We start from the raw sequence: 111,617 nt of genomic DNA, 5'->3' as shown, positions 1-111,617 counted from the left end.
AGCGGCACGATTGCCCGCAGGGGGAGCGGCACGATTGCCCGCAGGTTTAACGGGGGGCATTTCTGCGCCGCCTTGCCTGCCAGGCGCCTGCCGCGGCCAGGGCGGCGATCACCGCGATGCCCGCGTAGAGGCCGACCGATGGGCCGTCGTCGTCCTCCGCGGTCTTCGGGGCGGCCGTGGCCGGCGAGTTCTGCTTCTGCGACACCTGTTCGCCGCAGCCCGACTTCGGGTAGCCCGCGATCGCGCACAGCAGGGCGTTGGTGTTGTAGCGGAGGGGGTCGGCGACGGCGGCCAGGGCGTCGGCCGTCGTCGCGTCGGGGGAGACCTGGGCGCAGGCCGTGCGCGGGGCCGGCGGGGTCTCGCCGGACGGGGCGTCGGGGCCCGTACCGAAGTCGAGGACCAGCGCCACCCGCTTGCTGCCGTCCTTCGCCGGGGTCTTCGCGCAGATCGACGCGAAGTCCGCCGTGCCGCGCGGCTGGGCCGCGTCGCCCGAGTTCTCGCTCACCGCGAAGCGGAAGCCCTGCACGTCGCCGTCGGAGGGGCGGACCAGGGACGGGCCCTGGGTGGCGTAGACCCACTTCCCGCCGTCGCGGTCCCAGAAGGACCAGTAGCGGTACCCGGCGGCCTGCGCCTGGCCCGCGGTCCCGATCAGCAGGAACGCGGCCAGGAGGAAGAGGACGACGCGGCGGGTCACGGCTGCTGCTTCTTGTTGCGGTTGCTGAGCAGGAAGCCGATGCCGATGCCGAAGACCAGGCAGACGCCGACGAACCACCAGACGCCGAACGGGGAGTCGTCGTCCTCCTTCTCGTCCGACTTCTCGTCCGCGTTCGCGGACGCGGTGTCCTTCGCCGCCGCTCCCTGCGGAGCCGGCCCCGTCGCGTTCAGCTTCTCCACCAGGTCGGTGCCCCCGAAGGCGCGCGGGTCGGTGCCCGTGGCGTGGGCGGCGAAGATCAGCTGGGCGTAGGCGGCGGGGCCGCTCTCCCCGGCCCACTTCGCGGCGTTCTTCTTCAGCCAGGCCAGCGGCTCGGCCGCCTTGTCCGCGCCGCCCTGCGCCGCGAGGGCGACGACGGCGTCGGCGGTGTTGCCGTAGTCGGGCTGGTCGGCGGAGCCGCCGAGGGCGGAGACGAGGTGGCCGTCCTTGGCGAGCGTGTCGGTGAGGTACGCGGCGGCGTTGGCGGCGGCGCGCTCGCGGGTGGGCTTGCCCGCGTCGGTGCACGAGGCGGCCTCGGACTTCGCACCGGCCTCGGTGACCAGGCCCTTGCCGAGCGCGCCGAGGACACTGGCGGCGGTCGCGTCCGCGTTGGCGAGCAGCTTGCCGTCCTTGTCGGGCTGGAAGGCGAAGGCGCCCGCGCCCTTGTCCTTCGCGCAGGGCAGGGCGAACGTCAGCAGGGCGTCGTACGGGGACTTGCCGCCCTTCTCGACGTCCTCGGGGTTCGTCTCGGTGGCGGTCAGGGCGCCGATGACGACGGAGGTGGAGTTGGCGTCGCTGGGAGTGCCGGGGCTGTAGCCCCAGCCGCCGTCCTTGTTCTGCACGGACTTCAGCCAGCCGAGCGCCTTCTCGACCACGTCGCCGTGCCCGCCGACGGCCCACAGCGCCTGAACGGCGGCGGCCGTGTTGTTGGTGTCGATCGGGGTCTTGGCGTCGCAGGCCGCCGCCGCATCGGCGCGGAAGGGGGCGAAGGCGCCGTTCGCGCACTGCTGGTCCGTGAGCCACTTCACGGCCGTCGAGGACGGGATCACGCCCGCCGTGTCCTGCGCGAGCAGCGCGAGGGACTGGCGCCAGACACCGTCGTACTGGGGGTCGGTGGTCCCGTACAGCCCGGACGGTGCGGACGTGGACGGGGAGGCGGACGGCGACGGATCGGCGGCGGCCGCGGGCGCGGTGGCGGCGCCGATCACGGCTATGGCGGCCAGAGCCGCGGCGCTGCTGCGACGGCGGACGTTCATGATCGGCGGGTGCCTTTCCCTGTGCGGGCCCGGCAGCACGGGGCACCCCCGGCGGCTCGGCCCGTATGCCTCGACGGTGCCCGTGCACCGGCGGGCGCCGGGCACGTGAGCCGGTCACATCCGTGCGGGGCAGTCCGGCTCACCGTCCGGGAGCCCAAGGGGCTCGGCGGCCGGCTCACGGTTGCGGGTCAGCGCCGGAATTGCACCGGCTTCCCCCCGTACGGGTGATGACGACGCCGCCACTTTACCCGCCCCCTCGGGTCCGGACCGAGGGGCGGTCTCAGCGGTGCGCGGCGGCTTCCGCTTCCCTCCCGGCCTCCGTCAGGTCGATCAGCCGGCACACCGTTTCGATGTCCACCCGCACCTGGGCGAGGGAGGTGCGGCCGGCGAGCCAGGTGATCAGGGTCGAGAGCCAGGTGTGCTCGACGACCCGGACCGCCGACAGCTGCTCCGGGGTGGGGTTCTCCAGGCCGCCCATCGCGTCCAGGATGATCGCCGTGGTCTGCCGCGAGACCTGGTCGACCTCCGGGGAGACGCCGCGGTCGGCGAAGGTCAGGGCGCGGGCCATCGCCTCGGCCAGCCGGGGCTCGCGCTGCAGGGCGCCGAAGGCCCGCATCAGGGTCTGCGCCACCCGGTCCCCGGCCGTCTCACCGGTGGGCGGGCTCTTGAGCAGGGTGCCGTGCAGCCGCTCCAGCTGGTCGTGCATGGTCGCGACCAGCAGATGCACCTTGGACGGGAAGTACCGGTAGAGCGTGCCGAGGGCGACCTGCGACGACTCCGCGACCTCGCGCATCTGCACCGCCTCGAAGCCGCCCCGGCAGGCCAGTCGGGCGGTCGCGTGCAGGATGCGGCGGCGGCGCTCCCGCTGCCGCTCGGTCAGGGGCGGGGCGGAGGAGCGGTGCGCCGGACCGGACGCCTCCGCTGTCGCGTGGTCCACCGTGCTCACCTTCTCCCCCGTGGCGTGAATCACCTGATCCACTCGTCACAGCCTGGCTACCTGCCGGTAGATTCGAAGCCGCTGACGATCAAGTCTGAAACTTGTTCTAGATTAACCTCCCGACGTAGTGTCGCGGGAGCGCAGTGAGAAGGGGGCCCAGAGTGACCGCCGAGGCCAGTCAGAGGGGTCCCCGTCCGGAGCCCGCCGCCGACGGCTCGCCACCGCTGCGCATCGCACTCCTCACCTACAAGGGGAACCCGTTCTGCGGCGGCCAGGGCGTCTACGTCCGCCACCTCTCCCGCGAACTGGCCCGCCTCGGCCACCGCGTCGAGGTGATCGGCTCCCAGCCCTACCCCGTGCTCGACGAGGGCCTCGCGGACCGGCTGTCCCTCACCGAGCTGCCCAGCCTCGACCTCTACCGCCAGCCCGACCCCTTCCGCACCCCCAAGCGCGGCGAGTACCGCGACTGGATCGACGCGCTGGAGGTCGGCACGATGTGGACCGGCGGCTTCCCCGAGCCCCTGACGTTCTCGCTGCGCGCCCGCCGCCATCTGCGCGCCCGCCGCGGCGACTTCGACGTCGTGCACGACAACCAGACGCTCGGCTACGGCCTGCTCGGTGACGTCGGCGCGCCCCTCGTCACCACCATCCACCACCCCATCACCGTCGACCGGCAGCTGGAACTCGACGCCGCCGAAGGGCGCAAGCGCCGCTACTCCGTGCGCCGCTGGTACGCCTTCACCCGGATGCAGAAGCGCGTCGCGCGCCGCCTGCCCTCCGTGCTCACCGTCTCCGGCACCTCCCGCCAGGAGATCGTCGACCACCTCGGCGTACGGGACGACCGCATCCACGTCGTCCACATCGGCGCCGACACCGACCTGTTCTCGCCCGACCCGTCGGTGCCCCGGGTGCCGGGCCGGATCGTGACGACGTCCAGCGCGGACGTGCCGCTCAAGGGCCTGGTCTTCCTCGTCGAGGCGCTCGCGAAGGCGCGCACCGAGCATCCCCGGGCCCACCTCGTCGTCGTCGGCAAGCGGCCCGCCGAGGGGCCCGTCGCACAGGCGATCGCGCGCTACGGCCTCGAAGGCGCCGTCGAGTTCGTCAAGGGCATCTCCGACGCCGAACTGGTCGACCTCGTGCGGTCGGCGGAGGTCGCGTGCGTGCCGTCGCTGTACGAGGGGTTCTCACTGCCCGCCGCCGAGGCCATGGCGACCGGCACGGCGCTGCTCGCCACCACCGGCGGAGCGGTCCCCGAGGTCGCCGGACCCGACGGGGAGACCTGCCTCGCGGTGCCGCCCGGCGACGCCGACGCGCTGGCCGCCGGACTGAACCGGCTGCTGGGCGACCGCGAACTGCGGGCCAGGCTCGGCGCCGCCGGACGCGAACGCGTGCTGCGCCACTTCACCTGGGCGCGCGCCGCCGAGGGCACCGTCGCCCGCTACCGCGAGGCCATCGGCCCCGCCGCCCCCACGACCACGCCGAGGATCGTGCCCGCGACCCCGACCACCAGTGACACCGGCGTCTACCCCGAAAGCAGGGCCACGTGCTGACCGTCGACTTCTCCCGGTTCCCGCTCGCCCCGGGCGACCGCGTCCTGGACCTCGGCTGCGGCGCCGGACGGCACGCCTTCGAGTGCTACCGGCGCGGGGCACGGGTCGTCGCGCTGGACCGGAACGCCGAGGAGATCCGCGAGGTCGCCAAGTGGTTCGCGGCGATGGAGGAGGCCGGCGAGGCCCCGGCCGGAGCCACCGCCACCGCCATGGAGGGCGACGCGCTGGCCCTGCCCTTCCCGGACGAGTCCTTCGACGTCGTCATCATCTCCGAGGTGATGGAGCACATCCCCGACGACAAGGGCGTCCTCGCCGAGATGGTCCGCGTCCTCAGGCCCGGCGGGCGCATCGCCGTCACCGTGCCGCGCTACGGCCCCGAGAAGGTCTGCTGGACCCTCTCCGACGCCTACCACGAGGTCGAGGGCGGCCACATCCGCATCTACCGGGCCGACCAGCTCCTCGACCGCATCCGCGAGGCCGGGCTCAAGCCGTACGGCACCCACCACGCGCACGCGCTGCACTCGCCGTACTGGTGGCTCAAGTGCGCGTTCGGCGTCGACAACGACAAGGCGCTGCCGGTGCGGGCGTACCACAAGCTGCTGGTGTGGGACATCATGAAGAAGCCGCTGGCGACGAGGGTCGCCGAGCAGGCGCTGAACCCGCTGATCGGCAAGAGCTTCGTGGCCTACGCCACCAAGCCGCACCTGCCGCCGGTGGACGCCGCGTGACGACCTCGCGCTCGCCCCGCACCCCCCGTACCGAACACCTCGTCCTGCCCGGCGTCCTCACCGAGGCCGAGGCCGCCGCGACCGTCCGCGGCATCCTCGCCGTCCAGCGCGAGGACGGCGCCATCCCGTGGTTCCGCGGACACCACCTCGACCCGTGGGACCACGTCGAGGCGGCCATGGCCCTGGACACGGCCGACGAGCACGAGGCCGCCGAGCGGGCCTACACGTGGCTGGCCCGGCACCAGAACCCGGACGGCTCCTGGTACGCCGCCTACGCCGACGGGGACTTCGCCGACGTCACCGACCGCGGCCGGGAGACCAACTTCGTCGCCTACGTCGCCGTCGGCGTCTGGCACCACTACCTCGCCACCGGAGACGACACGTTCCTGGAGCGGATGTGGCCCGTCGTCCACGCGGCGGTCGAGTTCGTCCTGCGCCTCCAGCAGCCCGGCGGACAGATCGGCTGGCGCCGCGACGACGACGGCACCGGCACCACGGACGCGCTGCTGACCGGCAGCTCCTCCGTCCACCACGCGCTGCGCTGCGCGCTCGCCATCGCCGAGCAGCGCGAAGAGCCGCAGCCCGGCTGGGAGTTGGCGGCCGGTGCGCTGCGGCACGCCATCCGCCGCCACCCCGAGCGGTTCCTGGACAAGGACCGCTACTCGATGGACTGGTACTACCCGGTCCTCGGCGGCGCGCTGACCGGCACCGAGGCCAGGTCCCGCCTCAAGGAGAGCTGGGACCGCTTCGTGGTCCCGGGCTTCGGCGTGCGCTGCGTCGTCCCCAACCCGTGGGTGACGGGCGGCGAGTCGGCCGAACTCGCCCTCGCCCTGTGGGCGGTGGGGGAGTCGGACCACGCCCTGGAGATCCTCCAGTCCATCCAGCACCTGCGGGACGCGGACAGCGGCCTGTACTGGACGGGCTACGTCTTCGAGGACGACGCCATATGGCCGCGCGAGCTGACCACCTGGACGGCCGGATCGCTGCTGCTCGCCGTCGCCGCGCTCGGCGGCCACGAGGCCACCTGCCAGGTCTTCGCGGGCGACCGGCTGCCCAGGGGACTGGACCCGGACTGCTGCGTCTGACCGGCCGGGCCCGGCCGGTCGGGGACGGTCAGTGACGGCCGAGGCGATTGGCCACGGCGTGGCCGACGAAGAGGTAGACGACCGCGGCCAGTCCGTAGCCGGCGACGACCCGGGCCCAGGCCTCGTCGAACGTGAAGAGGTCGTGCGACCAGCCGGCCAGCCAACTGGCCGCGTCATGGACGAACTGCACCAGGTCGTTGGCCCGGTTGGCGTCCAACAGGTACATCAGGATCCACAGGCCGAGGATGAAGGCCATGATGTCCGCGACGATCGCGATGGCCCGGCCGGCGGAGGTGGAACCGCTGTATCTAGACATGCCTTCCGTATGGCCCGGCAGGCCCGGAGGAAACCTGTGCCGACGGCCCCCCACCCGGAACTCGTTCCGGACGGGGGGCCGTTGAGGTGTCGGTGGCGGCGGTGCGATCAGCCGCGCTGGATGCCCGAGGTGTCCTGGAGGACGCCGCGACGGCCGTCCTGGGTCTGCGCGACCAGGTTGGCACCGCGCTGCTCGACGGCCAGGTACCAGGTGCCCGGCGCCAGCTCGGCGATCGGCGTCGGCGAACCGTCCTCCGCGAACAGCGGACGCGGCACCGGCACGGCGAACCAGAACGGGGAGAAGTCCCCGGCCGGCTGCGCCTGCGCCTGCTGCGGCGCCTGCGGCTGACCGGGCTGGGGCTGCCCCGGCTGCGGCTGGCCGGGCTGCGGCTGGCCGCCGAAGGACGGACCGGGCTGACCCGGCTGGGGCTGACCCGGCTGGCCGCCGTACGGCTGCTGCTGGGCGCCCGGGTAGCCGTAACCACCCTGGGGCTGGCCGCCGTAGGGCTGCGGCGCGGCCGGGCGGGAGGCCGGGATCAGGGTGCCCTTGAGGGCGGGGAGCAGCGGCGTGGCCACGGCCGCGGCGGCCATGAGCAGCGTGGCGACGAGAGCGAGGATCAGACCGATCCCGGCCCCGACGTTGTCCAGGCCCCCGTCGTTGTCGAAGGCGCCCGCCGGGTCGAAGATGTTGCCGAGCGCGCACCACGCGGCGAAGACCGTGAAGGCGATGCCGAACTGGCCGAGGTCGAGACCGGCCACCTTCCTGGGCTGCGGCATGGCGCGGTTCACGACGACGAGCGCGGCGCCGATGACGCCCGCCAGGACGACACCGAGCACGACCGAGCCACTGCCCCACAGGCTGGGGATCTCGGCGCCGTCCGGCGCACCGTCGATCGAGTAGATGTCGAGGAACGACGCGATCAACAGCAACACCGCTGCTCCGATCACCACGCCGTCGCCTCGAGTGAGCGAGCGGATATTCACTTCAGGTCCTTCGTAGGTCGTGTCGTCGTCGGTAGAGGCATCGCTGTCACGACGGCGCCGAAAGGTTCCGGTGTGAAGCGCGGGGGTGGCCCCTCATCGTACGGAGGACACTATCGTCCGCACCTCGGGGCTGTCCGCAGGGATCGGGACGCCGGTCGCTACCCGCGCAGGAAACTCACGATTCCCTCAGACATCCCTTGCGCCGCCTTCTGTCGCCAGCTGCCGCTGGTCAGCAGGGCCGCGTCCGTGCCGTCGCGCATGTTGCCGCACTCGATGAACACCTTGGGAACCGTTGACAGATTGAGACCGCCCAGGTCCGTGCGCGTGACCAGACCGGTGCCGTCGCCGAGGTAGTTGGCGGGCGCGGTGCCCGTGACCCGCACGAAGCCGCCCGCGACGCGCTTGCCCAGTTCGGCGGAGGGCGCCACGATCGGGCGGGTGTCGGCGGCCCCGTCGTGCACCTGGCCCGGCAGGATCACGTGGAAGCCGCGGTTGCCGGTCCCCGACCCGTCGGCGTGGATCGAGATCGCGGCGTCCGCCTTCGCCTCGTTGCCGATCCGGGCCCGTTCGTCCACGCAGGGTCCGTACGAACGGTCGCCGTCCTGCGTCAGCTTCACGGTCGCGCCCTGCGCCTCCAGCAGGGTGCGCAGCCGGTGGGCCACGTCGAGGGTGAACTTCGCCTCGGGCCAGCCCGCGTTGGTGGCCGTGCCCGTCGTGTCGCACTCCTTCCAGTGCGTGCCGACGTTCACCTTGCGGTTGATCTCGGACGGGTGCTGGAAGTTGGCGGGGTTGTGCCCCGGGTCGATGACGACGACCTTGCCCCGGAGAGCACCGGAGCCCGCGGCGGGGGCGGACTTCGAGGCGGACGCGGACGGCTCCTCGGACGGGGGCGCGGGGGACGAACCCGCGGGCCTTTTCGCGTCGCCGCCCGCGGAGCCGGTGGCGTCGGAGGACGGAGCCGCCGACGCCCCTGCGCCCGCCGCGTGCCCGGCGTCGCCGCCGCCCCCGTCGTCCGGGCCGCCGACCGCCGCGTACACCCCCCACCCGAGCAGCGCCCCGGGCACGAGCGCGGCGACCGCCACGGTCAGCGGGCGGCGCAGACGGGAGCGGCGGGGCTGGGGAGGTTCGAAGTCCGGGCCTGTGTACGACACGTCAGCGACTCTAACCGCGCCCTCGGATGCCCACGTCCGTTCGCCGCAGGACGCGCAGCGAGTCGGTCGCGGAGACCTCGGTGAACGCGCCGGACGCCAGCGCCCTGAGGTAGACGCGGTACGGGGCCTGGCCGGTGAACTCGTCGGCCGGGTCGGGGAAGACGTCGTGGATGACCAGCAGCCCGCCGTCGGCCACGTGCGGGGCCCAGCCCTCGTAGTCGGCGTTCGCGTGCTCGTCGGTGTGGCCGCCGTCGATGAAGACGAGGCCGAGGGGGGAGTTCCAGACCGCGGCGACCTGGGGGGAGCGTCCGACCAGGGCGACCACGTGCTCCTCCAGACCCGCCCGGTGCAGGGTGCGGCGGAAGGCGGGCAGGGTGTCCATCACACCCAGTTCCGGGTCGACCGTCTCCGGGTCGTGGTACTCCCAGCCCGGCTGCTGCTCCTCGCTGCCCCGGTGGTGGTCGACGGTGAGCGCGGTGACCCCGGCCCGGCGGGCCGCGTCGGCGAGCAGGACGGTGGAGCGCCCGCAGTACGTGCCGACCTCCAGCAGCGGCAGCCCGAGCCCGCCCGCCTCCACGGCGGCGGCGTACAGCGCGCGGCCCTCGTGCGCGGGCATGAACCCCTTCGCGGCCTCGAAGGCGGCCAGGACGTCGGGGGAGGGAGCGGGGAGGGAGCCGGGGGCCGCGGTCATGGGGACCTTTCAGTGGTCGTGCGTCGTGCGTCGTGCGTTGCGCGTCGTACGGGGTGTGCCGGCGCCCCATGCTGCCGTACCCCCCGCCGCGCGATGCGACGGGGGGTACGGGGCCGGGGCGGCAGCGGGTCAGGCCGGGACCGTCTCGCCCGGCAGGGACAGGTCCAGGTCGACCGGGCGGTCGCCGCCGTGGGTGGCCGCGTGGGCGAGCGGGGCGTGGCCCGCGGCCCGGGCGGCCAGGACGTACGGGCCCCCGGCGGGCACGGCCAGTGCGTAGCTGCCGTCGCCCGCGGAGAGGGTCGCGCCCGCCTGCCGTCCGTGCCGGTCGATCAGCGTGACCTTGGCGCGCGGGACGGGGGCGCCGTCGGCGGCCAGCACCCGGCCGCGGAAGCCGTGCGGCGGCTGTCCGGCACCGGCGAGGGCCTGCTCGGCGCGGGCCAGGTTCGCGTCCTCCTCGCTGCTCGCGCGCAGTTGCGAGACCGTCGACGGCCTGCGGCTGGGGAGGAAGAAGGCCAGCACCAGGCCGACGGCGACGGCGCCCGCCGCGATCAGGAAGGAGATGCGGAAGCCGTGCAGGGTGGGGACGGCGACACCGCCCGCGTCGTTCGCCGTGTTGGCGAGGACCATGCCGATGACGGCGCTCGACACCGAGGTGCCGATGGACCGCATCAGCGTGTTGAGGCCGTTGGCGGCGCCCGTCTCCGAGGCCGGGACCGCGCCGATGATCAGCGCGGGCAGGGAGGAGTAGGCCAGGCCGATGCCCGCGCCGATCAGCACCGAGGTGAGGACGGTCTGCCAGGCGGCGCTCATCAGGCCGAGGCCGCCGGTGTAGCCGACGCCGATGATCACCAGGCCGATGATGAGCGTGGTGCGGGGGCCGTAGCGGGCGGACAGGCGGGCGTAGACCGGCGCGGTGAACATCATCGTCAGGCCCAGCGGGGCCACGCACAGGCCCGCGACGACCATGGACTGGCCGAGGCCGTAGCCGGTCTCGGAGGGCAGCTGGAGGAGTTGCGGCAGGACGAGGGAGATGACGAAGAAGGAGACGCCGACCATGATCGAGGCGAGGTTGGTGAGCAGCACCTCGCGGCGGGCGGTGGTGCGCAGGTCGACCAGCGGGGCGGCGACGCGCAGCTCCATCAGGCCCCACAGGAGCAGCACCACGACGGCGGCGGCGAGCAGGCCGAGCGTGGTGGGCGACGACCAGCCCCAGTCGCTGCCCTTGCTGATCGGCAGCAGGAAGAGGATCAGACCGGCCGACAGACCCAGCGCGCCCGGCAGGTCGAAGGAGCCCTTGGCGCGCAGCGGGGACTCCGGCACGACCAGCAGGGTCAGGACGATGGAGACGACACCGAGGCCGGCGGCGCCGTAGTACAGGGCGTGCCAGTCGGTGTGCTGGGCGACCAGGGCCGCGGCGGGCAGGGCGAGGCCGCCGCCGACGCCGATCGATGAACTCATCAGCGCCATCGCCGAGGCGAGCCGCTCCCGGGGCAGCATGTCGCGCATCAGGCCGATGCCGAGGGGTATCGCGCCCATGGCGACACCCTGGAGGGTCCGGCCGACGATCATCGGGACCAGGGCGTCGGTGAGCGCGCTGAGCAGTGCGCCGGCGACCATCACCGACAGGCTGGCGATCAGCATGCGGCGCTTTCCGAACAGGTCGCCGAGCCGGCCCATGATCGGCGTGGCCACGGCTCCGGACAGGAGCGTGGAGGTCAGGACCCAGGTGGCGTTGCTGGGTGAGGTGTCCAGAAGTCGGGGCAGGTCCTTGATGACCGGGACCAGCAGGGTCTGCATCACCGCGACGACGATGCCCGCGAACGCGAGCACCGGGACGGTGGCCCCGCTCGCTCGCCGCGCGGGCTCGTCGGTCGTCGTGTGGGACATGGGGTGGGGCCTCCAGGCCGGAGTGTGTGGATGCGGTGCGTGATCGGATACGTGCAGACTGAACCTCGTGCGCCGGGGCAACTATTCCGTTGCTTCGAGTCGCTAACGAATTCTTGACCGTCTCTTGGGGTGACCACCAGATGGCGAGTAGGTCGCGGGACCTAGGCCGGTCCGGGGCCGAAATACCGATGCAAGGGGTGCACCCGGGTTGAGACCATGACACCCATGCTGGAAGCCAGCGGTATCTCCACCGCCCCCCGAATATCGCCGCGCCGTACCCCACCCACATGGCTGGTCGTCGCGATCGCGTGTGCCGGACAGTTCCTGGTCGTCCTCGACGTGTCCGTCGTGAACGTCGCCCTGCCGTCGATGCGGACCGACCTCGGGCTGAGCGCGCAGGGGCTCCAGTGGGTGGTCAACGCCTACGCCATCGCCTTCGCCGGGTTCATGCTGCTCGGCGGACGGGCCGGTGACCTGTACGGTCGAAAGCGGATGTTCCTGGTCGGGCTGGGGCTGTTCACGCTGGCCTCGCTGGGCGGCGGTCTGGCCCAGGAGGGCTGGCAGTTGCTGCTCGCCCGGGCGGTGCAGGGCCTCGGTGCGGCGGTGCTGGCCCCCTCGACGCTGACGCTCCTGACCGCGGCGGTGCCGGAGGGCGCGGCCCGGGCCCGCGCGATCGCGACCTGGACCGCCGTGGGCGCGGGCGGCGGCGCGGCGGGCGGACTGGTGGGCGGCGTCCTGGTCGACGGGCTGTCCTGGCGCTGGGTGCTGCTGATCAACGTGCCGGTGGGCGCGGTCGTGCTGGCCGGCGCCGTGCTGTGGCTGACCGAGAGCCGGGGCGGCCTGCGCCGCCGCCTCGATCTGCCGGGAGCGCTGCTGGCGACCGCCGGTCTCGCCACGCTGGCCTACGGCATCTCGCAGACCGAGTCCGAGGGGTGGGCGGCGACCGCGACCCTGGTGCCGCTGCCGGCCGGGCTCGCGCTGCTCGGACTCTTCCTCCTCGTCGAGGCGCGGACGGCGTCCCCGCTGATGCCGCTCGGGCTGCTGCGGCTGCGGTCGGTCGCGTCGGCGAACGTGGCGATGCTGGTGTCCGGCTCGTCGATGTTCTCGATGTGGTTCTTCATGACCCTGTACGCGCAGAACGTGCTGGGCTACTCCCCGCTGGAGGCCGGCCTGGCCCTCGTGCCCAGCTCCCTGGCGGTGATCCTCGGCTCGAAGACGGCCCCGCGGTTCCTGCCGGTGCTGGGGGCCCGCAACGTGGCCGTGCTCGGCACGCTCGTCGCGGCGGTCGGCTTCGGCTGGCAGTCGACGATGACCGCGGACGGCGGCTATCTGACCGCGATCATGATCCCCGGCGTACTGATGATGCTGGGCGCGGGCCTCGCGGCGACCCCCCTGGCCTCGCTGGCCATCTCCGGCGCGGCACCCGGGGACGCCGGACTGGTCTCCGGGCTGATCAACACCTCCCGCACGATGGGCGGTTCGCTGGGACTCGCGGCCATGTCGACGATCGCGGCGAGCCGGGCCGGGGGCGAGGACACGGACCCGGCGGCCCTGACGGACGGCTACGCGCTGGTCTTCCGCACGGGGACGGGGGTCCTGCTCGCCGCGGCCGTACTCATGTGGGCATGGCTCCCGCCAGGAAGGCCGACATCCGAGCCGAAGGCCCACAACACGGCCTGACTGCACGGCTGCACCGCTGGGGCGCGAGCAGTTCGCGTCATACCTGTGCCACCGGGTTCGCTGGAGCGCCCCAAAGGGGCGCGGGGCGGTATCCATGTGCGGCTCCGCCGCGGGGCGCGACCAACCCCCACCGGCCCGCGGCCGACGAACCGCCCCCGCCTCGGCAGCCACTCCGGTCGCCCGGCGTCGCCGGTCGGTGGACCGTCCTCAAGGGGCGCGGGGCGGTATCCATGTGCGGCTCCGCCGCGGGGCGCGACCAACCCCCACCGGCCCGCGGCCGACGAACCGCCTCCGGGGACCGGTCAGAGCCACCCCTGCCGCCGCGCAGCGCGCAGCGCCTCCGCCCGGTTGCGGGTCGCCGTCTTGCCGATCGCCGCGGACAGGTAGTTGCGGACCGTCGACTCGGACAGATGCAGCACGCCGGCGATGTCGGCGACCGTCGCCCCGCCCGCCGAGGCCCGCAGGACATCGCACTCCCGCGCCGTGAGCGGGCTCGGACCCGCGCTGAGCGCGGCCGCGGCGAGCGCCGGATCGACGACCGTCTCCCCGGCCAGCACTCGGCGGATCGCCCCGGCCAGCTCCTCCACCGGACCGTCCTTGACCAGGAACCCCGCGGCGCCCGCCTCCATGGCCCGCCGCAGGTACCCGGGGCGGCCGAACGTGGTCAGGATCAGCACCCGGCAGCCGGGCACCCGCTCCCGCAGCTCGGCGGCGGCGTCCAGGCCGCTCAGCCCCGGCAGTTCGATGTCGAGGAGGGCGATGTCGGGGCGGTGCGTGAGCGCGGTGGGGACGATCTCGTCACCGGCCGCCACCTGCGCGACCACCTCGATGTCCTCCTCCATCCCGAGCAGCAGCGCCAGCGCGCCCCGCATCATGCCCTGGTCCTCGGCGAGCAGGACGCGGACGGGGTGGGCGCGGGGCGTCTCGTCGGTCACGGGGCAAGGGTAGAGGGCGGCACAGCGCGGGCCGGGGTGTCACACGGCGCGCGGGCTACACCGGTACGCCCACCGGTTTCCCCTCCGCCCGCACCGGCAGCTCCGCCGTCACCGAGAAGCCGCCCCGCGGCTCCGCCCCTGCCGTCAGCGAACCGCCCGCCGTGGCGAGGCGTTCCCGGAGCCCGGTCAGACCGGTGCCCGGCCCCTGGGGCGAGAGGGCGTCGCCCGTACCGTTGTCCGTGACCGTCAGCCGGACCCGGTCCGCGCTGCCCGCGACCGCGATCTCGCACCGGCTCGCCCCGCTGTGCCGTACGACGTTGGTGACCGCCTCCCGCACGACCCACCCCAGCAGCGCCTCGGCCTGCGGCGGCAGCGGCGGTCCCGAGCGGTGCACCACCGGGTCCACGTCCGCCGCGCTCAGCGCGGAGCGCGCCCGGTCCAGCTCGGTGCCGAGGCTGCCCTCCCGGTAACCGGTGACCGCCTCGCGGACCTCGGTCAGCGCCTGGCGGCCGACCGACTCGATGTCCGTGATCTGGGTCAGCGCCGCGGCCAGGTCGCGGGGCGCCAGCCGGCGGGCGGCCTCCGACTTGACCACGATCACCGACAGCGTGTGCCCCAGCAGGTCGTGCAGGTCCCGCGAGAACCGCAGCCGCTCCTCCGCCACCGCCCGCGTGGCCAGTTCCTCCCTGGCGGCGCGCAACTGCCGTACGGCGTCGGACAGGCTCAGGATCGCGGCCGTCACCATCGTCGACAGGAAGGTCCCGTAGGCGATGTTCAGACCCGTCCAGCCGTCCTTGACGCCCGCCACGACGCCCGCCACCAGCGCCAGCGACCAGCCCCACCGGCCCAGCCACCGGCCGCGCAGCGCCGCCCCCGCGGCCAGGCCCAGCAGCGGGAAGAACAGCAGCCAGCTGCCCCCGTACGCCAGCGCCAGACCGCAGGTCACCAGCGCCATGACGGCCAGCGCCAGCCGCGTGGACGGCGACTCGCGCAACTCCTTGTCGAAGGAACGGAAGGCGACGTAGACGTAGAGCGAGTTGAAGACGAGCAGGCCCGCGCCGCCGATCCAGGGGTTGGAGCTGTCCCCCTGGAAGATGTTCGCCAGGCTGCCCAGGCCCAGCAGCAGCCACGGCAGCAGCGTGAAGCCGGTGGGCGGCGGCCCGATCCGCTCCGGTCGCCCGCCGGTCTCGGCGGCGGGATCGGACTGCCGTGCCAGCTGCCACGCGTCCAGGCGGCACGACATCCTGCGCAGCCGCCCTCGGGTCCCGGTCATGGGTGTCGGCTCCCTTCCACTCCGGTTTCCACTCCGGCGCTCGCGTCGCTCGCGGCGCTCAGCCGGTCGCCGCGCCGCGGCGGTAGGACAGGACGGCGTACGCGCCGAAGGCCAGCAGCCATCCCGTCAGGACGAGAATGGCACCCGCGGGCGGCGCGTGCCCCGTGGCGACCGAGGTGCCCAGTTGCGCGAAGCGGTTGGTCGGGGTGTACGCCGACACCGCGCGCAGCCACTCCGGGAAGAGCGCCAGCGGGAACCACAGCCCGCCGAGCACCGCGAGACCCATGTTCGCCACCATGTTCGCCACGCCCGTGGTCTGCCCGGTCAGCCGGTAGCCGTTGCCGAGCCCCAGCAGCGTGAAGGGCACCGACCCCAGCCACAGCAGCAGCGCCAGCGCCGCCCACTGCCAGGCGTCCAGCCGTACGCCGTTGAGCAGGCCGCCCGCGGCCAGGACGGCCGTGATCGCCGGCAGCACGGTGACCGAGGCGGTCAGGGCACGGCCCACGACCACCTGGTGCGGGGGCATCGGAGTCACCCGCAACTGCCGCAGCCAGCCGATGGCACGGTCCTCGGCGACCCCGCCGCCGGTGTTGAGGGCGGAGCCGACCGCGCCGTACGCGGCCATGCCGACCATCGCGCCCGTCCTCCAGTCGCCCGGGTCGCCCCCGAGGTTGGTGAACAGCAGGTACATCAGCACCGGCAGGGCGACCCCGCCGACGACGAAGCCGGGGTCGCGCAGCGTGCGGCGCGTTTCGAGGACGAGGTAGTCCCTCATCGCACGGCCTCCTTCTCCGGCACCGGCGCCGCCGTCGTCAGGGCAAGGAACGCGTCGTCCAGGGACGCGGGCGCGACCTCCAGACCGCGTATCGCGCCGATCCGGGCGAGGGCGGTCACGGTCGCGTCGGAGTCCTCGGTGCGCAGCACCGCGCGGTCCCCGCGTACCTCCAGCGAGCGGACCCCGGGCAGCAGCGTCAGGTCCTCGGTCGGCCGTCCGGCCAGGTCGAAGGAGACCCGGCTGCCACCGGCCGCCGCCCGGCGCAGCTCGTCGCCGGTGCCGTCGGCGACGACCCGCCCCCGGTCGACGACCAGGATCCGGTCGGCGTGCGCGTCGGCCTCCTCCAGGTAGTGGGTGGAGAAGAGGACCGTGCTGCCGCGCCGGGCGTACGCCCGCATCGACCGCCAGAAGGCGTGCCGGGCCTCCACGTCCAGGGCCGCCGTCGGTTCGTCCAGGACCAGCAGGTCGGGACGGCCGGCCAGGGCGAGGGCGAACCGCACCCGCTGGGTCTGCCCGCCGGACAGCCGGTCCACGCGCCGCCCGGCCAGCTGCGCGATCCCGGCCAGCTCCAGGGCCTCCCCGACGGGCATCGGCGCCGGATAACGGCCGGCCACGAAGGAGACCAGCTCGCCCACGGTGACCCGGGGCACCGCCCGTGCCTCCTGGAGCATGGCTCCCACCCGGCCGGCCCGCACGGCACGCTCCGGGGGCCCGCCGAACAGCTCCACGGTGCCCGCGTCGGGCGGGCACAGGCCGAGCAGCAGCGCGATCGCCGTCGACTTGCCCGCGCCGTTGCGGCCGAGCAGCGCGACCGTCTCCCCGCGCTCGATGCGCAGGTCCACGCCGTCGACGGCGCGGACCGCGCCGTAGGCCTTGGCCGCCCCCGCGAAGGCGACGGCGGGGACGGCGGGGAGGGCGCCCTGTGTCGGTGTCATACCGGGTGACGCTACGGAGCGGGCGGGGACCGGCGGCAGATGCGGTTGTCCGGAGATCGAAAGGACGAATGTCACGGGCGGCCCGCGTCCCGTACGGTCGGGGCTGTCCGTGATCGTCGTCGCGACCGGGAGGAGCAGCAGGGCCATGCCCATCGACGCGGCCGGGGCACTCGGCGCCGCACCCCGGGTCCGGGAGATCGCCTGGGACCACAAGGACGTCCTGCTCTACCACCTCGGCATCGGCGCCGGCCGCCCCGCCACCGACCCGCGCGAGCTGCGCTACACCCTGGAGTCCCGGCTGCACGTCCTGCCGAGCTTCGCGACGGTGGCCGGCGGCGGCGCCCCGGGTGTGATCGGCGCGCTGTCCGTGCCCGGCGTCGACGTCGACCTCGCCCACGTCCTGCACGGCGGGCAGCGGCTGCGCCTGCACCGGCCCGTCCCGGTGCGGGGCCGGGCGAGCGCGGCCTCGCGCGTCGTCGCCGCGTACGACAAGGGCACGGCGGCCGTCCTCGTGCTGCGCACCGAGGTCACCGACGCGGCCGGGCCGCTGTGGACCGACGAGGCCGAGGTCTACGTACGCGGGGAAGGCGGCTGGGGCGGAGACCGGGGCCCGTCCGGGCGCCCCTCGCCACCGCCCGCCGGGCCACCGGACCACGTCGCCGAACATGCCCTGAGGGAGGACCAGGCGCTGCTCTACCGGCTCTCCGGCGACTGGAACCCCCTGCACGCCGACCCGGAGTTCGCCGCGCGCGCCGGTTTCGAGCGGCCCGTCCTGCACGGCCTGTGCACGTACGGCGCCACGCTCAGGACGGTCGTGGACACGCTGCTGGACGGCGACGTGTCCCGGGTGCGCGCCTACCGCACACGGTTCGCCGGGGTGGTGTACCCCGGGGAGACGCTGCGGGTGCGGATGTGGAGGCCCGTCGGGGCGGGTGGTGCGGGTGGTGCTGGTGGTGCGGGGGCGGATGGTGGCGGTGCGAGTCGTACGGGTACGAGTCGTACGGGTACGAGTCGTACCGGTGCGGGAGAGGTCCGCGTTACCGTGAGCGCCGTCGAGCGCGACGACGCGGCCGTCCTCGCCGACACGGTCGTCCGGTACGGGTGAACGACAACGGCCCCGTCCGCCGGATGCGACGAACGGGGCCGGAGCCGCTTGCGCTGGTGCTTGTCCGTGCCGTCAGGCGGCCGTCTCGGACTCCTCGGCGGGCTTGCGGTGGCGGCCCCTGGGAGTCACCACGCCCTCCTGGCTGGAGACCGGTCCGCGGTGCTTGCCGTGGCCGGTGTCGGTCTCGGAAACGTCGGCACCGGCGGCCTGCTTCGGCTGGGTCGTGCTGGTGTCGTTCATCGGAAGGAATTCACCCCGTCAACATGATCTTTCCTACAGCCGGGCGAGTCTAACCGGCACACCTCGGGCCGAATCCAGGCGGCGGCACCAACCGGCACTACTTCGTTACAAGCCGTGCCAGCGGGGCCTGTTGCAGGGGTACGGGGCGGGGCTGAGCGGGGGCGGGAGCGGGCGTCGGGGGGTCCGTCGCACCCGGTTCGCCGGGTTCACCCGGAGTCGATTCCTCCGCATCCGCCGCGTCCTGCACGTCCGTGGCGCCCTCCGCGTCGGGTGCGGCCAGCCGGGCCACGCCGCACGGCGACTGCGGTGTGGAGCACGGCAGCCGCAGCTCCCCGTCCGGGGTCCACAACCCGGCGCCCGTCAACCACCCCTCGGGCGCCGGAAGATGCCGTACGTGCCGCTCGGCGGGCCGCCAGACCCCGACCCAGCTGCCGAACGCGCCGTCCACCCGCAGGGCCACCGCGCAGCGTTCCGGAGTCAGCACCTGCCCCGGCTGGACGGCGAACGGCGTCACCACGCACTCCGGCAGCCGCAGGCACTCCGGGAAGCGCACCGGCAGCGTGCTGCCCAGCACACCCCAGCCGAGCCGCTCCCGCCCCGGCGAGGGGGCGTCCGAGCCGATCAGCACCAGCCCGCTGTCGGGGTCGGCCAGCAGGAGCCGGTCGTCGCTGTCCGCCGCGATCTGCAGCAGCGGCGACACCTCGCCGCCCCGCTCCAGGTCCACCACGACCGCCTTGACGCGCCCGCCGGTCTCCCGGTCCACCGCCAGCATCCGGCCGGTGCGGTCCAGCCAGACCCCGCCCGCGCACCGGCCGGGGATCTCGGCCACCCGCTCGGGCCCGAAGGCCCCGCCCGCGACCTGCCACAGCACCGTCGAGCGCGGACCGGCCGCGAGGGCGTACGCCCGCTCGCCGCCCGGGACCGGCGGCAGCAGCCGCAGCCCGGGGCCGTCCGCCGGGCACTCGACCGCGCCGAGCGGCAGCTCGCCGGTGCCGGGCCCGGTCGGGTACAGCAGCGCGAAGACGTGCCGGCCGGCCGCGACCCGGTGGACCAGGACCCGCCCGTCGCCCATCGGCTGCACCTCGGTGCCGGGCTCCTCCGGCTGGTTGCCCGGCAGCGGCACCGCGTACGGCTCGGGGCCGTCCAGGGTCCAGCGCTCCGGGAACCACGCGTCGCCGCCCTCCCCGCTCCGGGCGAGACGCGCCGCGTAGGCACCCTCCGCGGTGATGCTGCAGCCCGCCCGCGGGCCCCCGCCGTTCCCGGGGTCCGCCGAAGGCTCGATCGCACAGGCCGTCATCGTTCGGTCACCTCCGGCGACGAAGTTAGTTTTCGTACGCACGGGCGGGGGACCGGCAGTCGTCCCCATCACACATACGTGTGTCACAGGAACGATTCGCCTGAGGGAAGGGCACGGCGTGTGCTGTGCCGGAGGGGACGGCCGCGGCGGCGGACGGTGTGCGCATCGGCGGGTACAACGGCACAGAACCTCCAGGTAGCCTTGCACGCGTGCCCCGTCTGTCAGAAGTCATCGCCGCGCTGGACAACCTGTGGCCCGCCGAGCGGGCCGAGTCCTGGGACGCGGTCGGCACCGTCGTGGGCGAGCCCGGCCAGGAGGTCTCCCGCGTCCTGTTCGCCGTGGACCCCGTCCAGGAGATCGTCGACGAGGCCGTGCAGCTCGGCGCCGACCTGCTCGTCACCCACCACCCGCTGTACCTGCGCGGGACGACGACGGTCGCGGCGTCCACCTTCAAGGGCCGCGTGGTGCACACGCTCATCAAGAACGACATCGCCCTGCACGTCGCCCACACCAACGCCGACACCGCCGACCCGGGCGTCTCCGACGCGCTGGCCGGCGCCCTCGACCTGAACGTCGTACGGCCCCTGGTGCCGGACCCGAGCGACCCCGCGGGGCGCCGCGGCCTGGGCAGGGTGTGCGAGGTGCAGCATCCGCTGACCGTCCGCGAGCTGGCCGCCCGCGCCGCAGAGCGGCTGCCCGCCACGGCGCAGGGCATCCGCGTCGCGGGCGACCCGGAGGCGACCGTGCGCACCGTCGCCGTCAGCGGCGGCTCCGGCGACAGCCTCTTCGACCACGTACGGGCGGCCGGCGTCGACGCCTTCCTCACCGCGGACCTGCGCCACCACCCGGTCTCGGAGGCCCGCGCCCACAGTCCCCTCGCGCTGCTCGACGCGGCGCACTGGGCCACCGAGTGGCCCTGGTGCGAGCTGGGCGCGGCCCAGCTCGACGAGATCTCCGACCGCAACGGCTGGGACCTCAGGGTCCACGTCTCGAAGACGGTCACCGACCCGTGGACCGCCCAGGTGGCGTCCGCCCCGACCTCTAACGCAATGGGAGCCCCCAACTGAAAGCCGCGCCCGCCGACCAGAACCGACTCCTCGACGTCCAGGGCCTCGACACGCGTCTCCAGCAGCTCGCGCACAAGCGCCGGTCCCTGCCCGAGCACGCCGAGATCGAGTCGCTGACCAAGGACCACACCCAGCTGCGCGACCTGCTCGTGGCCGCGCAGACCGAGGAGAGCGACTGCGCCCGCGAGCAGACCAAGGCCGAGCAGGACGTGGACCAGGTGCGCCAGCGCGCCGGCCGCGACCAGCAGCGCCTGGACTCCGGCGCCGTCACCTCCCCGAAGGACCTGGAGAACCTCCAGCGCGAGATCGCCTCCCTCGCCAAGCGCCAGGGCGACCTCGAGGACGTCGTCCTGGAGGTGATGGAGCGCCGCGAGTCCGCGCAGGAGCGGGTCGCCGAGCTGACCGAGCGGGTCGGCGCGGTGCAGGGCAAGATCGACGACGCCACCGCGCGCCGTGACGCGGCCGTCGAGGAGCTGGACGGCGAGATGACCTCGGTGACCAAGGAGCGCGAGGTCATCGCGGGCTCCGTCCCCGAGGACCTGCTGAAGCTCTACGACAAGCTGCGCGAGCAGCAGGGCGGCGTCGGTGCGGCCAAGCTGTACCAGCGCAGCTGCCAGGGGTGCCGTCAGGAGCTGGCCATCACCGAGCTGAGCGAGATCCGCGCGGCGGCGCCTGACACGGTCGTACGCTGCGAGAACTGCCGCCGCATCCTGGTGCGCACGGCGGACTCCGGGCTCTAGGGGGCCGGTCGGTGGCTGATCGGCGGGAGACGCGGTGACCGGTCCGGCGCGGGAGTTCGTCGTCGAGGCCGACGGCGGGTCACGGGGCAACCCGGGGCCCGCGGGCTACGGCGCGGTGGTGCTGGACGCGGCGACGGGGGAGACCCTGGTGGAGGCCGCGGAGTACCTCGGGGTCGTCACGAACAACGTCGCCGAGTACCGGGGCCTGCTGGCCGGCCTGCGCGCGGCGAGGGAACTGGACCCGGACGCCACCGTTCATGTCCGCATGGACTCCAAGCTCGTCGTCGAGCAGATGTCGGGCCGCTGGAAGATCAAGCACCCGGACATGAAACCCCTGGCGACCGAGGCGTCCCGCGTCTTCCCACCGGGGCGCGTGACGTACGAGTGGATCCCCCGCGCGCACAACAAGCACGCCGACCGCCTGGCCAACGAGGCGATGGACGCGGGCGCACGCGGCGAACAGTGGTCGCCGTCGGCGTCGACGGCGGACCTGGACACGGGCGGTACCGCCGACCGCGCCGCACGTGCCGGGGAGGCCGGGGCAGGGGCCCGGGACGGTGCCGGTGCGCGGGCCGTGGTGGGCGGTGATGCGCGGGGCGCTGCCGGTGGTCGTGCGGCCGGGGGCCGCCGTAGCGGAGACGAGTCGGCCGCGGGCGAGCGGCTCGCGCAGGCGGCCCGGACCGGCGCGGAGACCGTGGCGCCGGGCGCGGTGGCTCGCCCCTCTGCAGCAGGCAGCACCGCCGGGACTCCGTCCGCCGACGGCACTGCCGGGACTTCGGCCACCGGCGGCGCTGCCGGGACTTCGGCCACCGGCGGCGCTGCCGACCGCGCTGCCGGGACTTCGGCCACCGACAGCGCTGCCGGGACTTCGGCCACCGGCGGCGCTGCCGGGACCTCGGCCGCCGCTGACGCCGATGTGCGGGCCGCGAAGGCCGTGGCCTCGCCCGGCTGGGGACCCCCCGACATGGGCGCGCCGGCCACCTTCGTCCTCCTGCGGCACGGGGAGACGCCCCTTACCCCGCAGAAGCGGTTCTCCGGGAGCGGCGGCAGCGATCCGTCCCTGTCACCCGTCGGCCGCGAGCAGGCCGAGAAGGTCGCCGAGAGCCTCGCCCGGCGCGGCACGATCGAGGCCATCGTCGCCTCGCCCCTGGCCCGCACCCGCGAGACCGCCGGCATCGTCGCCGCCCGCCTGGGGCTGGAGGTGACGGTCGAGGAGGGGCTGCGCGAGACCGACTTCGGCGCGTGGGAAGGGCTCACCTTCGGCGAGGTGCGCGAACGGTACCCCGCCGACCTGGACGCCTGGCTGGCCTCGCCGGACGCGGAACCGACCGGCGGCGGCGAGAGCTTCGCGGCCACCGGCGCCCGGATCGCCGCCACCCGCGACAAGCTCGTCGCGGCGTACGCGGGCCGCACGGTGCTGCTGGTCTCCCACGTCACGCCGATCAAGACGTTCCTGCGACTCGCCCTGGGCGCCCCGCCCGAGTCGCTGTTCCGGATGGAGCTGTCGGCGGCGTCGCTGTCGGCGGTGGCGTACTACGCGGACGGCGGCGCCAGTGTCCGCCTGTTCAACGAGACGTCCCACCTGCGCTGAGCGCCGCCGCCTCGCGGGCCAGCCCCTCCACGCGCCCCCAGTCCCGGCCGGCCACCGCGTCCTTGGGCAGCATCCAACTACCCCCGACGCAGCCGACGTTGGGCAGCGCAAGGTACTCCGGCGCGGAGGCCGCGGAGATGCCGCCGGTCGGGCAGAAGCGGGCCTGCGGCAGCGGCGCGGCGAGCGCCTTGAGATAGGCGGTGCCGCCCGCGGCCTCGGCCGGGAAGAACTTCATCTCCCGCACCCCGCGCTCCAGCAGCGCCACCACCTCCGACGTGGTCGACACCCCCGGCAGGAACGGCACTCCGGACGCCCGCATAGCCTCCAGCAGCGCGTCCGTCCACCCCGGGCTGACCAGGAACCGCGCCCCGGCCGCCACGACCTCCGCGACCTGCTCCGCCGTGATGACCGTGCCCGCGCCGACCACCGCGCCCGGCACCTCGTCCGCGATGGCCCTGATCGCGTCGAGGGCGACCGGCGTCCGCAGGGTCACCTCGATCGCGGGCAGCCCACCGGCGACGAGCGCCCTGGCGAGCGGCACGGCGTCGGCGAGATCGTCGACGACCACGACGGGCACGACGGGCGCGAGATCCAGCACCGAGGCGGCGGGGGAGGAGGGCAGCGGAGAATTCATGCCCTCATCGTGCCGCCGAAAAACACTCCCTGCAATCGCCGTTGCATTCTGCGCAACAGAAGCGGGTGGGCGGATCAATGCACCTCGTCCACCAGCACGTCCAGCGACCACGGCCGCCCGGCCTTCCCGGGCGCCGCCGCCTCCACCTCGTACCCCAGGTCCCGCAAGGCCTCCACCAGCTCCGCCGGTCCCGCGGGCGCGGTCCCGGACGCTAGCAGACTCCGTACGATCCGCCCCTTGGTCGCCTTGTTGAAGTGGCTGACCACCTTCCGGGTCGGCGCGTGCAGCACCCGCACGGTCGCCGTCCGCGAGGCGACCTCGCCCTTCGGCTTCCACGCCGCCGCGTACGCCGCCGAACGCAGGTCGAGCACCAGCCCGTTCCCGGCCGCCTCCGGCAGCACCTCGGCCATCGGCGCCCGCCAGTGCGCACCCAGTGCCCCGAGTCCGGGCAGCTTCACGCCCATCGAGCACCGGTAGGAGGGAATCCGGTCGGTCACCCGCACGGCACCCCACAACCCCGAGAACACCAGCAGCGACCTGGCGGCCCGCCGCTTGGCGGCGGCGTCCAGCGAGGCCAGGTCCAAGGCGTCGTACAGCACACCGGTGTAGATCTCCCCGGCCGGACGCGCACCCGCCGTCAGCAGCTCCACGTTCTTGGCGACCTCGCCGCGCAGGCCCTCGCTCAGCCCGAGCACCTCGCGCGCCTTCTCCTCGTCGCCGGCACACAGCTCCACCAGCTCGGCGAGGACGGCCTCCCGGGCCGCGGTGAGGCCCGGCAGGGACAGCGACCCGGTCTTCAACGGGGTGCCCCGGCCGGACGCGGCCTTCCCCTCGGACGGCGGCAGCAGGACAAGCACACGTACTCCTTCACTCGCGAGCCCCAGGCTCCCGATCAGGGTACGGCGTAGCCCTCCCGTGCCTGCTCGACGGCCCGTACGAGCGCCCCGGGGTCGTCGGCGTGACACCGCACCACGCGGACCTCGCGCCGCCGCCCGAAGAAGGAGACGTGGGCGACCGGCTCGGCGAGTTCGACGGTGACGGAGGTCTGGGACCCCACGGCGAGGTCCAGCTCCCCGTCCGTCCGCTCGTGCGTCGCCCGCAGCTCACGCCGGACGGAGGCGATCCGCTCCAGCGGTATCCGTACGTCGACGTGGACGGCCCGCCGGATCCGCAGCGTCCCGGCGGTCGGGTCCAGGACGTGCGGCCGGACCACGGACGCGGCGTGCAGCCCGATCACGATCACGACCGTGTACACGTCCAGCAGCAGCACCACGTGGTGCACGGCGGGCCAGTCCCGCAGCAGCACGGACATCATCACGGACTCGACGACACACACGAACGCGAACCCGGCCATCATCGCGCCCTGCCCGCGCGCGTACCCGAAGACCGACCCGCCGGCCACCGCCCCGTGGATCCGCCGGACCGCCCACAGCCACAGACTGGCCAGCAACCGCAGCTCGTGCCGGATCAGGAGGCGCGGGAGCGCGACGAGGGACCGGCCCGGACCCGGACCCTGGCCCGTCATGACCGCCGCTCCCGCGACACGAGGGCGAGCGCCTGCCGCACCGCCTCCGCCTGCCCCGGCGCGAAGTCGGCGTACATGGCGCGCAGCACGCCGTGGTCGGAATCGAGGTCGACGCCCTCCGCGGGCAGCAGCTCCGCCGGGATGCAGTCGGCGAGCGCCCGCGCGGCCCCGGCCACCCGGGGATCGTCGGCTCCGGCGTCCGCCAGCTCGTCCAGCAGGGCGTACGCCTGGTGGGCGCGCGCCACCGCCTCCGGCGACTCGAACGCACCGCGCAACGTGGCCAGCATCCCCTCCCGCTCCTCCGGTCCCACCGCGCCCTCCATGAATGCCAGCATCTCCCGGTCCCGCAGGGCCATCGGCGAACCGGACACGTCCCCCATCCCGGCGAACAACCCGGCCAGCTCCGGCGAGACCGGCCCCTCGGCCGGCAGCCCGCCCTCCGTCTCCAGCAGCGCCCGCAGCCGCGCCCGGCGGTCCCGGATCGCCGCCTCCTGCCGCGCGAGATCCGCGTCCAGTTCCTCCAGCACCTCGGCAAGATCCTTCCCGGCCTCGTCCGCGAGCACGTCCCGCACCTCCGCGAGCCCGAGCCCCAACTCGGTCAGCCGCCGGATCCGGGCCAGCACGACGACGTGCCGCAGCGTGTACGTCCGATACCCGTTGGCCAGCCGCTCCGGCTCGGGCAACAGGCCCTGGTGGTGGTAATGCCGCACGGTCCGCGTGGTGACGCCGACGGCGTCGGCGAGTTCTCCGATCCGCATGGCTCCAGTAGAAACGTTGACGCTGCGACAGGGTCAAGCGGACACGATCGAGGGAACGGAGTCCCCGCTCACGGACAACGGTGGGGTGATCGCGCCACCATGGCCGACGAGGAACGAAGGGAATGCACCTTGGCGACGACGCATGACCCGATCTCCCTGCAGCTGCTCCTGGAGTGGTTCGTCGAGCTGGAAGCTCCTATGGGCTTCCGGGCGGAACTCATTGAGGGCGAGTTCGTCCTCACACCGCCGCCGGACGGAGATCATGAACACTGCGTCGGCCGAATCGTGAGCCAGGTGTACAGGCGATCGCGAGTCGACATGCAGTTCTCCGCGCGCAAGGGCCTGACCTTGAGGAACGCGGCGGGACAGCCCTTGGACCATGTGATCCCGGACGGCACCTTCGTCTCCCGTGAGCTTCGGCTGTTCCGCGGGGCACCGCCCCGGATGCCGTGCGAGGGCGTAACCCTGGTGCTGGAGGTGGCGTCCCCGCGCCGACGGTCCGACCGGGAGACCAAAGTCCGTGCCTACGCCCGCGGAGGCATTCCCCTCTACCTCCTCGTCGACCGCGACGAGTCCTCCATCACGCTGTTCAGCACGCCGGAGAAGGACGACTACCGAGAGCACTGCACCCGCCCCTTGGGCAAGTCACTCACGCTCCCCGCCCCCTTCTCCTTCGACCTGGACACCGCCGACTTCCTCTGATCCCGTAGGGGCCGGGGGTGGGCAGCGGTGGACGCACGGGGTGAACAGGCACGCTGGACCAGGGCACGGCTGGGGACGGCCGGACCGTCCCTCGATCTCCTCACCGCCCGCTTCGACCGGCACGTCTACGCCCCGCACGCCCACGACGAGTACACCGTCGGCGTCACCGTCGGCGGCCTGGAGGTCATCGCCTACCGGGGCGGTCACATCCACTCCGGGCCGGGCTCCATCGTCGTCCTGGAGCCGGGCGAGGTGCACACCGGCGGCCCCGCCGCCCCGGACGGCTACTCGTACCGCGCCCTGTACGCGGCCCCGCACCTCCTCACCGACGGCACCCGGACGACCACCGCCCTCCCGCACTTCCGCGAGCCCGTCCTCGACGATCCCGAACTCGCCGCCGCCCTGCGCGCCGCGCACACGGACCTGGCCCGCTGCCCCGACCCCCTGGAGGCGGAGTCCCGCCTGCCCTGGCTGCTCACGGCGCTCGCCCGCCGCCACTCCACGGCCCGCGCGGCCGACGACACGGTCCCCGGCGCGGACCGCGTCGCCCGCCTCGTACGCGACCGCCTCGCCGACGAACTCCTCGCCCCGCCGTCCCTGGCGGCCCTCGCCACCGACCTCGGCCTGTCCCGCTACCAACTCCTGCGGGCCTTCCGTACGGCGACGGGCATGCCGCCGTACGCCTGGCTAGCCCAGCACCGGGTGGCCAGGGCGCGCGGACTCCTGGACGCGGGACTGCGCCCCGCCGAGGTGGCGGCGCTGGTGGGCTTCGCCGACCAGGCCCACCTGACCCGCTGGTTCCGGCGGGTCCTCGGGGTGACCCCGGCGGCGTACCGCAACAGCGTTCAAGACCGCGCGGGGTGAGACGGCCGAGACTCACCGCATGACTGCACGCGGCTGGTTCCTGTTCTCCCTGATGGGAGTGGTCTGGGGCGTCCCCTACCTGATGATCAAGGTGGCGGTGGACGAGGTGTCCCCGTCCGGAGTGGTGTTCACGCGCTGCGCGCTCGGCGCGGCACTCCTGCTCCCCTTCGCCCTGCGCAAGGGAGACCTCTTCGGCACCGTACGGAGCCACTGGAGGCCGATGCTGGCCTTCGCCGTGATCGAGATCATCGGCCCCTGGTGGACCCTGACGGACGCCGAACGCCACCTGTCCAGCTCCACCGCCGGGCTGCTGATCGCGGGCGTGCCGATCGTCGGCGTGCTCCTGGCCCGCTTCTTCGGCGCCGAGGAACGGGTCGGCGCCCGCCGCGTCACCGGACTCGGCCTGGGCCTCGGGGGCGTCGCCGTCCTCACGGTGCCGCACCTCACCGGCGGTGACGCGCGCTCGCTGGCCGAGGTGCTGGTGACGGTCGTCGGCTACGCCACCGCGCCCCTCATAGCCGCCCGCCACCTCAAGAACGTCCCCACCCTCCACCTCATCACCCCCTGCCTCACCCTGGCCGCCATCGTCTACGCTCCCGCGGCTTTCCTGACCCGGCCCACCAGCCTCCCCTCCGGCGAGGCCCTGGCAGCCCTGGCCGGCCTCGGCCTCGTCTGCACCGCGATCGCCTTCGTGGCCTTCCTGGAGCTGATCAAGGAGGTCGGCCCGGTCCGGGCCGGCGTCATCACCTACGTCAACCCGGCGGTCGCCGTCGCCGCGGGCGCGCTCGTCCTGGACGAGGACCTCACCCTCGGCATCGCCGTCGCCTTCACCCTCATCCTCATCGGCTCGGTCCTCGCGACGGCCGCCGCCGGTCCGGGGCGGGAGGTCCGCCGGGTACCATGGTCGACACGGCAGACGAGCCGGGCGGGCGGCCGCGTGGAGTCCCTCACGGGACTTCCCGAGGAACGTCCGGGCTCCACAGGGCAGGGTGATGGCTAACGGCCACCCGGGGTGACCCGCGGGACAGTGCCACAGAAAGCAAACCGCCCGGGACCTCGGTCCCGGGTAAGGGTGAAACGGTGGTGTAAGAGACCACCAGTGCCCAGGGCGACCTGGGCAGCTAGGTAAACCCCACCCGGAGCAAGGTCAAGAGGAGACGCCTCCTCGCAAGAAGGGGCGACTCTGCGCGGACGATCGAGGGCTGCCCGCCCGAGTCCGCGGGTAGACCGCTGGAGGCCGGTGGCAACGCCGGTCCTAGATGGATGGCCGTCGCCGGAAGGCCCGCGAGGACCTTCCGGAACAGAACCCGGCGTACAGCCCGACTCGTCTGCCGCCCCTGTGCTGCGCTACGGGTGCACCTGCCACCAGCGGTCCGCCGCGGCGCGAGCCACTTCGGCGTCGTACTGACCGGCGTCGAAGTGGAGCTCCGGCGGCGGGTAGGGCGTCGTCATCCCCGCCCCCGACGGAACTTCCCAGTCCGACCACTGCACGATCTCCCCGAACCGCTGCACTCCGGTTCCCCCAGCTCCAGGCGACGCGCCTCGACGGTGGCCCACAGCGGGCTGGGCCGGCCGGCCGGCAGCACATCAGCCGCGTACGGTCCGCGCCCGCCTTCGCCGACCGCCTCTTCGACCATGTCCTCGCCGTTGACCCAGAACCGCAGCTGTGCGGCGAACCGGGGCCCCGGCGGCAATACCCTGATCTCCAAACGATCGAACATCAGACCAGCCTACGAGGCCCGCTGAGGTCGCTCCATGGCCTCGGCGCGCCCCCTCACGCGAACCCCGGCATCACCCGCTCCGCGATCAGCCTCAGCTGGGTGTCCACGTCTGCCGCTCCCTCCAGGTCCCGGCCCGTGAACGCCCGTACCAGAGCGCGGTCCGTGATCGCGCAGATCATGTGGTTGACGCCGCTGGGGGCGATGTCCCGTTCGATCTTCTCGCGGCACTCCTCGGGCGTGCCCGCGACCGAGAGGCGGTCGGCGATGGCCGGGGAGGTCAGTTCGATGCCGCGGGCCAGGTCGCCGGCGGCGATCGCGTCGATGACCGGCTTCAGTTCCGCCGGGTCGACGCCGTTGCGGCGCAGTTGCTCCTCCGGCATGGAGGAGGCGTAGATGCCGACCATGCTGCGTGCCGCCTCCTTGGCGACCGCCGAGTCGGGGCCGGTAGCGAAGACCACCCACGCTCCGATGTCCAGTGAGCGCCAGTCCTTGCCGGCCCGCTCCGCGCCCGCCCTGATGTGCCGCACCGCGTAGTCGTAGGCCTCGCGGGTGTAGCTCAGGGCGTGGTGGCAGCCGTCCGACAACTCCCCGGCCGCCTCGAAGGACTTCGGCCCGCGCATCGCGCCGAGCTTCAGCGGCAGCCGGTCCTGGACGGGCCGGGCGAAGGTGAACAGGCCGTCGTAGGAGAAGAACTCGCCCTCGTGTGTGATGGCACCCTCGTCGAGGAAGGTGCGCATCACGTGCAGGGCTTCCTTCACGCGGGACAGCGGCCTGGTGCGGGCCCAGTCGATGCGGTACTGGGCCAGCAGGCCGAAGTTGCCGCTGGACAGGACGCCTTCGGCGCGGCCGCCGGAGAGTTCGTCGAGGGTGGCGAGGGCCTGGGCGATCAGCGTCGGCTCGCGCAGCGTCACCGGGGAGACGCTCGGCCCGAGGCGGATGCGGCTGGTGCGGCCCGCTGCCGCGGCGAAGAGCAGCCACAGGTCCTTGTGCCAGGTCTCGTCGGCGGCGTAGCAGGCGTGGAAGCCGAGTTCGTCGGCGAGCCGGATCGACTCCAGGGACTCGGCCAAGGGGTAGTCGGGGAGCATCGCGTAGCTGAACCTCACGAGCCTCAACCTCCGTTGTTCCGTTGGGGGGAACCTGGGGAACGGTGCTCTGCCTCTACCGAGGATGTGAGTCCGGGGCGGGGCTGTCCAGGGAACGGGACCTCGAAAGTTTCGGTGATGCTCATAGTCCTTTCCGGTGGTTTGGGGGAGGGGGCTCCGTAGGCGGTGTGCTGTCTCGCTGTGTGTGCCAGCCGAACTGGGAGTTCCGTCGACAACGGGCGCCTTTCGGGGTGTCGAAGGTTTCGAAATAATTACCGAAACTGTTGACGCTTGATGGGTGCAGGTCAACACTGTCGCCGTTGTCCGAACCGCAGGAGAGGAACACCCCCCATGAACCTGCTCGTCCAACCGAGGCGTCGCAGACGAGGCCTCGTCACCCTGCTCGTCAGGAGCGCCTGGGCCGTCGCCCTCGCCGCCCTCGCCGCGCTGATGCTGCCGGGCACCGCGCAGGCCGACACGGTCGTCACGACCAACCAGGAGGGCACCAACAACGGCTACTACTACTCGTTCTGGACCGACAGCCAGGGCACCGTCTCCATGAACATGGGCTCCGGCGGCCAGTACAGCACCTCGTGGCGCAACACCGGCAACTTCGTCGCGGGCAAGGGCTGGAGCAACGGCGGGCGCAGGACCGTCCAGTACTCGGGCAGCTTCAACCCGTCCGGCAACGCGTACCTGGCGCTCTACGGGTGGACGTCGAACCCGCTCGTCGAGTACTACATCGTCGACAACTGGGGCACCTACCGGCCCACGGGCGAGTTCAAGGGCACCGTCACCACCGACGGCGGTACGTACGACATCTACAAGACGACGCGGTACAACGCCCCCTCCGTCGAGGGCACCCGCACCTTCGACCAGTACTGGAGCGTCAGGCAGTCCAAGCGGACCGGCGGCTCCATCACCACCGGGAACCACTTCGACGCGTGGTCGCGGGCCGGGATGCCGCTCGGCAACTTCAGCTACTACATGATCATGGCCACCGAGGGCTACCAGAGCAGCGGCAGTTCCAACATCAACGTCGGGGGCACCGGCGGCGGTGGCGGCGACAACGGGGGCGGCGGAGGCGGTGGGGGTGCCTGTACCGCGACGCTCTCCGCCGGGCAGAAGTGGGGCGACCGGTACAACCTCAACGTCTCCGTCAGCGGTGCCAGTGACTGGACGGTGACGATGAACGTGCCGTCCCCGGCGAAGGTGCTGGCGACCTGGAACGTCAACGCCAGTTACCCGAGCGCGCAGACGCTGACCGCGAAGTCGAACGGCAGCGGCGGCAACTGGGGCGCCACCATCCAGGCCAACGGCAACTGGACCTGGCCGAGCGTGTCCTGCAGCGCGGGCTGACCACCGCACCAGCGGAGAGGGAGGAATCACTCCATGCGTACTCGTATGCGCACTCGTATGCGTACTCTGGCCACCGGCGTCGCCGTCACCGCGCTCGCCGCCGCGGGCACCGTCGTGGCCGGTGCCGCCCCGGCCCAGGCCGCGGCCTGCAACGGCTACGTCGGGCTCACCTTCGACGACGGCCCCTCCGGCAGCACCCAGGCCCTGCTCAACGCGCTCCGGCAGAACGGGCTGCGGGCCACCATGTTCAACCAGGGGCAGTACGCCGCCCAGAACCCCTCGCTGGTCCGGGCCCAGGTCGACGCCGGGATGTGGGTCGCCAACCACAGTTACACCCACCCGCACATGACCCAGCTCAGCCAGGCCCAGATGGACTCGGAGATCTCCCGGACCCAGCAGGCGATCGCGGGCGCGGGCGGCGGGACGCCCAAGCTGTTCCGGCCGCCCTACGGCGAGACCAACGCGACGCTGCGGTCGGTCGAGGCCAAGTACGGGCTGACCGAGGTGATCTGGGACGTCGACTCCCAGGACTGGAACAACGCCGGCACCGACGCGATCGTGCAGGCCGTCTCACGCCTCGGCAACGGCCAGGTCATCCTCATGCACGACTGGCCCGCCAACACACTCGCGGCCATTCCGCGCATCGCGCAGACCCTGGCGGGCAAGGGACTGTGCTCCGGCATGATCTCGCCGCAGACCGGCCGTGCGGTCGCCCCCGACGGAACCGGCGGCGGTGGCGGCGACAACGGTGGCGGCGGAGGCGGTGGGGGTGCTTGTACCGCGGCGCTGTCCGCCGGGCAGCGGTGGGGGGACCGGTACAACCTCAACGTCTCCGTGAGCGGTGCCAGTGACTGGACGGTGACGATGAACGTGCCGTCCCCGGCGAAGGTGCTGTCGACCTGGAACGTCAACGCCAGTTACCCGAGCGCGCAGACGCTGACCGCGAAGTCGAACGGCAGCGGCGGCAACTGGGGCGCCACCATCCAGGCCAACGGCAACTGGACCTGGCCCAGCGTGTCCTGCAGCGCGGGCTGACCGAGCCGAGCCCGCCCGGTCCGCACCCGTGGTCAAGGCTCACGGGTGCGGCCCTCTTCGGTCGCCCCTTCCTTCACCCACCCAGCGAGCGTCCCGCCACCCGCGCCAGGTGCCTGCCGAAGACCTCCCGGGCCTCGGGTGTCAGGGTCCGCAGGGCCACCATCGCCGTGATCACGACGTCGCACAGCTCCGCCTCCACGTCGTCCCAGGTGTGGGTGACGCCCTTCCGCGGGTTCTGGCCGGTCGCGCCGATCACCGCCTCGGCGACCTCGCCGACCTCCTCCGACAGTTTCAGCATCCGCAGCAGCAGGCCCTCCCTGCCGCCGACGGGCTGGTCCGCCTCCAGCCACGTCCACAGGGCGTCGACGGTGTTCCAGAGGTCGTCGGCGCGCGCGCCGTCCGGGGTGTCGCTCATGTGGAGCAGCGTGCCACGTTCCCGCGGGCGTCAGTCGAAGAGTGTCTCCTGGCGCCCCTCGGCCGCCCGGCGCAGGCGCCTGTTCCGCGCCCCCACGACCACCGTCGTGGCCGCCGCGGTCACCGCGAGGGCGGCCGGGACCATCCAGTTCCGGTTGACCGCGTGGCCGAGGGCGTGGTCGAGGGAGAGGCGGCCGGGGCCGCTGACGGCGAGGCCCGCGGCGGTCAGGCCGAGGGAGGCCGCGTACTCGTAGCCGCCGGCCTGGGCGAAGAAGCCGTTCGGGGCGTGCACCGCCGCGGCGCCCGCCATCGCGCCCGCCGCGGCCGCGCCCGCCGCCGGAGTGGCCAGGCCCAGCGCCAGCAGCGTCCCGCCGCCCGCCTCGGCGAGGCCCGCCGCGGCGGCGCTGGCCCGGCCCGGCGCGTAGCCCATGGCCTCCATGGCCCGGCCGGTCTCCCCGATGCCCGCGCCGCCGAACCAGCCGAGCAGCTTCTGCGTGCCGTGTGCGGCCAGGACGCCGCCGGTTCCCAGGCGGAGCAGCAGCAGCCCCAGATCACGCCGGTCACAGCACATCACGTCGACTCCTCGCGGACAGTGGCGGCTCGTCTGTCCACCGTCTGTCCACCGTCGCCCGTCGGCGGCGTGCGGGCCCGTCACCGGGCGCCGTTCGGGTGGTGGTGAGGGGGTGACAGGCGGTGGGCCCGGTGGCGGGGGCGCGGGTCCGGTGTGACGCTGCGGCCATGACGATTCAGACCACGCGACTCAGCGACCCGGCCGTCCGCGCCTTCGTCGCCGCCGTCAACGCCCACGACCTCGAGGCCTTCCGCGAGCTGCTCGCGCCGGACGCCACCATGGCCGACGACGGAGACGACCGAGACCTCGACCAGTGGATCGACCGGGAGATCTTCTCCTCCAACGGCCACATGGAGGTCGAGAACGAGTCGAACGGCGGTCGTGCCCTCATCGCCCGCTACCGCAACGACACCTGGGGCGAGATGCGGACCCGGTGGGACTTCACCGTGAACGAGGACGGCCGGATCGCCCGCTTCGAGACCGGGCAGGCGTAACCGGGCAGGGGGAGTCGGCAGGCGTCACCGGGAAACGGTGCGGCAGCCGTTCCGTCCACCGGGATCCCGGTGGACGGAACGGCTGCCGCCTCCCCCCTCGGAGTGGTTCACGGAGCGCTGTGGAACGGCCTTGTGGAAGACCAGCGCTTCAAGTGTGGAGTTCTGGTGAAGGAGATTTGAGCATACGTCCTCCACCGGCCGCAATACCGTGGATGTTGAAATTCCGATTGTGTGAATCGACTCAGCCGCGTCCCACGTACGGCATCGCCGTCGCCATGACCGTCGCGAACTGCACGTTGGCCTCCAGCGGCAGTCCGGCCATGTGCCGCACCGTGCGCGCGACGTCGGCGACGTCCATCACGGGCTCGGGTGCCGTCTCCCCGTTGGCCTGGAGCGCGCCGGTCTGCATACCGGCCGTCATGTCGGTCGCCGCGTTGCCGATGTCGATCTGGCCGACCGCGATGCCGTAGCGGCGGCCGTCCAGCGACAGTGACTTGGTCAGGCCCGTCAGCGCGTGCTTGGTCGCCGTGTACGCCACCGAGTGCGGGCGCGGCGTGTGTGCCGAGATCGAGCCGTTGTTGATGATCCGGCCGCCCTGCGGGTCCTGCTCCTTCATCTGCCGGTACGCCGCCTGCGCGCACAGGAACGCCCCGTTGAGGTTGGTGTCCACCACGTGCCGCCAGGCCTCGTAGGGAAGTTCCTCGACCGGCACGCCGCCGGGGCCGAACGTCCCGGCGTTGTTGAACAGCAGGTCCAGTCGCCCGAACCGGTCGCGCACGGCGCCGAACAGGGCCGCCACGTCCTCCGGGCGCGACACGTCGGCGCGGACGGTGAGCGGTGTGCCGCCGCCCGCCGGTGCCGCTGCGGCCGTCTCCGACAGCCGCTCGGGGCGGCGGCCGGCCAGGGCCACCGACCAGCCGGCGGTGAGCAGTTCGACGGCGACCGCCCGGCCGATGCCGGATCCTGCACCCGTGACGACGGCGACCTTCCGTGCGCCGGTGTTTTCCTCGTCGCTGGTTCTCGCGGTGTTCATGAGTCGGCAGCGTACGGGTCGCGGAACATGCGGAACTCATCCGTCCGACATGCGACCGCCATGTCCGCGCCAAGCTCGGGTCGTTCCCGGCGCTTCGAATTCCCCTTGCAACCACCGCAAGGGGAGGAACGGATGACACCCGCGAACCACCAGGCCTCGACCCCGGTCCCGGCCCAGTCGCAGTCCTCGCACGCGCCCGAACTCCGCGCCGCCGCCCGCAGCCTGGGCCGCCGCCGCTTCCTGACCGTCACCGGCGCCGCCGCCGCGCTCGCCTTCTCCGTGAACCTGCCGGCCGCCGGCACCGCGAGCGCCGCCGAGCTGGACGCCGCGCAGCTCTCCGCCGACCCCTTCACGCTCGGCGTCGCCTCGGGCGACCCGCAGCCCGGCTCCGTGCTGCTGTGGACGCGCCTGGCCCCGGTGCCGTACCAGGCCGACAGCGGTCTGCCCGCCAAACGCGTCGAGGTGAGCTGGGAGGTGGCCCTGGACGAACGCTTCCGCCGCGTCGTCAGAAGGGGCCGGACCACCGCCCACCCCGAGTTCCACCACACCGTGCACGTCGAGGTCGACCACCTGGCGCCCGGCCACGTCTACTACTACCGCTTCCGCGCCGGCCGGTACGTCAGCCCGGCCGGCCGCACCCGCACCGCCCCCGCGCAGCACAGCCGGGTCTCCGACCTCGCCTTCGGCCTCGTCTCCTGCCAGAAGTACGACGAGGGGTACTACACCGCGTACAAGCACCTGGCCCAGGAGGACGTGGACATCGTCTTCCACCTCGGCGACTACCTCTACGAGTACGCCGTGAACGCCACCGGCGGCTCCCGCGCCTACCCCGCGGGCACCGTGCCGGCCCACTTCAACCACGAGACGGTGACGCTGGAGGACTACCGACTGCGGTACGCCCTCTACAAGTCGGACCCCGACCTGCGGGCCGCGCACGCCGCGCACCCCTTCATCGTCACCTGGGACGACCACGAGACCGAGAACAACTACGCCGACGAGACCCCGGAGAACAGCGTCCCGCCGGAGGAGTTCCTCATCCGCCGGGCCGCCGCCTACCGCGCCTACTGGGAGAACATGCCGCTGCGCCGGCCCCAGCTGCCCGACGGCCCCGACCTGAAGCTCTACCGCCGTCTGCACTGGGGGCGGCTGGCCCAGTTCGACGTCCTCGACACCCGGCAGTACCGCTCCAACCAGGCGTACGGCGACGGCTGGCAGTTCCCCGGGCCCGAGTCCGAGGACCCGAGCCGCACGCTCACCGGCGACGCCCAGGAGCGCTGGCTGATCAACGGCTGGCACCGGTCGAACGCCCTGTGGAACGTGGTGCCCCAGCAGGTCACCTTCTCCCAGCGGTACAACATGACCACCACGCCGTCCAAGGTCTCCATGGACTCCTGGGACGGCTACCCGGCCTCCCGCGAGCGGGTCCTGGCCGGCGCGCAGGCCGCCGGGATCGAGAACCTCATGGTCCTCACCGGCGACGTGCACGTCTCCTACGGCTTCGACATCAAGCGGGACTTCTCCGACCCCGGCTCCCGGACCGTCGGCACGGAGATCGTCACCACCTCGATCACCAGCGGCCGCGACGGCTCGGCGAAGCCGTCCAACTGGGACACCCTCATGACCGCCAACCCGCACCTGAAGTTCTTCAACGGGCTGCGCGGCTACGCGACGGTGTCCCTGGACCGCCAGTCGGCGCGCACCGACTTCAAGACGGTGTCCCACGTCAGCACCGAGGGCGCGGCGCTCACGACCGCCGGGTCCTTCGTGACGGAGGCGGGGGAGCCGGGGCTCAAGCCGGTGTGACGAGCGGGTCCTTCGCTTCTCCCGGGTAGCGGACGCCGACGCGGTCACGGATCGCGTCGAGCGTCCGCATCACGGCGAGGGTGCCGTCGAGGGGGACCAGCGGCGACTCGGTCTCCCCGGCGCGCAGGGCCCGCATCACCTCCTCGGCCTCGTGCCGCAGGCTCTCGCGGGGCCCGTCGGCCGGGTCGGCGCGGAACTCCTGCGGGTCCCGGCCGGTCCGGTGCAGTACGAAGTGGTCCGGGAAGAAGAAGCCGTTCGGGACGTCGATGCGGCCCTCGGAGCCGGTGATCGACGCGGAGTTGGGCGTACCGCCGGTGATGGAGCAGTGCACCGAGGCGAGGGCGCCGCTCGCGTAGGAGAGCAGCGCGCCCGTCTGGAGGTCCACGCCCTCCTCGGAGAGCACCGCCCGCGCCGCGACGTCCGAGGGCTCACCCAGCAGCAACTGCGCGAACGACACCGGGTACACACCCAGGTCCAGCAGCGCGCCGCCGCCCTGCGCGGGGTCGCGGAGCCGGTGCGTGGGCGGGAACGGGCCCGCGAGGCCGAAGTCCGCCTGGAGGCTGCGGACCTCGCCGATCGCGCCGTCGTCGACCAGCGCCTTCAGGCGCCGCACGAGCGGGTTGCAGTACATCCACATCGCTTCCATGAGGAAGACGTCCTTCGCACGGGCGAGCGCGACCAGTTCCGCCGCCTCGCGCGCGTTCAGCGTGAACGGCTTCTCGCACAGCACGTTCCGGCCCGCCTCCAGGCACAGGCCCGCCGCGGTCCGGTGCGCCGAGTGCGGGGTCGCGACGTACACGACGTCGACGTCCTCGTCCCGCGCCAGGGTTTCCCAGCCGCCGTACGCCCGCGGTATCCCGAACCGGTCGGCGAACGCCTTCGCCGACGCCTCGGTCCGCGAGGCCACCGCCACGACCTCCGCGTCCGGCAGATCGACCAGATCCGCCGTGAACCGCGCCGCCATCCCGCCGGTCGCGAGAATCCCCCAGCGCACCTTCTGCCCGCTCACCGCTGACACCCTGCCCCACCCTCGCTCAGGTTCGCTCGTCGTTCGAGTTTGTTCGTTCGAGTCCGTACGAGCTGAGAGCATAGGTGGCGGATCTGTAGAAGAGGGAGGGGCACATCACATGCCCGAGCGCGGGCCGTCCACGCACATGCCGCACACATCTCAGTCGTCACCCCTACCGCAGACACTGCCCGCCGCCCGGCGCGTCGGTCTGCTCGTCACCCTGATCCTCGGCAGCCTGACCGCCACGCCGCCGCTGGCGATGGACATGTACCTCCCCGCGCTTCCGGAGGTCACCCGGTCCCTGAGCGCACCGGCCGCGACCGTCCAGCTCACGCTCACCGCCTGCCTGGCGGGCATGGCCCTCGGGCAGATCGTGGTCGGCCCGATGAGCGACAAGTGGGGGCGCAGGCGTCCGCTGCTGGCCGGTCTCGCCGTCTACGTCGTCGCCACCGCGCTGTGCGCCGTCGCGCCGACCGTGGAACTCCTCGTCGCCTTCCGGCTGGTCCAGGGACTCGCGGGCGCCGCCGGGATAGTCATCGCCCGGGCCGTCGTACGCGACCTGTACGACGGCGTGGCCATGGCCCGCTTCTTCTCCACCCTCATGCTGATCTCCGGCGTCGCGCCGGTCGTCGCGCCGCTCATCGGCGGGCAGATCCTGCGTGTGACGGACTGGCGGGGCGTGTTCGTCGTCCTCGTGGTGGTCGGGGCGGTGCTGGGCGTCGTCGTGTGGGCCAAGCTGCCGGAGACGCTGCCCGTCGAGGAGCGGCACGCGGGCGGTGTCGGCGACACCCTGCGCGCGATGCGCGGCCTGCTCGCCGATCGGGCCTTCACCGGGTACATGCTCGCCGGCGGCTTCGCCTTCGCCTCGCTGTTCGCCTACGTCGCGGCGTCGCCGTTCGTCATGCAGGAGATCTACGGGGCCTCCGCCCAGACGTTCAGCCTGCTGTTCGGCCTCAACTCGATCGGCCTCGTGGTGGTCGGGCAGATCAACGGCAAGGTCCTCGTCGGGCGGGTCAGGCTGGACCGGGTGCTCGGCCTCGGTCTCGTCGTCGTGATCGCCGCCGCGACCGTGCTGCTGCTGATGTCCCTGGGCGTCTTCGGCGAGGTCGGGCTCGGGCCGGTCGCCGCCGTGCTGTTCGTGCTGATGTCGGCGATGGGCATCAGCCTGCCCAACACCCAGGCGCTCGCGCTGATGCGGGTCAAGACGTCCGCCGGTTCCGCCTCCGCGCTGCTCGGCACGTCCTCCTTCCTCATCGGCGCGGTGGCCTCGCCGCTGGTCGGGATCGCGGGGGAGGACACCGCCGTACCCATGGCCGTGGTCCAGTTGGTGGCGGCGGTGGTGGCGCTCGGGTTCCTCGTCACCCTGTGCCGGCCCTCGGCAGCCGGGCGGGGAGCAGGCAAGGGGGAAGAGAACTGAGCGCTCCGAGACTGCGCGGCGACACCCCGGAGCGGGCCGGACTCGACCCCGGGCAGCTGCGTCGTGTCGTCGCCCAGGTGCACGGCCTCACCAGCGGCGAACGGCCCTGGGCGGCGGGCGCGGTCGTGGCCGTCGGACGCGGGCCCGTGCTCGCCGTCGAGGAGGCGGCGGGCTGGGCCGTGCGGTACGCCTCCTACGATCCGGGCACCGACACGGGCGTGGAGCTGCCCGTGGGCTCGCGGGTGCCGGTGAGCGTGGACACGCCGTTCGATCTCGCCTCGCTGACGAAGCTGTTCACGGCGGTCGCCGCCGTGCAGCAGATCGAGCGGGGCACGCTCGGCATCGACGCGGAGGTCGGCGCCTACCTGCCGGACTTCCGGGCCGCGGCCCGGCACCGCGTCACCGTGCGGCAACTGCTCACCCACACCTCGGGGCTGCGGCCCGAACTCCCGCTGTACGACTGTGCCGACGGCGACGAACGGATGCGGCGGCTGCGGGCGGAGCCGCCGGTGGGGGTGCCCGGCACCTACTGCTACTCGGACCTGAACATGCTGGTCCTGCAGCAGGTGCTGGAGCGCATCACCGGGCGGGGTCTGGACGTCCTCGTGCGGGACGGGATCACCCGGCCGCTGGGCATGACGGCGACGCGCTTCGGGCCGTGTCCGGAGGCCGCGGCCACGGAGGACCAGCGGCGGCCGTGGGCCAAGGTGGACCGGGGGATGCTGCGCGGGGTCGTCCACGACGAGAACGCGTGGGCGCTGGGCGGGGTGGCCGGGCATGCGGGGCTGTTCTCGACGGGGCGGGACCTCGCGGTGTTCTGCCGGACGCTGCTCGCGGGCGGCTCCCACGGGCCGGCGCGCATCCTCGGGCCGGACTTCGTGGAGCTGCTGCTGGCCGAACCGGGGCTGGGCTTCGCGCTGGACCAGCCGTGGTTCATGGGCGAGCTGGCGGGGCGGGGGGCGGCGGGGCACACCGGGTTCACCGGCACGATGCTGGTCCTCGACCGGGCTACGGACACCTTCGCGGTGCTCCTCGCCAACACCGTCCACCCGCGCCGCCGGGCGCCGGACAATCGGCCGCGCGCGGCGTTGTGCACGCGGGTGGCGCGGGCGGTGCGGGTCTGATCCTCCGGCGGTTGAGCCGGGTGCCTGCGGCGCCTGCGGGGTGGGTGGGGGTGCGCGTTGCGCGGTGCGTTGTCTGTGGGTCGGGGCCGCGCCGGGGGGTGTCCGTCCTCGGAACGGCGCGGAATCGGTCGCTTACAGAGGCTCGGGGCGTTGACGCGCCAACCGCTGCGGGCGGACACCCCCCGACACGTCCCCTGCTCGCCGTACGCGGCTACCCCCTAGCTGCGGGCAGTCGTGCCGCTGGGGCGGCACGGGTGGGCGTAGCGGCACCCCGGCAGCGCCGGGCCGCGCGACCCACCCCCGCGCCCACACCCGCGCCGGGTGACCAAGAGACCCGCCCCACCGAGTGCCTCGTACAATCGCCGGGTGAACCACCCCGCCGCCCCCGCCGACACCCTGCGGGCCGCCCTCGCCGACCTCGTCGACGGGTTGCCGCCCCGGCAGGCCGCGCAGGCCGTGGAGCGGCTGATCGCCAACTACCGCGGGGACACCCCGACCGACGCCCCCATCCTGCGCGACCGCGCCGACGTCGTCGCCTACGCCGCCTACCGCATGCCCGCCACCTTCGCCGCCGTGCGCTCGGCCCTTGACGCGTTCGCCGCGGCCGTGCCGGGATGGGTGCCCGGCAGTCACGTGGACGTGGGCGGCGGGACCGGTGCCGCGACCTGGGCCGTCAGCGACACCTGGGACGGGACGCGGCCGGTGACCGTGCTCGACTGGGCCGAACCCGCGCTCGCCCTGGGGCGGGAGATCGCCGCCTCGCTCCCCGCCCTGCGCGAAGTCCGCTGGCAGCGTGCACGGATCGGAGCGGCGCTTCCCCTGGAGAGCGCCGATCTCGTCACGGTGTCCTACGTACTCAACGAACTGACCGGTGCCGACCGCGCCGCCCTCGTCGACGCCGCGGCCGGTGCCGCGCGGGCGGTCGTGATCGTCGAGGCCGGCACGCCCGCCGGGTACGCCCGTGTCATCGAGGCCCGCGACCGGCTGATCGCCGCCGGGTTCCGGGTCGCCGCGCCCTGCCCCCACAGCGCCGCCTGCCCCATCGTGCCCGGCACGGACTGGTGCCACTTCGCGGCCCGCGTCAGCCGGTCCAGCCTGCACCGGCAGGTCAAGAGCGGGTCCCTCGCCTACGAGGACGAGAAGTTCAGCTACGTCGCCGCCACCCGGATGCCCGTCGAGCCCGCCCCTTCCCGGGTGGTGCGGCGTCCGCAGATCCGCAAGGGGCAGGTGCTGCTCGACCTCTGCGAACCCGATGAGCAGTTGCGACGCCGTACGGTCACCAAGCGGCACGGCGACCTGTACAAGGCGGCCCGCGACGCGGCCTGGGGCGACTCCTGGCCGGCCGGGGAGCACCGTGGAACGTGACGTGCACCGCGCCCTGCGGATCGTGATCGCCGAGGACGATCCGCTGCTGCGCGAGGGGCTTGCCCTGCTGCTGCGGGCCGAGGGTCTGGACGTGGTCGCCACCGCGGACACCGCCGAGTCGGTGCTCGCCGCCATCGACGAGCACGAGCCCGACGTGGCCATCCTCGATGTGCGCATGCCGCCGACCCATACCGACGAGGGCGTCCGCGCGGCCGTCGAGGCGCGGCGGCGGCGCCCCGGTCTCGCCGTCCTGGTGCTGTCCGCGTACGTGGAGCAGTCCTTCGCCACCGACCTGCTGACCGGGGGAGTGGGCGGTCTGGGGTACCTGCTCAAGGAGCGCGTCGGGCGGGTCGAGGAGTTCATGGACGCCCTCGGGCGGGTCGCGGGCGGCGGCACCGCCATCGACCCGGAGGTCGTCGCCCAGCTGTTCACCCGGACCCGACAGGACACCCGGCTGGAGCGTCTCAGCCCGCGCGAGCGCGAGGTGCTCGGTCTGATGGCCGAGGGTCTGGGCAACAGCGCCATCGCCGGACGGCTCGTGGTCACCGACGGCGCCGTCCACAAGCACATCCGCAGCATCTTCGCCAAGCTCGACCTGTCCCCGGCCGACCAGGTCGACCGGCGGGTGGCGGCCGTCCTGCACTATCTGGAGAACGCGCGGGCGCCACGTCACTGAGCGGCCGGGCCCAACGCGCGGCGAGACGGTCCGTCTTGTCGACCTGGTAGCTTCGGAGCATGGCCACCATTCGGAAATCCGCCCGCACCACGACCACCGCTCCCGAGCGGCCGCACCCCGACGCCACCCGGCGCAGCCAGCGGTCCCGCCAGGCCATCTACGACGCCGCCCTGGCCCTGGTCGGCGAGGTCGGCTACCCGAAGACCACCATCGAGGGCATCGCCGCCCGCGCCGGCGTCGGCAAGCAGACGATCTACCGGTGGTGGTCCTCCAAGGCGGAGGTCCTGCTGGAGGCATTCCTCGACCTCGGTGAGCAGGCCGTGCAGGGGCAGGGAGCGTCCTATGCCATTCCGGACACCGGCGACATCGCCGCCGACCTCAAGGCCGTACTGCGCGCCACCGTCGACCAGCTGTACGACCCGAAGTTCGAGGCGCCGTCCCGCGCCCTGGCCGCGGAGGGGCTCGTCAACGAACAGCTCGGCCGGGAGTTCGTCGCCAAGCTCCTGGAGCCGTCGCTCCAGCTCCACGTCGACCGTCTGCGGGCCGCCCAGGCGGCCGGACAGGTGCGGCCGGAGATCGATCCGCGCATCGCGCTGGAACTCTTCGTCTCGCCGCTCGCCCAGCGCTGGCTCCAGCACACGGGGCCGGTCTCCTACGACTACACCGACACCCTCGTCGACTACGCGCTGCACGGGCTCGCCCCGCGGTGACCAAAGAAGCCTGACCAGGGAAGTTTGTCCCTTCGCGACCCCGAAGCGCGGAATGGTGCGACGATAGGGCATGCTGGTGCGCACGACGGCGAGGCAAGGGGATAGATGAGCGCGGAGTTCGGCGGTCGGAGCGGTCTGCAGGGCAAACTCTCCTCGTGGCTGCGCGGACGCCGCCCCAAGGAGGCCGCCGGAGACGGGGGCCGGGAGGATCTGCTGCTCGCCGCCGCCGGTGCCGGACTGCCCCTGGCGCCCGCCGCGCACCCCGCCGGATACCGTTGCTCCTGCGACCGCGTGGGCTGTCCCACCCCCGCCCGGCACCCGGTGTCGTTCGCCTGGCAGACGCAGTCCACCACCGACCGCGCCCAGATCGAGCGCTGGGCCCGGCATCAGCCCGAGGCCAACTTCATCACCGCCACCGGCATGGTGCACGACGTCCTGGACGTGCCCCTGGAGGCCGGTCGGGAGGCGCTGGAGCGGCTGCTCGCCGCCGGTGTCGAGGTCGGGCCGGTCGCCGAGAGCGACGACGGACGCATGCTGCTGTTCACCCTCACCCGCGGTACCCCCGAGGAAGAGGACGAGTGGTGGCCCTGCGAGCTGGACTGCCACCCCGAGACCATGGACGAGCACCCCGGGCTGCGCTGGCACTGCCGCGGTTCCTATGTGCTGGTGCCGCCGGCCCGGCTGCCCGGCGAGGACCGGACCGTGCACTGGGTGCGCGGCCCCGAGCACCCGCTGCCCGATCCGCTGACCCTGCTGGAGACCCTCACCGACGCCTGCGCCCGGCATGCCGGTACGGAGAGCGAGCACGAGGGAGCCTCCTGGCCGCTGCGCCGCTGAGCGTCCCGGGCGGGCACGGGTACCGCTACTCGCCCTTCCCCGACGTCAGGCCCTGGACCCGGCCCAGCACCGACACCTGTCCGTCCGCCGGGTCGAGCACGACCTGGTTGGAGACGAACTCCATGGTCAGCGACTGCTTGATCTCACCGTCCGTCAGCGCCAGCACGTCCTTGTTCGGCGTCGGCACGGACGCGCCCCGCGCGGCGGTCTGCTTCTCGAAGTGCCTGCTGGTGAAGAACACCAGCGCGCCGCCGTCCTTGGTGCGCAGCGCCAGCGGCGCGTAGTCGCCGTTCGTCAACGGCTCGTCGATGTACTGGGTGACCAGGCCGGGGCGGATCGACCGCTTCTCGCGCAGCGCGCGCCAGGAACTGGTGTGCACGCCGTCCGCGAAGGACTTGCCGCCGTCCTGCAGATACGTCGTGTAGCCCTTGCTCAGGTCGGCGGGCGGGACGCTCACGTCGGTGGAGTTCGCGGGCACGGCCTCGGCCCAGCCCTCCTGGTCGGTCTTGAACTCGGGCACCTTGCCGGGGGCGACCAGCGTCAGGTACGCCGCCTCCCAGGTCTCCTCCAGACCGTCCCTGGTGAACACCAGCAACCAGCGTGCCGTGCCGCCCTTGTTGGCCTTGGCGTCCGCGACGAACCAGCGCGGCCAGCCCGCCTTCTTAGGGATCGTGAACTTCGCGTCGGTCAGCTCCAGCGGCTCGTGCGCCGGATTGCCGTCCGGGTGGTTGGCCGCCCCCGCCTTCAGCCGCGCCGAGTCGATCGCGGCGAGGGCACCGGCGGTGTGGTCGGCGTCCAGGGAGGCGTCGTACGCCTTGTCGGCCGCGTTGTAGGCGGAGGTGAACCGCTCCAGCGCCTTCGCCGCCTCGGCCCGGGTGGCGGAGGGGAGCACCTCGCGCTCGCCGTGCACCACCACGCAGCCGCTCGCCGTCAGCGACAAAGCGGTCGCCGAGGCGGATATGAGCGCGTACTTCTCCAGCCTGCGGGGCCTTCGAGGGCCGCGGTCCTGGCTCATCAGGTTCCTTCACCTTCCCCTTCCCGGAGGCGAACCCTACCGGGGCCGGGAAGAGCGCGAGTGCCCAGACCGGGTACAGCGGCCACACCGTGACCTCGCGTCAGGGTTCGCGGCGCGGGACGACCAGGAGCGCGCCCGTGCGCGGGTGCGGGAACACCTCCACCGCCTGGTCGTAGACCTCCGACAACAGCTCCTCGGCGAGCACCTGCGACGGCGGGCCCCCGGCCGCGATCCGGCCCGAGCGCAGGACCGCCACCCGGTCCGCGTACGCCGCCGCCAGCGCGAGGTCGTGCAGGACGACGACCACCGCGTCCCCGGCCCGCGCCCGCTCCCGGCACAGCCGCAGCACGAGTTCCTGGTGCCTGAGGTCCAGGGCCGCGGTCGGCTCGTCGAGCAGCAGGAGGGGAGCGCGCTGGGCGAGGACGCGGGCGAGGGCCACGCGGGCCCGTTCGCCGCCGCTGAGTGCGGAGAACGGGCGCCGGGCGAAGCCGGTCACCTCCGTGCGGGCCATCGCCTCGGCCACGGCCGCGTCGTCCTCGTCCTCCCGGTCGCCGCCCGCCCAGGGCGCCCGGCCCATCCGGACGACCTCCTCCACCGCGAACGGGAAGGACAGCGACGCCGACTGGGGCAGCACCGCCCGGCGCAGCGCGAGTTCGGGCGGCGACCAGTGCGACACCGGGCGGCCGTGGATGCGTACGACTCCCTCGGCGGCCGGGACGTCGGCGGCCAGCGCGCCCAACAGGGTGGACTTGCCCGCCCCGTTGGGGCCGACCAGGGCGAGCACCTCGCCCGCGCGGACGTCCACGTCCACCCCGTCGAGGACCGGCCGCCCGCCGAGGCGCACGCGCACTCCGGTGGCCTCGGCGAGGAGGTCGCCGGGCGCGGCCGGGGGCGGCGGCGCCGGAGGGGACGGCACGAGCCGCGGCAGTCTGATCCTTCTCATGCCCAGCCTCCCTGCCTGCGCCGGGTGCGGCGCAGCAGCCAGAAGAAGAACGGACTGCCCAGCAGCGCCGTCAGCACCCCGAGCGGCAGTTCGGCCGGGTCCGCGACCGTGCGGGCGGCCAGGTCGGCGGCGAGCAGCACCAGCGCGCCGAGCAGGGCGCTGCCCGGGATCAGGAACCGGTGCCCGGGCCCCGCCGCCATCCGCAGCAGGTGCGGGACGACGAGTCCGACGAAGCCGATGACACCGGCCACGCTCACCGCCGCCGCGGTCAGCAGGGCGATCACCAGCACGAGGACGATCCGCAGCCGCTCCACGTCCACGCCCAGGTGGCGGGCCGGGCGTTCGCCGAGGGCGAGCAGGTCGAGGCGACGGGCGTACAGCGGGGCGAGCCCGAGGCCGAGGGCCGCGCACGGCAGGACCGCCAGCACCTTCGGCCAGGTCGCCTGGGCGAGCGAGCCCAGTTGCCAGAAGGTGATCTGGTTGACCGCCGCGGTGTCCGCGAAGAACAGGAACAGTCCGATCAGCGCGCCCGCGAAGGCGTTCACCGCGATGCCCGTGAGGATCAGTGTCACGACCTCCGTACGGCCGCCCGAGCGGGACATCGCGTAGACCACCAGGACGGTGATCAGGCCGGAGACGAAGGCGAAGACGGACACCGTCCAGGTGCCGAGGAAGTTCAGGCCGAACGCGATGGCGGCGACCGCGCCGACCGCCGCGCCCGAGGAGACGCCGATGACGCCCGGCTCGGCCAGCGGGTTGCCGAACACACCCTGCATGAGTGCCCCGGCGCACCCGAGTGAGGCGCCGACCAGCAGGGCCAGCACGATCCTGGGGAACCGCACGTTCCACAGCACCGAATCGGCCACCCGGTCCAGCTCCGTGCCGCCCAGCCCCGTCCGGTGCAGCAGCGAGCCGAGCACGTCGCCGACCGGGATCGGGTAGGCGCCGGTGCCGGCCGCGACCGGGACGAGGACCAGCAGCCCGGCGGCGAGGGCGGCGGTCAGCAGCCAGGCGGTGGTGCGCCGGGCCCGGGGGGCGGGCGGGTCCGCGGGCGCCTGGGCGCGGACCGGCTTGTCCAGTACGGTCACTTGGCGCCGTCCTCGCCGTACAGCTGCGCCACGACCGACTTCAGCACCTGGTCGGTGCGCGGGCCGTAGTTGAGCAGTACGCCGTCCTCGACGGAGACGATCCGGCGGTCCATCCCGGCCGGGGTCTGGGCGACACCGGGGATCTTCACCAGTCCGTCCACGCCGCCGACCGACTCGAGTCCCTTGCTCATCACCAGGATCGCGTCCGGCGCGGCCTTGACGAGGGCCTCGCTGGTGATGGCGGTGAAGTCCTTGCCGAGTCCCGAGGCGGCCCCGGCGTCCACCGCCCCGGCCGCCTCGATCAGCGAACCGGCGCCCGACTCCCTGCCGCCGATGAGGTAGACGGAGGCCGAGCCGCGCAGGTACAGGAAGGCGACCCGGGGCTCCTCCCCGTGCGGAACGTCCTCGCGTACGGCCTCGATCCGCTGCTCCGAACGCCGGGTCAGCTCCTGCCCGGCCGCCGGTACGCCGAGGGCGTCGGCGACCGCCCGGATGCGCGGGCCCACGTCGTCCAGCCCCTTGGCCGCCTCGACGAAGAGCACCGGGACCCCGGCGGCGCGGATCTGTTCCACCGCCTCCTCGGGTCCCGTGGTGGTCTCGGCGAGCACCAGGTCGGGTTTCAGCGACAGCACGCTCTCGGCGGAGACGTCGTGGCCCCGGGTCACCACGGGGAGTCGCGCCGCCTGTTCGAAGGTGGCGGTGACGTCCCGGGCGACGACGCGGTCGCCGAGCCCGAGCGTGAAGACGATCTCGCTGAGGCTGCCGGAGAGGGGGACGATCCGCTCGGCCGCCTTCACCGTCACCCGCGCGCCGTCGGCGGAGGGGACGGTGACCGGGAGCCGGGGGTCGGGTCTCTTCGGGAGCGGTTCGACGCGGTTCGCGACGGCCTCCCCGGCCGGGGCGGACCGCGCGCCGCCCGGGGAGTCGCCGGGCGCGGCCTTCGACGAGCCTCCGCAGCCCGTCGCGGTGAGGGTCAGGGCGAGCACGGACAGCAGCGCTCCCGCCAGTCGGTTCCGCAAGCGTCGCACGGTTTTGTCCGTCCTCTCCGGTCGACCGCCAGTATCAGTCGGCTAGAGCTTAGGTTAGCCTTACCTTTGTTCGCTACCGGCCCCCCGATCCGGAGGACTTCGCATGCCCGCCCGCCTTCGCGCCCTGGTCACCGTGGTGTGCGCGGCCGTTCTCGGCGCCCTGCTGTCCGTGACCGCCGCCCATGCCGAGAGCCGGACCGTGCAGGGCGGTCGGCTCGACTGGGGCATCAAGTCCTCCTTCCAGAGCTACGTCACCGGGCCGATCGCGAAGGGGAGTTACTCCCTGAACGGGGGTGCGGCCACCGTCGGCGGCAGCTCCTTCCGCTTCCACTCGGCCACCGGCACCTACGACGGCGGCACCGGCGCCTTCCGCGCCGCCTTCTCCGGCGGCGTGCACTTCCTCGGCCACCGCACGAGCGGCGGCACCCACCAGCTCGACCTCACCCTCAGCCGTCCCACCGTGAGCGTCTCCGGCTCCACCGGCACGCTCCACGTGGACGTCGTCAGCAGGGCGAAGGACACCGGGGCGGTCACGACGTCCCGTCAGGTGCCCTTCGCCTCCCTCTCCCTCGGCGGCATCGACATGCGGGGCGGCGGAAGCACCGTGGTCCTGAACAACCTCCCCGCCACCCTCACCGCCGAGGGCGCCCGCTCCTTCGCCGGGTACTACACCGCGGGCACCGCGCTCGACCCGGTGAGCCTGTCGGTCGACGTCGAGGCGCCCGCGTCGCGGGAGGAGAAGCAGCCGTCGGGCACCCCCGCACCGTCCGCCGAGTCGCCGAAGCCCGCGAAGACGGCGAGCGGCGCGGTCCGGGACGGCGCCGTCGACTGGGGGGTGCGCCGCACCTTCCGCGAGTACGTCACCGGCGACGTCGCCGACGGCGAGTGGGCCCTGTCCGCGGGTGCCCAGGACGGCGGCGCGCTCTTCCGCTTCCCCGGCGGCGAGGGGACGTACCGGGACGGCGACCTCACCGCCGCCTTCCAGGGCACGGTGCGCTTCACCGGCGCCCACGGCCTCGACCTGAGCCTCGGCAACGTACGGGCCGTCGTCGAGGACGGCGACGGCACGCTGTACGCCGACGTGACGAGCCCGGACGGCGTGGAGAAGAAGGTGCCCCTGGTCACCTTCACCGCGGGCGACCTGAAGCCGGCCGGCGGTCTGGTGAAGGTCACGGAGGCCCCCGCGAAGCTCACCGCGCGCGGCGCGAAGGCCTTCGGCGGCATGTACCAGGCGGGCACCGGGATGGACCCGGTCTCCCTGGCCGTCGCCCTCACCGCCGACGCGCGACTGCCCGCCCTGCCCGACCTCGGCAGCGCGCCCACGCCGAGTGCGAGCCCGCGGCCCGAGAAGACCGAGGCCGACACCTCGGCCGCCCCCGTCGCGAGCACCACCGACGACGGCGACTTCCCCGCGCTTCCCGTCTCCCTCGCGGCCGGTGCCCTGCTGCTTGCGGCCGCGGCCCTGGTCGCCGTCGCCCTGCGCAGGCGCCGCGCCCGGCCCGCCGCGTCCCCCGGCACCCCGGCGGACCCGGCCCCGGACCAGGGCTGAACACCCCCGACACCCAAGGAGAACCGAGCCATGCCCGTCAGACGACGCCGCTCCACCGCACTCGCCGCCGCCGTCGCCACGGCCGCCGCCCTCGGCGCCACCGCCCTCGCCACGGTGGGCGGGGCCACCAGTGCCTCGGCGGCCGAATCCCCGCTCGCCGACTACGAGTTGACCTGGGGCATCAAGCAGTCCTACCGGACGTACGTCGGCATGTTCGGCAGCTTCACCGCCTCCGAGGGCGCCGCCCAGGCGGACGGGAACGGCGCGTTCACCTTCACCGACGGCACCGGGACGTACGACACCTCGGCGCACACCGTCGACCTCGCCTTCCGGGGCAAGCTGGTGAGCGCCTCCGCCGCGCACCACTTCGAGGTCACGCTCACCGACGTGCGCTTCGACAGCGGCGCCGGTGAGATCACCGCCGACGTGACCACGGTCGACACCTCCGGCGCGACGCCCACCAAGAAGGGCGACGACGTGCCGCTCGCCACGGTCGCCGTCACCCGCGCGATGACCGACATGGCGACCACCCTCACCGCCGAGGCGGGCGAGTACCTCGGCAGCGCGAGCTACGCGGGCGCGGCCGGGGACCCGCTGACGGTGGTCAAGAAGACGCCGCCGAGCACGGAGCCGTCCACCGGGCCCACCACCGGGCCCACCACCGGGCCCACGACCGGGCCCAGCGGCGAGCCCAGTGGGGAACCCTCCCAGGAGCCGAGCACCGGCCCGGCCGACCCGGAACCGACCGACCCGCAGACCACGCCCGGCACCCAGGACCCGAGCCCGGCGGCGAGCACGAGCGCCTCGCCCTCGGCCCCCGCGAGCGCGGCCCCCGCCAAGGGCGCGATCGCCGACGGCACCCTCGGCTGGGGGGTGAAGGAATCCTTCCGCGCGTACGTCGTCGGCACCATCGCCAAGGGCCGGGTCACCGTCTCCGGCGGCGCCGCCCAGGCCGCCGGGAACGGCGCGTTCACCTTCAAGGACGCCACCGGCACCTACGACACGGACGCCGACAAGCTGACCGCCACCTTCAAGGGCGCCGTCAACTTCAAGGGCCACGAGTCGGGCGGCACCTACGGCCTCGACCTGACCCTGAGCAATCTCAAGGCCACCCTCGAAGGCGGCAGCGGCACGCTCTCCGCCGACGTGAACAGCCTCGGCACCCGGACCCGGGGCGTGGTCCTGGCCGACCTCGAGGCCGGGTCCGGCGACCTGAAGGCCGACAAGGACGTCATCACGGTCGACGGCATCGCCGCCACCGTCACCGACGCCGGTGCGAAGGTCTTCGGCAACTACCCGGCCGGCACGGCCCTGGACCCGGTCGACCTGTCGGTGGCGCTCAGCGACGACGCCCAACTGCCGGACGGCGGGGGCACGGGCACGTCCGGCGGCGCGGGCGGCACCGGCGGCGCGACCACCGGCGGCGCCGGAGGCAGCGGCGGTACGGGTTCGACCATCGGCGGCACCGGAACGACCACCGGCGGTTCGATCGGCGGCGGCAGCCTCGCCTCCACCGGTTCGGACCTGCCGGGCCCGGCCCTGGGCGCGGCGGCCGGTGTCGCGGTCGCGGTCGGCGCGGGCGCGGTGTACGCGACGCGCAGGCGGCGTACGCGGGCGTAATCCCTTTGCGGGCCGGGGCGGTTCGCCCCCGATACTGTCCGGATGGAACGAGCCGTACGGGAAGGGACGCCGGGACCCCTGGTCCTGGACGTCCGGGGCCGCCCCGGACCGCCGCCGCTGCGTTTCGTCCGGGCCCGGGACGGCGGCCCGCCCACGCTCCACCAGGGTGACCGCACCCTCACCCGGGCCCTCCCCCAGACTTCGTCCGGGGGGACCCCCATCTCGCTTCGCTCGCACGGCGACGGCTGCTGCCGCGAGCTGCACCTGCATCGCCTGCCCGGGCACCGCTCCCCGCTGCCGCCCCTGCGCGCCGCGACGATGCGCACGCCCGCCGCCGACTGGCGGCACCGCTGTGCCCGGTGGCTGGAGGACAGCCCCCACGGCCCGCTGCACGACGGACGCTGGTCGCTCACCGCACGCGCGTCGTTCGCTCCCGGCATCTGGAACGAGGACTTCGTACGGGACTGGCCCGACACCGTCCTCGAACTGCTCTGCGGAGGCGGCTGGCACGGCGTCCTGCCCCTGCGCCCGCTCTCGCGTCCCGACGCACCGCGCGTGAAGGCGTACCGCAAGCACGCCCGGGAGGGCACCCTCGCCCCGGTCCTGCTGTGGTGGGTGTCGTTCCTCGACGGCTGGCTGGTCCTGGACGGGCACGACCGGGCCGTGGCGGCGCTGGCGGAGGGCGCCGAACCGGCCTGCGTGGTGCTGGCCCGGCTGCCGGCGGAGGCGGAGTGGCGGCTGACCGCCGACGCGGTCGGCGAGGGGCACGCGGAGCGGATGTCAGGGCTCCCGGCCCGTCCCGCCGACGCGCGGACCGAACGCCGGCGCGCCGCCCTGGAACGCGGGTACGCGGACGCGCTCGCCACCCTCCCCTACGACGAAGCCCCCACCCCGCTCTGGCCGCCCGCGGACGATGCTTGAATGCCCCGGTGACCGACTACGACGTACTGCGCGTCTTCTGCGCTCCGAACGGCGGATACGGCAACGAACTCGGCGTCGTCCGGGAGGGGTCCGTGCTGCCGGAGCCCGAGCGGCGGCAGGAGCTGGCCGGCAAGCTGGGCTTCAGCGAGACCGTGTTCGTCGACGACCCCGAGCGCGGCGTCGTCGACATCTACACGCCCACCCTGCGGCTGCCCTTCGCCGGACACCCCTGCGTCGGCGCCGCCTGGCTGCTCGACGTGCCCGAACTCGTCACCCCGGCCGGGGTGGTGGGCGCCCGGCTGGACGGGGAGTTCAGCTGGATCGAGGCCCGCCCCGAGTGGGCCCCGCCGCGCACCCTGCGCCAGTACGCCACCGTCGCCGAGGTCGACGACCTCGCGGTGCCGCCGAAGGGGGAGTGGGTCTACGCCTGGGCGTGGGAGGACGAGGCGGCGGGACGGGTGCGCGCCCGTGCGTTCCCGGGCCGTGACGACGGCATCGACGAGGACGAGGCGACCGGTGCGGCGGCGCTGCTGCTGACCGGACGGCTGGGCCGCGCCCTCAACATCACCCAGGGGGTCGGCTCCCAGATCCTCACCGCCCCTCAGCCCGAGGGCTGGGTCGAGATCGGCGGGCGGGTGCGCCTGGAGCGGTGACGGGAGTCCCGTACCGCGCCTCCGTACGGGTGGAACAGCGTGTGCGCGCGACGGCGAGGGGGGACCACTGGGCCTGACCGCTCAGTCTCCCGAGAGGAAACCCATGCGCATCCGCTCCGCCCTCGCCACGGTCCTGCTGACCGCCGCCATGACCGCCGGTGGTGCCGCGACCGCCACCGCCTTCGACGGCCCCCTGCACGGTGACAAGGACGCCACCTGCAGCCCGTACTTCGGCGCCATTACCACGGACAGCACCGGCGACCTGTACTTCGGCGGCATCAACTGCCGCAGCGACGACTACGACATCGGCAACTGAGCCGCTCCTGCGGTCCGCTCTCCCGGTCCCCCTCGGCCCAGGCGGCCGAGGGGGACCGGTGTGTCCGCGGGCGCGGGTGCCGGCGCCGGCGTCGCTCACGCGGAGAGCGGGAACTCCTCGCCCAGCGCCCGGAAGACCGCCGTGTTGAGCGCGAAGGCGCGCTTGCACTCGGCGACGACCCGCTGCTTCTCCAGGTCGTCCGCGCGGATGCCGTCCAGCAGTTCGCGGTACTCCCGCTTGAAGGCGGCCGGGTTGGAGATCTCCTCGAAGACGTAGAAGCGGACCCCGTCGCCCTTGCGGGCGAAGCCCCACGTCCGCTCGGCCTTGTCGCGGATGATCTGACCCCCCGACAGGTCGCCGAGGTAGCGCGTGTAGTGGTGGGCGACGTACCCCGCCGGCCAGTCCTCGGCGCACTCGCGCACCCGGGCCGCGTACGCCTCGGTCGCGGGCAGGGCGGTCAGCCCCGCGCGCCAGCCGTCCCCGCGCAGGTGCGCCAGGTCCCGCTCCAGCGAGGCCAGCCGCAGCAGCTCCGGCCGGACGAACGGCCCGACCACCGGGTCCGCCGCCAGCCGTCCGGCGGCGGCCTCCAGGGCCTCGTAGACGAACCACAGCTGCTCGGTGTAGCGCGCGTACGCGTCCACGCCGAGCCGGCCCCCGAGCAGGTCGCTCATGAAGGTGGAGGTCTCCGCCTCCACGTGCTGCTCGTGGGACGCCGTGCGGATGAGGGTCGAGAAGGAGTCCATGGGCGCGATTTTCTATGGTTAGGCTTACCTAAGTCAATAGGTTGCCGACGGGCTGTCGGTAAAAGCCTACCCACCCGGACGCGAAACGGCCCGCCCTCCGGGGAGAGCGGGCCGTGTCCGGGGACGTGCGGGGTCAGGGAAGGGTGAGGATCTCCGCGCCCGAGTCCGTCACCACCAGCGTGTGCTCGAACTGGGCCGTCCGCCTGCGGTCCTTCGTGACGACCGTCCAGCCGTCGTCCCACATGTCGTACTCGTGGGTCCCGAGCGTCAGCATCGGCTCGATGGTGAAGGTCATCCCGGGCTGGATGACGGTCGTAGCGTGCGGGCTGTCGTAGTGCGGGACGATGAGCCCCGAGTGGAACGACGAGTTGATGCCGTGGCCGGTGAAGTCCCGCACCACCCCGTACCCGAACCGCTTGGCGTACGACTCGATGACCCGGCCGATGATGTTGATCTGCCGGCCCGGCTTGACCGCCTTGATCGCGCGGGCCAGCGACTCCCGGGTCCGCTCGACCAGCAGGCGGCTCTCCTCGTCCACGTCGCCGACCAGGTAGGTCGCGTTGTTGTCGCCGTGCACCCCGCCGATGTACGCCGTCACGTCGAGGTTCACGATGTCGCCGTCGCGCAGCACCGTGGAGTCGGGGATGCCGTGGCAGATGACCTCGTTGACCGAGCTGCACAGGGACTTCGGGTAGCCGCGGTAGCCGAGCGTCGACGGGTAGGCGCCGTGGTCGCACATGTACTCGTGCGCCACCCGGTCCAGCTCGTCCGTCGTCACGCCGGGCGCGATGTGCTTCGCGGCCTCCTCCATCGCCCGCGCCGCGATCCGCCCGGCCACGCGCATCGCCTCGACGGTCTCGGGCGTCTGCACCTCCGGCCCGGTGTACGGCGTCGGCGCGGGTTTGCCGACGTACTCGGGCCTGCGGATGTTTCCGGGCACGGAACGGGTGGGAGACAGCTCCCCTGGTACGAGCAGCGACTGGCCAGACATGCAGCGAGTCTAACCAGCACGCATGGGGGAACATGTCGGTGGCGAGAGGAGCTGCCCATGGCCCTGTTCAAGAAGCGCACGGTCGGCAAACCGGGCGAGTGGTACTACTGCCTGGAGCACCAGAAGGTCGAGGAGGGCCCGGACTGCCCGGGCAAGGACCGCTTCGGACCGTACGCCTCCCGCACCGAGGCCGAGCACGCGATGCAGACCGCCCGCGAGCGCAACCTGGAGTGGGAGAACGACCCCCGGTGGCACGACGCCTCCGCCCAGGGCAGCGGCGACGACCGGGACGACTGATCGACCGCGAGGGCTGATCGGCTGGGACGACTGATCAGCCGCGCGCGGCGGCTGCGCGCTTCTCGCGCAGCCGCACCGCGTGCTCGTTCGTCCGCGCGTCGTACGTCATCATCGTCGGCAGGCACAGCGCCGGCAGCCCCACCGCGCCCGCGCACAGCAGCCCGCCCGACCACACCGAGGCCCGCACCCCGACGAGCGCGGCCGTCATGGAGCGGGCGGTGACGGACACGGGACGGGGCGTGGTGGTCGCGGGCCCCCGGGGCGCTACCAGCCGGAGGGTGGTGGGGCCGTCAGGTGGTCGGCGAGGCGGGAGAGGCGGTCGCGGAAGCGGCGGCGGCCCCGGGGCTGCGGCACCGCGTTCTCCCCGGCCGACGCGCTGACCAGGTGCTGCACCGTGTCCAGGTCCAGCTCCGCGCCGTCCGGGACGGTCAGCGTCTCGTGCGCCATCGCCGTCAGCTCCCGCTCGCCCGGTGCGCGGTCGGTGCCCAGTGCCAGCACCGTCGCACCGGCCCGGCGGGCGTCGTGCACCCGCTCCAGCAGCGGGGCGCCCGGATCGTCGGGCGTGACCACCAGCAGCGTCTCCCCGCGCCGGGCCGCCGCCAGCCGCCCCAGGCCGACCGCGAGGTGCGCCGGGTCCGAGGGGCGCGCCCCGTGCCGTACCAGCGTCGGTGCCAGCTCCGGCGTCCCCGACCAGGCGGCCTCGTCCACCAGGTGCGCCGCCAGGTGCCAGGGCTCGAACCCGGGGGTGCCCACCAGCAGCAGGCCGCCCCCGTGCGGGACCACCGACCCCCGCAGCGCCCCGGCGAACCTCCGGGTGGCCCCCAGCCACTCGGTCCCGGCGAGCACTTCCCGCAGCAGCGCGACCCGTACGGCGTCCATGCGGCCGCATCCTGCCGCAACCGCGACCGCGCGGTCCGGCGTTCGCCCCGGATTCACCCGGCCCGGGGACCACCTCCCGCCGGGCGGGACCCGTACCCGTGGGCAGCCCGCAGCGGACGTAGGGTCGCTCCATGACCTCTACCGACAGTGCTGCACAGAAGGCCCCCGCCAAGGCTCCGGCCAAGGACCCCTGGGACCTGCCCGACGTGTCCGGGCTGGTCGTCGGCGTGCTCGGCGGCACCGGGCCCCAGGGCAAGGGCCTCGCATACCGCCTCGCCAAGGCCGGCCAGAAGGTGATCGTCGGCTCCCGCGCCGCCGAGCGCGCCGCGGCCGCCGCCGAGGAGATCGGACACGGCGTCGAGGGCGCCGACAACGCCGAGACCGCCCGCCGCAGCGACGTCGTGATCGTCGCCGTGCCCTGGGACGGACACGGCAAGACCCTCGAATCCCTGCGCGAGGAACTGTCCGGCAAGCTCGTCGTCGACTGCGTCAACCCGCTCGGCTTCGACAAGAAGGGCGCCTACGCGCTCAAGCCCGAGGAGGGCAGCGCCGCCGAGCAGGCCGCCGCCCTGCTGCCGGACAGCCGGGTCGCCGCCGCCTTCCACCACCTCTCGGCGGTCCTCCTCCAGGACCCGGAGATCGACGAGATCGACACCGACGTGATGGTGCTCGGCGAGGAGCGGGCGGATGTGGAGATCGTGCAGGCCCTCGCGGGCCGCATCCCCGGCATGCGCGGCGTCTTCGCCGGGCGGCTGCGCAACGCCCACCAGGTCGAGTCGCTGGTCGCCAACCTGATCTCCGTCAACCGCCGCTACAAGGCGCACGCCGGGCTCCGCGTCACGGACGTATGAGGCGATGGGGGACACTGGTCGGTACCAGTGTCCCCCCGACAGGAGCCGTTCCCATGCCCCGCCTCGCCCTCTACGCCCTGGTCGTCTGCGTACTCGCCGTGGCCGCCGCCGTCGTCTCCTTCGTGCGGGGCAGCGTCGTGATCGGCGTGGTGTGGGTGCTGCTGTCGGGGCTGTCGTCGAACATGTGCTGGTACTACGTCAAGCGCGGCCGGGACGCCCGCCGCGCCGCCTCCTCCCCGTCCGTCACCGGCTGAGCGGCGGTCAGCCGCCCGGCGTGCACAGCGGGTCGGTCTGCCAGAAGCGGTACAGCTCGAAACCGCAGTACGTGTCGATCTCGCCGATCCCCAGGCCGCGCAGCAGCGCGTCGATCGCGTCGAAGAACACGCCGTTGAGCGCCGGGATCCACAGCAGCGCGAACACGATCAGCAGCCCGAACGGCGCGAGCGGCTCCACCTGCCGCCGCACGTTGTACGACAGCCAGGGCTCGATCACGCCGTAGCCGTCCAGGCCGGGCACCGGCAGGAAGTTCAGGATCGCGGCCGTGACCTGGAGCAGCGCGAGGAACGCCAGCGCCAGCCGGAAGTCGCGCGGCACGCCGTCCAGCGCGTCCAGCCAGAACGGCGCCGTGCACACGACGGCGAACAGCACGTTGGTCAGCGGGCCCGCCGCCGAGATGAGGCTGTGCCGCCAGCGCCCCCGGATCCGCCCGCGCTCGATGAAGACGGCACCGCCGGGCAGTCCGATCCCGCCCATGATCACGAAGAGGACGGGCAGGACGATGCTGAGCAGCGCGTGCGTGTACTTCACCGGGTTCAGCGTGAGGTAGCCCTTCGCGCCGACCGAGATGTCGCCGCTGTGCAGCGCGGTGCGGGCGTGCGCGTACTCGTGCAGGCACAGCGAGACGACCCACGCGGCCGTCACGAACAGGAACACGGCGAGCCCGGGCTGCTCGGCGAACCCGGTCCAGGTGGCCCAGCCCGTGACCGCGGCGACGGCGACGATCCCGAGGAAGACGGGACTGATGCGCCGGTCACTGGGGCGGGCGGTGGCGGTGGACATGGAACTCCCTGACTGTGTCGGGCACGCGTGTCGGGCACCCGCGGGGTGCGGGACTGCCCGACCGTACCGGGCGTACGGGGAGAACGTCTCGTGCGGGGCGGACGGTTCCGGGACGCCGGGACGCCGGGACGCCGGGACGCCGGGACCGGGGTCGGCGGAGGCCCGGCCGCGCCGTGCGGCCAAAACCCCGTGACCGGCTCCGACGGCAGCGGGGACAATGGTCCCGTGCGCTATCGCATCCTCGGCACCACACAGGTACTCCGTCCCGACGGCACGGCCGTCCCGCTGGGCGGGGCGCGGCTGCGTGCCCTGCTGACCGTGCTTGCCCTCCGGGCCGGTCGCGCCGTCCCCGCGGGACTGCTGGTGGAGGAGGTCTGGGACGGGGACGGGCCCGCCGACGCGCCGGGTGCCCTGCAAGCGCTGGTGGGGCGACTGCGGCGGGCGCTGGGCGCGGACTCGGTCGCCTCCGCCGACGGCGGTTACCGGCTCGTCGTCGCCCCCGACGACGTCGACCTGCACCGCTTCGACCGGCTCGCGGGGGAGGGCGCCCGCGCCCTCGCCGACGGCGACCCGGCCAAGGCCGCCGTCGTGCTCGACGACGCCCTGTCGCTGTGGCGCGACCCGGTCCTGCCCGACCTGCCGGACCGCACCGCCGAGACGGCCCGCTGGACGACCCGGCGCCTGGACGCCCTGCGCGCCCGCCACACCGCCGCCCTGGACCTCGGGCAGGCCGAGCACTCGCTGCCCGAGCTGACCGCGCTGTGCGACGGCCATCCCCTGGACGAGCCCCTCCAGGCGCTGCGGCTGCGCGCCCTGCGCGACACCGGCCGCACCGCCGAGGCACTGGCCGCCTACGAGTCCGTACGCCGCCTCCTCGCCGACCGCCTCGGCACCGACCCCGGACCCGAGCTGCGCGCCCTCCACGCGGAGTTGCTCAGCCCCTCGCCCACCCCGGCACCGGGCCGGAGCCGGACCCCGGGCCGGACGTCCGGCCCCGGCCCCGCGTCCGGTGCGTGGGGCGCGTCCGGTCCGGCCCCGGCAGCCGGCCCGGCCCCGGGTTCCGCCGTCGCGCCCGGATCCGGTACCGCGCCCGGCACAGCCCCCGCCCCCGGCACAGCCCCCGCCCCCGGTCCGCAGTCCGCTGCCGGGCCGCAGCCGGTCACCGCTCCCGCCTCCGGTACGGCGCCCGGGACCGCCGCCGCGCCCGGCCCGGAGGGAGCCCGCCCCCGGGGCAACCTGCGTGCCCGGCTCACCTCCTTCGTCGGGCGGGACGGGGACGTGGAGGCGCTGCGTGCCGACCTGGCGGCCACCCGGCTCGTCACCCTCCTCGGTCCCGGCGGAGCCGGGAAGACCCGGCTGTCGCAGGAGGCCGCCGAGGGGGCCGGGGACACGGCGCGGGACGGGGTGTGGCTGGCCGAGCTGGCCCCCGTCGACGACCCCGCCGACGTACCGGAGGCCGTCCTGACCGCCGTGGGTGCCCGCGAGACCGTGCTCTACCGCGCAGGTGCCGAGGAGATGCGGGCCGTCACCGGCTCCGAGGGGCAGGGTGGCGCCGTCGAGCGGCTCGTCGAGCACTGCGGCCGTCGCCGGATGCTGATCGTCCTCGACAACTGCGAGCACGTCGTCGACGCCGCCGCCCGCCTCACCGAGGAACTCCTCGCCCGCTGCCCCCACCTGACCGTCCTCGCCACCAGCCGCGAACCCCTCGGCGTGCCGGGGGAGTCGCTGCGCCCCGTGGAGCCGCTGCCCGAGCCCGCCGCGCTGCGGCTGCTCGCCGACCGGGGCGCCGCCGCCCGGCCCGGCTTCCGCGTCGACGCCGACGAGGAGACCGCCGCCGCCTGCGCCGAGATCTGCCGCCGCCTCGACGGCCTGCCGCTGGCCATCGAACTGGCCGCCGCCCGGCTCCGCATGCTCACCCCGCGCCAGATCGCCGACCGGCTCGACGACCGCTTCCGCCTCCTCACCTCCGGCAGCCGCACCGTCCTGCCCCGCCAGCAGACGCTGCGCGCGGTCGTCGACTGGTCCTGGGACCTGCTGGACGAGGACGAGCGCGAGGTGCTGAGGCGGCTGTCGGTCTTCGCGGGCGGCTGCGACCTCGCCGCCGCCGAGGCCGTGTGCGGGCCCGCCGCGCTGGACGCCCTCGGCTCCCTCGTCGACAAGTCCCTCGTCGTGGCCACGCCCGTGACGGACCGGCTGTCCGGCGAGAGCATGCGCTACCGGCTCCTGGAGACCGTCGCCGAGTACGCGGGCGAGCGCCTCGACGAGGCCGGCGGACGCGAGGCCGCGGCCCGCGCCCACCTGACGTACTACCGCGAACTGGCCCGCACCACCGACCCGTTGCTCCGCGGCGCGCGGCAGCTCGCCGCCATCGAGCGGTTGGAGCGCGAGTACGAGAACCTGCGCACCGCGCTGCGGCACGCCATCGCCGAGCGCGACGAGCAGGAGGCGCTGAGCCTGTCGCTGTCGCTGGTCTGGTACTGGCAGATGCGCGACCTGCGGGTGGAGGCCCGGAACTGGTTCGTCGAGGTGATGGCGCTCGGCCCGGACCCCTTCGCCGAACCGGTCACCCCCGCCCGGCCGGTGTGGGAGCGCTGCACCTCCGTCCCGCCCCCGCTGACCGGCGAGCTGCTGGCCGAGGCCCGTCGCGGGGTGCACCTGGCCCATCTCGCCTGCATGGACACGGAGCTGGACGCGTGGCAGAACCCGGCGGCCCAGCACAAGCTGCGCGCCATCGCGGCCACCTACGAGCCGGGCATGCCGCAGACCTGTTCCAGCCCCGGCCTGCTCTGGTTCTACGCCGTGATGCTCACCGGTGACATGGAGCGGCTGCGCGTGATCATGGACGCCACCGTGCGCACCTGCCGCGAGACCCCGGGCTACGAGTGGGAGCTGGCCGGCGGGCTGCAGATGCGCGCCAACATGCTCGCCAACCGCACCGACTGGGCGGGCGACGCGGTCCGCGACGCCGACGAGTCGCTGGAGATCTACCACCGGCTCGGCGACGCCTGGGGCATGGCCGAGGCACTCTCCGGGCGGGCCGAGGCCCGCGAGCGCGTCGGCGAGTACCGGCTGGCCGCCGCCGACTACCGGGCCGCCGCGCAGCACGCCGAGCTGCTCGGCGCCCACGCCCAGGTGGACATCCTCGACGCCCGCCTCGGCAGCGTGCTCCTGGAGGCGGGCGACACGGAGCGGGGCGAGCGCGTCCTGCGCGAGGTGATCGGCCGCACTGCCGGGACGGGCCACAACGGCGCGATGCCCGCGGCCCGGCTGTTCCTCGCCGGGCACCTGGGCATGACCGGCCGCAAGGCCGAGGCCGGCGAGCAGTTGCGGCTGCTGCGCGAGGAGTTCTCCATCGCCCACTTCGTGGTCTTCGACGCTTTCATCCTCGCCGCCGAGGCCTGGCTCGCCACGCTGGAGGGCCGGCACGAGGAGTGTCTGAGCCGGATCCGCAAGTCGCTGCAGAAGGCCGAGGACCCGCTGTCCAAGGCCATCGCCCCGCACATGCGCTCCGCGTACTTGACCATCGCCGCGATGGCCCTGGCCCGCCTGGACGACGGCGAGCGGGCCGCGGACGGTGCCCGGTGCCTCGGCGCCGCCGACGCGATGCTGCCGCCCGGGCACGTGTCGACGGGCATGGAGCGGGACGCGCGCGGGCGGGCCGTCGAGCGGGTCCGCGAGGCGCTCGGCACCGAGGCCTACGACGCCGCGTACGCCGAGGGCGGCCGGCTCTCCCCCAAGGAGGCCGTCGCCCTCGTCTGACGCATGCCGCACGTGCGCGGTTCAGGTCTTCGTACGGAACTTGTGGATGGCGATCGGTGCCATCACCGCGGTGATCGCGGCCGCCCAGCCGAGCGTGATCCACAGGTCGTGCGCGACCGGGCCGCCCACCATCAGTCCGCGCGCCGCGTCGGCGAGCGTGGACAGCGGGTTGTAGTCGGTGAAGGACTGCAGCCAGCCCGGCATCGACTGCGTCGGCGCGAAGATCGAGGAGCCGAACTGCAGCGGGAACAGCACCATGAAGCCCATCGCCTGCACCGACTGCGCGTTCTTCAGGACCACGCCCAGGGTGAGGAACACCCACATGATCGAGGAGGCGAACACCGCGGACAGACCCACCGCCGCGAACAGCCCGGCCCAGTGGTTGATGTCGAAGCCGACCAGGACGGCGACGATCATCAGCACCGTGGTGGCGAACAGCATCCGGGCCATCTCGACCGCGATCTTCGCGAAGAGCACCGAGCCGCGCCCGATCGGCAGCGACCGGAAGCGGTCCATGACACCGGAGTTGAAGTCCTGGCTGAAGCCGGTGCCGACGCCCTGGGACAGCGTCATGCTCATCATCGCGATCATGCCGGGGATGACGTACTGCACATAGCCGTCCTGCCCGCCGCCCAGGGCCTGGCCGATCGAGCCGCCGAAGACGTAGACGAACAGCAGGGTGAAGACGATCGGCATCAGCAGCGCGTCGAACATCGACTCCGGGTCCTGCCGGATCCACAGCAGGTTGCGGCGGACCAGTGCGCCGGTGTGCCGCACGTGCGCACGCGGCGAGATGCGCGCGTCGGCGGCGGTGGCGGAAGCGGTGGTGGTGGCGGCGCTCATACGGCGACCTCCTCGCGGGCTTCGTCGGTGGTGGGGGCGGGGTCCTGCGGGGCACTGGCGCGGTGGCCGGTGAGGGACAGGAAGACCTCGTCCAGGCTGGGGAGTTCGGTGGTGACGGCGGAGAGGGTGATGCCGCGCGCGGTGACCGCGCCGACGACGGCCGTCAGCTGCTCGTCGCTGAGGATCGGCACGAGCACGGCACCGCGCTCGGCGTCCACCGTGGAACTGGCGAGCCCCGTGATGCCCAGCTCGTCCAGGTAGGCGGCGAGCGGACGCAGCTGCAGCGGGTCGGCCGGGCGGACCCGCAGGGTGCGGCCGCCGACCTTGGCCTTCAGCTCCTCGATGCCGCCCTTCGCGATGACCTTGCCGCGGTCCACGACGGTCAGCTCGGAGGCGAGCTGCTCGGCCTCCTCCATGTACTGGGTGGTGAGCAGCACGGTGACGCCGTCGCCGACCATGCGCTTGACCTCGTCCCACACCTCGTTGCGGGTGCGCGGGTCGAGGCCGGTGGTGGGCTCGTCCAGGAACAGCACGGCCGGGTGCCCGATCATGGAGGCCGCCAGGTCGAGCCGGCGCCGCATGCCACCGGAGTAGGTGGACGCGGGCCGCTTGCCGGCCTCGGTGAGCGAGAACCGCTCCAGCAGCTCGTCGGCGCGGGAGCGCGCGTCCCGGCGGGACAGGTCGAGCAGCCGGCCGATCATGTAGAGGTTCTCCCAGCCGGGGAGCTTCTCGTCCACGGAGGCGTACTGCCCGGTCAGTCCTATGACCCGGCGCAGCTGCCGCGGCTGCCGTACGACGTCGTACCCGGCGACGTGCGCCTGGCCGGAGTCGGGGGTGATGAGGGTGGACAGGATGCGTACGAGGGTGGTCTTGCCGGCGCCGTTCGGCCCGAGCACGCCCATCACGGTGCCCTCGCGCACGTCCAGGTCGACGCCGTCCAGCGCCTTGGTCTCGCCGTAGTGCTTGACCAGCCCCCGCACGGTGACCGCGCTGTCCGCGGCCCGGGGGATGTCGTCGATTCGCTTCATGCCCCAGACGATGGCAGGCCCCACCGACAAACCGCCGACATCCCACCGACAGCACGGCCAACGACGCCGACATCCCACCGACAAGCACCGCAACCATCAATTGAGGCACCACGACGGCGAGCAACCGGCTCCGCGAGAGCGGCGCCGGTTTAGGCGCAAAGAGCGGCCCCGCCGACGGGGGAGGATCGGCGGGGCCGGTGTCGTACCGCGATGGTCTGCTAGTGGACGGAGTGCTCGTCCTGGGGGAACGTGCCGCCGACGACGTCCTCGGCGTACGCCTTCGCCGCGTCGCCCATGACCTTGCGCAGGTCGGCGTACTGCTTGACGAACTTCGGCACCCGGCCGCCGGTCAGCCCGAGCATGTCGGTCCACACCAGCACCTGGGCGTCGGTGTCCGGGCCCGCGCCGATCCCGACCGTCGGGATGTGCAGGGTCCGCGTCACCTCGGCGGCCAGCTCGGCCGGCACCAGCTCGAGGACGACCGCGAAGGCGCCCGCGTCCTGCACCGCCTTGGCGTCGCGCAGCAGCTGCTGGGCGGCTTCCTCGCCCCGGCCCTGGACGCGGTAGCCCATGGCGTTGACCGACTGCGGGGTGAGGCCGATGTGCGCCATCACGGGGATGCCGGACTCGACCAGCAGCTTGATCTGCTCGTGCGACCGCTCACCGCCCTCCAGCTTCACGGCCCCGACGCCCGCCTCCTTCACCAGCCGGGTCGCCGAGCGCAGCGCCTGCACCGGTCCCTCCTGGTAGGAACCGAAGGGCAGGTCGCCCACGATCAGGGCGCGGCTGGTGCCCCGGACGACCGCAGCCGAGAGCATCGTCATCTCGTCCAGCGTGACGGGCACGGTGGTCTCGTAGCCGAGGTGGCAGTTGCCCGCGGAGTCGCCGACGAGCATCACCGGGATGCCGGACTCGTCGAAGACGGACGCGGTCATGGCGTCGTACGCGGTGAGCATGGGCCACTTCTCGCCGCGCTCCTTGGCGGCGGTGATGTCCCGGACGGTGATACGACGGTTGATCTTGCCCCCGTACAGCGCCCTGCTCCCGTCGGCGGGGGTGCGCTGCGGCGTCTGGGCAGCCGAAAGCTGCGTCATGGCAACGGCTCCTTCATGTCATCTCGAGGCGCCCTGACGGCGTCCCCGGATCCCTTCCATGGTGGCACTTGTGGCGGCCCGGCGGCTAGGGGACCCCCGTCACGTACCCCGTCCGGGGTCGGAGTGCGACTCATGGGGTCAAATGTGCCCGTTCTGTCACAGAGTCGCCCGTCCCGGGGCGGCGCGGAACTCCGCGGGGCGGCCCGTGCGTCCTCGTGCCGTACGGCCGTCGAGGGACGGCGGGATCGGAACCGATCATCCCCTATGGTGCTGAGTCACAGGGGGCGACGGTGTGCACAGCAGGCAGTGAGGCAACGGTATGGCGCAGCAGGCGTACATGACGGAGACGGACGGCGGCGGCTCGGACCCCGAGCGCCGGGAGAACCGGATTCGGCGCCTGCTCGACCGGGCGGTCGGCGGCTGGCGCGGCGACCGGCGGATCTGGCGCCGGGGCCTGGTCACGGCCGTGGTCGCCCTGCTCCTGTCGGCGGTCATGGCCGCCCACTCGCACATCCCGAACGCCATCGGCAACCTCGGCAGCCTCACCGAGACCTTCCTGCCGTGGTTCGGCCTGCTGATCCCGGTCCTGCTGGTGATCGCGCTGGTCCGCAAGTCGGCGACGGCCCTGATCGCGCTGGTGGTGCCGGTCAGCGTGTGGCTCAACCTCTTCGGCGGCCTGCTCTTCGACAAGACCGGCTCCGGCGGCGACCTCACCGTGGCCACGCACAACGTCAACGCCGACAACGCCGACCCGGAGGGCACCGCCCGCGCGGTGGCCGCCGCCGGCGCGGACGTGATGGCCCTGGAGGAGCTGAAGGCGTCCGCCGTCCCGACGTACGAGAAGGCGCTGGCGGCGAAGTACCCGTACCACGCGGTCGTCGGCACCGTCGGGCTGTGGAGCAAGTACCCGGTCAGCGACGTGAAGGCGGTCGACATCGAGCTGGGCTGGAAGCGCGCGATGCGCGCCACCGTCGCCACGCCGTCCGGACCGATCGCGGTGTACGTCGCCCACCTGCCCTCCGTACGGGTGAAGCTGGAGGCCGGTTTCACCGCCCGGCAGCGGGACAAGAGCGCCGAGGCCCTCGGCGAGGCCATCGGCCACGAGAAGCTGCCCCGCAAGATCCTCCTCGGCGACCTCAACGGCACCATGAACGACCGCTCGCTCACCGCGATCACCTCCCAGCTGCGCTCCCCGCAGGGCGCCGTGGGCAGCGGCTTCGGCTTCAGCTGGCCGGCGTCCTTCCCGATGGCCCGCATCGACCAGATCCTGGTCACCGGCGTGGAACCCATGACGAGCTGGACCCTCCCGGCGACCGGCAGCGACCACCTGCCCATCGCCGCGCGTGTGAAGGTCGACACAACGGCTTCCTAGAATTCGTCCGCGGAATACCCGCCCTGAGAGTCTTTGTTCCGTACGGGAACATACAGTCGTCCCCGCCCGGCCCTCGCGGCCTCCCGTACGCAACCCCGCTCTCGAAAGGCGAGACCCTTCATGCCCCTGGCCCTGCTCGCCCTTGCCGTGGGCGCCTTCGGCATCGGCACCACCGAGTTCGTGATGATGGGCCTGCTGCCCGACGTCGCGGACGACCTGGGCATCTCCATCCCCACCGCCGGCCACCTCGTCTCCGCCTACGCGCTCGGCGTCGTCATCGGCGCCCCGCTGCTCGCGGCGGCGACGACCCGGATGTCCCGCCGCGCCGTCCTGATCGCCCTCATGGCGCTCTTCGTCCTCGGCAACGCCCTGTCGGCCGTCGCCCCCGGCGAGATCTCCCTCCTGGCCGCCCGCTTCGTCAGCGGCCTGCCGCACGGCGCCTTCTTCGGCGTCGGCGCGGTCGTCGCCACCGGCATGGTCGCGCCGGAACGCAAGGCCCGCTCCGTCTCCCTGATGTTCCTCGGCCTCACCGTCGCCAACATCGTCGGCGTCCCGGCCGCCACCGCCATGGGCCAGCAGCTCGGCTGGCGGGCCACCTTCCTCGGCGTGAGCGCGATCGGCGTGGCGGCGATAGCCGCGCTGGCCCTCCTCATCCCGCGCGACAGCGCCCCCGCCCCCACCACGGGCCTGCGCGGCGAACTGGCCGCCCTGCGTTCCCTGCCCGTCTGGCTGGCGCTGGGCACGACGGTCGCGGGCTTCGGCGCGCTCTTCGCGGCGTACAGCTACATCACGCCGATGCTGACCGACGCCGCCGGGTTCGCCGAGACCAGCGTGACACTGCTCCTCGCCCTCTTCGGCGTCGGCGCCACCGCGGGCAACCTGCTGGGCGGACGCCTGGCCGACCACTCCCTGCGCGGCACCCTCTTCGGCGGCCTCGCCTCCCTGGTCGTGGTCCTCGCCCTCTTCCCCCTGCTGATGCGTACGCCGGTCACGGCGGCCGCGTCCGTGGCCCTGCTCGGCATGGCCGCCTTCGTCACCGGCTCCCCGCTCCAGCTCATGGTCATGGAGAAGGCCGCCGCGGCCCCCTCCCTGGCCTCCTCCGCCAACCAGGCCGCCTTCAACCTCGCCAACGCCGGGGGCGCCTGGATCGGCGGCCTCGCCCTGGCCGCCGGATTCGGGGTCACCTCCCCGGCGACGGCGGGCGCGGCCCTTGCGGTCCTCGGCCTCGCGGTCGCGGGGGCGGCGTGGGCGGTGGACCGGCGGCACGCGGCCACCGCTCCGGCTCCCGGGCGCGAGCGCGTGGTCGCGGCACACGTGCCGGAGGCCGACAGGACCGCGTCCCACGCCGGAGTGACGGAGTGACCGTTTCCCGTCACGCAGCGTAGACGCCCCCTCTATCGTGTCGCGGACGCGATGCGACGCGTACGACGGAGGGGTGCGGATGCCGGTGAACGGCGAGGCGGAAGAGCCGGGTTGGGAGGTCGACCCGGACGACGAGTGGGGTGTGGCCGTCCTCACCACCGTGGGGAGGCAGCTGAAGCTGCGCCGCGAGGCGGTGGGCATGCGGGCGGGCGACTTCGGGGTGGCGGTCGGCTACGGCGAGGACCTCGTCTACAAGGTCGAGGGCGGGAAGCGGATCCCTCGCCGGGAGTACCTGGAGAGGGCGGACCAGGTCCTTGAGGCGGGCGGCCTCATCGCCGCGGCCTGGGAGGACGTGAAGAGGGTTCGGTATCCCAAGCAGGTGCGGGACTTGGCGAAGCTGGAGTCGCGGGCCGTCGAGTCGCTTTCGTACGGCAGCTACAGCCTGCACGGGCTTCTCCAGACCGAGGAGTACGCGCGGGCACTCCTCGGCAGGCGGCGGCCGGCCCTCAGCGATGACGAGGTGGAGAGCGCCGTCGCCGCACGGATGGGTCGCAAAGCGATGCTCGAACGGGTCCCGGCCCCAGAACTCAGTTTCGTCCAGGAGGAGGCGACGCTGAGGCGTCCTGTGGGAGGCACGGGCGTGCTGCGGCGCCAGCTGGCGCACCTGCTGGAAGTGGCGCAACTGCGGCATGTGGAGATCCAGGTGATGCCCACGTCTCGCGGTGACCACCCGGGAGGCGGACGAATGCAGGTGCTCAAGTTCGAGGACGGCACCGCGGTCGGGCGGGCCGACGATGTGTTCGGTGGTCGGCCTGTCACGGATCCCCGGCAACTGCGAGTGCTCGAACTGCGCTATGGCAGTATCCGGGCCGAGGCGCTGCCCGCCAGGGAGTCAGTGGCCTTCATCCAACAACTGCTGGGGGAGACATGAGCCGTAAGGACACACCTGGAGACCTCGCCGACCTGGCCTGGTTCAAGAGCAGCTACAGCGATACAAGTGAACCCACCGACTGCGTCGAGGTCGCGATAGCCTCCGCCACCGTCCACGTCCGCGACTCCAAGCGCCCCCACGGCTCCCGCCTCGCCGTCACCAGGACGGCGTGGACGGGGTTCGTGGGGGCGGCGAGGGCTCTGGCGCCCTGACCTGGCTCAGACGCTCGTCGTGTGGGCGTGGGCCGCCGCGCCGCCGAAGGGTGCGGAGGCGCCGAGGCCGGTGGTGACGGCGAACGGGCCGGACTCCGCGTGGAGGCCGGCACCGAGGCCGCCGTCCCCCGCGAAGAGAGCCGTGCTCGCGGTGAGGCCGATGCCGCCGGACACCTGGTCCAGGTCAGCGTCGGAGATCTCGGCCGTCTGGACCTGGGGGACAGTGTTCATGGCAGGTCTGTTCCTTTCGTGGGGAAGGGGAGCGGTGCGGCCGCGCACCGATCAAAGCACGGCGTTCAACGGCCCACCATCGGCGAGCCGTTGAACGCAGCCGCCCGGCGCCGCGGACTTCACCGGTGTGTGCGTGCGGTCAGGGAAAGCGCCCGGATCTTCACCTCATCCCCGGGAGCACGGCCCGGTACGGTGCCGCGAGAGGCTCGGGCCGCCCCGCGCGGTTCCACCGCACCCCGGCCGTGCGGCCGAGCGAGGAACGCTGTGGAGATTCACGGATTTTCCCGGACCGATCCGGGGCCGGGTTTCTGGCGTATCCGCCCCGTCGGCCTCAGTGGAGGATCCGCTCCAGGAACGCGTCGAGGTTGCCGCGCAGGCGCTCGATCTGCTGCTCGACGGTGAGGGACTCCTCGATACGCCCGCCGGGTGCCGCCTTCTTCCGGCCCCGTACGTACAACGAGCAGTCCAGGTCGGCACAGATGTAGAGCCCCACCGAGTTGCCCTCGCGGCCGGCCCGGCCCGCCTTGGCGGCGGTCGTGAGGGAGACGCCGTTGCCGGGATGCGTGGTCAGGCACAGGGAGCACATGCTGCGACGCAGGAAGCCGCGGTTGCCGGAGGCGGAGCGCAGGGACAGGCCGACGAGTCCGGCGTCGCGCTCGACGACGAGATAGCTGCGATCGGGCGCGGACAGATCGGACCAGCCCAGGAAGTCCAGGTCGTCCCAGTGGTCGAGGTCCGCCAGGTTCTTGGGCAGGGGGAGGCGTTTGGCCGCGCCCTTCGAGCAGTTGACGAACGAGGTGCGGATGTCGTGCTCGGTCAGGGGTTTCATGAAGGATCCTTGGAGGGTCGTACGGTGAGGCCCGCCACCAGGGCGGCGAGCAGCAGGACGCCCGCCGAGCACCAGTAGGCGACGGAAAAGCCGTGCACCATGCCCGCGTCGAGGGTCGCGCCGTCGTGGGCCGGACCGCGCTCGTGCGCGTCGACGTAACGGCCGGTGGCGCTGGTGGCGACGGTGTTGAGCAGTACGGTGCCCAGCGAAGCGCCCATCTGCTGCACGGTGTTGAGGACGGCCGAGGCCACACCGGCGTCCTGCGCGGGCACCCCGGCGGTGGCCGTCGCGTAGACCGGCATGAAGGTCAGGCCCATGCCCACACCGAGCAGCAGCAGGGCGGGCAGCACGTGCGGGACGTACTGCGCGTGCACGGTCAGGCGGCTGAGCAGCACCATGCCGACGGCGGCCAGCACCATGCCGGACGACATCAAGATGCGCGGCGCCGTGCGGGGCAGCAGGCGGGCCGCGATCTGGGTCGCGCCGATGACGATACCGGCCGAGATCGGCACGAAGGCCAGACCGGTCCGCACCGGCGGGTAGCCGAGGACGACCTGCAGGTAGTACGTCAGGAACAGGAAGACGCCGAACATGCCGATGGTGGCCAGGCCCATCGTCGCGAGCGATCCGGCCCGGACCCGGTCCTTGACGAGGCGCAGCGGCAGCAGCGGGCTTCCCGCACGGCTCTGCCACCACACGAAGGCGGCGAGCAGGAGCACCCCGGCCACGAGCAGCGTGAGCACGAACGGGCTGGACCAGCCGCGAGGTTCGGCCTCGCTGAAGCCGTACACGAGAGCGACGAGCCCGCCGCAGCCCAGCAGCGCGCCCGGCACGTCCAGGTGCCCGCCCCGGCGGCCGGGGCGGTCGCGCAGGAAGACCGGTGCGCCGAGCAGGGCGGCCAGCGCGATGGGCACGTTGACGTACAGGGACCAGCGCCAGTTCAGGTACTCGGTCAGCAGGCCGCCCACGATCAGCCCGACCGCGCTGCCGCCGCCGGCCAGCGCGCCGTAGACGCCGAACGCCCTGGCCCGCTCCTTGGGGTCGGTGAACGTCGTCGCCAGCAGTGACAGGGCCGAGGGCGCCAGGACCGCCGCGAACGCGCCTTGCAGGGCCCGCGCCGCGAACAGCATCCCGGGGCCGGCCGCCGCGCCGCCCAGCGCGGAGGCCGCGGCGAACCCGGCCAGGCCGATGACGAAGGCGCGCCTGCGGCCCACCAGGTCGGCGATCCGGCCGCCTAGCAGCAGCAGCCCGCCGAAGGCCAGCGTGTAGGCGGTGATCACCCACTGCCGGTCGGCGTCCGACATGCCGAGGGCGTGCTGGGCGGAGGGCAGCGCGATGTTCACGACGGTGCCGTCGAGGATCACCATCAGCTGGGCGAGGGCGATGACGGCCAGCGCCCACCAGCGCTTCGGATCAGGGGCCGGTGCCGGTGCCGGTACCTCGGTCGCGGCGGGAACCTCGCGGTCCGGGGAACGGCCGGTGGCCGGGGAAGGGGCGGACGGGAGGGATTTCCCTCCGGGACGTTTCTTGCTCATGGCGATCACGCACGTTTCGTGTCGAAGTGCTGTCGAGAGAGCCGGCCGGGAACGGTCGCGGTGATGACGACGGGCCGGGCTGCGGAGCACGGGGACACGCCCCCGCGGCCTGCGCGGCGAAGAACCGCACAGGCCGGGACGTCTCGAGACGCGACACCTCGGGAAGATGCCGAAGACAAGAAACTAAAAGGGGGGAAGAGCTACCGCGCGCCGCAGAGGAGGGAGGGCACACGGCCGGAGGCAACTATGGCCGCAACGCATTGTGCACGGTCCATGTCTCTCGCCTCCTTCCAGGCAGGGCACGCGATGCGTGTCGACGCCGAGCGCGCCGAGCGGGGCGGCAGAGAACCTGCCGCGCGAATTCCCGGCCAGACTAACCCATCGGCACCACCGCGCGACCGGAATTACCGGGGCTGCCCAGCGCCCCGCGGCGTGACCTCATTGACCGTCATCCGGCTGAGGGGGACCGTGTGACCGGCCCGAACATCACGCCCGCCAGCGCCCCGAAGGCGGCTTCCGGATTCCGCCCGTCCAGCAGACCGTCAAGGCTGTGGGAGAGCAGCAGCGTCGCGAAGCCGTGGGCCATCGACCAGGCCGCCATGAAGCCGACGGACGGATCGTCGTCGTAGCCCTCCACGGCCGTACGGAGCATGCTCCGCGTTCGCTCGCGCGCCGCGAGGAGTTCGGAGTCGTCCGGGCGCAGCAGGTCGGGACGGAACATGATCTGGAAATGGGCCGGGTGCGCGGCGGCGAAGCGCACGTACCGGACACCCAGGTCACGCAGGTCGTCCGCCTCGGCGAGTGCGGCGGACAGGAGGCTGTGGCCCTCGGTGGCGATGGCGGTGAGAAGTCCCGCCCGATCCTTGAAGTGATGCGCGGGTGCCGCATGGGAGACGCCCGCGCGGCGGGCCAGGTCGCGCAGGGACAGCGAGGCCGGCCCTTCGGCGGCGATGACGTCGAGGGCCGCGTCGAGCACGGCCCGCCGCAGGTCTCCGTGGTGGTACGGGCGTTCGGGGTGTTCGGTGGGCATGAGGGCAGCCTAGCGTCATCTAGTCATTGACAAGATTCGGTGGTGAAGGAAGTCTGAGCCCGGACAAGCCGTGCGGGCCGAGGGCAAGGGGAGCCGTCTTGAGCAACGACCAAGGACGTGTGAGGCAGATGTGGCACCTCTTGGAGCCCCTGCACGCCGTCCTCTACTTCGCGCCACAGGTCTTCGAGGAGGTCGAGTCGCTCGGCTACCGCACCGGCGAACGCTGGCCGAGTTACTTCGCCCTGCGGGCGGCGCCGCTCGGAGCGCCCGGAGCCCGGCAGGTGGCTTCCGCGTTCTACAGCTTCAGCCCGCGCACGGTCGCCGAGCACATCCCCGCCGCCTGGGACGTCGCGGCGCCGGGCAAGGTGCTCGACGCCCGGACACGCGGCATCGGCCGGGCCTACCGCGCGCTCTTCGGGGCGCTCGCGGACAGCCCCGAAGTCGCCGAGGCCGCAGTACTCGCCCGCCGGGCGGCGGAGGCCGCACCCACCGAGGGCCGCCCGCTCGCCGCCGCCAATGCCGCGTTGCCCTGGCCTTCGGAGCCGCACCTCGTGCTGTGGCAGGCCGCGACGATCCTGCGCGAGCACCGCGGCGACGGTCATCTCGCCGCGCTGCTGACCGCGAACCTCGACTCGGTCGAGGCGCTGGTGTCGTTCGCCGCGATCGGTGCGGCGCCGACCGGCGTCTTCACGAGCCGCGGCTGGACCGAGCACGAGTGGGCGGACGCCCGCGAGCGTCTCTCCGCAAGGGGGCTGCTGCACGCCGACGGCTCCGCGACCGACGCGGGCCGCACCCTGCGTGCCGAGGTCGAGCGCCGCACCGACGAACTGGCCGCCGCCCCCTGGCGGACCCTCGGCGACAAGGGCACCGCGAGGCTCGCCGAACTCCTGGGCCCCCTCTGGCTGGAGGTCCTGGGCTCAGGCCTGCTGCCTCGCGACACCACACTCGGCATCGGAAAGGTCTGACATCTCGCGCCGGGACGGTGATCACGTCCCGGCGCCCGTGCGGGTCGGGACGTGATCAGGAGCGCTACAGCACCGGCAGCGACTTCCGCAGTTCGAACGCCGTCACCTGGGACCGGTACTCCTCCCACTCCTGCCGCTTGTTGCGGAGGAAGAAGTCGAAGACGTGTTCGCCCAGCGTCTCGGCGACCAGGTCGCTGCGTTCCATCAGGGCGAGGGCCTCGCCCAGGTTCTGGGGGAGGGGCTCGATGCCCAGGGCGCGGCGCTCGGCGTCGGAGAGGGCCCAGACGTCGTCCTCGGCGCCCGGCGGAAGCTCGTAGCCCTCCTCGATGCCCTTGAGGCCGGCGGCGAGGAGGACCGCGTAGGTCAGGTACGGGTTGGCGCCGGAGTCGATGGAGCGGACCTCGACGCGGGCCGAGCCGGTCTTGCCGGGCTTGTACATCGGGACGCGGACCAGGGCCGAGCGGTTGTTGTGGCCCCAGCAGATGTAGGAGGGGGCCTCGCCGCCCGCGCCCGCCGTGCGCTCGGTGCCGCCCCAGATGCGCTTGTAGGAGTTCACCCACTGGTTGGTGACCGCGGAGATCTCGGCGGCGTGCCGGAGCAGGCCCGCGATGAAGGAGCGGCCCACCTTGGAGAGCTGGTACTCCGCGCCGGACTCGTAGAACGCGTTGCGGTCGCCCTCGAAGAGGGAGAGGTGGGTGTGCATGCCCGAGCCCGGGTACTCCGAGAACGGCTTCGGCATGAAGGTGGCCTGGAGGCCCTGCTCCAGCGCGACCTGCTTCATGACCAGGCGGAAGGTCATGACGTTGTCGGCCGTGGAGAGCGCGTCCGCGTAGCGCAGGTCGATCTCCTGCTGGCCGGGGGCGCCCTCGTGGTGGGAGAACTCCACCGAGATGCCCATCGACTCCAGCATGGTGATCGCCTGGCGGCGGAAGTCCATGCCGATGTTCTGCGGGGTGTGGTCGAAGTAGCCGGAGTTGTCGGCGGGGGTCGGGACCGAGCCGTCGACCGGCTTGTCCTTCAGGAGGAAGAACTCGATCTCGGGGTGGGTGTAGAAGGTGAAGCCCAGGTCGGAGGTGCGGGCCAGGGCGCGCTTGAGGACGTACCGCGGGTCCGCGAAGGACGGCGAGCCGTCCGGCATGAGGATGTCGCAGAACATGCGGGCCGTGCCGGGGGCCTCCGCGCGCCACGGCAGGACCTGGAACGTCGACGGGTCCGGCTTGGCGATCATGTCGGACTCGTAGACCCGGGCGAAGCCCTCGATCGCGGAGCCGTCGAAACCGATGCCCTCGTCGAAGGCCTGCTCCAGCTCGGCCGGGGCCACGGCGACGGACTTGAGGAAGCCCAGTACGTCCGTGAACCACAGGCGTACGAACCGGATGTCGCGCTCCTCCAGCGTCCGGATCACGAACTCCTGCTGCTTGTCCATCTTCCGCTTCCCCATCCTTGCTGGTCAGGCCGCCTGTCTCCGGTACGGCGGGAGGCGGTCGGGCACTTGAGCATCACACCACAGCGCCGTTACGTATGCGTTGCGGACCTCCGTCGGCCGGCCCACCCCGTGACCGCAGCGTAGAGGCCACCTGTTCGATCGGGCCATTCCGGGGATCCGGCCGGGACAGATCCTGTGCCCGCCCTACGAAGGAAGGGTCCCTCGCCATTACGATCAGCGGACCTCACGCTCGTCCGTCTCCAGCATCCTTCCCAGAAGGGCAACACCCCATGGGTTCCGCCAAGAAGAGCAGCAACGCGGCGCGACAGGCCCGCATAGCCGAGATGCGGCGTGCCGAGGAGGCCCGCGACCGCCGGAACCGGATCCTGACGATCACGCTCAGCACCGTGGTCGTCGCCGGTCTCGTCGTCGGCGGCGTCTTCCTCGTCCGGTCGCAGTCCGACGACTCCTCAGGCGACACGGCCTCCGACGGCAAGACCTCCGGCAAGTTCGAGACCGGCGCGGACGGCGTACGGACCTGGAAGGGCGACCTGGGGCGCAACCACGTCACCAAGAAGGTCACCTACCCCGTCGAGCCCCCCGTCGGCGGCGACCACAACCAGGTCTGGATGAACTGCAACGGCGACGTCTACACCAAGCCGCTGAACAACGAGAACGCCGTGCACTCGCTGGAGCACGGCGCCGTCTGGGTGACGTACACCGACGACGCCCCCGAGGCCGACGTCCAGAAGCTGGCCGCCAAGGTCAAGAAGACGCCGTACTCGCTGATGAGCCCCGACGACAAGCAGAAGGACCCGATCATGCTCTCCGCGTGGGGGCACCAGCGCACGGTGACCGGCGCCGACGACCCGAACGTGGACAAGTTCTTCGAGAAGTTCGTCCAGGGACAGCAGACCCCCGAGCCGGGGGCCGCGTGCACCAACGGGCTGTCCCAGTGACCCCGAAACGGGCCGGCTGGATCGCGGGGGCCGCGACCGCGGTGCTCGTCGCGGCCGGCGGGATCACCTACGCCGTCGCCGGGGACGACGGCGGCACCAAGGTCCCGGCCGCCGACTCCGCGGACGCCGGGTTCGCCCGCGACATGTCGGTCCACCACCAGCAGGCCGTGGAGATGTCGTACATCGTGCGCGACCGCACCGACGACGAGGAGGTGCGGCGGCTCGCCTACGACATCGCGCAGACCCAGGCCAACCAGCGCGGCATGATGATCGGCTGGCTCGACCTGTGGGCGCTGCCCAAGGTGTCGTCCGATCCGCCGATGACCTGGATGGGCATGGGCGACGCGCCCTTGGCCGGTGAGGGCTCGCTGATGCCGGGCATGGCCACCGACGCCGAGATGGAGAAGCTCGGGACGCTGGACGGGAAGCGGGCCGAGGTCTTCTACCTCCAGCTGATGACCGAGCACCACAAGGGCGGCGTCCACATGGCGAAGGGCTGCGTCGAGCGGTGCACGGTCGGCGTGGAGAAGCGGCTGGCCCAGGGCATGGTGGAGTCGCAGGAGTCGGAGATCCGGCTGATGGCCGATCTGCTGGCCGAGCGGGGCGCGAAACCGGGGAGCTGAGACGGCGTGCGTGAGGTCCCGGACATCACGCGGTAACACACCCGTCGCCCCATCGCGTCGTTCTGACGATTACAGTGGACGGGTGCCCCGACTACGACTCGCCCTCAACCAGATCGACTCCACCGTCGGCGACATCGACGGCAACGCCGAGTCGGTCCTGCGCTGGACCCGGCACGCGGCCGGGCAGGGAGCGCACCTGGTGGCGTTCCCGGAGATGACGCTGACCGGATACCCGGTGGAGGACCTGGCCCTCAGGTGGTCCTTCGTCGAGGCCTCCCGCTCCGCCCTGCGCTCCCTCGCGGTACGGCTGGCGGACGAGGGGCTCGGCGGCGTCCCCGTGGTCGTCGGCTACCTCGACCGCTCGGCGACGGCCCAGCCGAGGTACGGCCAGCCCGCGGGCGCCCCGCAGAACGCGGCGGCCGTGCTGCACGGCGGCGAGGTGGTGCTGAGCTTCGCCAAGCACCACCTGCCGAACTACGGCGTCTTCGACGAGTTCCGCTACTTCGTGCCCGGCGACACCCTGCCCGTGGTGAGGGTGCGCGGCGTGGACGTGGCGCTGGCCATCTGCGAAGACCTGTGGCAGGACGGCGGCCGGGTGCCGGCCGCCCGCTCGGCGCGCGCCGGGCTGCTGCTCTCCGTCAACGCCTCCCCGTACGAGCGGGACAAGGACGACACCCGGCTGGCGCTGGTGGGCAAGCGGGCCCAGGAGGCCGGATGCACCACCGCCTACCTCGCCATGACCGGCGGGCAGGACGAGCTGGTCTTCGACGGCGACTCGATCGTCGTCGACCGGGACGGGACGGTCCTGGCGCGGGCGCCGCAGTTCGCCGAGGGCTGCCTGGTGCTGGACCTCGACCTGCCCGCCGCCGAGCCGGAGCCGCCGACGGGCGTCGTGGACGACGGGCTGCGCATCGACCGGGTCGTGCTCTCCGAAGCCGAGGAGGCGGCGGCGGACACGGTGCTCGCCGCCGAACCGTGGCTGTCCGGCGGCCACGCCGAGCCGCTGGACGACGACGAGGAGGTCTACTCGGCGCTCGTCGTCGGCCTGCGCGCGTACGTCGCGAAGAACGGTTTCCGCTCGGTGCTGATCGGGCTGTCCGGCGGCATCGACTCCGCGCTGGTCGCGTCGATCGCCTGCGACGCGCTCGGCGCGCGGCACGTGTACGGCGTCTCCATGCCGTCCAAGTACTCCTCCGGGCACTCCAGGGACGACGCGGCCGAGCTGGCCCGCCGCACCGGTCTCCACTACCGCACCGTGTCCATCGAGCCGATGTTCGACGCGTACACGGGCGCGCTGGAGCTGACCGGCCTCGCGGAGGAGAACCTCCAGTCCCGGCTGCGCGGGACGCTGCTGATGGCGCTCTCCAACCAGGAGGGCCACCTGGTCCTGGCCCCCGGCAACAAGTCGGAGCTGGCGGTCGGCTACTCCACGCTGTACGGCGACTCGGTGGGCGCGTACGGGCCCATCAAGGACGTGTACAAGACCTCGGTCTTCCGTCTCGCCGAGTGGCGCAACCGCGCGGCGGCCGCCCGAGGACAGACCCCGCCGATCCCCGAGAACTCGATCACCAAGCCGCCGAGCGCGGAGCTGCGCCCCGGCCAGGTCGACACCGACTCGCTGCCGGACTACCCGGTGCTGGACGCGATCCTCGCCCTGTACGTCGACGGGGACCGCGGCGCGGACGAGATCGTGGCCGCCGGGTACGACCGGGAGCTGGTGACCCGGACGCTGCGCATGGTGGACACCGCGGAGTACAAGCGGCGGCAGTACCCGCCGGGCACCAAGATCTCGTCCAAGGGCTTCGGCAAGGACCGCCGCCTGCCGGTCACCAACCGCTGGCGGGAGCGCGGCTGAGGCGGCGGACCCCCGTAGCGGCTAGCCCTCGCGCTTGAGGTCGGCCAGCACCTTGTGCAGCGGCTCCGCCACCCGGCGCCGGTACTCCTGGATCGCCCAGCCGTTGCCGTCCGGGTCCTTGAAGTACATGAAGGTGGCGCCGTCGTCCGGGGCGTACTGCACCGGCTCCGAGACCTCCAGGCCGCGCGCGGTCAGCTCCGCGTGCGCCGCCTTGATGTCGGCGACGCAGAGCTGGAGGCCCTGGTACGAGCCCGGTTCCGGCCGGGTCTGCCCCTGGGCCATGTCCCAGATGGCGTCGCCGAGGGCGACCGAACAGCCGGAGCCCGGAGGCGTCAGCTGGACGATCCGCATGCCCGGCATCACCTCCTGGTCGATGTCGACGTGGAAGCCGACCTTGTCCCGGTAGAAGTCCCGGGCGCGGTCGATGTCGGTGACGGGGAGCGGAATGACTTCGAGCGTGAAGTCCATGGCATGACTCCTTGGGCTTGCGTCGGTCGCGAAGGTCAGTAGTGGTAGCGCGCCTGGACGATGACCAGCAGGTCATCGGTGGGCTTGTACACAAGACGGTGCGTGTCGTCGATGCGCCGTGACCAGTAGCCGGACAGGTCGCCCTTGAGCGGCTCCGGCTTGCCGATGCCCTTGAACGGGTCACGGGCGATGTCGGCGATCAGTCTGTTGATCCGCTTGGTCACCTTCCGGTCGCTCTCGGCCCAGTGGACGTAGTCCTCCCAGCCGTGGGACGTGAAAGTGATCCTCACGCCCGCTCCGCGTCCGGGTCGATCAGCTCACGCTGCCGTGCGTCGCCCGCCTCGGCCTCCGCGATGGAGTCGAGCAGGCGTCGGGCGTTGCGCGGCGAGCGCAGGAGATGCACCGTCTCCGTCCACGCCGTGAAGTCCTCCTCGGACATGAGCACGGCGTTCCCCTTGCGGGAGGTGATGTGCACCGGGGCATGGTCCTCGTTGACCTGCTCTATCAGCGGGAACAGATTCTGACGGGCTTCGCTGGCGGTGATGGACATACCAGTGCCTCCCTTCCTCGGCTTGTACAAGATATCGTACGAGTCTGGAGCGGTCCACCGGAAAGCGGGAGCGGTACGCCCCGGCGCCCGCACGCCGTTCCCCGGCTACGCTCAGCCCGTACGACCTTGATCCGACCGGGCCCACGCGCCCCACTGTCCGACAGGAGGCCGAGATGACGGCGCCGGGGCGCAGGAGCAGTACCTTCACGCGACTGCTGCGGCACGGCTTCACCGATCCCTCGGCCGCCGAGCGGCTGCTGGAGGGGGCCGAGCTGGCCGAGCTGCGGGCCGACCCCGTGCTCCTGGAGGCGCTGGGCGCCACCGCCGACCCGGACCTCGCCCTGCTCGGGCTGGTACGGCTCCTGGAGGCGCAGCCCGACCCCACCGCCCGCCGGGAGCTGCTCGACACCCTGATAGCGGCCAAGCCGCTGCGCGACCGCCTCCTCGGCGTGCTCGGCGCCTCCGAGGCGCTCGCCGACCACCTCGCCCGGCACGCGGGGGACTGGCAGGCCCTCGTCACGTACGAGCCGCGCGACCTGCACCGCGGGGTCGAGGAGTTCGAGCGGGGGCTCGCCGAGGCCACCGACCCGGTCTCCCTGCGCGTCGCCTACCGGCGCTGCCTGCTGTCCATCGCCGCCCGCGACGTGTGCGGCACCATCGACGTCGCCGAGACCGCCGCCGAGCTGGCCGACCTCGCCACCGCCACCCTGCGCGCCGCCCTGGCCCTCGCCGAGGCCGACGCCCCCGAGGACGCCGCGCGGTGCCGGCTGGCGGTGATCGCGATGGGCAAGTGCGGCGGACACGAGCTGAACTACGTCTCCGACGTCGACGTCATCTTCGTGGGCGAGCCCGCCGAGGCGGAGGCCGACGAGACCAAGGCGCTGCGCGCCGCCACCTCGCTGGCCTCGCACATGATGCGGATCTGCTCCGAGACCACCGTCGAGGGCTCCATCTGGCCCGTCGACGCCAACCTCCGCCCCGAAGGCCGCAACGGCCCCCTGGTGCGCACCCTCAGCAGCCACGTCGCCTACTACCAGCGCTGGGCCAAGACCTGGGAGTTCCAGGCACTGCTCAAGGCCCGCCCGGTGGCCGGCGACCCCGGGCTCGGCGCCGAGTACGTCGCCGCCCTCCAGCCCCTGGTGTGGCAGGCCGCCGACCGCGAGAACTTCGTCCCGGACGTGCAGAAGATGCGCCGCCGGGTGGTGGAGAACATCCCCGTCGCCGAGGTCGACCGGCAGCTCAAGCTCGGGCCCGGCGGGCTCAGGGACGTCGAGTTCGCCGTGCAGCTCCTCCAGCTGGTGCACGGGCGGGCGGACACCTCCCTGCACAGCGGCACGACGCTGGACGCGCTGGCGGCGCTCGCCGCGGGCGGCTACGTCGGCCGCGCCGACGCAGCCCAGCTCGACGAGGCGTACCGCTTCCTGCGCTCCATGGAGCACCGCATCCAGCTGCACCGGCTGCGCCGCACCCACCTGGTGCCCGAGGACGAGGCCGACCTGCGCCGCATGGGGCGCTCCCTGGGCATGCGCAACGACCCGGTGGCCGAACTGCTGCGCGCCTGGAAACGGCACGCCGCGGTGGTCCGCAGGCTGCACGAGAAGATCTTCTACCGGCCGCTGCTCGACGCCGTCGCCCAGCTCGCGCCCGGCGAGGCCCGGCTCAGCCCCGAGGCCGCCCGGGAGCGCCTGGTCGCCCTCGGGTACGCCGACCCGGCCGCAGCCCTCAGGCACCTGGAGGCGCTCGCGTCCGGCGTCACCCGCAAGGCGGCCATCCAGCGCACCCTGCTGCCCGTGCTGCTCGGCTGGTTCGCCGACTCCGCCGACCCGGACACCGGACTGCTGAACTTCCGCAAGGTCTCCGACGCGCTCGGCACCACGCCCTGGTACCTCAGGCTGCTGCGCGACGAGGGCGCCGCCGCCGAGAACCTCGCCCGGGTGCTCTCCGCCGGGCGCCTCGCCCCCGACCTGCTGATGCGGGCCCCCGAGGCGGTCGCGCTGCTCGGCGACGGCGTCGCCGGGGGACTGCGGCCGCGCGGCCGGGCCCAGCTGGAGCAGGAGACCCTCGCCGCGGTCCGCCGCGCCGACGACGCCGTGCAGGCCGTCACCGCGGTGCGCGGCGTACGGCGCCGGGAGCTGTTCCGCACGGCCGCCGCGGACATCGTCGGCTCCTACGGCACCGAGGCCCAGCCCGTCGAGGCCGACCAGGGCGCCCTGGTGGACCTGGTGGGCGGCGCGGTGTCCGACCTGACGGCGGCGACGCTGGCGGGGACGCTGCGGGCGGTCGTGCGGGACAAGTGGGGCGACGTCCTGCCGACCCGGTTCGCGATCATCGCCATGGGCCGCTTCGGCGGGCACGAGCTGGGCTACGGCTCGGACGCGGACGTGCTGTTCGTGCACGAGCCCCGCGACGGGGTGGACGAGCGGGAGGCGGGCGACGCCGCCAACAAGGTCGTCTCCGAGATGCGCCGCCTGCTCCAGGTGCCGAGCGCCGACCCGCCGCTGCTGATCGACGCCGACCTGCGCCCCGAGGGCAGGTCCGGGCCGCTGGTGCGCACCCTGAAGTCGTACGAGGCCTACTACCGGCGCTGGTCGCTGGGGTGGGAGTCGCACGCCCTGCTGCGGGCCGAGTTCGTCGCCGGGGACGAGGAGCTGGGGGCGCGCTTCATCGAGCTGGTCGACCCCCTGCGGTACCCGGCGGGCGGGCTCGGCGAGGACGCCGTACGGGAGATCCGGCGGCTGAAGGCCCGTATGGAGTCCGAGCGGCTGCCGCGCGGGGCCGACCCCAAGCTGCACGCCAAACTGGGGCCGGGCGGGCTCTCCGACGTGGAGTGGACCGTGCAGCTGTTCCAGCTGCGGCACGGGCACGAGATCGCCGGGCTGCGGACCACCAGGACGCGTGCGGCGCTGGCCGCCGCCCGGGACGCCGGGCTGGTCTCGGAGGAGAACACCGCCACGCTCGACGAGGCGTGGGTGCTGGCGACACGGGTCCGCAACGCGGTGATGCTGGTGCGGGGGCGGGCGGGGGACACCTTCCCGACCGACCCGCGCGAGCTGGCGGCCGTGGGCCGCTACCTGGGCCACGGCTCCGGCCACGCGGGCGACATGCTCGACGAATACCGCCGCACGGCCCGCCGGGCACGGACGGTGGTGGAGGAGCTGTTCTACGCCTGACCCAGCCGTGGGCAGTCGTGCCTGCCCACCCCGCAGCTACGCCCGCCCCGGCAGCCACACCCTCCGCCGCCGCGCAGCGACCGGCACCAGGCGAGGCAACCGGTACGGCAGGCTCCCGTACCAGACGTAAGCCACCCCGTAGCCGAACGCCAGGCACAGCACACCCCCCACCGCGTCCAGCCAGAAGTGGTTCGCCGTCGCCACGATCACCACCAGCGTGAGCGCCGGGTACACCAGCCCCAGCACCCGCACCCACGGCACCGACGCCAGCGCGAAGATCGTCAGGCCGCACCACACCGACCACCCGATGTGCATCGACGGCATCGCGGCGTACTGGTTGGACATGTTCTTCAGGTCGCCGGACGCCATCGACCCCCACGTCTGGTGGACCATCACCGTGTCGATGAAGTGCCCGCCGTTCATCAGCCGGGGCGGCGCGAGCGGATACAGGTAGTAGCCGACCAGGGCGACACCCGTGGTCGCGAAGAGCACCAGCCGGGTCGCCGCGTAACGGCCGGGGTGACTGCGGAAGAGCCACACCAGGACACCCAGGGTCACCACGAAGTGCAGCGTGGCGTAGTAGTAGTTCATGCCGACGACCAGCCAAGTCACCGAGTTCACGGCATGGTTGACGGACTCCTCGACGGCGATGCCCAGTTGCTGCTCCACGCGCCAGATCCAGTCGGCGTTGCGCAGTGCCGCCGTCCGCTGTTCCGGCACCGCGTTGCGGACGAGGGAGTACGTCCAGTAGCTGATCGCGATCAGCAGGATCTCGAACCAGAGGCGGGGTCGGCGCGGGGTCCGGAGCCGACGCATGACCCCCCGCCCCGTCGACTCTGCGACGGGGTGCGGAACGCCGTCCTCCAGGCGTTCCCGAGTCCTCACGGTCGCGTCACCCATAGGCATGAAGTCTGCCAGAAAAGCCCTCTCCCACCGATCATCCCCCAGGTGGATCCGACCCGCATCCGCCCCGGAGCCGCCGCCCCCCGAGGGGTCAGGGGCGGCCGCGCTCGCCCGGGGCCGACGCCGTCGAGCCGCGCACCACCAGCTCCGGCATGAACACGAACTCGCTGTGCGGCGCGGGCGTCCCGCCGATCTCCTCCAGGAGCGTGCGCACCGCCGCCTGCCCCATCGCGGGCACCGGCTTGCGGACCGTGGTCAGCGGCGGGTCGGTGAAGGCGATCAGCGGCGAGTCGTCGAAGCCGACCACCGAGACGTCCTTGGGCACGTCCAGGCCCAGCTGCCGGGCCGCGCGTATCGCGCCCAGCGCCATCATGTCGCTGGCGCAGACCACCGCCGTGCAGTCCCGTGAGATGAGCGCGGAGGCCGCCGCCTGGCCGCCCTCCAGGGTGTACAGCGAGTGCTGGACCAGCTCCTTCTCCACCGTCTCGGCGCCCAGGCCCAACTGCTCCTGGACGGCGCGCACGAAGCCCTCGATCTTGCGCTGCACCGGCACGAACCGCTTCGGCCCGAGGGCCAGGCCGATCCGGGTGTGGCCGAGCGAGACCAGGTGCGTGACCGCGAGGCTCATCGCGGCCCGGTCGTCGGGGGAGATGAACGGCGCCTGCACCTGCGAGGAGAAGCCGTCGACGAGGACGAACGGCACGCCCTGCGCGCGCAGCCGCTCGTAGCGCTGCATGTCGGCGGTGGTGTCGGCGTGCAGCCCCGAGACGTAGATGATGCCGGCGACCCCGCGGTCGACCAGCATCTCGGTCAGCTCGTCCTCCGTGGAGCCGCCCGGCGTCTGGGTGGCGAGGACCGGCGTGTAGCCCTGCCGGGTCAGCGCCTGCCCGATGACCTGGGCCAGCGCGGGGAATATCGGGTTCTCCAGCTCTGGGGTGATCAGGCCCACCAGGCCCTCGCTGCGCTGCCGCAGCCGCACCGGGCGCTCGTAGCCCAGCACGTCGAGGGCGGCGAGCACGGACTGGCGGGTGGTGGCGGCGACGCCCGGCTTCCCGTTCAGGACGCGGCTGACGGTCGCTTCGCTCACCCCCGCCTGGGCAGCGATGTCGGCAAGCCGTGTGGTCACAGGGGTGGACTGTACCTGTCGGCCGCCGCCTTGCACACCGATCGGGCGCCGTGGGCGGCCTGTTGGACGGCCCGTCGGACGGCCCGTCGGACGGCCCGGCGCGGGCTGCTGCGTCATCGCGCTCCCTCAGGAAAGTGGCGGCAAGAGCTTGCAGAGTCTTGCACAAGCGGCCCGATACCGCTCGGACCCCGTAAACAAGCGTCTCATGACGGTCGCCGAGAGGTCACGCCCGGATAACTTCGGAGATCTCTTGCACATTTTTGCAGCAAGACCTTTCGCCGAGCTTTCCACGCTGTTACGTTCACGTCGCCCGACGGCAGCAACGACGCGGTCGGCGGTCGGCAGGAGCGGCGGACGGGCCCGCACCCTGCACCACACGGGCTTTCACCCTCAAGGAGAACTCATGCGGCGTGGCATAGCGGCCACCGCGCTGGTGGCGTCCCTCGCCCTGGCGGCGACGGCGTGCGGCGGAGACGACGGCGACAGCGAGTCCGGCGGACCGGTCACCATCACATACTGGGACACCTCCAACGCGACCAACGAGGCGCCGACCTACAAGGCGCTGGTCAAGGAGTTCGAGGCCGCCAACAAGGGCGTCAAGGTCAACTTCGTCAACGTGCCGTTCGACCAGGCGCAGAACAAGTTCGACACCGCCGCCGGCTCCAAGGGCGCCCCCGACGTGCTGCGGTCCGAGGTCGGCTGGACGCCCGCCTTCGCCAAGAAGGGCTTCTTCCTGCCGCTGGACGGCACCGAGGCCCTCGCCGAGCAGGACAAGTTCCAGCCCAACCTGATCGAGCAGGCCAAGTACGAGGGCAAGACCTACGGCGTGCCGCTGGTCACCGACACCCTGGCCTTCGTCTACAACAAGGAACTGTTCAAGAAGGCCGGCGTCGAGGCCCCCAAGACCTGGGACGACCTGAAGAAGGCCGCCGCCACCATCAAGGACAAGACCGGCGCCGACGGCTACTGGGCCTCCACGGCCGGCTACTACGCGCAGCCCTTCCTGTACGGCGAGGGCACCGACACGGTCGACGCCGAGGGCAAGAAGATCACCGTCAACGCGCCCGCGGCCAAGAAGGGCTACGGCACCTGGCTGAGCCTCTTCGACGGCAAGGGCCTGCACAAGGCCGACACCACCGCGGACGCCTACGCCCACATCCAGGAGGCGTTCGTCAGCGGCAAGGTCGCCTCGATCATCCAGGGCCCGTGGGAGATCACCAACTTCTACAAGGGCTCGGCCTTCAAGGACAAGAACAACCTCGGCATCGCCACCGTCCCGGCCGGTTCCACCGGCAAGGCGGGCGCCCCGACCGGCGGCCACAACCTGTCGGTCTACGCCGGTTCGGACCAGGCCCACCAGGAGGCGGCGCTGAAGTTCGTGAAGTTCATGACCTCGGCGAAGTCCCAGGAGACCGTCGCCCTGAAGAACTCCACGCTGCCGACCCGCGACGACGCCTACACCGCCAAGGTCAAGGCCGACCCGGGCATCGCCGGCTACCAGACGGTCCTGCCCGCCGCCCAGCCGCGCCCGGCGCTGCCCGAGTACAGCTCCCTGTGGACGCCGCTGGACGACGAGCTGCCCCAGATCGCCGGCGGCAAGAAGTCCCTGGACGAGGGCCTCGGCGACGTCGAGACCGCGATCGCCAAGCTGGTGCCGGACTTCAGCAAGTAGTCCCCGCGACCGCCGGGCCCCGCAGTGGGGGGAGGGCCCGGCGGTCACCGGCCGTGCCCCGACCGCTGACCCCTGACCTTCCCGATGCTCCCGAAGGTGTCGAACCATGACAGTCGCCATCGACCGCGCGACCGGCAAGCGCCGCGGTGACCGCACCCCGCGGCCCGGCCTCGGCCGCCGTCTGAAAGACGGCTACCAGAAGCACTGGTACGCCTACGCCATGATCGCGCCGGTGGCCGTCGTGATCGGCGTCCTCGTGCTGTACCCGCTGGGCTACGGCCTCTACCTCACCCTCACCGACGCCAACAGCCTCAACAGCGCGCGCACCATCGGCGTCAACGAGATCGAGGCCACGTACAAGTTCGTCGGCCTGGACAACTACGCCGACATCCTGTGGGGCCCGACGGCGTACGACCGCTTCTGGTCGCACTTCATCTGGACCATCGTGTGGACGGCGGTCTGCGTCGGCCTGCACTTCTGCATCGGTCTCGGGCTCGCCCTGCTGCTCAACCAGAAGCTGCGCGGCCGCACCGTCTACCGGCTGATCCTGGTCCTGCCCTGGGCCGTACCCACCTTCGTCACCGTCTTCGGCTGGCGCTTCATGCTCGCCGACCAGGGCATCATCAACTCCGCCCTGGACTGGCTGCACCTGCCGACGCCCGCCTGGCTGGAGGACACCTTCTGGCAGCGGTTCTCCGCGATCATGGTCAACACCTGGTGCGGCGTGCCGTTCATGATGGTCTCGCTCCTCGGCGGCCTGCAGTCCATCGACAACAGCCTCTACGAGGCCTCCGAGATGGACGGCGCCAACGCCTGGCAGCGCTTCCGGTACGTCACGCTGCCCGGTCTGCGGTCGGTCAGCTCCACGGTCGTGCTGCTCGGCATCATCTGGACCTTCAACCAGTTCGCCGTGATCTTCCTGCTGTTCGGCAACACCGCCCCCGACGCGCAGATCCTCGTCACCTGGGCGTACCAGCTCGGCTTCGGACAGCAGCCGCGCGACTTCGCGCAGTCCGCGGCCTACGGCATCCTGCTGCTGGCCATCCTGATCGTCTTCACCTCCTTCTACCGCCGCTGGCTGAACCGCAATGAGCAGCAGCTCGCGAACTGAGGCAGGAGCCGCCATGAGTACAAGCACCGCGCCCACCGAGGCCCCCGCCGAGCAGGTCGCCGCGCCCACCGCGCCGCCGCGCAAGGTGCGCCGCCGCGGCGAACGCAGCCGCGCCGCGTCCCTCGCCTCCCACGGCGTGCTGACCCTCGCGAGCCTCGTCGCGCTCTTCCCGGTCGCCTGGCTGGTCTACCTGTCCCTCGGCCCGGACAAGAACGACTACCTGCACCCCGGACGCATCTGGTCGAAGATGACCTTCGACAACTACGTCTTCGTGCTCCAGGACACCAACTTCTTCGACTGGCTGAAGAGTTCGCTGATCGTCTCGCTGGGCACCACCGTCATCGGGGTGCTGGTCGCCGCGACGACCGGCTACGCGGTCTCGCGGATGCGCTTCCCGGGCTACCGGAAGCTCATGTGGGTCCTGCTGGTCACCCAGATGTTCCCCATCGCGGTCCTGATCGTGCCGATGTACCAGATCCTGTCGAAGCTCCAGCTCATCGACAACTACCTCGGCCTGATCCTCGTCTACTGCTCCACCGCGGTGCCGTACTGCGCCTGGCTGCTCAAGGGCTACTTCGACACCATCCCGTTCGAGATCGACGAGGCCGGGCGCGTGGACGGGCTGAGCCCCTTCGGGACCTTCTTCCGGCTGATCCTGCCGCTGGCCCGGCCGGGCCTCGCGGTCGCCGGCTTCTACAGCTTCATCACGGCCTTCGGCGAGGTCGCCTTCGCCTCGACGTTCATGCTGAGCGACACGAAGTACACCTTCGCCGTCGGGCTGCAGAGCTTCGTCAGCGAACACGACGCGCAGCGCAACCTGATGGCGGCCACCGCCGTGCTCGTCGCGATACCCGTCTCCGCGTTCTTCTACCTCGTGCAGAAGAACCTGGTGACCGGCCTCACCGCGGGCGGCACGAAGGGCTGATCGCCGCCCGCCCCCGGAAAACGTCCGGCCGCGGTGCCCATCCGACCCCGCAGCACCGCGGCCGGCCGCCCCTTCCGCCACCACGCCTCGACGCCTCCACTCCGTTCCGTTACGTACCAAGGACGACATGAGCCAGCAGCCTTCCGCCGCACCGGCCCCCACCTCCGCCGTCGCCACCGTCGCAGGGCGCCACGACTGGTGGCGGGACGCGGTCATCTACCAGGTGTACCCGCGCAGCTTCGCCGACAGCAACGGCGACGGCATGGGCGACCTGGAGGGTGTCCGCACCCGCCTGCCGTACCTGCGCGACCTGGGCGTGGACGCCGTGTGGCTCAGCCCCTTCTACGCCTCCCCGCAGGCCGACGCCGGATACGACGTCGCCGACTACCGGGCCGTCGACCCCATGTTCGGCACCCTCCTGGACGCCGACGCGCTGATCCGCGACGCCCACGCGCTGGGCCTGCGCATCATCGTCGACCTGGTGCCCAACCACTCCTCCGACCAGTACGAGTGGTTCAGGCGCGCCCTCGCCGAGGGGCCCGGCTCCCCGTCCCGGGACCGCTACCACTTCCGCCCCGGCAAGGGGAAGAACGGCGAACTGCCGCCCAACGACTGGGAGTCCATCTTCGGCGGCCCCGCCTGGACCCGGGTCACCGAGCCCGACGGCACGCCGGGGGAGTGGTACCTGCACCTGTTCGCCCCCGAGCAGCCCGACTTCAACTGGGAGCACCCGGCCGTCGGCGACGAGTTCCGCTCCATCCTGCGGTTCTGGCTGGACATGGGCGTGGACGGCTTCCGCATCGACGTCGCGCACGGCATGGTGAAGGCGGAGGGCCTGCCCGACCTCGGATCCCACGAGCAGCTGAAGCTGCTGGGCAACGATGTCATGCCGTTCTTCGACCAGGACGGCGTGCACGCCATCTACCGCCAGTGGCGCCGCATCCTCGACGAGTACTCCGGCGAGCGCATCTTCGTCGCCGAGGCGTGGACGCCGACCGTCGAGCGCACCGCGAACTACGTCCGCCCCGACGAGCTGCACCAGGCGTTCAACTTCCAGTACCTGGGCACCCACTGGGACGCCGAGGAGCTGCGCACGGTCATCGACCGGACACTGGACGCCATGCGCCCGGTCGGCGCCCCCGCCACCTGGGTCCTGTCCAACCACGACGTCACCCGGCACGCCACCCGCTTCGCCAACCCGGCGGGCCTCGGCACCCAGATCCGCCTGGCCGGCGACCGCGCACTGGGCCTGCGCAGGGCCCGCGCCGCGACCCTGCTGATGCTGGCGCTGCCCGGCTCGGCCTACGTCTACCAGGGCGAGGAACTGGGCCTCCCGGACGTCGTCGACCTGCCCGACGAGGTCCGCCAGGACCCGGCGTACTTCCGCGGCGCCGGTCAGGACGGCTTCCGCGACGGCTGCCGCGTCCCGATCCCGTGGACCCGTGAGGGTTCCTCGTACGGCTTCGGCGACGGCGGCAGCTGGCTGCCGCAGCCCGCGGGCTGGGGCGAGCTGAGCGTCGCGGCGCAGTCCGGCGTGCCCGGCTCGACCCTGGAGCTGTACCGCGAGGCCCTGGCCGTCCGCCGCTCCACCGCCGACCTCGGCGCGGGCGACGCGGTCGAGTGGCTGCGCGCCCCCGAGGGCGTCGTCGCCTTCCGGCGCGGCGACTTCGTGTGCGTCGCCAACACCACCGCCGAGTCGGTGGCGATGCCCGCGTACGGGCGCGTCCTGCTGGCCAGCGGTGAGATCACCGAGGCGGCCGGCGAGGCGAAGGTGCCGGCGGACACGACGGTGTGGTGGACCAGGGCCTGACGCTCCCTCCGTATGGCCCGAGGGCCCGCCGCTTCCCACGGGGAGGCGGCGGGCCCTCGCGCGTGGGCCGGTCCCGGGCGGCGCGGGCAAGTCCTGTGAAAATCCTTTCCGTTACTTTCGCAAGTCTTGCCGCAAGACTTGCGGCAGCGCTACGGTCTCGCCGGGGTCGGACCCGAACGAGCCGTACTCGCAAGGAGCTCACGCCTGTGATACCGAGATGGCCGGTGCCCGCCACGCGCCGCACCGCACGAGTGAGACGGGTCGCGGCCGTCACCGTGACCGCGCTCGCCGCCGCCCTGCTTCCCCCGCTCGCCGCGCGGGCCGACACCCCGCCCGCGCCCCCGTCCGACGCGAAGATGGCGAAGACCGCCGCACGCCACGACCTGACGCGTGAGCAGTTCTACTTCGTCCTGCCGGACCGTTTCGCCAACGGGGACACCCGCAACGACAGGGGCGGCCTGACCGGCACCCGGCTCACCACCGGCTACGACCCCACCGACAAGGGCTTCTACCAGGGCGGCGACCTCAAGGGCCTGACCGAGAAGCTCGACTACATCAAGGGGCTGGGCACCACCTCCATCTGGATGGCGCCCCTCTTCAAGAACCAGCCCGTCCAGGGCACCGGCAAGGACGCCTCGGCCGGCTACCACGGGTACTGGATCACCGACTTCACCCAGGTCGACCCGCACTTCGGCACCAACCAGGACCTGAAGAACCTCATCTCCAAGGCCCACGCCAAGGGCATGAAGGTCTTCTTCGACGTCATCACCAACCACACCGCCGACGTCGTCGACTACGAGGAGAAGGCGTACGACTACCTCTCCAAGGGCGCCTTCCCCTACCTGACCAAGGATGGGCAGCCCTTCGACGACGCCGACTACGCGGACGGCGACCGCAGGTTCCCCCGGGTGGACAGCGGCTCCTTCCCGCGCACCCCCGTCGTCCCGGCCGCCAAGAAGAACCTCAAGGTGCCGTCCTGGCTCAACGACCCGGCGATGTACCACAACCGGGGCGACTCCACCTGGGCCGGAGAGTCGGCCACCTACGGCGACTTCAACGGCCTCGACGACCTGTGGACCGAGCGTCCCGAGGTCGTCGACGGCATGGAGAAGATCTACCAGCGGTGGGTCAAGGACTTCGCCATCGACGGCTTCCGGATCGACACCGTGAAGCACGTCGACATGGAGTTCTGGACCCAGTGGGCGACCGCGCTGGACGCCTACGCCGCCAAGAAGGGGCGCGACGACTTCTTCATGTTCGGCGAGGTCTACTCCGCCGACACCTCCGTCACCGCCCCCTACGTCACCGAAGGCCGTCTGGACTCCACCCTGGACTTCCCCTTCCAGGACGCGGCCCGCGCGTACGCCTCCCAGGGCGGCAGTGCCCAGAAGCTCGCCTCGGTCTTCGGCGACGACTACAAGTACACGACCGACAAGGCCAACGCCTACGAGCAGGTCACCTTCCTCGGCAACCACGACATGGGCCGCATCGGGACCTTCCTCCGGCAGGACGACCCCGAGGCCACCGACGCCGAACTGCTGAAGAAGGACAAGCTCGCCAACGAGCTGATGTTCCTCAGCCGCGGCAACCCGGTGATCTACTACGGCGACGAGCAGGGCTTCACCGGCGCGGGCGGCGACAAGGACGCCCGCCAGCCGATGTTCGCCTCGCGCACCGCGGACTACCTCGACGACGACCAGCTGGGCACCGACCGCACCCACGCCGAGGCGGCCCACGACACGCAGGCACCGCTCTACCGGCAGATCAGCGCCCTCGCCAAGCTGCGCAAGGCCCACCCCGCCCTGGCCGACGGCGTCCAGACCGAGCGCTACGCCGCCGACGGCCCCGGTGTCTACGCCTTCTCGCGCACCGACGCGACGACCGGCGCCGAGTACGTCGTCGCCTTCAACAACGCCGACGCCGCGAAGACCGCCACCTTCGCCACCGGCTCGGCGCACATGACCTTCCGCGGCCTCCACGGCACCGACGCCACCGTGAAGTCGGGCGCCGACACCAAGGTCACGGTCACCGTCCCGGCCGGGTCGGCGGTGGTCCTCAAGGCCGCGGGCAGGCTCGCCGCGCCCGCCGCCGAGCCGACGATCACCCTCCGCGCCCCGGACCCCGGTGCCACCGGCACCGTCGAGCTGACGGCCGACGTCGCGGGCGGGCAGCTCAACCGCGTCGTCTTCGCCGCCCAGACCGGTGACGGCGAGTGGCGCACCCTCGGCACCGCCGACCACGCGCCCTACAAGGTCACCCACACCGTCGACGCGGACACCCCCGCGGGCACCGCCCTGCGCTACAAGGCGGTCGTCGTGGACTCGGCGGGCCGCACCGCGAGCACCACGGCCGCCTCCACCACCGGCACCCCGCCAGCCGAGGAGGTGCCCACCGCCGCCTCCCGGGACTACGCGGTCGTGCACTACAAGCGCGCGGACGGGGACTACGACGACTGGGGCCTGTACGCCTGGGGCGACCTCGCCGAGGGCGAGGCGACCACCTGGCCCGAGACCCACCCCTTCACCGGCCGGGACGCCTACGGCGCCTTCGCCCACGTCAAGCTCAAGCCCGGCGCGTCCGACGTCGGCTTCCTCGTCATCGACAAGGACGGCACCAAGGACGTCGCCGCCGACCGCACCATCGACGTCACGCAGACCGGCGAGGTGTGGATCGAGCAGGGCAAGGAGCAGGTCGCCACGGAGCGGCCCGAATACCCGGCCCAGGACACCGGCAAGGCCGTACTGCACTACCAGCGCGCCGACGGGAACTACGACGGCTGGGGCCTGCACGTCTGGGGCGACGCCGCGCACCCCACCGACTGGGCCAAGCCCCTCCAGCCGGTCAGGACCGACCCCTACGGCGCGGTCTTCGAGGTGCCGCTCACCGAGGGCGCGAGCAGCCTCAGCTACATCGTCCACAAGGGCGACGAGAAGGACCTGCCCACCGACCAGGCCCTCGACCTCAAGGCCGACGGTCACGAGGTGTGGCTGCTGAGCGGCGAGGAGCAGTACCTGCTGCCGCAGCCCGCGGGCTCCGCGGCGGCCGTCGACCTCACCACCTCCGAGGCGGTCTGGATCGACCGGAACACCGTCGCCTGGAACGGCTCCGAAGGCGCCGCCTCCACCCAGCTGCTCGCCTCCCGCACCGGCTCCCTCACCGCCGAGGACGGCAGGCTCACCGGCGTCGACCAGCGGTGGCTGCGCCTGACGAAGAGCGCCCTCACCGACGCCCAGAAGGCGAGGTTCCCGCACCTGAAGGCGTACACCGCCTGGTCGGTCGACCCGCGCGATCGCGACCGGGTCCGCGAGGCCCTGCGCGGCCAGGTCGTCGCCGCCCAGCGCACCGCCACCGGCGCCCTGCTCGCGGCGACGGGCGTGCAGACCGCGGGCGTCCTGGACGACCTGTACGCGGACCGGGCGACCGGGGCCGACCTCGGCCCGGTCTTCCGGCACGGCAGGCCCACCCTCTCCGTGTGGGCGCCGACCGCGCAGGACGTCTCCCTGGAGATCGGCGACCGCACCGTGCGGATGCGCCGCGACGACGCCACCGGCGTCTGGTCCGTCACCGGCCCGAAGTCGTGGAAGGGCCAGCCCTACCGGTACGCCGTCAAGGTGTGGGCGCCCACCGCGGGCGAGGTCGTCACCAACAAGGTCACCGACCCGTACTCCCTCGCCCTGACCACCGACTCCGAGCGCAGCCTCGTCGTCGACCTGGACGACCGCTCCCTGGCCCCGCGCGGCTGGGACGGCTACGGCAAGCCCGAGGCGGTGCCGCTCAGGGACGCCCAGATCCAGGAGCTGCACATCCGCGACTTCTCCGTCGCCGACCCGACCGCGGACCCGGACCACCGGGGCACCTACCTCGCCTTCACCGACGAGAAGAGCGACGGCTCGAAGCACCTGCGGAAGCTGGCCGAGGCCGGCACGTCCTACGTGCACCTGCTGCCCGCCTTCGACATCGCCACCGTCCCCGAGAAGAAGTCCGAGCAGACGGCGCCCGACTGCGACCTCGCCTCCCTCCCGGCCGACTCCGACCGGCAGCAGGAGTGCGTGACCGAGGCAGCCGCGAAGGACGCCTTCAACTGGGGCTACGACCCGTACCACTACACGGTCCCCGAGGGTTCCTACGCCACCGACCCGGACGGCACCGAGCGCACCGTCGAGTTCCGGAAGATGGTCAAGGCCCTCAACGAGGACGGCCTGCGCGTCGTCATGGACGTCGTCTACAACCACACGGCCGCGAGCGGCCAGGCGGGGACCAGCGTCCTCGACCGGATCGTGCCCGGCTACTACCAGCGACTGCTGGCCGACGGCTCCGTCGCCAACAGCACCTGTTGCGCCAACACGGCCACCGAGAACGCCATGATGGGCAAGCTCGTCGTCGACTCGGTCGTCACCTGGGCCAAGGAGTACAAGGTCGACGGCTTCCGCTTCGACCTCATGGGCCACCACCCGAAGGCCAACATCCTCGCGGTCAGGAAGGCGCTGGACGAGCTGACCGCCGCCAAGGACGGCGTCGACGGCAAGAAGATCATCCTGTACGGCGAGGGCTGGAACTTCGGTGAGGTCGCCGACGACGCCCGCTTCGTCCAGGCCACCCAGAAGAACATGGCCGGTACCGGCATCGCCACCTTCTCCGACCGGGCCCGCGACGCCGTGCGCGGCGGCGGCCCCTTCGACGAGGACCCCGGCGTCCAGGGCTTCGCCTCCGGCCTCTACACCGACCCGAACTCCTCGAAGGCCAACGGCACCGAGGCCGAGCAGAAGGCCCGCCTGCTGCACTACCAGGACCTGATCAAGGTCGGGCTGACCGGCAACCTCGCCGACTACGCCTTCACCGACACCAGCGGCAAGGAGGTCAAGGGCTCCGAGGTCGACTACAACGGCGCCCCCGCCGGATACGCGGCGGCACCCGGCGACGCCCTCGCCTACGCCGACGCCCACGACAACGAGTCCCTGTTCGACGCGCTCGCCTTCAAGCTGCCCAAGGACACCTCCGCCGACGACCGGGCCCGCATGCAGGTCCTCGCCCTGGCGACCGCCGCCCTCTCGCAGGGCCCGGCGCTCTCCCAGGCGGGCACCGACCTGCTGCGCTCCAAGTCGCTGGACCGCAACTCCTACGACAGCGGCGACTGGTTCAACGCCCTCCACTGGAACTGCGCCGACGGCAACGGCTTCGGCCGGGGCCTGCCACCGGCCGCCGACAACCGGGACAAGTGGCCCTACGCCAAGCCCCTGCTGGGCGCGGTGCGGGTCGGCTGCCCGCAGATCACCGGCGCCTCGGCGGCGTACCGGGACCTGTTGAAGATCCGCAGTGGCGAGAGGGACTTCTCCCTCGCCACGGCCGGGCAGGTCCAGTCCCGGCTCTCCTTCCCGCTCTCCGGCAAGGACGAGACACCCGGCGTGATCACCATGCGCCTCGGTGACCTCGTCGTCGTCCTCAACGCCACGCCCGAGCGGCAGGACCAGCGTCTCGGCGCGGCGGCCGGGACCGGCTACCGGCTGCACCCGGTGCAGGCGGCGGGCGCGGACCCGGTGGTGAAGGAGTCCACGTACACGGCGAGGACCGGCACCTTCACCGTGCCGGCCCGTACGGTCGCCGTCTTCCAGCAGGCCGGCTGACGGCGGGGGACCTGCGGTTAGGGTGAGCCCTGCTGTTCACGCAACGGGAGGGCTCATGCCGCAGATCACCGTCGACTACTCCGACCGGCTCGCCGGCGACTTCGACCGGCCCGCCTTCGCGCGGGCCCTGCACGAGGCCGTCGTCGAGATCGCGGCCGCGAAGCCGCCGGCCTGCAAGACGCAGTTCCGCCGCGCCGAGGACACCGTGGTCGGCCCGGACACCGAGGGGCACGCCGTCGTGCACGTCACGCTCGGACTGCTCGCGGGCCGCACCGACGAGACCAAGGCGCGGCTGACCGAGGCCGTGCTGGAACTGCTGCGCCAGTACGCCAAGCCGGGCGACGGCCTCGCCCTGCACGCCTCCGCCGAGGTCCGCGACCTGGACCCGTCGTACCGGAAGTTCGAGAGCTAACCGGCCAGGGTGATCAGCCGGCCGACCAGGTCCCCGAAGGGGCCGTCGGCCGGCTCGTCCGCGATGACGCGGCGCAGCAGGGCACCCATCTCCTCGTCGTAGGCGGCGCTCACCGCCGTCAGCGCGGCGAAGTCGTGCACGAGCTGCGCCTCCAGCTCGGCGCGCGGGATGCGGCGCCCGTCCAGCCAGAGCAGCGCCGTCGACTCGGCGAGCGAGATCCAGGAGCGGACGACCAGTTCCAGCCGCGCGGGCGGCTCGGTGACGTCCAGGTGCGAAAGGATCTGGACATAAGCGGCCTGCCGTACGGAGTCCACCAGCGCGTTGGCCGTGGAGGAGCCCACGGCCGGGCCGCCGCGCATCAGGGCCGAGAAACCCGGGCCGTGCTCGTCGACGAAGTCGAAGTAGCGGCCCATCACGCGCAGCAGCCGCGCGCCCAGCGGGCCCTCGCGCGGCTCCACGAACCGGGCCGCCAGATCGTCCGAGGCGCGCCGCAACGCGGCCTCGTACAGGCTGAGTTTGCCGGGGAAGTAGTGGTAGACCAGTGGGCGCGAGATGCCCGCCGCCGACGCTATCTCGTCGATGGAGACCTCGTCGGGCGAGCGGCGGCTGAAGAGATCGAGCGCGACGCCGATCAACTGCTGCCGCCGCTCCTCGACGCCCATTCTGCGGCGTACCCCGGTAGTCATACGAACACCTTACCGATCGAATCCGGCCCCGAACGGGCCGGACCGGACATCGGCGTTCACATGTCGAGCACGAGCCGCGTACCGAGGCACCGGGAGACACAGATGAGCATCGAGTCGCCGCGCTCCGAGTCGGTCAGCAGCTCGTCCCGGTGATCGATCTCGCCCTCCAGCACCTTCTGTTGGCAGGTCCCGCACCAGCCCTGCTCGCAGGAGTACGGGGTGTTCGGCAGCTCGGCGCGCACGGCGGCCAGCACCGAGGAGTCGCCGGACACGGTCAGTGTGCGCCCGCTGCGGCGCAGCTCCACCTCGAACTCCGCGTCGCCGTCGGCCGTCGTACGCGGCGCGAACCGCTCCAGGTGCAGCGAGGCGCCCGCCGGGAGGCGTTCTTCCACGGCCGCCATCAGGCCCTCCGGGCCGCAGCAGTACACGGCCGCCCCCTCGGGGAGGTCCGCCAGGAAGGCGTCGAGACCGGGCCGCCCGTCCTCGTCCTCGGCGACGACGGTGACCCTCCCCCAGCCTCCGGCCGGGGGGACCCCCATCTCGCTTCGCTCGCCCTCCGGGTCCAGCTTCTCGATCTCCTCCAGGAACGGCATCGACGCCCGCGTCCGCCCGCCGTACAGCAGCCGCCAGTCGGCGCCCGCCGGCAGCGCCCGCAGCATCGGCAGCACGGGGGTGATGCCGATGCCCCCGGCGACGAACGCGTAGGCGGGCGCCTCGACCAGCGGGAAGCGGTTGCGCGGCCCGCGCACCTCCAGCTCCGTGCCCTCCTGCACCTGCTCGTGCACCTCGCGCGAGCCGCCCCGCCCGTCCTCGACCAGCCGCGCGGCCACGGTGTACGACGAGGTGTCCTCCGGGTCGCCGCACAGCGAGTACTGCCGTACGAGACCCGAGGGCAGCACCAGGTCCAGGTGGGCGCCCGGCTCCCAGCGCGGCAGGTCCGTCCCCTCCAGGCGCAGCCGCACCACCCCGTCGGCCAGCCGCTCGTGCGCGGTCACCAGCAGGGTCAGCGCGCGGGCGCGAGGCCGCCCGGAGACCGGCGGGTCCAGCGCGGGCAGCGGCCACAGCGGAGAGCCCTGGACCCGGCGCCGCAGCGCCCGGCGGACGACGAGCGCGGCCCCGGCCGCGAGCAGCAGAGCCGACACCGGCTTCGGACGCGGCCTCATGCGGCACTCTCCCGGGACTTCTCGGCGGCCGAGGCGGCCACGGCGGCGGGGGAGGCGGCGAGGTAGGCGACGGCCTGCTCGGTGGAGCACTCCCTGGACGGGTGGTACGAGCGGCTCAGATAGCCGGGTATGGAGCGGGCGATCGCGCCGGTCGAGGGCAGCAGGCCCTGCCGGCCGCGCCGGTGGAAGTCCCGGAAGCCGGCCCGGCCGTCGACGAGCGTCGGGTCGTTCGCCATGAAGAACCGGGTCCCGCGCTGCCACAGGAACACCAGCGCGGTGAACGCCGTCGCCCAGGTCCGCACCCGCCGCGCGTAGTCACCGTCCACGTGCACGAAGAGGTCGAAGGCGACGGACCGGTGCTCGACCTCCTCGGCGCCGTGCCAGCGCAGCAGGTCCAGCATGGTCGGATCGGCGCCCCGCCGGTCCAGCGCCTCGGCGTTCAGGACCCAGTCGCCGAGGAAGGCCGTGTAGTGCTCGATCGCCGCGATCAGCGCCACCCGCTCCAGCAGCCACCAGCGGCGCGGGCGGCCAGGCGGCAGGGTGCGGTCGCCCAGCAGCTTCTCGAAGAGCCAGTCGACCTGCGCGGTGTACGGCGTCGGGTCGAGCCCCTGGTCCCGCAGGTGCGGCAGCACCTCGTCGTGGGCCTGGGAGTGCAGCGCCTCCTGCCCGATGAAGCCGATGACGTCCTCGCGCAGCCGCTCGTCCCGGATGTACGGCAGCACCTGCTTGTAGACGTGCACGAACCACCGCTCCCCGGCGGGCAGCAGCAGGTGCAGCACGTTGATGGTGTGGGTCGTGAACGGGTCCCCCGGCACCCAGTGCAGCGGTGTGTCCTCCCAGGCGAAGGACACCTTCCGGGCCTTGAGCGGGACATGCTTGTTAGACATGGCGTCAATGTACTGACGGGTACGGTCCGGCGGAACCCTCCTGCCGGTACTTGTTGACGCCAGTGTCAACTAGCTCGGTGCGGGCTAGCGCAGGCCGCCGATCGTCCGCCCGCCGTCCAGAGTGCCCTTCAGCTCGGCCCGCGCGCCCTGCTCGGCCCCGGCCGTCAGCAGGTTGCCGTCCGCGGCGTCCTCGATACCGCCCGTCGCCTCGATCGACTCGGTGTCCGGGCCGCCCGCCGCGAGCAGGTACCAGTGCCCGCCCTCCGACTTCCACAGCACCCCGGCCAGCACCTGCGGATCACGTTCGCCGCACGCCGGCACGTCCTGCGCCTTCGCCGCCACCGCGCCCTGCGCCCCGCCCGGCGTACGGAACTGCGCCAGCACCCGGGCCCCCGCACCGCGCCAGGTCTCGGCGCGGGTGCACACCCAGTCTCCGGCCCCCGTCCCGTCCGGCAGCGGCTGCGTCGCGAACTCCCAGGCGTTCACCGACCGCACCCCCTGCCCGCGCACCGCGCCCAGCGAGCACGCGTACGGCGCCCAGGCACCCAGCGCCTTCGCGCCCGAGGCGTCCTTCGCGGCACCGGGGCGCCCGGTGGTGAGCCGGGCCGGCACCAACTCGCCCAGGTCGGTCACCACCCGGGTGTCCGAACCGTCGGTCAGCTCCAGCACGTTCCACGACGTGCACGCCCCGGACCGCTGCTGCACGGGGCTGGCCAGCGGGGACGTCACGCCGTCGGTGAGCGTCAGCTCCTTGGCGCCGGAGGCCGGCCCGGCGAGATCGCGCCCGGCCGCCTTGGTCACCCACGGGGCCGTCAGATAGCGGACGTTGCCGTCGGCCCGGCCCAGGACCACCGCGGTCGCCGTGGCCCGGCCGGCCCCGTCGGTCCGCGCGAAGTCCAGGGCGGCACCGGCGGAACCGTCCTTCGGCTCGGCGTACCGGACGAGACGCAGACCGTCGTGCAGGATCACCACCCGGGCGTTGTCGACGTCCCCGGCGTACAGCAACTGCGGCGGACCGGCCGGACCACCGGTCTGGGTCCCCGGCGTCGCGGACACCCCCACGCTCTCGCCGGGCCGGGCCCACACCGCCAGGGCACGGTGCAGCAGCTCCTCGTCACCGGTGAGGCCACCGCGCGCCGGCCACACCGAGAAGTCCGTGCGCGCGGACGTCTCCCACACGGTGGGCGCGACCTTCGTCAGCCTGCCCGGATCGAGCGCGGCCTCGGCCGCGGGATTGCGCGCGTACGGCGGAGCGGCGGCACCGTCCGGTCCCCAGCCGTCCCCGGGCAGGCCGAGCAGCGCCCCGCACACCACCAGCGCCGCCCCGGCGACCAGCGCGGCCTTCATGTGCTGGCGCCGACGCAGCAGATCGGTCGGCCGGGCCTGCAGCGAGCACGGGTCGAACTCGGGCGAGCCGAGCAGCGCGTACTGCCCCGGCACCCCGTCGGCCTCCCGCAACGCGGCGTCCACGTCGGCGACCCCGGCGGCCGTCAGCACCTGCCGCACCCCGTCGTCGGGGAGCCGCTCCAGACCGCGCAGCACGTACGCCGCCCGGCCGGGCCCGGTCAGGGCGGACAGCTTCTGGTCCAGGGCGAGTTCGTCCGCGCCGCCCGCGCGCGGGAAGAGCTTGAGGCCCCGCACATGGGGCAGCACCGGCGGCAACTGGGACCGCCTGGGCCATGCCCGCCGCCGCAGCGGAAGCCCCGCCTCCAGCGCCGTACGCACCACCCGCAGCCGGACCAGCGCGTACCCGGGGTCGACCTCGCGGCCGGTTGCCTGGGCCGGGATGACCGGGGTCGTCGTCCGGGTCCGGGGCAGGGCGCGCTGGGTGAGGGCGTGCGCGCTCAGGACGCGGCGGCCCCGGCCGAGGCCCGGTGGCAGCACCAGGTAGGCCAGCCGGGCCAGGCGCGGATAGTGCTCGACGAGCGCGGCCTCGGCCTGCTCGACGTCGACGACCGGGTCGGCCGGGGAGGCGGCGGACGGTGCGGGGCGCGGGGCGACATCCTGTGGCTGCACGTTCAGCAGAACGAGCGAACGGGGCGATGGTCACCGTACGACCGGCCCGCGCGGGGTGGCGCTACTGCTCCGGTTCCACCAGCAGCCGCGCGTAGTTGGCCATCGAGCGCTGGTAGCGCGGCAGATGGGGCGCGAGCGCGCCGAGCGCCAGGGCCAGGCCCTCGCGGTCGCGGCCCAGGCTGGACAGGCAGAGCGCCAGCGTGGCCCGTACGGCGTCGTCCAACTCGTCTGACGGAGCGACCAGTTCCGGCGAGAGCAGCCGCACGCCCTCCTCCGGGTGCCCGGTGTTCCGCAGGGAGCTGGAGAGCTGGATCTTCGCCCGGCGCCCCTTGTAGGCGCTGGCCTCGCCGAGCCCGCGCTCCAACGCCTCGCGGTACAGCGGCACGGCCCGGTCGGAGTGGCCCGTCGAGTCCCAGGCACAGGCCCGCTCGAACAGGCCGAGGGGGCTGTCGGCGGGCAACTCGTCGGCGAGGGCGTCGATGACCGCCCGGAAGTCGGAGGCATCCTCCTCGGCGTACTCGTCGAACGCCGCCCAGGCGGCCGTCACGCGCTCTTCCCAGTCCTGGTCCACGGTGCCACTCTCGCACGCCGTCCGCACAACGGCACCCGTGCTCCTGAGTACTTCGCGCCCCGCGCCCGTATCGATGGCGAGAGCCCCTCCCGGGGGGCTCCGTGCGGCATGTCGACAGCGGACCGGAGGAACACATGAGGCTGACCCGACCGATGCTCGCGCCGGCCGCCCTGGCGGCGGCCTTGGCGCTGACGGGCTGCGGCGCCGACGGGGACGGTGAGAGCGCCGTGCCCGTGACGGCGACCGGCAGCCTGGAACACCTGGCCGCCGAGGCCGAGTGCGCCCCGGACATGCAGACCGACGCCGACACCATCCGCCAGGCCCTCTGCGGGAAGGGCGGCGAGAAGTACGTCCTCGCCACCTTCTCCACCGACCGCGGGCAGCGCGAGTGGATCAACACCGCCAAGGACTACGGCGGCTACTACCTCGTCGGCCGCAAATGGGTCGCCGTCGGCCACGAGGACGTGGTGGCGGACCTGCGCGGACGGCTCGGCGGGACGCTGGAACAGGGCGTCCGGCACGGGGGCGGCGGTGGGCACTCGGCCGGGCAGTCAGAGCACGCGGGGCACGGCGGCTGACCGGGCGGCGCGGACGCGCGAAGAGGGCCGGTGACGGACTTCCGTCACCGGCCCTCTTCCCCTACCGGGCCGGTACCGCTACTGGCAGTCCTCGCCGCGGTTGATGCAGTCGACCACCTCGTTCATCAGGTCCTCGTCCATGACGTTGATGAAGTCGTTGTGATCGGTGATCGGCTTGTGCAACTGCTCCGGGAAGCTGTCCACGGCGTACGGGTTCCGCACCTGGCCGTTCTCGACGGTCGGGGTGGGGATGTCGTACGCGAGGCGGACCTGGAGCTGGGGGATGGCCTGGAAGCCGTTCGGGCAGCTGCCGTCCTCCTGGACGAACGCCATGTGGTCCCGGTGGTTGGCGCTGTCGATGTTCTGACCGTCCCAGCAGCTCTGGAAGTTGGTCGTCCGCAGCACCTGGCTGCCCTCGGGGCACAGCGGGTACTTGTCCGTCACCTGGCGGTCCTCGAAGCCCGAGCAGCTCCACGAGGTGTTGGCGTTCGCGTCGCCGTTGGTGAAGGACTTGGCGTCACCGGTGATGATGCGCAGGAACTTGGGCATCGCGACCACGTCGCCCTGCTGGCTTCCCACGAACCTCAGCTCGGCCTGGGCGGGCTTGAGGATCTTGCCGATGTTGCCCTCGGCGCCGCCGCCCTGGTCGTTCGCGTCGAACTCCTGCGTACCGTCCTGGAGGCGCAGCACCGGCCAGTAGTACGTGGACTTGTCGCCCTGGTTCTGGCACGAGGTGTCCGCGTTCGCCAGGTCCTCGTCGCTGGAGAAGGCGTCGTTGTCCTGGTTGCCGACGTAGTCGTGGGTGTGGTGGGCGCCGTTGTCGACGCCCGGGGCGGCGATCAGGTTGTCGCTGTTGAACAGGTTGTTCTCGTTGACGCCGCAGTCGGTGGTGAAGGTGCCGGTGGAACCGCCGTCGCCGTCGGCGGCCAGGCCGTTGCGGCTGTTGCGGGAGTTCGGCTGGACGTCGTTGATGTCGATGAAGTCGTCGGCGACCGGACCGGCGACACCGTTGCCGTTGTCGTCCTGGTTCTGGCCGTCGCCGTTCTGGCCGTCCTCGTTCTGGCCGTCGTCCTGACCGCCGCCGTTCTGGCCGCCGTCTCCCTGCCGGCCGTCGCCGTTCTGCTGCTGGTCCGCGGGGCGTCCCTGGCATCCGGCCAGCTCGTCCAGGTTGTCGTCGGCCTTGCCGCCGGCCCGGTTGATCTCCAGCTGGATCCGGTCGATGAGCGCCTTCCGCCGCTCCTTGAGCGGGCCGAGGATGCTGTTCTCGACGAACCGCGCGTCACCCGCCTGCGCCCGCCGCGTGGTGGCCAGGCGCTGGTAGGCCTCGGTGATCTGGCTGTCCATCGAGGCCAGTTCGCCGTCCACCTCCCCGCGCGCCCGGTCCGGCACGTCCCGGATCTTCTGGCCGACGTCGGGGCAGTCGATCGTCGCGACCTGCGCGCCGGCCGACCTGGTCCGGTTCTGGCCGGAGTGCTCCTCGTGCGCCGAAGCGTAGAAATTGGCCCAGACCAGCCCGCCCCCGCCGACCGCCAGGGCCGCCGCCCCGGCTACGATCTTGGTGGCCAGCGGCGTACGGCGTTTTCTTGTGTTGCGTCCCATGGAACTCCTCTGACTTCCTTGCGGGGGCATCGCTCGCGGGGCATCGAAGGCGCCCGACAGGAGTGAAGCGGCTCCCCTCCATACGGAAGCCGCTCCGGGGGTGTTCACCCGTCTCGGGAATTGCTGGGAACGCGTGGGACGCGTGGGACGTGCGACGGGCTCAGCGGCCGCGGTCCAGATACGCCAGAACCGCCAGCACACGGCGGTTGTCGTCGTCCGAGACCTCGAGGCTGAGCTTGGCGAAGATGTTCGCCGTGTGCTTCGCGATCGCCCGCTCGGTGACGACGAGCTTGCCGGCGATCGCCGCGTTGGTCCTGCCCTGCGCCATCAGCTCCAGCACCTCCAGCTCGCGGGGGGTGAGCCGCTCCAACGGCCGGTCCTCCGCGGCGCGTCGGCTGAGCAACTGCTGGATGACCTGCGGGTCCATCGCCGTACCGCCCGACGCCACCCGCCGTACGGCGTCCACGAACTGCTCCGCGTCGAACACCCGGTCCTTGAGCAGGTAGCCCACCCCGCCGCTGCCGTCGGCCAGCAGTTCGCGCGCGTACAGCTGCTCCACGTGCTGGGAGAGGACCAGCACCGGCAGCCCGGGCCGGTCGCGGCGGGCCTGGAGCGCGCACTGCAGGCCCTCGTCGGTGAGGGTGGGCGGCAGCCGGACGTCGACCACGGCGACGTCCGGCTCCAGTTCGGCCAGGGCCCGGGACAGCTCGGGGCCGGTCTCGACGGCCGCGGCGATCTCGAAGTCGTGGGCCTCCAGGAGCCGGACCAGTCCGTCGCGCAGCAGGAACAGGTCTTCGGCTAGGACAACGCGCAAGGGATCTCCATGGTGACCATGGTGGGGCCGCCCGCGGGCGAGCTGACGGCCAGGACGCCGTCGAATGTACCGAGTCGCCGTTCCACCCCGGCCAGGCCCGAACCCGCTCCGACCAGGGCGCCGCCCTTGCCGTTGTCGGTGACGGAGACGCGCAGCCCGCCCTCCTCGTGGTGCAGGTCGATCCAGATCCGGTCGGCGCCGGAGTGCTTCACCGCGTTGGTGAGGATCTCGCTCACCGCGAAGTACGCGGCCGACTCCACGGGGGCCTCGGCGCGGCCGGGCAGGTCCACCTCGACCTCGACGGTGACGGGCAGCCGCAGGGCCAGGGCGCGCACCGCGTCGCCCAGACCGCGTTCGGCGAGCACCGGGGGATGGATGCCGCGCACGAGGTCGCGCAGCTCGGTCAGGGCGTCGGCGGAGGACTGCCGGGTCTGCGCGAGCAGTTCCCTGGCCTTCGCCGGGTCCTTCTCCAGCAGTGCCTCGATGGTGCCCAGGTCCATGCCGACGGCGACCAGCCGGGCCTGCGCCCCGTCGTGCAGGTCGCGCTCGATGCGGCGCAGTTCGGCGGCGGAGGTGTCGACGGCGTCGCGCCGGGTCTCGGTCAGCACCCGCACCCGCTCGGCGAGTTCGCCCTGGCCGGAGCCGAGGATCGCGCCGGTGAGCCGGAAGTGGGCGCGCAGCAGGAGCGGGGTGAGCCAGAGCGCGGCGAGGAGGAGCACGGCGCCCAGCGCGGCGGCGTAGAGGGCGGAGGTCTGGTCGGTGACCCGGACGAAGCCGTACCAGTAGCCGTCGGGCAGCACCCGCCACAGCCCGGCCCCGATGGCGAAGCCCTCCAGCGGGTAGAGCGCCAGGACGGCGGTCAGCAGCGCGGTGACGAAGCCCGCGGTCATGTCGACCGGCAGCCAGCCGATGTCCCGCCAGGTCGCCGGGTCGCGGAGCATGCCGAAGGTGCGGGCCCACGGATTGGCGCCCTCGGGCAGCGGCCGGTACGCCCGCGGGATGCGCACCCCGCCCCACTCGGCGGCGAGCAGCCGCCGCCGGTCCGCGAACGCCCGTACCCCCGTCAGCACCCACGGCGTGGTGACGATGCCGACCCCGATCGGGACGAGGGCGATGGACACCATGGTCAGGCAGAAGCAGACCACCGCGCCGGGCAGGGAGATGAACGCCAGCGCCAGTCCCCGTACGGCCGACAGCGCCACGTGCCCGGCCCGCGTGTGCGTCCGCGGCTGCCGGGTGCCGCTCTTCGTCTCGATGCTCATGGCGTCAGTCTCGCCGAGGCGAGAGCGCGGGGCACGGGGCCGGGCACCCCGATCAGGGGGTGGTGCCAGATACACCCCCGCCGGGTCCGTCGGCGGCGAGGACCTTCGCCTCCGTCTCCGCATCCAGGCCGACCGGTGGCCGGTCCGGGCGCTGGGGCGCCGTGCCGCCGAGGTCCCGCAGCCAGGTCCAGGTGTCGGCCGCGGTGTCGCGGGCGGGCCGGCAGACGAGACCCGTCGCCAGGGCCCGGGAGACGTCCGCGGTGTGCAGCGCGTCGTGCAGGTCGCTGCCCGGGGGTGTCCACACCGGCAGCTGCACCCAGGGCTCGATGCCGGCGGCGAGGACGGTCTCGGGGGTGGTCCAGCGCAGCTCCGCGGTGCCGCCCGTGACCCTCGCGCAGGCTTCGAGCAGGGCGCCCGTCGTGGTGTGCCCCGGCGGGGAGACCAGGTTGTACGGCCCGCTCAGTTCCCGTTCCACCGCGCCGAGCACCCAGTCGGCGAGGTCGCGTACGTCGATGTACTGCAGGGGCAGGTCCCGCGGGCCCGGGGCGAGGACCGGGCCGCCGCGGGCCATGCGGTTGAGCCACCAGGGCAGCCGGCCGACGTTCTCGTAGGGGCCGAGGATCAGCCCGGCCCGCACGAGCACCGAGCGGTCCGCGCCGAAGGCGTCCAGGACGGCCAGCTCGGCGCCCCGCTTGTCCCGGGCGTAGTCGAGCTGCCCGGCGTCCGCCGAGGCGCCCTCGACGAGCGGGGCGTCCTCGGTGTACCCGGCGGGCGGGGCCCAGGCGTACACCGAGCAGCTCGACACGTACACGTACCGTCCGGCGCGCTCCCGCAGCAGCCGGGCCGCGTCCCGCACCGCGCGGGGCGCCGCCGACCAGGTGTCGACGACGGCGTCCCAGGTGCCCTCGGCCAGCGCGTCGAGCCCGTCGGGCGCGGTGCGGTCGCCGTGCAGCGCCCGCGCTCCGGGGGGCGGGGCGTGCCGTCCGCGGTGCAGAACGGTCACCTCCCAGCCGCGGCCGAGCGCCGCCTCGACCACGGACCGCCCCACGAACTCCGTACCGCCCAGCACCAGTAGCCTCATGCCGCCACTGTGCCCGGCGCGGCGGCCGGAGGGAACGCCGCTCTGCCGTCAGCAGACGGGCGGCTGGGGGTCAGCGTCCCGCGGGCGGGGTGTACTTGTAGCCGACGCGCCGCACGGTCTGGATCGTGTGCCGGTGCTCCGTGCCGAGCTTCCGGCGCAGCCGGGCCACGTGCACGTCGACGGTGCGGCCGTCGCCCACGTGGCCGTAGCCCCACACCGTGGTGACCAGCTGGTCGCGGGTGTGCACCCGGTTCGGATGGGTGACGAGATGGGCGAGCAGTTCGAACTCCAGGTAGGTCAGGTCGAGTTCGCGTCCGTCCACGGCGGCGGTGCGCCGGGCGGCGTCGATCCGGACGAGCGGCTCCTCCCCCCGGGCCAGGCTCGGGTCCTGGGCGGCCAGGGCCTGGTCCGGGTCCCGGAACGGCGGCTGCCGGTCGGCCGGGACGAGGACGAGGTAGCCGACCATCGGCGGGTGTCCCGGCAGTGCCGGCAGGGTGTGCGCGGGCGCGGGCAGCCAGGTGGCGCCCGGTGGCAGCAGGTCCACGACGTCCGCCACCTCGTCCGGGGCGACGGCGCGCAGCCGGTGCCGGGGGCCGCCGGAGTCGGGGCGGGCGGTGGGGGAGTCGAGGGTGACGGTGGACAGGGAACGGGTGGTCGCCATGAGACGTCAGCTCTTTCGCGCGAGAGGTTCGTCGGGAGGGGCGACGGGCGCGAGTTCGTGGTCGGGCGCGTCGCGGGACGTACGTCGTGCGCACCGGCGGCAGGCGCGGAAGGCCTGTGAGGTGGGGCTTCTAGCGGGCCGGCGCGATCGTCGCGCGGCAACACACCCGGTCGAAGTCGTCGTGCTGACGGGAAGGCCAGAAGGGCTCGAGGTCATGGCGACCCGTCGCTGCGTACTTCCGGAAGCTGGCCATGGGCTCATTGAAGCAGACTGCGGCGGGGGAGAGGAGACTCCTCTCAGTGTGTGGACGCCGACTGGCTTGAACCGGCCGCAGCGGGCGGTCAACCCTCCAGTCTTTTGCGCCAGTTCAGCGGGGTGACGGCGATCGCCCTGCCCGGGTCGCCGTTCCACTCCGTGGACAGTCCGGAGCCCGCGAAGGCCGCCACGACCTCGTGTCCGACGGCCGTCGTCGTCTCCTGCGAGCCGTCGAAACCGCCGTAGTGCAGCATGAGCCCGTGTCCCTCGGCGGCGGCCTCGGTGCTCTGCCGGTGGAAGAAGACGAAGCCGCGGGCCCCCTCGCGCTCGGCGCCCATCTCGGCGGTGCCGCAGCTCCGGCAGCAGGTGAAGTTCTCCCGGGCGGTGACACCGGCCGCGTCCAGGGCCTGGAAGACCCGGGTGAGGCGGTCCGGGTCGGTGGTCTCCTCGCCCCAGGCCGCCTGCTCGGCCAGCCGCTCCCGCCACAGCCGGTCCACCGACCGCCAGGCCTGGGCCCGGGACACCGGCCGTTCGCCGTACTCGCCGCCGACGAGGTGGTCCTCCGCGGCCTGGACGAGCACCTTGCGGCTGTCGTAACCGCAGCGCAGCCGCTCCCGGATCAGCCGCTCGATCTGCTGCCGGACCTCGTCCGGCAGCTCCGGAACGTCCTCCTGGGGCCCCAGGTCGATCGGCTCCCAGGCGACGCCCGCGTCCCAGCCGGGCTCCTGGCGGGCCCAGCCGGTCAGGAGGTCGGCCGCGCGGTGGGCGTCGTCGAGGTCGGTCCCGAAGAACGCGTCGGCGGCGGCCCGGTGCTCCAGCCGGTACTCCCCGCCCTCCTCGTGCCACACCTGCGTGAACACGTCGGGGATGTCCGGTATCCGCTGCACCACCAGGAAGCGGTCGCCGGCGCGGCCGATGCGCAACGCCAGCTCCCGCAGCTCCGCCGCCCGGATCCGGGTGTGCGTCTGCCCGTTCTCCGTCTCGACCCTGAGGGCGAGGACACCGTCGATCTCCATGTCCCCACCCTCGCACGCGCCACTGACAGCGCGGCCGGGCTCAGACCTGGCCGGCCTTCTCCAGCGCCGTGCAGCAGGTGTCGACGAGCAGGCGGGTCACCACGTACGGGTCGACGTTGGCGTTGGGGCGGCGGTCCTCGATGTAGCCCTTGCCGTCCTTCTCGACCTGCCACGGGATGCGCACCGAGGCGCCGCGGTCGGAGACGCCGTAGGAGTACTCGTTCCACGGGGCGGTCTCGTGCAGGCCGGTGAGGCGGTCGTCGATGCCGGCGCCGTAGTTCTTGACGTGGTCGAGCGGCTTGGAGCCCTCGCCGAGCGACTCGCAGGCGGTGATGATCGCGTCGTAGCCCTCGCGCATCGCCTTGGTGGAGAAGTTGGTGTGCGCGCCCGCGCCGTTCCAGTCGCCCTTGACCGGCTTGGGGTCGAGGGTGGCGGAGACCTCGAAGTCCTCCGCGGTGCGGTAGAGCAGCCAGCGGGCCACCCACAGCTGGTCGGAGACCTCCAGCGGCGCCAGCGGGCCGACCTGGAACTCCCACTGGCCGGGCATGACCTCGGCGTTGATGCCGGAGATGCCGAGACCGGCCTTCAGGCAGTTCTCCAGGTGGGCCTCGACGACGTCGCGGCCGAAGATCTCGTCCGAGCCGACACCGCAGTAGTAGCCGCCCTGCGCGGCCGGGAAGCCGCCCTCGGGGAAGCCGAGCGGGCGGGCGCCCTTGAAGAAGGTGTACTCCTGCTCGATGCCGAAGATCGGCTCCTGCGCGGCGAAGCGCTCGGACAGCTCGGCCAGCGCGGCGCGGGTGTTGCTCGGGTGCGGCGTCATGTCCGTGTCCAGGACCTCGCACAGCACCAGGATGTCGTCGCCGCCGCGGATCGGGTCGGGGCAGGAGAAGACCGGCCTGAGCACGCAGTCCGAGGAGCTGCCCTCGGCCTGGTTGGTGGAGGAGCCGTCGAAGCCCCAGATCGGGAGGGCGTCCAGGCCGGCGGGGGCATCCGTGATGATCTTCGTCTTGGAACGGAGCTTGGCCGTCGGCTCGGTGCCGTCGATCCAGATGTACTCGGCCTTGAAGGTCACGGGGCCACATCCTTCGGGGTGGGTCTCGGCGCACGTGCGGGTGCGGCGGCGCGGGGGCGGCAGGGGTGCCGCGTCTACTGCCGTGCAGCGTGCCAACGGGCGATTTCCCGACCGTTGCCCGTATGTGAACCCCGTGTTACCTGGGACCGTTGTGGTCCGGCTCACGCCCGTCGTCCGCGGCCGCCTCCCGTACGCCGGTCAGGAAGCCCCTGATCGCCGCCAGTTCCCGCTTGTCGTACCCGCGCAGCAGTTCCACCGCCCGCCCGATCAGCGGTCCGAAGTGGGACCACCCCAGCGCCACGGCCCGTTCGTCCACCTCGACGGTGACCCTGCGCCGGTCCCGTTCGTCGCGCACCCGGCGCACATGCCCCGCCCGCTCCAGCCGGTCGACCAGCGCCGTGGTGCCCGCGGAGTTCAGCCCGAGCGCGGCGCCCAGGCGCCCGGCGGTCATCGATTCGCCCGCCCGTGCGGCGTCCATGAGCGCGATGAGCGCCCGGACGTCGGTGGGGTGCATGCCGTTGCGCTGGGCGAACCGGGCGCTGTGCGCGCCCAGTTCGACGGCGACCGCGCGCAGGAGGTGGACGAGTTCCATCTCCGGTCCCTGGTCGGGCATGGGGCGCTCCCTTCGGTCCGGTCGGGCGAGCGTACGGCGATCCCTCGGCGATCTGCTCGCTCGACAAGTATCTCGCTCGGCGAGATACTACCCGGGAGACAGGAACAGGGAGCAAGCGAAGCAGGGGGCACCGCTCATGAGCGCTCGCGGTCCGTACGACGCCGGCCGTTTCCGGGACGCCTACGACAAGGTCATGGCCAAGTGGCCCGCGGGGACCGGGGCGGTGACCGTGCCCACCCCCTTCGGCGAGACGCACGTCAGCGTGACCGGCCCGGCCGACGGCCGCCCCCTCGTCCTGCTGCCGGGCGGCGGGGCGGCGACCTCCGCGTCCTGGTACGCCCAGGCCGCCGAGCTGTCCCGCACCCACCGCGTCCACGCCGTCGACCTGATCGGCGCCCCCGGGCGCAGCACACCGGCCGGCGACCGCCACCCCCGCACGGTCGCCGACCTCACCGGCTGGCTGGACGCGCTCCTCGACGGCCTCGGCATCGAGGAGACGGACCTCGGCGGGCACTCCTACGGCGCCTGGATCGCCCTGCACCACGCCCTGCACGCACCCGGCCGGGTACGCCGCCTGTTCCTCCTGGACCCGACCCAGTGCTTCGCCGGGTTCAAGGCGGCCTACCTGCTGCGCGCGCTGCCGATGCTGCTGCGGCCCACGCCCCGCCGGGTCCGCGCCTTCCTGGACTGGGAGACCGGCGCGACCCCCCTCGACGCCGACTGGCTCGCCCTCCAGGAGGCCGCCGTCGGCTTCCCGGAGCGAAGGCCGGTCACCGGACCGCGCCCGGCCCCGGAGGCGCTGCGCGCCCTGGACGTGCCGGTCCTGCTGGTCCTGGCGGGGAACAGCAGAACCCACGACCCCGCCGAGGTGGCGGCCCGGGCCCGGACCCTGCTGCCGCACGCGGAGACGACCGTGCTGCCGGACGTCTCCCACCACGCGCTGCCGCAGTCCGCGCCGTCCGGACTGGGCCGCATCCTCGGCGACTTCCTGACGGCGCCGGGCGGCTGAGCCTCAGCTGACCTTCTCGATGAGCGCCCGCCGGATCAGGAACTTGCCCTCCTCGCGGACCTGCTCGAACGCCGCGTCGTTGAGCAGCGCACAGCTTCCCGAGACCGAGTTCACCTCCACGGTCGTGGACTTGTCGTTGTCGAGGTTGGTCACCCTGAGCCTGGTGCCCACCGGGAACTGGTTGCTGGAGGCGGCGGGCGCGCCGCCCTCGCCGGAGAGGGTGACGGTGGAACCGGCACAGACCTGTTCACCGGTCTGCGCGGCGCCGTCGGCCCGGTCGCCCGCCTGGTCCCCGGTGTCCTGGCCGGCCTCCTGCCCGGCCTGGCCCGCCTCCTGCCCGGCCTGCGGCTGCCCGGCCTGCGGACGCCCGGTCTGGGAGTCCTGAGCCGACTCCCCGACCGCGCACCCGGAGGCCGCCTGCTTGCGCTCGATCTCCGCGACGACGGCCTCGCGGTTCTCGATCCGGGCCTGCGACTGCGCGTCGGGATCGGCCCGCTGGCCCTCGATGAAGCG

104 protein-coding genes, 1 other RNA gene, 3 pseudogenes and 1 riboswitch (1 of these 109 running past the window's edge) are annotated in these 111,617 nt (G+C 72.9%); of the genes and pseudogenes, 48 read left to right on the top strand and 60 right to left on the bottom strand.

Annotation, left to right across the window (positions count from 1 at the left end; genetic code table 11):
* Window positions 1–46: 46 nt before the first annotated feature.
* The 3 genes from ACGH52_RS12185 to ACGH52_RS12175 all read right to left on the bottom strand — a co-directional run bounded on the left by ACGH52_RS12185 (window position 47) and on the right by ACGH52_RS12175 (window position 2,884).
* Window positions 47–694 (bottom strand): SCO2322 family protein, encoded by a 648-nt coding sequence (locus tag ACGH52_RS12185; RefSeq protein WP_399939001.1) that lies wholly within the window; start codon window positions 692–694, stop codon window positions 47–49.
* The gene (locus ACGH52_RS12180) at window positions 691–1,947 is read right to left on the bottom strand and encodes a prenyltransferase/squalene oxidase repeat-containing protein (RefSeq protein WP_399938998.1); all 1,257 of its coding nucleotides are present in this window, start codon (window positions 1,945–1,947) and stop codon (window positions 691–693) included. Before ACGH52_RS12180 ends, ACGH52_RS12185 begins: the two co-directional genes overlap by 4 nt.
* Before the next feature lie 127 nt (window positions 1,948–2,074).
* Window positions 2,075–2,163, bottom strand: a riboswitch (cobalamin riboswitch).
* Between the two features lie 64 nt (window positions 2,164–2,227).
* On the bottom strand, window positions 2,228–2,884 hold the full coding sequence (locus tag ACGH52_RS12175) for a TetR family transcriptional regulator (protein ID WP_253191372.1): 657 nt from the start codon (window positions 2,882–2,884) through the stop codon (window positions 2,228–2,230).
* Window positions 2,885–3,045: 161 nt separating this feature from the next.
* On the opposite strand from ACGH52_RS12175, the gene ACGH52_RS12170 reads away from it, so the two are divergent.
* From ACGH52_RS12170 to ACGH52_RS12160, 3 genes are read left to right on the top strand one after another with little or no spacing between them, the layout of a single operon-like run.
* Window positions 3,046–4,434: a glycosyltransferase family 4 protein gene (locus ACGH52_RS12170; RefSeq protein ID WP_076974118.1), complete on the top strand. Its 1,389-nt coding sequence runs from the start codon at window positions 3,046–3,048 to the stop codon at window positions 4,432–4,434.
* Complete coding sequence (locus tag ACGH52_RS12165; RefSeq protein WP_121701144.1) at window positions 4,428–5,162, top strand: class I SAM-dependent methyltransferase; 735 nt, start codon at window positions 4,428–4,430, stop codon at window positions 5,160–5,162. The genes ACGH52_RS12170 and ACGH52_RS12165 overlap by 7 nt, the downstream gene beginning before the upstream one ends.
* Window positions 5,159–6,247, top strand: coding sequence for a prenyltransferase/squalene oxidase repeat-containing protein (locus ACGH52_RS12160; protein WP_059298946.1), 1,089 nt, complete (start codon window positions 5,159–5,161; stop codon window positions 6,245–6,247). Before ACGH52_RS12165 ends, ACGH52_RS12160 begins: the two co-directional genes overlap by 4 nt.
* A gap of 28 nt (window positions 6,248–6,275) precedes the next feature.
* On the opposite strand, the gene ACGH52_RS12155 is transcribed toward ACGH52_RS12160, so the two are convergent.
* From ACGH52_RS12155 to ACGH52_RS12135, 5 genes are all read right to left on the bottom strand, one after another.
* Window positions 6,276–6,563, bottom strand: a complete 288-nt coding sequence (locus ACGH52_RS12155) for a hypothetical protein (protein WP_076974116.1) — start codon at window positions 6,561–6,563, stop codon at window positions 6,276–6,278.
* A 107-nt stretch (window positions 6,564–6,670) separates the two neighbouring features.
* Complete coding sequence (locus ACGH52_RS12150; protein ID WP_076974115.1) at window positions 6,671–7,546, bottom strand: DUF5336 domain-containing protein; 876 nt, start codon at window positions 7,544–7,546, stop codon at window positions 6,671–6,673.
* Between the two features lie 158 nt (window positions 7,547–7,704).
* Complete coding sequence (locus ACGH52_RS12145; protein ID WP_399938992.1) at window positions 7,705–8,697, bottom strand: N-acetylmuramoyl-L-alanine amidase; 993 nt, start codon at window positions 8,695–8,697, stop codon at window positions 7,705–7,707.
* Between the two features lie 10 nt (window positions 8,698–8,707).
* Window positions 8,708–9,388 (bottom strand): class I SAM-dependent methyltransferase, encoded by a 681-nt coding sequence (locus ACGH52_RS12140; protein ID WP_399938989.1) that lies wholly within the window; start codon window positions 9,386–9,388, stop codon window positions 8,708–8,710.
* A 129-nt stretch (window positions 9,389–9,517) separates the two neighbouring features.
* Entirely contained in the window at window positions 9,518–11,275 is a 1,758-nt protein-coding gene (locus tag ACGH52_RS12135; protein ID WP_399938986.1) for an MFS transporter, read from the bottom strand.
* Between the two features lie 225 nt (window positions 11,276–11,500).
* On the opposite strand from ACGH52_RS12135, the gene ACGH52_RS12130 reads away from it, so the two are divergent.
* Window positions 11,501–12,955, top strand: a complete 1,455-nt coding sequence (locus ACGH52_RS12130; protein WP_399938983.1) for an MFS transporter — start codon at window positions 11,501–11,503, stop codon at window positions 12,953–12,955.
* Window positions 12,956–13,257: 302 nt separating this feature from the next.
* Here ACGH52_RS12130 and ACGH52_RS12125 read toward each other — a convergent pair whose 3' ends face one another.
* The 4 genes from ACGH52_RS12125 to ACGH52_RS12110 are packed head-to-tail and all read right to left on the bottom strand — an operon-like array spanning window position 13,258 to window position 16,873.
* Window positions 13,258–13,890 (bottom strand): response regulator transcription factor, encoded by a 633-nt coding sequence (locus ACGH52_RS12125; protein ID WP_210977407.1) that lies wholly within the window; start codon window positions 13,888–13,890, stop codon window positions 13,258–13,260.
* A 55-nt stretch (window positions 13,891–13,945) separates the two neighbouring features.
* The gene (locus ACGH52_RS12120) at window positions 13,946–15,163 is read right to left on the bottom strand and encodes a sensor histidine kinase (protein ID WP_210977408.1); all 1,218 of its coding nucleotides are present in this window, start codon (window positions 15,161–15,163) and stop codon (window positions 13,946–13,948) included.
* A 58-nt stretch (window positions 15,164–15,221) separates the two neighbouring features.
* Window positions 15,222–15,938 carry an ABC transporter permease gene (locus tag ACGH52_RS12115; protein ID WP_076974109.1) on the bottom strand — a complete coding sequence of 239 codons (717 nt, stop codon included), beginning with the start codon at window positions 15,936–15,938 and terminating at the stop codon, window positions 15,222–15,224.
* Complete coding sequence (locus ACGH52_RS12110) at window positions 15,935–16,873, bottom strand: ABC transporter ATP-binding protein (RefSeq protein ID WP_210977409.1); 939 nt, start codon at window positions 16,871–16,873, stop codon at window positions 15,935–15,937. Before ACGH52_RS12110 ends, ACGH52_RS12115 begins: the two co-directional genes overlap by 4 nt.
* A gap of 145 nt (window positions 16,874–17,018) precedes the next feature.
* Between ACGH52_RS12110 and ACGH52_RS12105 the strand changes: the two genes are divergently transcribed.
* Entirely contained in the window at window positions 17,019–17,978 is a 960-nt protein-coding gene (locus ACGH52_RS12105) for a MaoC/PaaZ C-terminal domain-containing protein (RefSeq protein WP_210977410.1), read from the top strand.
* A gap of 72 nt (window positions 17,979–18,050) precedes the next feature.
* On the opposite strand, the gene ACGH52_RS12100 is transcribed toward ACGH52_RS12105, so the two are convergent.
* Together ACGH52_RS12100 and ACGH52_RS12095 are read right to left on the bottom strand one after the other, a co-directional pair.
* Window positions 18,051–18,218 carry a hypothetical protein gene (locus tag ACGH52_RS12100; protein WP_063124349.1) on the bottom strand — a complete coding sequence of 56 codons (168 nt, stop codon included), beginning with the start codon at window positions 18,216–18,218 and terminating at the stop codon, window positions 18,051–18,053.
* A gap of 97 nt (window positions 18,219–18,315) precedes the next feature.
* The gene (locus ACGH52_RS12095) at window positions 18,316–19,515 is read right to left on the bottom strand and encodes a hypothetical protein (protein ID WP_210977411.1); all 1,200 of its coding nucleotides are present in this window, start codon (window positions 19,513–19,515) and stop codon (window positions 18,316–18,318) included.
* 209 nt (window positions 19,516–19,724) lie between these two features.
* Between ACGH52_RS12095 and ACGH52_RS12090 the strand changes: the two genes are divergently transcribed.
* Genes ACGH52_RS12090 through ACGH52_RS12080 form a run of 3 tightly spaced genes read left to right on the top strand, consistent with a single transcriptional unit; the run spans window position 19,725 to window position 22,913 of the window.
* Complete coding sequence (locus tag ACGH52_RS12090) at window positions 19,725–20,582, top strand: Nif3-like dinuclear metal center hexameric protein (RefSeq protein ID WP_059298959.1); 858 nt, start codon at window positions 19,725–19,727, stop codon at window positions 20,580–20,582.
* On the top strand, window positions 20,579–21,322 hold the full coding sequence (locus ACGH52_RS12085; RefSeq protein ID WP_063124350.1) for a zinc ribbon domain-containing protein: 744 nt from the start codon (window positions 20,579–20,581) through the stop codon (window positions 21,320–21,322). Before ACGH52_RS12090 ends, ACGH52_RS12085 begins: the two co-directional genes overlap by 4 nt.
* A 34-nt stretch (window positions 21,323–21,356) precedes the next feature.
* Entirely contained in the window at window positions 21,357–22,913 is a 1,557-nt protein-coding gene (locus ACGH52_RS12080; protein WP_399938975.1) for a bifunctional RNase H/acid phosphatase, read from the top strand.
* On the opposite strand, the gene eda is transcribed toward ACGH52_RS12080, so the two are convergent.
* From eda to ACGH52_RS12060, 4 genes are all read right to left on the bottom strand, one after another.
* On the bottom strand, window positions 22,888–23,547 hold the full coding sequence (eda, locus tag ACGH52_RS12075; RefSeq protein ID WP_399938972.1) for a bifunctional 4-hydroxy-2-oxoglutarate aldolase/2-dehydro-3-deoxy-phosphogluconate aldolase: 660 nt from the start codon (window positions 23,545–23,547) through the stop codon (window positions 22,888–22,890). The two genes, ACGH52_RS12080 and eda, sit on opposite strands and share 26 nt — an antisense overlap.
* A gap of 74 nt (window positions 23,548–23,621) precedes the next feature.
* The gene (gene yaaA, locus ACGH52_RS12070; protein WP_210977256.1) at window positions 23,622–24,404 is read right to left on the bottom strand and encodes a peroxide stress protein YaaA; all 783 of its coding nucleotides are present in this window, start codon (window positions 24,402–24,404) and stop codon (window positions 23,622–23,624) included.
* A gap of 35 nt (window positions 24,405–24,439) precedes the next feature.
* On the bottom strand, window positions 24,440–25,072 hold the full coding sequence (locus ACGH52_RS12065; protein WP_121702340.1) for a hypothetical protein: 633 nt from the start codon (window positions 25,070–25,072) through the stop codon (window positions 24,440–24,442).
* A complete protein-coding gene (locus ACGH52_RS12060; RefSeq protein ID WP_210977257.1) occupies window positions 25,069–25,830 on the bottom strand; it encodes a MerR family transcriptional regulator in 762 nt (253 codons plus the stop codon). The genes ACGH52_RS12065 and ACGH52_RS12060 overlap by 4 nt, the downstream gene beginning before the upstream one ends.
* Before the next feature lie 99 nt (window positions 25,831–25,929).
* On the opposite strand from ACGH52_RS12060, the gene ACGH52_RS12055 reads away from it, so the two are divergent.
* From ACGH52_RS12055 to rnpB, 4 genes and pseudogenes are all read left to right on the top strand, one after another.
* Window positions 25,930–26,532 carry a Uma2 family endonuclease gene (locus ACGH52_RS12055; protein ID WP_399938968.1) on the top strand — a complete coding sequence of 201 codons (603 nt, stop codon included), beginning with the start codon at window positions 25,930–25,932 and terminating at the stop codon, window positions 26,530–26,532.
* Between the two features lie 27 nt (window positions 26,533–26,559).
* A complete protein-coding gene (locus ACGH52_RS12050; RefSeq protein ID WP_210977258.1) occupies window positions 26,560–27,396 on the top strand; it encodes an AraC family transcriptional regulator in 837 nt (278 codons plus the stop codon).
* 19 nt (window positions 27,397–27,415) lie between these two features.
* Window positions 27,416–28,243, top strand: a pseudogene (locus tag ACGH52_RS12045) (DMT family transporter); the annotation flags it as partial.
* Between the two features lie 70 nt (window positions 28,244–28,313).
* Window positions 28,314–28,727, top strand: an RNA gene (gene rnpB / locus ACGH52_RS12040) — RNase P RNA component class A.
* A 443-nt stretch (window positions 28,728–29,170) separates the two neighbouring features.
* Here rnpB and ACGH52_RS12035 read toward each other — a convergent pair.
* On the bottom strand, window positions 29,171–30,220 hold the full coding sequence (locus ACGH52_RS12035) for an LLM class flavin-dependent oxidoreductase (protein ID WP_210977261.1): 1,050 nt from the start codon (window positions 30,218–30,220) through the stop codon (window positions 29,171–29,173).
* 330 nt (window positions 30,221–30,550) lie between these two features.
* Between ACGH52_RS12035 and ACGH52_RS12030 the strand changes: the two genes are divergently transcribed.
* Window positions 30,551–31,558 (top strand): glycoside hydrolase family 11 protein, encoded by a 1,008-nt coding sequence (locus ACGH52_RS12030; protein WP_399938963.1) that lies wholly within the window; start codon window positions 30,551–30,553, stop codon window positions 31,556–31,558.
* A 33-nt stretch (window positions 31,559–31,591) separates the two neighbouring features.
* Entirely contained in the window at window positions 31,592–32,593 is a 1,002-nt protein-coding gene (locus ACGH52_RS12025; RefSeq protein WP_399938960.1) for a polysaccharide deacetylase family protein, read from the top strand.
* Window positions 32,594–32,666: 73 nt separating this feature from the next.
* Here the strand turns inward: ACGH52_RS12025 and ACGH52_RS12020 are convergent, their stop codons facing one another.
* Together ACGH52_RS12020 and ACGH52_RS12015 are read right to left on the bottom strand one after the other, a co-directional pair.
* The gene (locus ACGH52_RS12020) at window positions 32,667–33,008 is read right to left on the bottom strand and encodes a MazG-like family protein (protein ID WP_059303147.1); all 342 of its coding nucleotides are present in this window, start codon (window positions 33,006–33,008) and stop codon (window positions 32,667–32,669) included.
* 30 nt (window positions 33,009–33,038) lie between these two features.
* Complete coding sequence (locus ACGH52_RS12015) at window positions 33,039–33,581, bottom strand: DoxX family protein (protein WP_121702346.1); 543 nt, start codon at window positions 33,579–33,581, stop codon at window positions 33,039–33,041.
* 164 nt (window positions 33,582–33,745) lie between these two features.
* Here ACGH52_RS12015 and ACGH52_RS12010 point away from each other — a divergent pair, with 164 nt between their 5' ends.
* On the top strand, window positions 33,746–34,072 hold the full coding sequence (locus tag ACGH52_RS12010; protein WP_399938955.1) for a nuclear transport factor 2 family protein: 327 nt from the start codon (window positions 33,746–33,748) through the stop codon (window positions 34,070–34,072).
* A gap of 241 nt (window positions 34,073–34,313) precedes the next feature.
* Here ACGH52_RS12010 and ACGH52_RS12005 read toward each other — a convergent pair whose 3' ends face one another.
* Window positions 34,314–35,105 (bottom strand): SDR family oxidoreductase, encoded by a 792-nt coding sequence (locus ACGH52_RS12005; protein WP_121702347.1) that lies wholly within the window; start codon window positions 35,103–35,105, stop codon window positions 34,314–34,316.
* 132 nt (window positions 35,106–35,237) lie between these two features.
* Here ACGH52_RS12005 and ACGH52_RS12000 point away from each other — a divergent pair, with 132 nt between their 5' ends.
* Window positions 35,238–36,908, top strand: coding sequence for an alkaline phosphatase D family protein (locus tag ACGH52_RS12000; protein WP_399938951.1), 1,671 nt, complete (start codon window positions 35,238–35,240; stop codon window positions 36,906–36,908).
* Here ACGH52_RS12000 and ACGH52_RS11995 read toward each other — a convergent pair.
* On the bottom strand, window positions 36,895–37,917 hold the full coding sequence (locus tag ACGH52_RS11995) for a Gfo/Idh/MocA family protein (RefSeq protein WP_399938948.1): 1,023 nt from the start codon (window positions 37,915–37,917) through the stop codon (window positions 36,895–36,897). The genes ACGH52_RS12000 and ACGH52_RS11995 overlap by 14 nt on opposite strands.
* Before the next feature lie 118 nt (window positions 37,918–38,035).
* Between ACGH52_RS11995 and ACGH52_RS11990 the strand changes: the two genes are divergently transcribed.
* The 6 genes from ACGH52_RS11990 (at window position 38,036) to ACGH52_RS11965 (ending at window position 44,046) form a co-directional block, all read left to right on the top strand.
* On the top strand, window positions 38,036–39,334 hold the full coding sequence (locus ACGH52_RS11990) for a multidrug effflux MFS transporter (protein ID WP_076974090.1): 1,299 nt from the start codon (window positions 38,036–38,038) through the stop codon (window positions 39,332–39,334).
* Window positions 39,283–40,458, top strand: a complete 1,176-nt coding sequence (locus tag ACGH52_RS11985) for a serine hydrolase domain-containing protein (protein ID WP_399938945.1) — start codon at window positions 39,283–39,285, stop codon at window positions 40,456–40,458. Before ACGH52_RS11990 ends, ACGH52_RS11985 begins: the two co-directional genes overlap by 52 nt.
* 366 nt (window positions 40,459–40,824) lie before the next feature.
* Window positions 40,825–41,823 carry a small ribosomal subunit Rsm22 family protein gene (locus ACGH52_RS11980; protein WP_399938943.1) on the top strand — a complete coding sequence of 333 codons (999 nt, stop codon included), beginning with the start codon at window positions 40,825–40,827 and terminating at the stop codon, window positions 41,821–41,823.
* Between the two features lie 13 nt (window positions 41,824–41,836).
* Window positions 41,837–42,499: a response regulator transcription factor gene (locus ACGH52_RS11975; protein ID WP_171987161.1), complete on the top strand. Its 663-nt coding sequence runs from the start codon at window positions 41,837–41,839 to the stop codon at window positions 42,497–42,499.
* A 59-nt stretch (window positions 42,500–42,558) separates the two neighbouring features.
* The gene (locus ACGH52_RS11970) at window positions 42,559–43,209 is read left to right on the top strand and encodes a TetR/AcrR family transcriptional regulator (RefSeq protein WP_399938940.1); all 651 of its coding nucleotides are present in this window, start codon (window positions 42,559–42,561) and stop codon (window positions 43,207–43,209) included.
* A 105-nt stretch (window positions 43,210–43,314) separates the two neighbouring features.
* Window positions 43,315–44,046: a bifunctional DNA primase/polymerase gene (locus tag ACGH52_RS11965; protein WP_059302856.1), complete on the top strand. Its 732-nt coding sequence runs from the start codon at window positions 43,315–43,317 to the stop codon at window positions 44,044–44,046.
* A 25-nt stretch (window positions 44,047–44,071) separates the two neighbouring features.
* Here the strand turns inward: ACGH52_RS11965 and ACGH52_RS11960 are convergent, their stop codons facing one another.
* The 5 genes and pseudogenes from ACGH52_RS11960 to ACGH52_RS11940 form a co-directional block, all read right to left on the bottom strand.
* The gene (locus ACGH52_RS11960; RefSeq protein ID WP_210977269.1) at window positions 44,072–45,061 is read right to left on the bottom strand and encodes a hypothetical protein; all 990 of its coding nucleotides are present in this window, start codon (window positions 45,059–45,061) and stop codon (window positions 44,072–44,074) included.
* A pseudogene (locus ACGH52_RS11955) lies at window positions 45,024–45,158 on the bottom strand (iron transporter); the annotation flags it as partial. The gene ACGH52_RS11960 and the pseudogene ACGH52_RS11955, both read right to left, overlap by 38 nt.
* Before the next feature lie 3 nt (window positions 45,159–45,161).
* Window positions 45,162–46,004 (bottom strand): heme ABC transporter ATP-binding protein, encoded by an 843-nt coding sequence (locus tag ACGH52_RS11950; protein ID WP_399938935.1) that lies wholly within the window; start codon window positions 46,002–46,004, stop codon window positions 45,162–45,164.
* A complete protein-coding gene (locus ACGH52_RS11945; RefSeq protein WP_399938933.1) occupies window positions 46,001–47,092 on the bottom strand; it encodes a FecCD family ABC transporter permease in 1,092 nt (363 codons plus the stop codon). The genes ACGH52_RS11950 and ACGH52_RS11945 overlap by 4 nt, the downstream gene beginning before the upstream one ends.
* Complete coding sequence (locus tag ACGH52_RS11940; protein ID WP_076974083.1) at window positions 47,089–48,120, bottom strand: hemin ABC transporter substrate-binding protein; 1,032 nt, start codon at window positions 48,118–48,120, stop codon at window positions 47,089–47,091. Before ACGH52_RS11940 ends, ACGH52_RS11945 begins: the two co-directional genes overlap by 4 nt.
* Window positions 48,121–48,223: 103 nt before the next feature.
* On the opposite strand from ACGH52_RS11940, the gene ACGH52_RS11935 reads away from it, so the two are divergent.
* The 5 genes from ACGH52_RS11935 to ACGH52_RS11915 all read left to right on the top strand — a co-directional run bounded on the left by ACGH52_RS11935 (window position 48,224) and on the right by ACGH52_RS11915 (window position 53,179).
* A complete protein-coding gene (locus tag ACGH52_RS11935) occupies window positions 48,224–49,669 on the top strand; it encodes an HtaA domain-containing protein (RefSeq protein ID WP_399938929.1) in 1,446 nt (481 codons plus the stop codon).
* A gap of 30 nt (window positions 49,670–49,699) precedes the next feature.
* Window positions 49,700–51,289, top strand: a complete 1,590-nt coding sequence (locus ACGH52_RS11930) for an HtaA domain-containing protein (RefSeq protein ID WP_399938927.1) — start codon at window positions 49,700–49,702, stop codon at window positions 51,287–51,289.
* 42 nt (window positions 51,290–51,331) lie between these two features.
* Entirely contained in the window at window positions 51,332–52,210 is an 879-nt protein-coding gene (locus tag ACGH52_RS11925; RefSeq protein ID WP_399938924.1) for a hypothetical protein, read from the top strand.
* Window positions 52,211–52,218: 8 nt separating this feature from the next.
* Window positions 52,219–52,863 carry a PhzF family phenazine biosynthesis protein gene (locus ACGH52_RS11920; RefSeq protein WP_076974079.1) on the top strand — a complete coding sequence of 215 codons (645 nt, stop codon included), beginning with the start codon at window positions 52,219–52,221 and terminating at the stop codon, window positions 52,861–52,863.
* A gap of 103 nt (window positions 52,864–52,966) precedes the next feature.
* Window positions 52,967–53,179 carry a hypothetical protein gene (locus ACGH52_RS11915; RefSeq protein ID WP_059302847.1) on the top strand — a complete coding sequence of 71 codons (213 nt, stop codon included), beginning with the start codon at window positions 52,967–52,969 and terminating at the stop codon, window positions 53,177–53,179.
* A gap of 95 nt (window positions 53,180–53,274) precedes the next feature.
* On the opposite strand, the gene ACGH52_RS11910 is transcribed toward ACGH52_RS11915, so the two are convergent.
* Together ACGH52_RS11910 and map are read right to left on the bottom strand one after the other, a co-directional pair.
* Entirely contained in the window at window positions 53,275–53,922 is a 648-nt protein-coding gene (locus ACGH52_RS11910) for a heme oxygenase (biliverdin-producing) (protein WP_121702396.1), read from the bottom strand.
* Window positions 53,923–54,055: 133 nt separating this feature from the next.
* Window positions 54,056–54,913: a type I methionyl aminopeptidase gene (gene map / locus ACGH52_RS11905; RefSeq protein ID WP_059302845.1), complete on the bottom strand. Its 858-nt coding sequence runs from the start codon at window positions 54,911–54,913 to the stop codon at window positions 54,056–54,058.
* A gap of 57 nt (window positions 54,914–54,970) precedes the next feature.
* Here map and ACGH52_RS11900 point away from each other — a divergent pair, with 57 nt between their 5' ends.
* Window positions 54,971–55,210: a hypothetical protein gene (locus tag ACGH52_RS11900; RefSeq protein WP_193777648.1), complete on the top strand. Its 240-nt coding sequence runs from the start codon at window positions 54,971–54,973 to the stop codon at window positions 55,208–55,210.
* Between the two features lie 34 nt (window positions 55,211–55,244).
* Here the strand turns inward: ACGH52_RS11900 and ACGH52_RS11895 are convergent.
* A pseudogene (locus tag ACGH52_RS11895) lies at window positions 55,245–55,412 on the bottom strand (MFS transporter); the annotation flags it as partial.
* 62 nt (window positions 55,413–55,474) lie between these two features.
* Window positions 55,475–56,089 carry a hypothetical protein gene (locus ACGH52_RS11890; RefSeq protein WP_076974077.1) on the bottom strand — a complete coding sequence of 205 codons (615 nt, stop codon included), beginning with the start codon at window positions 56,087–56,089 and terminating at the stop codon, window positions 55,475–55,477.
* A 131-nt stretch (window positions 56,090–56,220) separates the two neighbouring features.
* On the opposite strand from ACGH52_RS11890, the gene npdG reads away from it, so the two are divergent.
* Together npdG and ACGH52_RS11880 are read left to right on the top strand one after the other, a co-directional pair.
* On the top strand, window positions 56,221–56,940 hold the full coding sequence (gene npdG, locus ACGH52_RS11885; protein WP_059302841.1) for an NADPH-dependent F420 reductase: 720 nt from the start codon (window positions 56,221–56,223) through the stop codon (window positions 56,938–56,940).
* Between the two features lie 53 nt (window positions 56,941–56,993).
* Window positions 56,994–57,194, top strand: coding sequence for a hypothetical protein (locus ACGH52_RS11880; protein WP_059302840.1), 201 nt, complete (start codon window positions 56,994–56,996; stop codon window positions 57,192–57,194).
* Window positions 57,195–57,201: 7 nt separating this feature from the next.
* On the opposite strand, the gene ACGH52_RS11875 is transcribed toward ACGH52_RS11880, so the two are convergent.
* Complete coding sequence (locus ACGH52_RS11875) at window positions 57,202–57,999, bottom strand: site-2 protease family protein (protein WP_059302839.1); 798 nt, start codon at window positions 57,997–57,999, stop codon at window positions 57,202–57,204.
* A 189-nt stretch (window positions 58,000–58,188) separates the two neighbouring features.
* On the opposite strand from ACGH52_RS11875, the gene ACGH52_RS11870 reads away from it, so the two are divergent.
* The gene (locus ACGH52_RS11870; protein ID WP_399938917.1) at window positions 58,189–61,758 is read left to right on the top strand and encodes an AfsR/SARP family transcriptional regulator; all 3,570 of its coding nucleotides are present in this window, start codon (window positions 58,189–58,191) and stop codon (window positions 61,756–61,758) included.
* Window positions 61,759–61,779: 21 nt separating this feature from the next.
* Here ACGH52_RS11870 and ACGH52_RS11865 read toward each other — a convergent pair whose 3' ends face one another.
* The 3 genes from ACGH52_RS11865 to panB all read right to left on the bottom strand — a co-directional run bounded on the left by ACGH52_RS11865 (window position 61,780) and on the right by panB (window position 64,723).
* The gene (locus tag ACGH52_RS11865; RefSeq protein WP_059302837.1) at window positions 61,780–62,601 is read right to left on the bottom strand and encodes an ABC transporter permease; all 822 of its coding nucleotides are present in this window, start codon (window positions 62,599–62,601) and stop codon (window positions 61,780–61,782) included.
* Entirely contained in the window at window positions 62,598–63,629 is a 1,032-nt protein-coding gene (locus tag ACGH52_RS11860) for an ATP-binding cassette domain-containing protein (protein ID WP_076974072.1), read from the bottom strand. Before ACGH52_RS11860 ends, ACGH52_RS11865 begins: the two co-directional genes overlap by 4 nt.
* A 218-nt stretch (window positions 63,630–63,847) precedes the next feature.
* Entirely contained in the window at window positions 63,848–64,723 is an 876-nt protein-coding gene (panB, locus tag ACGH52_RS11855; protein WP_399938912.1) for a 3-methyl-2-oxobutanoate hydroxymethyltransferase, read from the bottom strand.
* A gap of 319 nt (window positions 64,724–65,042) precedes the next feature.
* On the opposite strand from panB, the gene ACGH52_RS11850 reads away from it, so the two are divergent.
* The 4 genes from ACGH52_RS11850 (at window position 65,043) to ACGH52_RS11835 (ending at window position 68,600) form a co-directional block, all read left to right on the top strand.
* Complete coding sequence (locus ACGH52_RS11850) at window positions 65,043–66,095, top strand: endonuclease/exonuclease/phosphatase family protein (protein WP_399938909.1); 1,053 nt, start codon at window positions 65,043–65,045, stop codon at window positions 66,093–66,095.
* A 120-nt stretch (window positions 66,096–66,215) separates the two neighbouring features.
* Window positions 66,216–67,457, top strand: a complete 1,242-nt coding sequence (locus ACGH52_RS11845; protein ID WP_399938906.1) for an MFS transporter — start codon at window positions 66,216–66,218, stop codon at window positions 67,455–67,457.
* 79 nt (window positions 67,458–67,536) lie between these two features.
* Window positions 67,537–68,388 (top strand): helix-turn-helix transcriptional regulator, encoded by an 852-nt coding sequence (locus ACGH52_RS11840; protein WP_210977278.1) that lies wholly within the window; start codon window positions 67,537–67,539, stop codon window positions 68,386–68,388.
* Window positions 68,385–68,600 carry a DUF397 domain-containing protein gene (locus tag ACGH52_RS11835; RefSeq protein ID WP_399938903.1) on the top strand — a complete coding sequence of 72 codons (216 nt, stop codon included), beginning with the start codon at window positions 68,385–68,387 and terminating at the stop codon, window positions 68,598–68,600. The genes ACGH52_RS11840 and ACGH52_RS11835 overlap by 4 nt, the downstream gene beginning before the upstream one ends.
* A gap of 6 nt (window positions 68,601–68,606) precedes the next feature.
* Here ACGH52_RS11835 and ACGH52_RS11830 read toward each other — a convergent pair whose 3' ends face one another.
* From ACGH52_RS11830 to ACGH52_RS11815, 4 genes are all read right to left on the bottom strand, one after another.
* Entirely contained in the window at window positions 68,607–68,831 is a 225-nt protein-coding gene (locus ACGH52_RS11830; protein WP_059302830.1) for a hypothetical protein, read from the bottom strand.
* Between the two features lie 331 nt (window positions 68,832–69,162).
* Complete coding sequence (locus ACGH52_RS11825) at window positions 69,163–69,660, bottom strand: FBP domain-containing protein (RefSeq protein ID WP_059302829.1); 498 nt, start codon at window positions 69,658–69,660, stop codon at window positions 69,163–69,165.
* Window positions 69,657–71,195 carry an MFS transporter gene (locus tag ACGH52_RS11820; protein ID WP_399938901.1) on the bottom strand — a complete coding sequence of 513 codons (1,539 nt, stop codon included), beginning with the start codon at window positions 71,193–71,195 and terminating at the stop codon, window positions 69,657–69,659. The genes ACGH52_RS11825 and ACGH52_RS11820 overlap by 4 nt, the downstream gene beginning before the upstream one ends.
* Before the next feature lie 448 nt (window positions 71,196–71,643).
* Window positions 71,644–72,225 carry a TetR/AcrR family transcriptional regulator gene (locus ACGH52_RS11815; RefSeq protein ID WP_210977280.1) on the bottom strand — a complete coding sequence of 194 codons (582 nt, stop codon included), beginning with the start codon at window positions 72,223–72,225 and terminating at the stop codon, window positions 71,644–71,646.
* Window positions 72,226–72,353: 128 nt separating this feature from the next.
* Between ACGH52_RS11815 and ACGH52_RS11810 the strand changes: the two genes are divergently transcribed.
* Window positions 72,354–73,190, top strand: a complete 837-nt coding sequence (locus ACGH52_RS11810; protein WP_247701046.1) for a hypothetical protein — start codon at window positions 72,354–72,356, stop codon at window positions 73,188–73,190.
* 64 nt (window positions 73,191–73,254) lie between these two features.
* Here the strand turns inward: ACGH52_RS11810 and glnA are convergent, their stop codons facing one another.
* Complete coding sequence (gene glnA / locus ACGH52_RS11805) at window positions 73,255–74,616, bottom strand: type I glutamate--ammonia ligase (protein ID WP_003976572.1); 1,362 nt, start codon at window positions 74,614–74,616, stop codon at window positions 73,255–73,257.
* Between the two features lie 290 nt (window positions 74,617–74,906).
* Between glnA and ACGH52_RS11800 the strand changes: the two genes are divergently transcribed.
* The 3 genes from ACGH52_RS11800 (at window position 74,907) to ACGH52_RS11790 (ending at window position 78,053) form a co-directional block, all read left to right on the top strand.
* Window positions 74,907–75,575, top strand: coding sequence for a DUF3105 domain-containing protein (locus tag ACGH52_RS11800; RefSeq protein ID WP_076974059.1), 669 nt, complete (start codon window positions 74,907–74,909; stop codon window positions 75,573–75,575).
* Window positions 75,572–76,198 carry a DUF305 domain-containing protein gene (locus ACGH52_RS11795; protein ID WP_121701704.1) on the top strand — a complete coding sequence of 209 codons (627 nt, stop codon included), beginning with the start codon at window positions 75,572–75,574 and terminating at the stop codon, window positions 76,196–76,198. The genes ACGH52_RS11800 and ACGH52_RS11795 overlap by 4 nt, the downstream gene beginning before the upstream one ends.
* 82 nt (window positions 76,199–76,280) lie before the next feature.
* Window positions 76,281–78,053 carry an NAD+ synthase gene (locus tag ACGH52_RS11790; protein ID WP_399938898.1) on the top strand — a complete coding sequence of 591 codons (1,773 nt, stop codon included), beginning with the start codon at window positions 76,281–76,283 and terminating at the stop codon, window positions 78,051–78,053.
* Window positions 78,054–78,074: 21 nt separating this feature from the next.
* Here the strand turns inward: ACGH52_RS11790 and ACGH52_RS11785 are convergent, their stop codons facing one another.
* From ACGH52_RS11785 to ACGH52_RS11775, 3 genes are read right to left on the bottom strand one after another with little or no spacing between them, the layout of a single operon-like run.
* Window positions 78,075–78,521: a VOC family protein gene (locus ACGH52_RS11785; RefSeq protein ID WP_059302823.1), complete on the bottom strand. Its 447-nt coding sequence runs from the start codon at window positions 78,519–78,521 to the stop codon at window positions 78,075–78,077.
* Between the two features lie 35 nt (window positions 78,522–78,556).
* Window positions 78,557–78,811 carry a Txe/YoeB family addiction module toxin gene (locus ACGH52_RS11780; RefSeq protein WP_030189135.1) on the bottom strand — a complete coding sequence of 85 codons (255 nt, stop codon included), beginning with the start codon at window positions 78,809–78,811 and terminating at the stop codon, window positions 78,557–78,559.
* Window positions 78,808–79,071, bottom strand: coding sequence for a type II toxin-antitoxin system Phd/YefM family antitoxin (locus ACGH52_RS11775; protein WP_052839935.1), 264 nt, complete (start codon window positions 79,069–79,071; stop codon window positions 78,808–78,810). Before ACGH52_RS11775 ends, ACGH52_RS11780 begins: the two co-directional genes overlap by 4 nt.
* 173 nt (window positions 79,072–79,244) lie before the next feature.
* Between ACGH52_RS11775 and ACGH52_RS11770 the strand changes: the two genes are divergently transcribed.
* Window positions 79,245–82,241, top strand: coding sequence for a bifunctional [glutamine synthetase] adenylyltransferase/[glutamine synthetase]-adenylyl-L-tyrosine phosphorylase (locus ACGH52_RS11770; protein WP_399938893.1), 2,997 nt, complete (start codon window positions 79,245–79,247; stop codon window positions 82,239–82,241).
* A 36-nt stretch (window positions 82,242–82,277) separates the two neighbouring features.
* Here ACGH52_RS11770 and ACGH52_RS11765 read toward each other — a convergent pair whose 3' ends face one another.
* Together ACGH52_RS11765 and ACGH52_RS11760 are read right to left on the bottom strand one after the other, a co-directional pair.
* The gene (locus ACGH52_RS11765) at window positions 82,278–83,141 is read right to left on the bottom strand and encodes a phosphatase PAP2 family protein (protein WP_076974054.1); all 864 of its coding nucleotides are present in this window, start codon (window positions 83,139–83,141) and stop codon (window positions 82,278–82,280) included.
* A 94-nt stretch (window positions 83,142–83,235) separates the two neighbouring features.
* On the bottom strand, window positions 83,236–84,270 hold the full coding sequence (locus ACGH52_RS11760) for a LacI family DNA-binding transcriptional regulator (RefSeq protein WP_076974053.1): 1,035 nt from the start codon (window positions 84,268–84,270) through the stop codon (window positions 83,236–83,238).
* Between the two features lie 403 nt (window positions 84,271–84,673).
* Here ACGH52_RS11760 and ACGH52_RS11755 point away from each other — a divergent pair, with 403 nt between their 5' ends.
* The 6 genes from ACGH52_RS11755 to ACGH52_RS11730 all read left to right on the top strand — a co-directional run bounded on the left by ACGH52_RS11755 (window position 84,674) and on the right by ACGH52_RS11730 (window position 95,821).
* Window positions 84,674–85,942, top strand: coding sequence for an extracellular solute-binding protein (locus ACGH52_RS11755; protein ID WP_059302819.1), 1,269 nt, complete (start codon window positions 84,674–84,676; stop codon window positions 85,940–85,942).
* 106 nt (window positions 85,943–86,048) lie between these two features.
* On the top strand, window positions 86,049–87,053 hold the full coding sequence (locus ACGH52_RS11750; protein ID WP_210977284.1) for a carbohydrate ABC transporter permease: 1,005 nt from the start codon (window positions 86,049–86,051) through the stop codon (window positions 87,051–87,053).
* A gap of 13 nt (window positions 87,054–87,066) precedes the next feature.
* Window positions 87,067–87,978, top strand: coding sequence for a sugar ABC transporter permease (locus ACGH52_RS11745; RefSeq protein ID WP_210977285.1), 912 nt, complete (start codon window positions 87,067–87,069; stop codon window positions 87,976–87,978).
* 127 nt (window positions 87,979–88,105) lie between these two features.
* Window positions 88,106–89,788, top strand: a complete 1,683-nt coding sequence (locus ACGH52_RS11740; RefSeq protein ID WP_399938890.1) for a glycoside hydrolase family 13 protein — start codon at window positions 88,106–88,108, stop codon at window positions 89,786–89,788.
* Window positions 89,789–89,994: 206 nt separating this feature from the next.
* A complete protein-coding gene (pulA, locus tag ACGH52_RS11735; RefSeq protein WP_399938888.1) occupies window positions 89,995–95,409 on the top strand; it encodes a pullulanase-type alpha-1,6-glucosidase in 5,415 nt (1,804 codons plus the stop codon).
* A gap of 55 nt (window positions 95,410–95,464) precedes the next feature.
* Window positions 95,465–95,821 (top strand): 5-carboxymethyl-2-hydroxymuconate Delta-isomerase, encoded by a 357-nt coding sequence (locus ACGH52_RS11730; RefSeq protein WP_059303011.1) that lies wholly within the window; start codon window positions 95,465–95,467, stop codon window positions 95,819–95,821.
* On the opposite strand, the gene ACGH52_RS11725 is transcribed toward ACGH52_RS11730, so the two are convergent.
* The 5 genes from ACGH52_RS11725 to ACGH52_RS11705 form a co-directional block, all read right to left on the bottom strand.
* Window positions 95,818–96,483, bottom strand: a complete 666-nt coding sequence (locus ACGH52_RS11725; RefSeq protein ID WP_193777602.1) for a TetR/AcrR family transcriptional regulator — start codon at window positions 96,481–96,483, stop codon at window positions 95,818–95,820. The two genes, ACGH52_RS11730 and ACGH52_RS11725, sit on opposite strands and share 4 nt — an antisense overlap.
* A gap of 80 nt (window positions 96,484–96,563) precedes the next feature.
* Complete coding sequence (locus ACGH52_RS11720; protein WP_121701989.1) at window positions 96,564–97,670, bottom strand: PDR/VanB family oxidoreductase; 1,107 nt, start codon at window positions 97,668–97,670, stop codon at window positions 96,564–96,566.
* Window positions 97,667–98,557, bottom strand: coding sequence for a metal-dependent hydrolase (locus tag ACGH52_RS11715; protein ID WP_399938885.1), 891 nt, complete (start codon window positions 98,555–98,557; stop codon window positions 97,667–97,669). The genes ACGH52_RS11720 and ACGH52_RS11715 overlap by 4 nt, the downstream gene beginning before the upstream one ends.
* An 84-nt stretch (window positions 98,558–98,641) precedes the next feature.
* Window positions 98,642–100,573, bottom strand: coding sequence for a hypothetical protein (locus ACGH52_RS11710; protein ID WP_399938883.1), 1,932 nt, complete (start codon window positions 100,571–100,573; stop codon window positions 98,642–98,644).
* 61 nt (window positions 100,574–100,634) lie between these two features.
* On the bottom strand, window positions 100,635–101,144 hold the full coding sequence (locus ACGH52_RS11705; RefSeq protein WP_399938881.1) for a tetratricopeptide repeat protein: 510 nt from the start codon (window positions 101,142–101,144) through the stop codon (window positions 100,635–100,637).
* A 134-nt stretch (window positions 101,145–101,278) separates the two neighbouring features.
* Here ACGH52_RS11705 and ACGH52_RS11700 point away from each other — a divergent pair, with 134 nt between their 5' ends.
* Window positions 101,279–101,722, top strand: coding sequence for a hypothetical protein (locus ACGH52_RS11700; protein WP_121701993.1), 444 nt, complete (start codon window positions 101,279–101,281; stop codon window positions 101,720–101,722).
* Between the two features lie 78 nt (window positions 101,723–101,800).
* On the opposite strand, the gene ACGH52_RS11695 is transcribed toward ACGH52_RS11700, so the two are convergent.
* From ACGH52_RS11695 to ACGH52_RS11660, 8 genes are all read right to left on the bottom strand, one after another.
* The gene (locus ACGH52_RS11695; RefSeq protein ID WP_210977553.1) at window positions 101,801–103,321 is read right to left on the bottom strand and encodes a DUF1996 domain-containing protein; all 1,521 of its coding nucleotides are present in this window, start codon (window positions 103,319–103,321) and stop codon (window positions 101,801–101,803) included.
* Window positions 103,322–103,481: 160 nt separating this feature from the next.
* Window positions 103,482–104,135 carry a response regulator transcription factor gene (locus tag ACGH52_RS11690; protein ID WP_076974029.1) on the bottom strand — a complete coding sequence of 218 codons (654 nt, stop codon included), beginning with the start codon at window positions 104,133–104,135 and terminating at the stop codon, window positions 103,482–103,484.
* Window positions 104,120–105,397, bottom strand: a complete 1,278-nt coding sequence (locus tag ACGH52_RS11685; RefSeq protein ID WP_210977554.1) for a sensor histidine kinase — start codon at window positions 105,395–105,397, stop codon at window positions 104,120–104,122. The genes ACGH52_RS11690 and ACGH52_RS11685 overlap by 16 nt, the downstream gene beginning before the upstream one ends.
* A 52-nt stretch (window positions 105,398–105,449) precedes the next feature.
* A complete protein-coding gene (locus ACGH52_RS11680; protein WP_210977555.1) occupies window positions 105,450–106,478 on the bottom strand; it encodes an SDR family oxidoreductase in 1,029 nt (342 codons plus the stop codon).
* 70 nt (window positions 106,479–106,548) lie between these two features.
* Entirely contained in the window at window positions 106,549–107,139 is a 591-nt protein-coding gene (locus ACGH52_RS11675) for a winged helix-turn-helix domain-containing protein (RefSeq protein WP_210977556.1), read from the bottom strand.
* A gap of 341 nt (window positions 107,140–107,480) precedes the next feature.
* Window positions 107,481–108,410, bottom strand: a complete 930-nt coding sequence (locus tag ACGH52_RS11670; protein ID WP_210977557.1) for a DUF6891 domain-containing protein — start codon at window positions 108,408–108,410, stop codon at window positions 107,481–107,483.
* A gap of 40 nt (window positions 108,411–108,450) precedes the next feature.
* On the bottom strand, window positions 108,451–109,482 hold the full coding sequence (gene glnII / locus ACGH52_RS11665; RefSeq protein ID WP_121701565.1) for a glutamine synthetase: 1,032 nt from the start codon (window positions 109,480–109,482) through the stop codon (window positions 108,451–108,453).
* Between the two features lie 136 nt (window positions 109,483–109,618).
* A complete protein-coding gene (locus tag ACGH52_RS11660) occupies window positions 109,619–110,095 on the bottom strand; it encodes a MarR family transcriptional regulator (RefSeq protein ID WP_121701564.1) in 477 nt (158 codons plus the stop codon).
* Window positions 110,096–110,231: 136 nt separating this feature from the next.
* On the opposite strand from ACGH52_RS11660, the gene ACGH52_RS11655 reads away from it, so the two are divergent.
* On the top strand, window positions 110,232–111,104 hold the full coding sequence (locus ACGH52_RS11655; RefSeq protein WP_121701563.1) for an alpha/beta fold hydrolase: 873 nt from the start codon (window positions 110,232–110,234) through the stop codon (window positions 111,102–111,104).
* 3 nt (window positions 111,105–111,107) lie between these two features.
* On the opposite strand, the gene ACGH52_RS11650 is transcribed toward ACGH52_RS11655, so the two are convergent.
* On the bottom strand, window positions 111,108–111,617 hold the 3' portion of the coding sequence (locus tag ACGH52_RS11650) for a hypothetical protein (RefSeq protein WP_399938877.1). It continues 195 nt past the right edge of the window; only the last 510 of its 705 coding nucleotides appear in the window; the start codon falls outside the window, past its right edge; its stop codon occupies window positions 111,108–111,110.

The sequence above is a fragment of the Streptomyces sp. BBFR25 genome (assembly GCF_044590125.1).
GTDB lineage: Bacteria > Actinomycetota > Actinomycetes > Streptomycetales > Streptomycetaceae > Streptomyces > Streptomyces canus_D.
Note: the sequence above shows the minus strand (reverse complement) of the source record. Positions and strands in the feature narration are given on the sequence as shown.

Excerpts from the sequence above, each read along its gene's own strand:
- ACGH52_RS11915 (WP_059302847.1), top strand. The coding sequence starts at position 52,967 with ATGCGCATCCGCTCCGCCCTCGCCACGGTCCTGCTGACCGCCGCCATG.
- ACGH52_RS11700 (WP_121701993.1), top strand. The coding sequence starts at position 101,279 with ATGAGGCTGACCCGACCGATGCTCGCGCCGGCCGCCCTGGCGGCGGCC.
- ACGH52_RS12155 (WP_076974116.1), bottom strand. The coding sequence starts at position 6,563 with ATGTCTAGATACAGCGGTTCCACCTCCGCCGGCCGGGCCATCGCGATC.
- ACGH52_RS12115 (WP_076974109.1), bottom strand. The coding sequence starts at position 15,938 with ATGAGGGACTACCTCGTCCTCGAAACGCGCCGCACGCTGCGCGACCCC.
- ACGH52_RS12060 (WP_210977257.1), bottom strand. The coding sequence starts at position 25,830 with ATGCGGATCGGAGAACTCGCCGACGCCGTCGGCGTCACCACGCGGACC.
- ACGH52_RS11725 (WP_193777602.1), bottom strand. The coding sequence starts at position 96,483 with ATGGGCGTCGAGGAGCGGCGGCAGCAGTTGATCGGCGTCGCGCTCGAT.
- ACGH52_RS12055 (WP_399938968.1), top strand. The coding sequence starts at position 25,930 with ATGGCCGACGAGGAACGAAGGGAATGCACCTTGGCGACGACGCATGAC.
- ACGH52_RS12065 (WP_121702340.1), bottom strand. The coding sequence starts at position 25,072 with ATGACGGGCCAGGGTCCGGGTCCGGGCCGGTCCCTCGTCGCGCTCCCG.
- ACGH52_RS11720 (WP_121701989.1), bottom strand. The coding sequence starts at position 97,670 with ATGAGGCCGCGTCCGAAGCCGGTGTCGGCTCTGCTGCTCGCGGCCGGG.
- ACGH52_RS11850 (WP_399938909.1), top strand. The coding sequence starts at position 65,043 with ATGGCGCAGCAGGCGTACATGACGGAGACGGACGGCGGCGGCTCGGAC.
- ACGH52_RS11865 (WP_059302837.1), bottom strand. The coding sequence starts at position 62,601 with ATGAGCGCCGCCACCACCACCGCTTCCGCCACCGCCGCCGACGCGCGC.
- ACGH52_RS11660 (WP_121701564.1), bottom strand. The coding sequence starts at position 110,095 with ATGCCCGACCAGGGACCGGAGATGGAACTCGTCCACCTCCTGCGCGCG.
- npdG (WP_059302841.1), top strand. The coding sequence starts at position 56,221 with ATGACCTCTACCGACAGTGCTGCACAGAAGGCCCCCGCCAAGGCTCCG.
- ACGH52_RS12010 (WP_399938955.1), top strand. The coding sequence starts at position 33,746 with ATGACGATTCAGACCACGCGACTCAGCGACCCGGCCGTCCGCGCCTTC.
- ACGH52_RS12030 (WP_399938963.1), top strand. The coding sequence starts at position 30,551 with ATGAACCTGCTCGTCCAACCGAGGCGTCGCAGACGAGGCCTCGTCACC.
- ACGH52_RS12025 (WP_399938960.1), top strand. The coding sequence starts at position 31,592 with ATGCGTACTCGTATGCGCACTCGTATGCGTACTCTGGCCACCGGCGTC.
- ACGH52_RS11680 (WP_210977555.1), bottom strand. The coding sequence starts at position 106,478 with ATGAGGCTACTGGTGCTGGGCGGTACGGAGTTCGTGGGGCGGTCCGTG.
- ACGH52_RS11820 (WP_399938901.1), bottom strand. The coding sequence starts at position 71,195 with ATGAGCAAGAAACGTCCCGGAGGGAAATCCCTCCCGTCCGCCCCTTCC.
- ACGH52_RS12020 (WP_059303147.1), bottom strand. The coding sequence starts at position 33,008 with ATGAGCGACACCCCGGACGGCGCGCGCGCCGACGACCTCTGGAACACC.
- ACGH52_RS12110 (WP_210977409.1), bottom strand. The coding sequence starts at position 16,873 with ATGACACCGACACAGGGCGCCCTCCCCGCCGTCCCCGCCGTCGCCTTC.
- ACGH52_RS11765 (WP_076974054.1), bottom strand. The coding sequence starts at position 83,141 with ATGGGTGACGCGACCGTGAGGACTCGGGAACGCCTGGAGGACGGCGTT.
- ACGH52_RS12135 (WP_399938986.1), bottom strand. The coding sequence starts at position 11,275 with ATGTCCCACACGACGACCGACGAGCCCGCGCGGCGAGCGAGCGGGGCC.
- ACGH52_RS11685 (WP_210977554.1), bottom strand. The coding sequence starts at position 105,397 with ATGAGCATCGAGACGAAGAGCGGCACCCGGCAGCCGCGGACGCACACG.
- ACGH52_RS11930 (WP_399938927.1), top strand. The coding sequence starts at position 49,700 with ATGCCCGTCAGACGACGCCGCTCCACCGCACTCGCCGCCGCCGTCGCC.
- ACGH52_RS11990 (WP_076974090.1), top strand. The coding sequence starts at position 38,036 with ATGCCCGAGCGCGGGCCGTCCACGCACATGCCGCACACATCTCAGTCG.
- ACGH52_RS11840 (WP_210977278.1), top strand. The coding sequence starts at position 67,537 with ATGCCGGTGAACGGCGAGGCGGAAGAGCCGGGTTGGGAGGTCGACCCG.
- ACGH52_RS12120 (WP_210977408.1), bottom strand. The coding sequence starts at position 15,163 with ATGACCGGGACCCGAGGGCGGCTGCGCAGGATGTCGTGCCGCCTGGAC.
- ACGH52_RS11965 (WP_059302856.1), top strand. The coding sequence starts at position 43,315 with ATGAGCGCGGAGTTCGGCGGTCGGAGCGGTCTGCAGGGCAAACTCTCC.
- ACGH52_RS11715 (WP_399938885.1), bottom strand. The coding sequence starts at position 98,557 with ATGTCTAACAAGCATGTCCCGCTCAAGGCCCGGAAGGTGTCCTTCGCC.
- ACGH52_RS11880 (WP_059302840.1), top strand. The coding sequence starts at position 56,994 with ATGCCCCGCCTCGCCCTCTACGCCCTGGTCGTCTGCGTACTCGCCGTG.
- ACGH52_RS12180 (WP_399938998.1), bottom strand. The coding sequence starts at position 1,947 with ATGAACGTCCGCCGTCGCAGCAGCGCCGCGGCTCTGGCCGCCATAGCC.
- ACGH52_RS11910 (WP_121702396.1), bottom strand. The coding sequence starts at position 53,922 with ATGGACTCCTTCTCGACCCTCATCCGCACGGCGTCCCACGAGCAGCAC.
- ACGH52_RS11830 (WP_059302830.1), bottom strand. The coding sequence starts at position 68,831 with ATGAACACTGTCCCCCAGGTCCAGACGGCCGAGATCTCCGACGCTGAC.
- ACGH52_RS11800 (WP_076974059.1), top strand. The coding sequence starts at position 74,907 with ATGGGTTCCGCCAAGAAGAGCAGCAACGCGGCGCGACAGGCCCGCATA.
- ACGH52_RS12095 (WP_210977411.1), bottom strand. The coding sequence starts at position 19,515 with ATGACGGCCTGTGCGATCGAGCCTTCGGCGGACCCCGGGAACGGCGGG.
- ACGH52_RS11925 (WP_399938924.1), top strand. The coding sequence starts at position 51,332 with ATGGAACGAGCCGTACGGGAAGGGACGCCGGGACCCCTGGTCCTGGAC.
- ACGH52_RS11750 (WP_210977284.1), top strand. The coding sequence starts at position 86,049 with ATGACAGTCGCCATCGACCGCGCGACCGGCAAGCGCCGCGGTGACCGC.
- ACGH52_RS12100 (WP_063124349.1), bottom strand. The coding sequence starts at position 18,218 with ATGAACGACACCAGCACGACCCAGCCGAAGCAGGCCGCCGGTGCCGAC.
- ACGH52_RS11815 (WP_210977280.1), bottom strand. The coding sequence starts at position 72,225 with ATGCCCACCGAACACCCCGAACGCCCGTACCACCACGGAGACCTGCGG.
- glnA (WP_003976572.1), bottom strand. The coding sequence starts at position 74,616 with ATGGACAAGCAGCAGGAGTTCGTGATCCGGACGCTGGAGGAGCGCGAC.
- ACGH52_RS11670 (WP_210977557.1), bottom strand. The coding sequence starts at position 108,410 with ATGGAGATCGACGGTGTCCTCGCCCTCAGGGTCGAGACGGAGAACGGG.
- ACGH52_RS11960 (WP_210977269.1), bottom strand. The coding sequence starts at position 45,061 with ATGAGCCAGGACCGCGGCCCTCGAAGGCCCCGCAGGCTGGAGAAGTAC.
- ACGH52_RS12105 (WP_210977410.1), top strand. The coding sequence starts at position 17,019 with ATGCCCATCGACGCGGCCGGGGCACTCGGCGCCGCACCCCGGGTCCGG.
- ACGH52_RS11900 (WP_193777648.1), top strand. The coding sequence starts at position 54,971 with ATGGCCCTGTTCAAGAAGCGCACGGTCGGCAAACCGGGCGAGTGGTAC.
- map (WP_059302845.1), bottom strand. The coding sequence starts at position 54,913 with ATGTCTGGCCAGTCGCTGCTCGTACCAGGGGAGCTGTCTCCCACCCGT.
- ACGH52_RS11810 (WP_247701046.1), top strand. The coding sequence starts at position 72,354 with ATGTGGCACCTCTTGGAGCCCCTGCACGCCGTCCTCTACTTCGCGCCA.
- ACGH52_RS11835 (WP_399938903.1), top strand. The coding sequence starts at position 68,385 with ATGAGCCGTAAGGACACACCTGGAGACCTCGCCGACCTGGCCTGGTTC.
- ACGH52_RS12005 (WP_121702347.1), bottom strand. The coding sequence starts at position 35,105 with ATGAACACCGCGAGAACCAGCGACGAGGAAAACACCGGCGCACGGAAG.
- ACGH52_RS11770 (WP_399938893.1), top strand. The coding sequence starts at position 79,245 with ATGACGGCGCCGGGGCGCAGGAGCAGTACCTTCACGCGACTGCTGCGG.
- ACGH52_RS11775 (WP_052839935.1), bottom strand. The coding sequence starts at position 79,071 with ATGTCCATCACCGCCAGCGAAGCCCGTCAGAATCTGTTCCCGCTGATA.
- eda (WP_399938972.1), bottom strand. The coding sequence starts at position 23,547 with ATGAATTCTCCGCTGCCCTCCTCCCCCGCCGCCTCGGTGCTGGATCTC.
- ACGH52_RS11755 (WP_059302819.1), top strand. The coding sequence starts at position 84,674 with ATGCGGCGTGGCATAGCGGCCACCGCGCTGGTGGCGTCCCTCGCCCTG.
- ACGH52_RS11695 (WP_210977553.1), bottom strand. The coding sequence starts at position 103,321 with ATGGGACGCAACACAAGAAAACGCCGTACGCCGCTGGCCACCAAGATC.
- ACGH52_RS11970 (WP_399938940.1), top strand. The coding sequence starts at position 42,559 with ATGGCCACCATTCGGAAATCCGCCCGCACCACGACCACCGCTCCCGAG.
- ACGH52_RS11655 (WP_121701563.1), top strand. The coding sequence starts at position 110,232 with ATGAGCGCTCGCGGTCCGTACGACGCCGGCCGTTTCCGGGACGCCTAC.
- ACGH52_RS12130 (WP_399938983.1), top strand. The coding sequence starts at position 11,501 with ATGCTGGAAGCCAGCGGTATCTCCACCGCCCCCCGAATATCGCCGCGC.
- ACGH52_RS11745 (WP_210977285.1), top strand. The coding sequence starts at position 87,067 with ATGAGTACAAGCACCGCGCCCACCGAGGCCCCCGCCGAGCAGGTCGCC.
- ACGH52_RS11825 (WP_059302829.1), bottom strand. The coding sequence starts at position 69,660 with ATGAAACCCCTGACCGAGCACGACATCCGCACCTCGTTCGTCAACTGC.
- ACGH52_RS12140 (WP_399938989.1), bottom strand. The coding sequence starts at position 9,388 with ATGACCGCGGCCCCCGGCTCCCTCCCCGCTCCCTCCCCCGACGTCCTG.
- ACGH52_RS11935 (WP_399938929.1), top strand. The coding sequence starts at position 48,224 with ATGCCCGCCCGCCTTCGCGCCCTGGTCACCGTGGTGTGCGCGGCCGTT.
- ACGH52_RS11740 (WP_399938890.1), top strand. The coding sequence starts at position 88,106 with ATGAGCCAGCAGCCTTCCGCCGCACCGGCCCCCACCTCCGCCGTCGCC.
- ACGH52_RS11950 (WP_399938935.1), bottom strand. The coding sequence starts at position 46,004 with ATGAGAAGGATCAGACTGCCGCGGCTCGTGCCGTCCCCTCCGGCGCCG.
- ACGH52_RS11860 (WP_076974072.1), bottom strand. The coding sequence starts at position 63,629 with ATGAAGCGAATCGACGACATCCCCCGGGCCGCGGACAGCGCGGTCACC.
- ACGH52_RS11875 (WP_059302839.1), bottom strand. The coding sequence starts at position 57,999 with ATGTCCACCGCCACCGCCCGCCCCAGTGACCGGCGCATCAGTCCCGTC.
- panB (WP_399938912.1), bottom strand. The coding sequence starts at position 64,723 with ATGACGCAGCTTTCGGCTGCCCAGACGCCGCAGCGCACCCCCGCCGAC.
- ACGH52_RS11730 (WP_059303011.1), top strand. The coding sequence starts at position 95,465 with ATGCCGCAGATCACCGTCGACTACTCCGACCGGCTCGCCGGCGACTTC.
- ACGH52_RS11890 (WP_076974077.1), bottom strand. The coding sequence starts at position 56,089 with ATGGACGCCGTACGGGTCGCGCTGCTGCGGGAAGTGCTCGCCGGGACC.
- ACGH52_RS11845 (WP_399938906.1), top strand. The coding sequence starts at position 66,216 with ATGCCCCTGGCCCTGCTCGCCCTTGCCGTGGGCGCCTTCGGCATCGGC.
- ACGH52_RS12000 (WP_399938951.1), top strand. The coding sequence starts at position 35,238 with ATGACACCCGCGAACCACCAGGCCTCGACCCCGGTCCCGGCCCAGTCG.
- ACGH52_RS11675 (WP_210977556.1), bottom strand. The coding sequence starts at position 107,139 with ATGGCGACCACCCGTTCCCTGTCCACCGTCACCCTCGACTCCCCCACC.
- ACGH52_RS11785 (WP_059302823.1), bottom strand. The coding sequence starts at position 78,521 with ATGGACTTCACGCTCGAAGTCATTCCGCTCCCCGTCACCGACATCGAC.